We start from the raw sequence: 115,343 nt of genomic DNA on the forward strand, positions 1-115,343 counted from the left end.
ACGCGGCAACGAGAAAACGAAGAAGGAAATCATCCGATGCCTCAAACGCTACGTCGCCCGCGAACTCTACAAAGCCTTCACCACCGACCTCGGAGCGCTTGACAATCTATAGGACCATCTCGTCGCTATCGCTCCTCGCACCTCAGGGAGCAGGTGGGTCATCACTATCGCTCCTCCTCTGCTCCCTGAGGTGCGAGCGAAGCAACGCCCCTCTGCTCCCTGAGGTGCGAGCGAAGCAACGCCCCTCTGATCCCTGAGGTGCGAGCGAAGCAACGCCCCTCTGATCCCTGAGGTGCGAGCGAAGCAACGCCCCTCTGATCCCTGAGGTGCGAGCGAAGCGAGCCACGAAGGGCACACGCGCACAACAGATTCACCGCAGTACACAGCCGAGAACACCGAACGAAAGGCAGGACGACCATGGCCAAGGAGTTGCGCTACAACGCCGAAGCGCGGCTGCGGCTCGAGCGAGGGGTCAATGCACTCGCCGACGCGGTCAAGGTGACGCTGGGACCGAAGGGACGCAACGCCGTCCTGGAGAAGCTCACCGGCCCTCCCACCATCACCAACGACGGGGTGACCATCGCCCGCGAGATCCAGTTGCGCGACCCGTTCGCCAACATGGGCGCCCAGTTGGTCAAGGAAGTGGCGATGAAGACCAACGGGGTGGTCGGTGACGGCACCACCACCGCAACCGTGCTGGCGCAGGCGATGGTTCGCGAAGGTCTGCGTGCGGTCGAGCAGGGCGCCAACCCGATGCGGGTGCGGCGCGGCATCGAACGTGCCATCGCCACCGTGATCGAGTCGCTGTCGGAGCAATCCGTCGCGCTCGGCGGTCGCAGCGACCTCGAGCGCATCGCCACCCTGGCCGCCAGCGACGACGAGGTGATCGGGTCCGCGATCGCGGCGGCCGTGGAATACGTCGGGCGCAACGGCGTCATCACGACCGAGGAGAGCGACACGCTCGGGCTCGGAGTCGACGTCGTCGACGGCATCGAGTTCGACCACGGGTACATCTCGGGTTACATGGTCACCAATCACGAACGCATGGAAGCGGTTCTCGAGAACCCGGTGGTCCTGCTCACGAACAAGAAGATCACCACGGTCCAGGAGATCATGCCGAGCATCGAGGCGGCCAAACGCGCCGACCGACCGCTGCTGGTCCTCGCCGAGGACGTCGACGGCCCGGCACTGCAACTCCTCGTCGGCGGCAACATGCACAAGACGATGCAGTCGGTGGTGGTCCGTGCCCCGGGCTTCGGGCATCGGCGTGTCGCCGAACTCGAGGACCTCGCCGTCGCCCTGGGCGGTCAGGTGATCGCCAAGGACACCGGTCTGGAGCTGTCGGAGGTGTCCGTCGAGCAGCTCGGCACGTGCGACCGGGTGACCATCACCGAGGACGCGACGACGATCGTCGGCGCGCGTGGCGACCAGGGTCTCGTCGACGCGCGCGTGGCCCAGCTCGAGGCACAGCACGGCCGTGCCCGCATCGACGCCGACCGCGACAGCCTGGAACTCCGGATCGCGCGGCTGACCGGCCGGGTGGCGGTGATCCGGGTCGGCGGGGTCACCAGTGTCGAACTCAAGGAACGCATGCTTCGCGTGGAGGACGCGCTCGCCGCCACGCGTGCAGCGGTCGAGGACGGCATCGTCTCCGGCGGCGGGACGGCCCTGGCCCAGGCGCACCGGGCCCTCGAGTCGCTCGCCGACGTTTCGGGCGACGAGGGCGTCGGCGTCGACGTGGTCCGCCGCTCCATGGCCGAACCGCTCTTCTGGATCGCGACCAACGCCGGGTTCGACGGCGACGAGGTGGTCCGGGTGGTGAGCGGACTGCCGACGGGACACGGCTTCAACGCGATGAGCGGCGGCTACGGCGACATGTTCGACGAGGGAGTCATCGACCCGGCGAAGGTCACCAAGGCGGCGCTGGAGAGCGCGGCGTCCATCGCGGCCCTGCTCATCACCACCGAGACGGCCGTCGTCGAGGAGGTCCTGACCCACCCCGGCGCCATCGAGGCACCCGGTTTCGGCGACCTCGCCGAGGGGATGGTCCGGCCCTCCAACATCTACTAGCGCCGACATCCACTGGCGCGGACACCCGAACCGCCGCCGGCCGGTCCACCCCGGCCGGCGGCCACCGACCCCGGCGGGGACGTCACCGCACAACGGTGACGGGGGCCGGTCGCGATCGGAATTCGTTCTCGGCGTCGATCGCGGCCGGCCCACTGCCGGGCCGTCGGCGGGACCGTGCAACCCAGGGGCGTCCGGACCCACCGGCTCGCCGGACTCGTACCCGGTTCGACGCCCGTCACCAGCACTTATTCTGTACACTGCTGTTGATGTGAGACGTACATCACAGTAGGGAGTTGTCTACCGCGGTGAAGCACCAGCCCACAGCCCAGGCCCGCAGATCGACCACCTTCGTCGCACGTGCGCGCGAGCGTTTCCTCAGCGACGACGAAGTCCCCGACGACCGCATCGACGGCACCGTCCGCGATGCCATCTCCACCTCATGGCGGCGCTCGCGCTCCTTCAAGGTGCAGGCAGACCGCCTCGAGTTGCCGTTCGTCCGGGAACCGAACACCGACAGCCCACTCATGAGCGCCGCCCGCCCGGTGCTCGATCAGCTGGCCGTCGACCTGTCGGACGAACCGGTGAGCATCATCCTCACCTCGCCGGACGGTGTCGTGCTGTCGCGCGCGGCCGGCAGCGGTGAACTCCTCACCCAACTCGACGCCGTATCCCTCGCGCCCGGTTACAGCTACAGCGAAGAACACGCCGGTACCAACGGAATCGGCACCGCACTGGAGTCGAGGCAGGCAACCCTCGTCACCGGACCCGAGCACTACGCGGGCGCTCTCGCCCAGTTGAGCTGTGCCGGCGTCCCGATCCGGAATCCGTTCTCCGGCGGCATCGTCGGCGCGCTCGACCTCACCGGCTGGGTCGAGGAGGGCGGTTCGCTGCTGCTGTCGCTGGCCAAGTCGGCCACCGTCCAAATCGAACAACAGATGCTGGCGAACGCCAGTGAGCGCGAATCACGCCTTCTCGCAGCCTATCTCGCCACCTGTCGACGAGCGCCCCAGATGATGGTCCTCGCGCTCGCCGCCGACGTCGTGCTGATGAACCGCCGGCTCCGCCAGAGCATCGACCCGCAGGACCAGGTGTCGATGCTCGAGCACGCGGTGGACCAGGCCCTCGACGCCGGTGCCGTCCGGCGCGTCAACACGCTGCCCAGCGGCCGCACGGTCCGGCTGGCGCCGGTCGCCGAATTCTCCGACACCGATGCCGGCATCGCGGTCTTCCACGTGCATTTGATGGACCCCGGGTCGTTCTCTGAACCACGCCGTCGACCGGCCGCGACCGCAACGCTGCCGGGGATCGTCGGCCGCAGTTCGTCGTGGCGGGAATGCTGCGACCGAATCGCGCAGCACGTCGGGGCGGGGCGCTGGATCGCGGTGTCGGGCGAGCGCGGAAGCGGCCGGGCCGCGGTGCTGCGCGCAGCCGCGGGCCAGTACCGCCGCGGCACCATCCGGGTCTTCTCCGCCGAGGATTTCTCCGACGCCGACACCCTCGACAGTTTCAGCGCCGAGATCGAGCGCGACGACTTCGCCATCATCCTGCGGGACATCGACGAGTTCGACGACGACATGCTCTTCGACGTCGCCGACGTGCTGCAGGGGCGCGAACACGCGGGATGGCTGGGCATCACGCTCAGTACCGTCGACACGCTGCCCGCCCTCGGCGCGACGCTGCTGCCGTTCTTCTCCCACACCGTGGAGGTCCCGCCACTCCGGCATCGCATCGAGGATCTGCAGGTCCTGGTGCCCGCCATCCTGCGGCAACTCACCCGGGGGAAGGAACTCCCGGTCGCGCCGGACGCGATGCGCCAACTCAGCAAGTACACCTGGCCCGGCAACGTCGCCGAACTGCGACAGGCACTGCGCGACGTGGTCACCCATCACCGGTCCGGGACGATCACCGTCAAGCAGCTCCCCCCGACCTATCGGGCACAGAGCCGGCACACCCTCACCCGCATCGAAGCGCTCGAACGCGACGCCATCGTGCGCAGCCTGGAGGAGAACGGCCACAACAAACTGGCCGCCGCCCACGCGCTGGGCATCTCCCGCGCGACGATCTACCGCAAGATCAAGGAGTTCGGCATCGACGTCTGACGGCGGATGCCGCACGCACCGGGGTCTCGCGAGCGGCCGTGTCCGGCCGGGGCATGATGGACGGGCGACGGACATCCGAACCAGCGTCCGACCGCCCGATCCACGAGGAAGTGCGATGACCACACCCATGTCCCGGCAGGACCTCGAGTTCCTGCTGTATGAATGGCTCGACGTCGAGACCCTGACCTCCCGAGACCGTTTCGCCGCGCACTCACGCGAGACCTTCGACGCGGTCCTCGAACTCAGCGCCGACATCGCGATGAAGTGCTTCGCGCCCGCCAACAAGATCGGCGACGCCCACGAGCCCTACATCGGGGACGACGGCAAGGTCGTGCTGCCCGACGAGGTCGTCGCCGGCCTCGCCGAGTACCGCAAGGCAGGTCTGATCTCTGCCTCCTTCGACGACGAACTCGGCGGCATGCAGTTGCCGACCGTCATCCGCCAGGCCTCGGCCGTGTGGTTCCAGGCCGCGAACGCCGCCATGTCGTCGTACAACTTCCTCACCGTCGGCAATGCCAACCTGCTCGCCGAGTACGCCACCGACGAGCAGCGCGAGACCTGGGTCCGCCCCCTCGTCGAGGGCCGCTTCTCCGGCACGATGTGCCTGTCCGAACCACAGGCCGGGTCGTCGCTCGCCGACATCACCACCAAGGCCGAACCCGTCGGCGACGGCACCTACCGGATCACCGGCACCAAGATGTGGATCTCGGCCGGCGACCACGAGCTGACCGAGAACATCGTCCACCTCGTGCTGGCGAAGATCCCCGGCGGCGGCCCCGGCGTCAAGGGCATCTCCCTGTTCATCGTGCCCAAGTACCTCGCCGACGGAACCCGCAACGACGTCGCACTCGTCGGCCTCAACCACAAGATGGGCAACCGCGCCACCACCAACACCCTGCTCAACTTCGGCGACGGCACCTTCGGAGCCGACTCCGCTCCCGGTGCTGTTGGTTTTCTCGTCGGCGACGAGCACCGCGGCCTCTCCTACATGTTCCACATGATGAACGAGGCGCGCATCGGCGTCGGATTCCTCGCCACCGCACTGGGTTACGCCGGATACCGGGCCTCGCTCGACTACGCGAAGGTGCGCACCCAGGGCCGGCCCGTCGACCAGAAGGACCCGTCGACCAAGCCGGTGCCGATCATCGAACACGCCGACGTCCGGCGCATGCTGTTGGCGCAGAAGTCCTATGTGGAGGGCGCACTCGCCTTCGGGCTGTACTGCAGCGTCCTCGTCGACCAGGCTGCGACCGCCGCCGACGCCGCCGAACGAGCGCGGATCGAGTTGCTTCTCGAGGTGCTGACCCCGATCGCGAAGAGTTGGCCGTCGCAGTGGTGCCTCGAGGCCAACAGCCTCGCGATCCAGGTACACGGCGGCTACGGTTACACCCGCGAGTTCGATGTCGAACAGTACTACCGGGACAACCGTCTGAACCCCATCCACGAAGGCGCACACGGCATCCACGGGATCGACCTGCTCGGCCGCAAGGTGATCATGCAGGGCGGCGCCGGCCTCACGGCCCTGGCCGAGACCATCGAGGCCACCGTCGAGCGTGCGCGCGGCGCAGACGGGCTGGCCGGTTACGCCGACGAGCTGCACTCCGTCGTGGACCGCCTGGTGAAGGTGACCGCGCACATCTGGTCGGCGGGCGACCCCAAGCTGTCGCTGGCCAACGCGACCGTCTACCTGGAGACCGCCGGGCACATCGTGATCGCCTGGATCTGGCTCGAACAGCTCCTCGCGGCCGGCAACCGGTCCGGCGACTTCTACGACGGAAAACGCGCTGCGGCACAGTACTTCTTCCGCTACGAGCTACCCAAGACCGGGCCGCAGCTCGACCTGCTGACCGCCCTCGACCGCACCACCCTCGACGTCGAGCCGTCCTGGTTCTGACGCGTTCCCGCGCCGCCGACGCGCCGCGTCGGAAGAGTTGCCGACTATCTAAGGGAGACAACGATGTCCGTGATGGATCTGTTCGACACCGCCGGCAAGGTGGTCATCGTGACCGGCGCCTCGTCCGGGCTGGGGGTCTCGTTCGCGCGTGGCTTCGCCGAGGCCGGTGCCGACGTGGTCCTCGCCGCACGGCGGGCGGAGAAGCTCGCAGACACCGCCGCGGCCGTCGAGGCGCTGGGCCGAAAGGCGTTGGTGGTACCCGCCGATGTCGCCGACCCCGAGCAGTGTCAGCGCGTCGTCGACGCCGCGATGGAGACCTTCGGCAAGGTCGATGTACTCATCAACAACGCAGGCATCGGAACCGCGTACCCGGCGACCCGCGAGACACCCGAACAGTTCCGCGGGGTCATCGAGGTCAACCTGAACGGCTCCTACTGGATGGCCCAGGCCTGCGGTCGGGTCATGCAGCCGGGCAGCGCGATCATCAACATCTCGTCGATCCTCGGCATCACCACCGCCGGCCTGCCGCAGGCGGCGTACGCGGCGAGCAAGGCCGGCGTCATCGGACTCACCCGCGATCTCGCCCAGCAGTGGGGCGCGCGCAAGGGCATTCGGGTCAACGCCATCGCCCCCGGGTTCTTCGAGAGCGAGATGACCGACACCTACCAGCCCGGTTACCTCGACTCGCAGATGCCGCGGGTCCTGCTCGGCCGGACCGGACACGGCGAGGAACTCGCGGCCACCGCGATCTGGCTGTCGTCGGCGGCTGCCGGATACGTCACCGGTCAGACGCTCCCCGTCGACGGCGGCATCACGGTCACCTAGCGCCGGGGGGACCACCCCTAGACTGACGGCAATGGACCCTTCACCTGATCCGCAACTGCCGGCGCACGCCGAGGTGCATCCGACCCTGCGCGAACCGGCCAATCGGGTCGATCCGCGCGCGAAGACCCTGTGGCGCATCGGCCCGCTCGTCTTCGGCGTACTCGGCGTTGCCGCCGCCGTCGTCGTGGCCGTCGTGGTCGGCGAGGCTCGATGGATCGCGGCGCTCGCGGCCGTCGTCATCGCCGTCCTGGCTGCTGTCTACGCCGCGGCCGTCCCGCAGTGGCGCTACCGATTCCACCGGTGGGAGGTCAGCGACGACGCGGTGTACTCGCAGTCGGGATGGTTCGTCCGGCACCGCGTGATCATCCCCATCGCCCGGATCCAGGTGGTCGACACCGAGGCCGGCCCGATCGAGCAGTTCCTCGGCCTGGCGACGCTCACCGTGACCACGGCCTCGTCGGCCGGGACCATCCACATCGCCGGCCTCGACGCCGAGGTCGCGCGGGCGACCGCCGCCGACCTGACCATCCGCACCCAGGCGTTCACCGATGACGCGACCTGACCGGTTCGTCGTCGACGGGCCCGACGACTGGCACCGGCTGTCGCCCTGGATGATGGCGGTCAAACCCGTCGAGTTGTTGCCCTCGCTGGTGCCGGTGGTGATCGCGCTGGTCTTCGCCGGTTCGGGCGCACCGCTGTTCACGCTGATCGCCACCGCGGTGATCGTGCCGTTCGTGACGGTCGTGCCGTGGCTGACCACGCGTTATCAGGTCACCGACGAACACGTCCGGGTGCGCAGCGGACTGATCACCCGCAAGGTCGCGACCGCGCGCCGGGACCGGATCCGCAGCGTCGACCTCACCGCCTCCCCCGTGCACCGCGTGCTGAAACTGCAGAAGGTCAAGATCGGTACCGGCGGCGACGACGAATCGTCGGCGGTCGTCCTGACGGCACTCACCGCCGACGAGGCGCGGGCACTGCACGACAACCTGATGGCGACCCGCGCCCATCGGGGGCCGTCGTCGCCGGCCGTCGGAGCCGCCCCCGCCGATCCGACCGCCCCGGAGCCCGACGCCGAGATCCTGGCCCGGTTCCAGTCGTCCTGGTTGCGCTACTCTCCCTTCTCCGTCGCCGGCCTCGCGCTGGCCGCCGGTGCGGCCGGTCTCGCTGCCCAGATCGCCAACGACGCCGGCGTCTTCACCGAGGGGATCGGCATTGCACGCGACGCCGTCGACGCGGTACGCGAGACCGCGATCGGCCTGGTCATCCTGGGGGTGTGCCTTGTGGTCGTCGTCGGCGGCGGGGTGCTCTCGGTCCTGGGTTATGTCCTGAACTACTGGAACTTCCGGCTCCTCCGCCACCCGGACGGGACGCTGCGCACCGAGCGCGGCCTGCTGACGACCAACGCGATCAGCTTCGACGAGCGGCGCATCCGGGGCAGTCACCTCACCGAGCCGGTCCTCATGCGACCGCTGAAAGGCGCTCGGCTCCAGGCGATCGCGACCGGCAGCACCAAACACCCGCTGCTGCTCCCGCCGGCGCCGATCGACGAGGCCATGCGCGTCGCCGGTCTCGTCACCCACGAACGAACCGAGCTGACCACCCCGCTCGTCGGACACGGGACCACCGCCCGACTGCGTCGCCTCAACCGCGGATTCCTCAGCGGGGCAGCCGCACTCGCCGTCATCGGCGTCGCCGTGGTCACCCACGCCATCCCGGCCCCCTGGCTCGCGGTGGGTGTCGTCGCGGTCCTCGGCTCGACCGCACTCGGCATGGTCCGCGCCCGCCATCTCGGACACCGGTTGACGGCTCGTTCGGTGGTCATCGCCCCGCCGAGCGTCGCCCGGCAGCGCGTCGTCGTCGACCGGGACGGCGTGATCGGCTGGGCGAGCCGCACCTCACTGTTCCAGCGTCGGGCCGGCGTGACGACGCTGATCCTCGCCACCGCCGCGGGCGCCGAACACTACGCACTCGTCGACGTCGACGAGGAGACCGCGGCGGGCGTCACCCACGAGGTGTCGCCCGACTGGATCCGACCGTTCCTGACGTCGTGACCGAGCCGGACAGCAGGTCGGGCTCGGTCAGGTCAGCGGCAGACCGACTGCCGCGGCGAGCAATCCGAGCACCGCGCAGACGGCCAGGGTGCGGAGCACGGACTGCTTGAGCGGGTAGATCAGGACGAAGGCGATCACGGTGATCACCACCGCGAGCGGCCGCAGGGTGTCGAGGTGTGGGACCGCGAGGTGCAACGGTCCGGCGGTGACGACCGTGGTGTCGCGGAAGAGCGTGTGCAGGGCGAAGTAGAGCGCGAGATTCGCGATCACACCGACCACCGCCGCGGTGACACCGTTCAGGGCGGACGTCAGATGCCGGTTGTTGCGCAGCTTCTCGATGAACGGCGCCCCGAGAAAGATGAACACGAAACTCGGCACGAAGGTGACCCAGGTGGTCAACAGCGCGCCGATCGTCGCCGCGACCCAGGGATCGAGCCCCCCGGGATCGCGGTAGGCGCCGAGGAACGCGACGAACTGGACGACCATGATGAGCGGGCCGGGCGTCGTCTCGGCGAGTCCCAGCCCGCGCACCATCTCGCCGGGGCTCACCCAGCCGTAGACGTCGACCGCCTGCTGGGCGATGTAGGCCAGGACGGCATAGGCACCGCCGAAGGTGATCAGCGCGGTCCAGGTGAAGAACGTGCCCTGCTGGCTGAACACACTGCCCGTCCCGGTGGTCGCCACGACGATGCCCATCGGGACGACCCAGGCCAGGACACCGACCCCGAGCACGATCCCGGCGCGCCGCCACGACGGGGAGGCCGTGTGGATCGCGTCGTCGGCGATGACCGGCGCAGGGCCCTCGTCGGACGGTTCTGAGTCGGCCACTTCTCCGCCGGTGCCGACCCGATGGCGCCCGGTCAGCCAGCCGATGACACCGGCCACGACGATGACGATCGGAAAGGGCACGGCGAACACCGCGAGCGCGATGAAGGCGGCCACCGCGATCCCGATGTGCAACGGGCCGTGCAGCGCCCGCTTGCTGACCCGGGTGACCGCCTGGGCCACGATGGCCAGCACCGCCGGTCCGATTCCGGCGAACAACCCGGCCACGATGGTGGTCGCCCCGAAGGCGACGTAGATCGCCGACAGTCCCAGGATCGCGATCGCGCCCGGGAGGACGAAGAGGATGCCGGCGATCAGCCCCCCGGCGGTGCCGTTGAGCAGCCAGCCGACGTAGATGGCGAGCTGCTGCGCCTCCGGGCCGGGCAGCAGCATGCAGTAGTTCAATGCGTGCAGGAATCGACGCTGACCGATCCAGCGTCGATCGTCGACCAGCGCCCGCTGCATCACCGCGATCTGTCCCGCGGGACCCCCGAAGGTCTGTAGGGAGATCAGGAACCACGCCCGCGTCGCGGCTCGGAGCGACACTCCTGCCGACGGGTCGACCTGAGGGCCCGCTTCCGGTGGCGCCTCCGGACGCCTCGAGGCGTCAGACCCTCCGGACACACCGGATCTCTCCGACATCGCCCACCCAACCCTTCTCACCTACCGCGTGCCTTCGGCGCCGCGTGTGTGCGCCAACCCAGCAGATGCAACCACGGTTACAATCATGTTGTCCAGGGTTGAACGCATGGTGATCGACGGGTCACGACATCGATGGCAGGCGCATGATCTGATGGCATGGCGAGGGGGTGCTCGATGGCCGAAGACTGGGTGATGCTCGTGTACCGGGTGCCACGAGAACCGTCGACCCCGCGGATTGCCATCTGGCGCAAGCTCCGCAAGTACGGCGCGTACCAACTGACCGACGGGGTGGTGCTGCTGCCCGCGAGCCCCCGAACGCGCGAGCAGCTCGAATGGGTGGCCGAGGACGCGGTCAGCGCCGGGGGTTCGGGCGAGGTCTGGGAGGCCGCGCCCACCAATCCGTCCGAGTGCGAGCGAATTCGGACCGAACTCGAACTCGCGCGCGGCGCCGAATATGCCGACATCGTGGCCGAGGCACAATACGCGCTGGAGCACGCCGATCCCGCCAAACAGCTCGGCGCGCTGCGTCGCCGGCTCCGCGAGATCACCCGTCGGGACCACTTCCCGACCGAGTCCCGGGAGACGGCCCGGCAAGCGCTCCGCACACTGGCCGACCAGATCGCCGACACCGAACCCGCGCGGCCGTCATGAGGTGGGCGACGCGCGTCGGCGTACACATCGACCGGGCCGCCTGCGCATGGCTCATCCGCCGCTACATCGACCCCGCGGCAGAGTTCGTGTTCGTCACGAGTGCCTCCGAAATCCCCTCGGATGCCACACCTTTCGACATGCGCGGGGTCGAGCTGGGCCATCACGACGGCGACTGCACGTTCGAGACCATCCTCCGCATACACGATCTGGGCGACCCCGTTCTGTGGGCGATCGCCGAGATCGTTCACGAGGCCGACATCGAGGACGGTCGATACGACGCCCCGGAGGCGCCGGGACTCGACGTCGTCCTGCGCGGGTTGTCACTCTCCGGCGACGACGCCCGGACGCTTCAGGTCGCGGATGCCGTCTTCGACGGCCTGTACGAGTATTTCCGGCAGCGCACCCTCACCGGCCGCGAGCCGTCGTAGGCCCACGCCCCACGAGCCGCGCACCGACCCTGAGACGATTTTCCAAAACCGTCCGACCTCGCTTCGTGCTGTGGTAGACATCACACCAGATGAGTCAATGCTGACTGTTCTCGGTCGGCGGCGATCGTATCGACGAAGGGGTCGTGGGGATGTCGGACACCAAAACCAACTCGAAAGTGAACTCGCCGAATGGTTTTCCACGCCGATCCGTGCTGCGCGGCTCGGCTGCCGCTGCCGTGCTCGCCGGGACCGCGGTGGCGTTGCCGGGGATCGCCGTTCCCTCCGCACGGGCGGTGCCCCGCCACGGCGCCGGCCGCGGACGCGACGTGGCGATCTTCGGCGGCGGGATGGCCGGCCTGTCCGCGGCGCATGAACTCGTCGAGCGCGGTTTCACCGTCACCGTCTACGAGCCGTCGCGACTCGGCGGCAAAGCCTACAGCCACGACGTCCCGGGCACCGCGCAGGGCGGCCGCCTCGCGCTCCCCGGCGAACACGGCTTCCGCTTCTTCCCCGGCTGCTATCAGCACGTGCCCGACACCATGGAACGAATTCCCGTCGGTGGCAGCAATGTTCGTGACCGGCATCTCATCAACGTCGAGTCCGCGGTCATCGCCTTCGACGACGCCGGGTACGCCCCGACCACGGCCCCGGCATCGATCATGGGCTTTGTCCAGCATGCGAACGAGATCGTGACGCTCGACAATCTGCGCAACGCGTTCATGACCGGACTCAAGTTCGTCGTCGACGTCCCACCGCCCGAGCTGGCGTTCTTCGTCACCCGCGAACTGATCATCGCGACGAGTTGCACCGAGCGTCGGATCGGGCAGTGGGAGAACCAGTCTTGGATGCAGTTCGTGAAATCCAAGGGCAAGTCCCGCGCCTATCAGCGATACCTCGTGGGCGCGCTCACGCGGGCGCTCGTCGCGGCCAAACCCGACACCGCGTCGGCACGCACCATCGGTCAGATCGGCTTGGCACTGGCCACCTCGGCGACCGGACTCATCAGCGGCTACGAAGCCGGGCTCGTGCACGGCGGTGTCGACCGAATCCTCAACCGTCCCACCAACCATGCATGGATCGACCCCTGGGTCGCCCACCTCCGCGGCCGCGGGGTGCGCTTCGAGATGGGGACCGGCCTCACGCGATTGAACCTCGCCGGCGGCCGCATCACCGGGGCGCAAGTGAGCTCGGGTGCGTCGGTGGGTGCCGACTGGTACGTCGCCGCGATGCCGATCGACCGGCTCCGTCCGCTGCTGTCGCCCGAACTGGTCGACGCCGATCCGTCGCTGGCCGGTATCCATGCGCTCAAGGACGACTGGATGGTCGGCATCCAGTACTTCCTCTCCCGCCGCGCCGACATGCCGCCGAGTCACATCGCCGCGCTGGGAACCCCGTGGGCGCTGACCGGCCTGTTCCAGGCGCGGCCGTGGAACGTCGACTTCGGGCCTACCTACGGGGACGGACGCGTGAAAGACTGTCTGTCCATCGACATCTCGGAATGGGAGAAGCCGGGCATCCTCTATGGCAAGCCCGCCAAACAGTGCACCCGGCAGGAGATCGCACGCGAGGTGTGGGCGCAGATGAGCCGCGCGATGAACTCCGGGGCTCGCAAACTCCTGCGCTCGGAGGAGATCGTCACCTGGTCCCTCGACCCCGGGATCTCCTGGTCGCCGTCCATCGCCAACGCCACCCCGCTCATGGTCAACACGGCCGGCTCGTACAAGAACCGGCCGCACGCCCACACGTCCATTCCGAATCTGTTCATCGGTGGCGACCACGTCCGGAGCAACATCGACCTCGCCACGATGGAGGGCGCCAACGAATCCGGGCGCCGGGTGACCAACGCGATCATCGCGGCCGCCGACAGTCCCGCCCGCGCGGCGACCGTGTTCCCGCTCTGGGAACTGCCGATGCTCGAACCGCTGAAGCAGATCGACCGCGACCGCTACCGGGCGGGACTCCCCCACATCCTCGACGTGTGACGCGTCGATGATCCGCGCCGCGCCGAACTACGATGCCTCCGTGACCACCTCTCCCGGCGCCGCCCGGCGGGCGCGGCAGCAACGCAGCGGGGTCACCCAGACCCGCATCCTCGACGCCGCGATCCGCGTCCTCGTCGACCGCGGATACGCCGCGGCGAGCACGGTGGCGATCCAGAACGAGGCGGGCGTCAGCCGCGGCCGGTTGTTGCACCACTACCCCTCGCGCGACGTGCTGCTGATGGCGGCGGTCGGACACCTCGCCCGGACCCGCATCGCCGAACTGCCCAGCCGCGTGGACTGGCCTGCCGACCCGATCCAGCGCATCGCGCTCGCGACCGATGTCGGGTGGTCGACGTTCCACCAGCCGTACTTCGTGGCGTCGATGGAGCTGTGGGTCGCGGCGCGGACGAACACCAACCTGCGGACGGCCCTCCTGCCGACCGAGCGGGAGATCGGACAGACCGTGCGCCGCGCAGTGGCCGGTTTCCTCGGTCCCGAGCTGACCGCGTCGCCACGCTACGCCGACCTCTATCCGCTGCTCCTGACCAGCATGCGCGGCGCGGCGACCACCTACCTCATCGACCGTCGCGACCCGCTGACCGATCCACACCTCCCGCTGTGGCGCGACCTCACCCGCGTCTACCTGCTCGGCGACAGCGCCTCGAGGAGCCGGTCGACGAACGGCGCCTGAGCGGGGTTCAGCCTGGTCCGCGCGGCATCGGTCGAGCACCATTCGGCGCGATCGATCTCGGGGAAGGCCTGCATCCGGCCGGAGCGCGGCGGCCACATCAGATCGAAGGTGTTGCTGACGACCGTCGCCACGTCGAGGTCGCCTTCCACGGCGAAGCCGGTCACGCGCTTGCCGCTCTTCAGGGTGACCTCGCCGAGTTCGATCGGCGGGCCGTCGGGTACCGGGCTGCCGATCTCCTCGGCGTATTCACGCCGGGCGGCGGACCACTCGTCCTCTCCCGGTTCGACGAGGCCCTTGGGCAGCGACCACGACCCGGCGTCGGGCTTGCGCGCCCAGATCGGACCACCGGGGAACACGAGCAGGACCTCGACACCGGTGTCGGCGCCGTCCGCCGACGTTCGGCGATAGAGCAGGATTCCCGCGCTGCGGCGGGACGAGGTGGAGGTCACGGATACATCTTGGCGGAAACCTCGCGGACATACGTCTGCACGGTCGCCGAAACGTGGGAACCGTAGAACTCTGACCATGTCGATTCTCGATGTCGTCCGGAACGGGAGGGCCGCCGCACACCCGGTGGACGAGATCCCGCCGTTCGTCCGCCTCTTCCCACTCGGCCTGCAGCACGTCCTGGCCATGTACGCCGGAGCCGTCGCGGTACCTCTCATCGTCGGCGGCGCGATGGTGGGTGCCGGACAGCTCGAGCAGGGCGACATCGTGCACCTGATCATGGCCGACCTGTTCGTCGCCGGGATCGCGACGATCCTGCAGGCCGTGGGCTTCTGGCGGTTCGGCGTCCGCCTCCCGCTCATGCAGGGCGTCACCTTCGCCGCCGTCGGACCGATGATCACGATCGGGACGTCGTATGGGATCACCGCCATCTACGGTTCGGTGATCGCCTGCGGTGTGTTCATGATCGCGGTCGCGCCGATCGTCGGGAAACTGATCCGGTTCTTCCCACCACTGGTCACCGGGACGATCATCCTCATCATCGGCGTGTCTCTGATGCGGGTGGCGGCAGGCTGGTTCGGTGGCGGCACCGCCGCGGGTCCCGACTTCGGCGACCCGAAGAACATCGCCTTCGGATTCCTGACGCTCGCCGTCATCGTCGGCATCGAACGCTTCGCCCCCGCCGCGATCCGCCGGGTGTCGATCCTGCTCGGTCTCGCGATCGGCACGGTCATCTCGATCCCGTTCGGGATGACGCACTGGGATCAGGTCGGCGAGTATCCGTGGGTCGGCATCCCCCAGCCGTTTCAGTTCGGCGCGCCCACCTTCGAGGTCAGCGCGATCATCTCGATGATCATCGTCGGGGTCGTGATCATGACCGAGACCACCGGTGACATCGTCGCCGTCGGCGAGATCGTGGACAAGAAGATCACCCCGCGCAAGCTGGCCGACGGCATGCGCGCCGACGGTCTGGGCACCGCGCTCGGCGGCGTGTTCAACACCTTCCCGTACACGGCGTTCGCGCAGAACGTCGGCCTGGTCGCGATCACCGGCGTCAAGACCCGGCACGTCGCGACGTGCGCGGGCGTCATCCTGGTCGTCCTGGGCCTCCTGCCCAAGATGGCGGCCGTCATCGAGGGCATCCCGCTGCCCGTCCTGGGTGGGGCCGGCGTCGCCCTGTTCGGCATGGTCGCGGCCAGCGGCATCCGGACGCTCGCCAAGGCGAAGCTGAACAACACCAACATCCTGGTCGTCGCGATCTCGGTCGGTGTGGCGATGCTGACCGAGGCGAAGATCTACTACACCGATCGCGAACTCGGTGAGGCGCCGGTCGACGTGGTCCTGGATCTCTACTCACAGTTCCCCGACTGGTTCCAGACCATCTTCCACTCGGGGATCTCGGCCGGCGCCCTCACCGCGATCGTGCTGAACCTCCTGTTGAACACCCGGAGCGTCTCCGCCGACCCGGTCGACTACCACAACACCGGGGACATCGCGGTGGTCGGCGCCCCGGGCGGATCGACCGATCTCTCCGGCGCGGACGGTGTGCGCGCCGCCGCCTTCGACCCGCGCGACGCACTGGCGGCCGCCGACCCCGACACCCCGGCCGACACCCTCCGTTATCTGGCCGAGCACGACGCGTCGCTGCACCCGTTCATCGTCACCAACCCGGCGACGCCCAAAGACCTGGCCGATCACATCAAGGGCCTCGGCGACCCGAAGGTGTTGCGACTCTTCGACACCTGGGACGGTTACACCTCGGGTGGATTCTCTCGTCGCGGGTCCTGACCGGATGGACTCACCCGGTCGCGGACCTCACCCGTGCTGTTTCGCGTAGTTGCTGGCGCCGTAGAAGTCCACGAGGACCACGGGGTCGTCGCCGACCACCCAGGCGTCGTGGCCGGAGGGCAGCGAGGTGATCTCGCCGGGTCCCGCGTCGAACTCGGTTCCGTCCGCCATCACGACGTGTAGGACACCGGCGGCGTGGTACTGGAAGTGCGGCGCCTCGCAGAGTTCGGTGCCGGCCATCGGTTTGACGTCGACCGACCATCGCCAGCCGGGCTGCAGGGTCATCCGGCCGATGTCCGAGTGCCCCACGTTGAGTACTTCGATCTGGCCGTGTCCGAAGGTGCGGACCTCGTCGGGTTCGGCGAAGGCGCGGTGTTCGGTCCGGTGCTCGGTGCTGGTCATGGTCCCTCCCGGTGATCGCATGCGAATCCCCCGGCCCAGGACAACGCTAGGCCCGCGACCTTGCGGTTGTACTGCGACGACCGCACGATCGCGCAACGGTGTCCGTCCCTCGAGTCCCGGCGCGCTGGCACCGGTTCGGCCTATCGTGGAGCCCATGTCCCCCAGACACGACCCCGAGCCGGCAGACGACGACGGGCGCATCATCGACCCCGACGTCCCGCACGAATGGCCACATGACTCCGCGTTCGCCTTCGGCGATTCGGCGCCGATCGGTGAGACCGACCGCCTGGCCCGCGAACGCGCGGCCTACGACGCGGCCAGCCACGGGAGCGATGTCAACCGCGGTCACGCGCTCGGCGGTTCCGCCGGAACGACCGAGGGGCAGTAGATGGAGGTGCTGTCCAGCCGGGTGCTCCTGCTCTCGGCCGATCCCGAACGCCTGCAGTCGTTCTACCGCGACCGGCTCGGGCTGCCGATCCATCGCGAGTATCCGGGCGGCGTGGTGTTCTTCGCCGGCAACGGGCTCATCGAGATCTCGTCGCACATGAAGACCGACGCGCCCGCCCCGGCGAGCGATTCGGTTCTCTGGCTGCAGGTCCGGGACGCCGAGGCGATCGCCATCGAGTTCCGCGAGAGCGGGGTTCCCGTGACCCGCGAGCCGCGTACCGAGCCCTGGGGTCTGATCGAGATGCACGCGACCGACCCGGACGGCCGCACCCTCATCGTCGTCCAGATCCCCGCCGATCATCCGTTGCGCAAGGACACCCGGTAGACACGGACCCGGTCCGATCGGTGGCCGAGGACGTGGACGCGCCATGACAGACTGGACGCCATGAGTTCCTGGAACGCGCCGACCGTCACCGGTGGACACGATGCGCCCAGCGAAGGCGGCCTCGATGCCCCCGCCGAAGGCGGCCTCGATGCGACCGTGGAGTTGCCGGGTTCCAAGTCGATCACCAACCGCGCACTCGTCCTCGCCGCCCTCGCCGACGGACCGTCGACCGTCCGCGGAACCCTTCGGAGTCGCGACACCAACCTGATGCTCGCCGCGCTCGAGGCACTCGGCACCGAGATCCGGATCGACCCCGCGAGCGAGACCACGGTGTCCGTCCTGCCCGGACCACTCCACGGCGCCGCGGTGGATTGCGGCCTCGCCGGGACCGTGATGCGTTTCCTGCCCCCGGCCGCCGCCCTGGCCACCGGTCGCGTGCTCTTCGACGGCGATCCCCATGCGCGCGAACGGCCGCAGACCACCATCCTCGACGCCCTGCGCGGGCTCGGTGTCGCCGTCGACGGCGATCGGCTGCCCTTCACCATCGACGGCAAAGGTTCCGTCCCGGGCGGCGAGGTCACCATCGATGCGTCCGGATCCTCGCAGTTCGTGTCCGGACTCCTGTTGTCGGCGGCGCGATTCGACGCCGGCGTCGTGATCCGGCATGACGGACCACCCGTCCCGTCGACCCCGCACATCGACATGACGGTGGAGATGCTGGCGACGGCCGGCGTCGTCGTCGACACCTCTGTCCCGAACGTCTGGAGTGTCGCGCCCGGACCCATCGCGGCCGTCGACTGGACCGTCGAACCCGATCTGTCGAATGCGGCCGCATTCCTCGCCGCGGCGGCCGTCACCGGCGGCACCGTTCGGGTGCCGTACTGGCCGGCGGTGACCACCCAGCCGGGCGCGCGCATCGCGGACGTCCTGGCCGGGATGGGTTGTGCCGTCGAACATCTCGACGGAACGCTGTCGGTCAACGGACCCGAGGTGCTCAAGGCGGTCGACCTCGACCTCCGGGACATCGGCGAACTCACCCCCACGATCGCCGCACTGTGCGCACTGGCCGACGGGGAGTCGGTGCTGTCGGGGATCGCGCATCTCCGCGGGCACGAGACCGATCGGCTCGCCGCACTCACCACCGAGATCACCCGCCTGGGCGGGACGTGCGCCGAGACCGACGACGGCCTCCGCATCATCGGCACCGCGGGCGCACCGTTGCACGGGGGCACGTGGGAGTCCTATGCCGACCATCGGATGGCCACCGCGGGCGCGATCATCGGCCTCGTCACACCCGGCGTGACAGTCGCCGACATCGAGACGACGAGCAAGACGCTGCCCGATTTCCCGGGTATGTGGCAGCGGATGCTGGGGCGCGCATGAGTTGTCGAGGACGGGCGCGCCGTTGAGTCGCCGCGCGGCGAGCTACGACGAATCCGACGTTCGGGTTCGTCCCGGAAAGGGCACCCGACCGCGCACCAAGACGCGACCGTCGCATGACGACGCCGAGCAGGCCATGGTGGTGTCGGTGGACCGGGGCCGCTGGGGCGTGGTGCTCGACGGCGACCCGGCCCGGCGGGTGGTCGCGATGCGCGCCCGGGAGCTGGGACGCACTCCGATCGTCGTGGGCGACGACGTCTCCGTCGTGGGTGACCTGTCCGGACGGCCGGACACGCTGTCGCGCATCGTGCGCGTCGCCGAGCGACGAACCGTGTTGCGACGCACCGCAGATGACTCCGATCCGTATGAACGGATCGTGGTGGCCAACGCCGACCAGCTCCTCATCGTGACCGCCATGGCGGACCCGCCGCCGCGCACCGGCTTCGTCGAACGCGCGCTGGCCGCGGCGTATGTGGGCGGACTGTCCCCTGTCCTGTGTCTGACCAAGTCGGACCTCGCCGATCCGGCCGAGTTCACCGCCGCATTCGCCGATCTCGACCTGCCGGTGGTGTGCGCGGGGCGTGATGACCCCCTCGACGAGATCCTGGCGACGCTACGGGGCCGGATCACCGCGTTCATCGGCCACTCCGGGGTGGGCAAGTCCACCCTGGTCAATCGCCTTGTGCCGGACGCGTATCGGGCGACCGGCGTGGTGTCGGGCGTCGGCAAGGGCCGGCACACCTCCACCCAGTCGGTGGCCCTGGCACTGCCCGACGACGCGGGCCCGCGCGGCTGGGTCATCGACACACCCGGCATCCGGTCCTTCGGACTCGCACACGTCGGACCCGACGACATCGTCGCCGCCTTCGACGACCTGCATGCCGCGATCGAGGAATGTCCGCGCGGCTGTACCCATCTGGGCCCACCGGCGGATCCCGAGTGCAGGCTGGACGAACTGACCGGTCACTCGTACCGCCGCGCCATGGCGGTGCGCCACCTCCTGGTGGCGGTCAGCGGCGGCGACGGCGATGTGGCCGAGGAGCCGCGGACGCCGGAGGGGTGACCGGACTGATCGTCACCGCCGACGACGACGGGCGCGCAGCTCGCGGATGGCGGTCTTGAGGCCGGTCGCGCGGGGAGCCATCCCGGCAAAGCGCTTCTCCGACGCGGTTTCCGGGGCGTCGTCGGCGGTGTCGCGCAGGAACGAGTCGGGCAGCGCCAGCTTGTTGATGGTGCGCAGAGTCTGAAGATACTGCACCACAATCGATCCCGTGGTGTACGGCAGGTCGTACTTGTCGCACAGTGCCCGCACGCGCACCGCGATCTCGGCGTACCGATTGCTCGGCAGGTCCGGATACAGGTGGTGCTCGATCTGGTAGCAGAGGTTGCCGCTGAAGAACGCCATCGCCGGGCCGGCGTCGAAGTTCGCCGTACCGAGCATCTGCCGCAGGTACCACTGGCCCTGTGTCTCGTTCTCGAGCGTGTCCGCGGTGAACTTCTCCGCGCCGTCCGGGAAGTGGCCGCAGAAGATCACCACGTAGGCCCACACGTTGCGGATGAGGTTCGCGGTGAGGTTGGCCGTGAGCGTGTGCGTGAAGTTCGGTCCCGACAGCGCCGGGAACAGAACATAGTCCTTGGCGAGCTGCTTGCCGACCTTGCGCGCGAAGACCTTCAACTGCGGGACGGCGACCTCTTTGGGCTTCTTGCCCGAGATGGCGTCCTTGATGTCGAGGTCGTGCAGGCCGATGCCCCACTCGAACAGTGCGGCGAGCAGGATGTTGGTGACCGGCTGGAGAAGCTGCTTGGGCTTCCACGGTTCGTCGCGCGTGACGCGCAGCGTCTTGTAACCGACGTCGTGGTCCATGTCCAGGACGTTGGTGTACTTGTGATGGATGTAGTTGTGGGAGTGCTTCCAGTGCGGGGACGCGCACACCATGTCCCATTCCCAGGTGGTCGAGTGGACCTCCGGGTCGTTCATCCAATCCCACTGCCCGTGCATCACGTTGTGCCCGAGCTCCATGTTCTCGATGATCTTCGAGAGTGCGAGCGCCCCGGTGCCCAGCAGCCACAGGGGCCGTGAGCGGCTGCCGAGCAGCGCGACGCGGCCCGCGACCTCCAGGGCGCGATGCGCGAAGATGGTGCGCCGAAGATATCGGACGTCACGCATGCCGCGGTCCGCCTCGATCTCGCGGCGGAGCGCGTCGAGCTCGGCGCCGAGTGCTTCCACGTCGGCGTCGGTCAGATGCGCGTACTCGTTGATATCAGTGATTGCCATTGCGCCTCATTATGCCCCTGCCGGGGCCACTGCCTCGTTCACGCTGACTGTCGGTCGCCTGACCTGCGCGGATCAAGCGGCCCGCTCGTCGGAACGGACGTCCGACGCGTCGATGTCGTTCCGGGTCCGACGGGACCGGAGCGCACGCGGCACGGTCCGACCCCTCCGCCGGGATCGAAGCGACGCGATGGCCGAACGCAGTCCCCGGCGCGCACCGGTCGCCTCGTCGATCGTCGCCTGCAGTCGCGCACCTTCGGGCAGCCCCTGCTTGAAGCGACGTTCCGAGGCGGTCTCGGGAGCATCGTCCGCGGTCGCCGACAGGTACTTGTCCGGCAGCGAGAGCTTGGCGATCGTCCGCCACGCCTTCGCATACTGCACCGGGAAGGGCCCCGAGGTGTAGGGCAGGTCGTACTTGTCGCACAGGGCTCGCACGCGCACCGCGATCTCGGCGTACCGGTTGCTCGGCAGGTCCGGGAAGATGTGGTGCTCGATCTGGTACGACAGGTTGCCGCTCATGAAGGCGAGCGGGAACCCCGCGTCGAAGTTGGCGCTGCCGAGCATCTGCCGCAGGTACCACTCCGCCTGCGTCTCGTTGTCGATGTCCTGCTTGGTGAACTTCTCCGCACCGTCCGGGAAGTGCCCGCAGAAGATGACGGCGTTGCTCCACACGTTGCGGATGACGTTGCCGAGCGCGGTCGCGGTCGCCGCCTTGGCGTAGGCGCGGCCGTACCCGACCTTGTGTCCGGTCGCGGCGCTGACCAGCGCCGGGTATGCGAGATAGTCCTTGGCGACCTGCTTGCCGATTTTCGACAGCACGTCGTTGCGGTTGCGCCGGAACTCTTCTTGCGCCTCGGGGGTCTTGCGCTTCTTGCCGAGTTCGAGGTGCTGCACCGCGACCCCGTACTGGAACGCCAGCGCGAGAATGGTGTTGTAGACGAGGTTTCCGTAGTTGAACGGACGCCACCGCTGATCGCGGGTGACGCGCAGGAGACCGTAACCCACGTCGTCGTCCATGCCGAGCACGTTCGTGTACTTGTGATGGATGTAGTTGTGGGTGTGCTTCCAGTGCGCCGACGGGTCGGTGTTGTCCCACTCCCACGTGGTGCTGTGCACCTCCGGATCGTTCATCCAGTCCCACTGCCCGTGCATCACGTTGTGCCCGAGCTCCATGTTCTCGACGATCTTCGCGACGCCGAGCGTGCAGGCACCCGCCCACCAGGCCGACTTGCGGGTCGACCCGAACAGCAGCACGCGACCGGTCATCTCCAGGCCACGCTGGAATCGGATCGTGTTCCGCAGGTAGCGCGCGTCGCGCTCGCCGCGATCGGCTTCGATGTCGGCGCGGATCGCGTCGAGCTCGGCGCCCAGGGCAGCGACGTCGGATTCGGTCAGATGTGCGTATTCGGGGATGTCGGAGATCGCCATGTGTGTGGTTCCCTTCGCCGGTGGTCGGTCGGTCGCGCGCGTGCTGAGGTGCGCCTGTCGACCGCTGCCTACGCCTACGTTTCCGTAACTTACGCAAGCGTAGGTTGGCGGCGGCGTCGTGTCCAGTGAGTGTGACGAACCTGGGCTCGGACAGTGGAGAACGAGCTCGGGCGATCGCGAACGAGCTCCGTCGTGGGACCGCCCGGGCGCACAGTCGACGGAAATCAGCGCACAGTCGACGAAAGCCGCGGTCCGGTCAGTTGTTGCGGTGGGCCTCGTAGTCGTCGCAGAACAACTCGAAGCCGACGAGATCCTCGAAAACGCCGTCGGATCGGGCGGCGAGCTTCTGGGTGCCGAATTCGCGGAAGCCGGCGTTGCGGGCGAGCTTCTTGCTGCCCTCGTTGCTGTCGGCGGCGAAGAGGGTCAGGCGACGGAATCCCAGCTTGTCGAAGGCGTATCGAACCGCAGCCGGGAACGCTTCGGCGAGAACACCTTTCCCGCGCGCCTCCGGGTGCGTGTAGAAACCCGCCTCGGCTCCGGTGACCTCGTCGATGTGCAGGAGGGTGATGTCGCCCAGATAGTCGTCGGTCTCGCGATCGGCCACGGCCCACGTGCACGTCGTGCCCTGCGCTGCGGTCCACCATTTGCGGAGACGCTCGGCGGCGGCATGTTCGAGCTCCAGCGGGTCGGGCCGCGCGAAGAGGTACTTGCGCGACGCCGGGTCGTCGAGCGTCTCCCGGATCCGGGGGTCGTCGGACTCCGCGAGCGGCCGGAGACGGAATCGCTCCGTCTCGAAAACGTCTGTCCGCCAGTCGGTTTTCGGGTGTTGCGGATCGTCCGCGTGCAGCGATCCCACCCAGGCGTCGCGAATGTGACCGCGGACCTCGACGCCGTTCTGCACCGCGGCGTCGAGACGGAAGCCGCACGAGTGGGCCACCCGCAGCGCGTCGATGTTGCCGGCCACGGTCGTCCAGCGGACGACTTCCTTGCCTGCCTCGCCGAACGCATAGTTGACGGCGAGCAGGACGGCGCGCTTCATCACGCCCCACCCGCGGGCGTCGGGATGCAGGTCGTAGCTGAGCCGCGTCAGCGGGCCCTCACCCTCGATGTCGACGGTGCCGACGAATCGCCCGTCGAATTCGACAGCCCACAGCATCCGGGTGCCGTTCGCCCAGCTCCGCGGCGCATAGTCGAGCGCGAAGCGCTCGGCTGCCGCACGGCTGTACGGAGCAGGGATCGGGGTCCACCGCATCATGGCCGGATCCGCCGCGAGTTCGACCATCCGATCGAGATCGTGGGGCTCGTGCGGCCGCAACGTGACCCCTCCGTCACTCAGGGCGGGGATCGGGTTGGGGACCGGGGCCTCAGCTCTCACTGGTGCCTTCGCCGGCGTTTCCACGGGCCGGTTTCCTCTCACCACGCACGTCGTTCACCCTACCGGGTCACTGGTCGGCACGAGCGGCACGCGGCGAACTGACTGGTCAGACGTCGAGTGTGCAATCCCCCGCCGCGGCGCTGACACAAGTCTGGATTCGTTCGCCCTCGACATGTTCGACTCCCGAACGCAGATCGCGTACACATCCTTTGTCGAGCATGACCACACAGCTCTGACAGATACCCATCCGACATCCGAAGGGCATCATCGCGCCCGCCGACTCCCCCGCCTCGAGCAACGTGGTCGCGCCGTCGACGGCCGCCGACTTCCCGGACCGCGAGAACGTGACGGTGCCGCCCTGGGCCCCGACGACGCCGCGCTCGAGGGCGAACCGCTCGATGTGCAACCGGTCGGCGAGATGCGCATCCGTGTACAGACGCTGCAGGCCGTCGAGGAAACCGGCGGGGCCGCAGGCCCAGGTCTGACGATCGCGCCAGTCGGCGCACAGGGACGGCAACACCTCCGGGGTGATCTGCCCGTCCGATCGCGTGTACTGCACGTGCAGATCGACGATGCCGTCGGCCGCCAGGCTCTCGAGCTCGTCGGCGAACAACAGGTCGGCCGGGGTCGGTGTCGAGTGGACGAGCCGGATGTCGGAGCGCTGGTCGCGGTGCCGGACGGTGCGCAGCATCGAGATGATGGGCGTGAGACCGCTTCCCGCGGTCACGAACAGCACCTTCTCCGGCAGCGGGTCGGGCAGGACGAATTCGCCGCGCGGCGCCGCGAGACGAACGACGGTCCCCGGCTGCAGACCGTTGACCAGGTGGCTCGACAGGAATCCCTCGGGCATCGCCTTGACCGTGATCGAGATCGTCTTGTCGTCCGCGGAGGAGTCGGGGGTCGAGGTGAGCGAATAGGAGCGCCACGCCCAGCGCCCCTCCATCAGGACGCCGATGCCGACGTACTGGCCCGGGGCGTAATCGAAGGAGAAGCCCCACCCCGGCCGGATTCGGATCGTCGCGGTGTCCTCGGTCTCCCGGGTCACGGAGACGACCTTGCCGCGCAACTCTCGCGCCGACCACAGCGGATTCGCCAGGTGGAGATAGTCGTCGGGGAGAAGCGGGGTCGTGATCCGGGTGAGCGCGGCCCGAACCCATTGCGAGCCGCGGCTGCGCGCCGCGACCCCCGAAACCGGTTCCTCGAATCGTTCGAGCAAGCCCATCTCACAAACCGCCTTCGACGTGGGAGCGTGTCGGGGACACAGTAACCTACGGAACCGTAGGTTGGCCTGCCGGCTCAGAGAAGTTCGAGGAGGAACGGCAGCTCCTGGGTTGCGTACCACGCGAGATCGAAGTCCTCGACATCGCCGACGGCGAGTTCGGCGTCGAGGTCACCCATGTCGGCGGCGTCGATGACGACCACGGCCGCCCGGACCTTCGGCTCCGCCTCCTCGACGTCGACGTGAACCGATGCGATCGCCGACAGCGGGATCGGTCCGGAGACCTTGACCACCGCGTCGTCCAGGTCGGGGCGGGGCGTCACGTTCTCCACGTCGGCCGCGATCACCACCCGCCGAGGCGGCAGACGCGGGGTGTCCGCCGACTCGGTGACCGACTCGTCGGCGGCGAGTTCGGCCTCGGCATCGGTGTCACCGTCCTCCGGGGCCTCCCCGGCGAGCAGGCGGAGCGACGCGCGCGCCGCCTCGCGCAAGGCGACCTCGGACAGTTCTTCGTCGTCGCCGGAGACGAAGGCCTCGCGCAGCGCGGGCGTCAGCGCGAAGCCCGTGCCACCGAGCGGATGGAACTCGCCGTCGGCGTTGAGCCGCATCAGCATCGCCAACGTCGCCGGCAGGTACACCCTCATTCGTCAATTGCTCCCGTCGGCTCGCGGTAGGGCTGGCTCAGCTCTTCGAAGGACTCGGACACGTAGTCGGCCATCGCCGGTAGATCGGCGATGACCCCGCGGTCGGCGACGAAGGCGAAGTGCAGATCGTCACGGTACTCGACGATGCTGATCGCCAGCGCACGCTGCGACACGAGAGTGGGAATCGAGAACGCCTGACACACCGGCGCGCCGAGCACGAACCGGTCCGGGACGGGGGCGGTACCCATCGCCACCGGCACGTTGTAGGCACGGCTGTTCAGTGACCGGAATGCGCGCGAACTGAACTCCGGGAACGGCACCACACCCAACTCGGGGAACAGCGGGCTCGGGCCGAGATTCATTCGACGGGAGGACTGCGCGTACCGGTCGGCGAGCCCGGCCACCTGGGCCAGTCGAACAGCCGGATTACTCTCTCCCACCGGAAGATCGGTGACGAAGCTGGGCCTGCCCACCCCGATCCAGCCGGGTTCGGACTCTGCCGAGTGTTCGACCCCCGGGTCGCGCGCGGACAGCGGGACGACGACGCGCACGGTGTCGGCGGGGACCTCGGCCGGGTCGAACGAGAGCATCCACCTGCGCATGACGCCGGAGATGATCGCGAGTTCGACGTCGTTGATGGTGCAGCCATGACGTTCGGCTACCTTCGCGCACCCGCGCCGCGGCAGCGTGACGGTGGTGAACGACCGGGTCGTCGTGCCCGCGTTGTTGAGTGGACTGCGCGGCGCGGAGTCGGACAGCTGCGACACCACATCCCCGACGCGTCGCACGGTGGTGCCGACGGCGGACCGCATCTCGGAGACGATCCCGTTGCCGTGCAGCACTGTGTGGACGAGATCTCCCGGACGCGCGAACGCCTCGGCGAGAGCACCGACCACGAGGTGGGTGCCACCCGGCGGCGAGCCCGGCATCCACAACTCCTCCGGCAGCGTGTCGGTCTGCTCGCCGCCGTCGCAGATGATCTCGCTGATCTCCCGGCTGCCCGCCTCGTCGATGAGGCACCGGTGCGACTTCGTGAGGATCGCGAGCCGGCCGTCGGCGAGGCCCTCGATGAGGTACATCTCCCACAGCGGCCGGGTGCGGTCGAGCGGCCGCGACATCACGCGCGCGACGAGGTCGTCGAGGTCGACGGTGCCGCCCGGTCGCGGCAGGCCGGCACGACGGATGTGGAAATTGATGTCGAAGTCGGGGTCGTCGACCCACACCGGGCGCGCCAGCCCGAGGGTCACCTCACGGACGACCTGCCGATACCGCGGGACGAGTTGCAGACGGTTCTCGACCAGAGACACCAGGCCCGCGTAGTCGAGGGTCGACTCGCGGGGCGTCTCACCGGCCGGGGCGTCGGAGTCGGTGACGGGAGACTCGCCCGAGGTGTTGTGTGCCGCCGTGGGATCGACGATCAGCAGAGCCCCGAGGTGGGTCGTCGACCGCGAATCGTCGAGGAAGTAGTACATCGCGTCGCGGGGCGACAGACGGGTGACCACCTCGCCGATCCTAGTCGGCGACGCTGATTCTCGTGGCCTGCGCAGTCCGATGGCCCCGCGATGGCCTCCCGTCGACGAGCGTGTCGTCAGTTGAATTCCAGCGCGATCAGCTGCCAACGGTACTCGACACGGCGCAGTGAGCCACGGCCGGCGGGTCCGGCGCCTCGGACCCGGATCGGCTTGCGCTCGATGCGCCCGGCGAACGCCCTGGTCCGTCCCCCGCCCTCATACGATCCGAACACCTCCGCGGCGCTGGGATCGCACAACTGGACGTGCACCCGCCGCAGCACGTTCCCGGTCGGAACCTGCGTCGCCGCGGGCGTCGACACCGCTCCCGACGCCGCGGCGGCGTGTGCCTCGGGAACCCGGAAGGCGTCGTGCCGCACAAGCGCCGCGACCTGGTCGGCGACGGCCGGCGATACGACATCACCGAGATGTGTGACCGAGCGGCGACGGTCCACCACCTCGAACAACAGGCGGGACACCGCCACGGTGAAGCGGCGGGCCTCGGCGGCGGCCGACGCGGTCTTACGGGCCGAACCCGTGCCGGGTGTGGACGCCGGGAACGGACGGACGGTCGACGAGGGCGCGACGCCGGGCATGGCGGCCACCACCGGGCCGGCCGGCTCGTACGGCGGGGCGGGACGAACCCGCACCCGTGGTGTCTGCATCGGCCCGGACACGTGCGGCCAGGACGTGCCGGCCGGGGCGGGTTCAGGACCCGTGAGGAGTGGGTGCATGGGACTTGGACGCACCAGGTGGCGTCCCGGTTCCCTATGGTCCGAAAAAAAACCGCCGGCGGCCGGCCCCGGAGAACCAGGGCCGACCGCCGGCGGTCAGAACACGTGTCAGCGGCGCTGCTTCTTGGACTTCGGGGGCTTGGGCCGGGCCCCCTTGGTGGTCGCACGGGCCGCTGCGCGGCGCTCACGTCGGCTGGCGGATTCCGCCGCGCCCGAGAGCTCCTCCTCCTCGGAGTGCACGACCGTTCCGCCGCCCTCGCCCGGACCGGAGTACGTGACGGCCGGGTCACCCGACTGCGCCGGTGCCCGCAGGGCGGCCGGGGCCTGTGCACCGGACTCGGCCACCGGGGCCGCCGGCACGGGGGCCGGGGCGCCCGCGCCCACCGCCGCGCGCAGGTCGGCCGCGCTCGGGAGCGGCTGCTGCTGGGCCGGCTGCTCGGTCTGGACCTGGGCGTTGAACAGGATGGTCAGCGCCTCTTCCTTGAGGCCCTCGAGCATTCCGTGGAACATGTCGAAGCCCTCGCGCTGGTACTCGACGACCGGGTCACGCTGCGCCATCGAACGCAGGTGGATGCCCTCGCGCAGGTAATCCATCTCGTACAGGTGGTCGCGCCACTTGCGGTCGAGCACGCTCAGCAACACACTGCGCTCGAGCTGGCGCATCGCGCCCTCGCCGGCGATCGAATCGATCTGCTTCTCGCGGGCGTCGTATGCGGCTCGAGCGTCGTCGACGAGCTTCTCGCGCAACTCCTCGGCCGAGATGTCATCGCGCTCACCGTATTCGGACTCGCCGACGACATCTTTCGGATCGAGTTCGATCGGATACAGCGCGCGCAGGGCCGACCACAGCTCGTCGAGATCCCAGTCCTCGGCATATCCCTCGGCCGTCGCGCCCTCGACATAGGCCCCGACGACATCGGAGACCATCTGCTTGACCTGCTCGTGGTGATCCTCGCCCTCGAGGATCGTGCGGCGCTCGGCGTAGATGACCTTGCGCTGCTCGTTCATCACCTCGTCGTACTTGAGGACGTTCTTGCGCATCTCGAAGTTCTGCTGCTCGACCTGCGTCTGAGCGCTACGGATGGCCTTGGTGACCATCTTGGCCTCAATCGGCACGTCGTCGGGCAGGCGGTTCATGATCGCCTCGAGCGCACCGCCGTTGAATCGGCGCATCAGTTCGTCGGCGACCGACAGGTAGAACCGCGACTCGCCCGGGTCGCCCTGGCGGCCCGAACGACCGCGCAGCTGGTTGTCGATACGACGCGACTCATGTCGCTCGGTACCGAGCACGTACAACCCGCCCGCCGCGCGGACCTCCTCGGCCTCCTTGGCCGCGCCGGTGCGCGCGACCTCGATGGCCTCGTCCCACGCGGCCTCGTACTCGTCGGGCGTCTGCACCGGGTCGAGTCCGGCCTTGCGCAGCCGGGTGTCGGCGATGATGTCGGGATTGCCGCCGAGCACCACGTCGGTACCACGACCGGCCATGTTGGTCGCGACGGTCACCGCACCGAGCCGGCCCGCCTCGGCGATGATCTGCGCCTCCTGCTCGTGGAACTTCGCGTTCAGGACGCTGTGCGGCACCTCGCGCTTCTTGAGCTGGCGCGACAGGTACTCCGAACGTTCGACGCTGGTCGTACCGATCAGGACCGGCTGGCCGGTCTCGTGGCGCTCGGTGACATCGTCGACCACGGCGGCGAACTTCGCCTCTTCGGTCTTGTAGATGAGGTCGCCCTGGTCCTTGCGGATCATCGGCTTGTTCGTCGGGATCGGCAGCACCCCGAGCTTGTAGATCTGGTCGAACTCGGCGGCCTCGGTCTCGGCGGTACCGGTCATACCGGACAGCTTCTCGTAGAGACGGAAGTAGTTCTGCAGCGTGATCGTGGCCAGCGTCTGGTTCTCGGCCTTGATCTCGACGCCCTCTTTCGCCTCGATGGCCTGGTGCAGACCCTCGTTGAAGCGACGACCGTCGAGCACACGCCCGGTGAACTCGTCGACGATCATGACGTTGCCGTTGCGGACGATGTAGTCCTTGTCCCGCTGGAACAGCTCCTTGACCTTGATCGCGTTGTTCAGGTAGCTGACCAGGGGCGAGTTGGCGGCCTCGTACAGATTGTCGATGCCGAGGCGATCCTCGACGAACTCGACGCCGGCCTCGTGGACGCCGACCGTCTTCTTCTTGATGTCCACCTCGTAGTGCACGTCGCGCTCGAGGAGCGGGGCGATCCGCGCGAACTCGGTGTACCACTTGCTCGACCCCTCGGCGGGACCGGAGATGATCAGCGGCGTACGGGCCTCGTCGACCAGGATCGAGTCGACCTCGTCGACGATGGCGAACGCGTGACCGCGCTGGACGAGATCCTCGAGGGAATGCGCCATGTTGTCGCGCAGGTAGTCGAAGCCGAACTCGTTGTTGGTGCCGTAGGTGATGTCGGCGGCATAGGCCTCCCGACGCGCGGCCGAGCTCATCCCGGTCAGGATCACCGCGGTGTCCATACCCAGGAACCGGTGCACGCGACCCATCCACTCGGAGTCGCGTTTGGCCAGGTAGTCGTTGACGGTGACGACGTGGACGCCGTCACCGGAGAGTGCGTTCAGGTACGCCGGGAGCACACAGGTGAGCGTCTTGCCCTCACCGGTCTTCATCTCGGCGATGTTCCCGTAGTGCAGCGCCGCGCCGCCCATGATCTGGACGTGGAAGTGCTTCTGGTCGAGGACGCGCCACGCGGCCTCACGGGCCACCGCGAACGCCTCGGGCAGCAGCTCGTCGAGCGACGCCCCGTCGGCGATCCGCTCCTTGAACTCGTCTGTCTTGGCGCGCAACTCGGCGTCGGTCAACGCCTCGACATCATCGGACAGCGCCTCGACGTGCGATGCGATCGCATCGAGTCGCTTGACCATGCGGCCTTCGCCGACACGCAACAGCTTGTTCAGCACCGTGGATCGAGTCCCTCACCTGTAGAAAACACACGGAATCCGGCCCGCGCGAACGCACAGACCGGATCCCATGGTAGCGAGGTGAGCTGAGCAGACCCTGATCGGACCGTCAGGTGGTCCCGAGTTCCTCGCTCGGGACCGAACCGGTGACCGCCGATCAGGGCCGCTCGGGGGTCACGTCAATCTGATGAGGCCGTAGTCGAAGGCATGCCTGCGGTAGACCACGGACGCCTTGTCGGTCTCCTTGTCGTGGAACAGGAAGAAGTCGTGGCCGACCAGTTCCATCTCGTAGAGCGCGTCGTCGACGGTCATCGGTACCGCGGTGTGCTCCTTGACGCGCACGATCTGGCCCGGCGTGTACTCCTCCACACCGTCGTCCCACCGTTCGGCCGTGTCGACGGAGTCCGTCCCGGGATCACCGACGAGGCCGTCGACCGACAACTGGTTGTCGCGCAGGGGTGGCGCACCGATCTCGGTGGCCTCGGCGACCGAGAGCGGCCGACGGTTGCCGTGGTGGACACGCCTGCGGTCCTTGACGCGACGGAGTCGGGACTCGACCTTGTCCAGCGCGTGTTCGAGCGCGGCGTAGAAGTTCTCGCCACAGGCCTGCGCCCGTACGATCGGCCCCTTGCCCGTCGCGGTGATCTCCACCTGCTGACAGGACTTGGACTGTCTCCGGTTGCGTTCGTGGTTCAGCTCGACGTCGAATCGGTAGATGGTCGGATCGAAACGCTCGAGGCGAGCGAGTTTGTCGCCGACGTAGATGCGGTAGTGGTCGGGGATCTCGACGTTGCGGCCGCTGAACACGACCTTGGCTGTGGGTTCGGCGGGATCGTCGGATTCCACCGTTCCCGGTGGGCGGACGAAGGCGAACTCTGGATCGTAGGAATCGTTCTCGGCTGGCTGGCGGTCGGGCGCGAGGCCCTCCTCCACGGTCGGCCGTGGGTCGGCGGTCTTCGGTTCGCGCTGGCCTTTGCGGTGGATGACTGTGGACATTCAACTACCTCCTGAATTGTCCCGAAGCCGGTTGAGTCATCGTGATCTGTTGTCGCACTGATGATTCGAACGGCACCGAGGATGTGTCCATGTCAGCTGACAGCTGACACTCTGGCTACAGGGGCATCACCTCCCGGCAAAAGCGGTCGTGGCCGGCGCCGGCCTCGAGGGCCGCCGGCAACCTGCTGTACCCCCGACCGTAGCCGCAAGTTCCGGTATCGGCCACGTTTTGCGGCGCCGCGTCGGCATGTCGAGACGATCGGGGTAGAAGGTCCCGGCCGAGCCCCCCGCGCCGGTTGTCCACAGCCTCGGCCGGGACCCGCCGCACCGGATCGGGTTGGTCTACCGTCGGCGGGTGACACGGCAGTGGGGGATCTTCCGTGCCGGGGCCGATCTCGTGCTCCCGGTGCTGTGCGGTGGGTGCCGGCGCCCGGGGACCCGATGGTGCCCGCGGTGCGAACACGCCCTGTCCGACGTTCCGATCGCCGCCCGTCCACGGGTCGAACCGGGCGTCGCCGTGTGGGCGCTCGGCCGTTATCGGGGTCCGCACCGGCAGGCGATCATCGAGATCAAGGAACACGACCGCCGAGACCTCGCGCGCCCGCTCGGCACCGCACTCGCCCGCGGCATCCGCGTGCTCGCCGGCTGGGGCGAGCTCCCCGACGCCGACCGGATGCTGTTGATCCCGGCCCCCACACGCCGGATGACCGCGCGCCGGCGGGGTGGCGACCCGGTCACCGCGGTGGCGTCGTATGCGGCGCCGGTCCTGGGCCGACGCGTACGCGTGGCACCGCTTCTGAGGACGGCGGCGACCGCACGGGATTCCGCCGGACTCGATGCCCGGGCCCGTGCCCAGAACCTTCGAGGTGCGGTGCGACTCCGAGCCGGCGGCCCGTCGACCCGAGGGACGACCGCCATCCTGGTCGACGACGTACTGACCACCGGCGCGACCGCGGCCGAGTCGGTACGCGTGCTGTCCGAGAACGGAATCGACGTCGTCGCGGTCGTGGTGCTGGCCGCTGCCTGAGGACCGTTCTCGACCCGGATCTCGCCGCGTCGAGCGCACCGGCCGAGGTCGCATGCGTTCTCGATCCGACCGGCGGCCGCAGAGACCGTCTGCCGATCAGGGCAGGACGGGGATCGCGCCGCCGATCATCGCCGGCTCGACCTCGGTCCAGTACTGGTCGGGCTGTCCGTTGCTGCTGCCCAGACGGAGGACCCCGCGCTGATCACCGACGTAGATCGTGGACGTGTTGGCGACCACTGCCCGCACCGGCGGTGACACGTTGCCGCTCAGCAGGCCCACTGCCGGGGTGCCGTCGATCGACAGCTGCACGACCGGCGACTCCGGCGCCTCGCGCGCGATCATCAAGGTCGTCGGCGACGCCCAGTCCACCGAGACCGCACGGTTGCCGATGTTGTACGCGGCTATCCGTGGGCTCGTCAGCGACACCCCGCCCTCGGCATTGGTCGACAGGACGGCGAAGACGATCTGTCCCCCGACCACGAGGGCGGCGCGCACCCCGTCCGGCGCCACCTGCATCTCGGTGATCGCACCGCGGGCCACCGTCGGGATCGACGACGCCTCGACGGGCACCGTCTGGGTACCGTCGTCGTCGCGTTGCCATTGGATCGGCTTGCCGTCGACCACGACCCAGACCGTGTTCTCGTCGGCGCCGAAGGACGGACGGGTGATCGAGGAGCCGCCGACGATCGGACCGATGTCGCCGCCGTAGTCGCCGATCACCAACTCGAGCCTGCGATCGGGCCCGGACAGGCCGCGGACCGCCGCGACCCGCGCCCCGTTGTCGGAGATGGTCGCCGAACGCAGGTCGCGAGCGGTACCCAACGGCCCCTGAACGGGCACCGTCGCGGTGTCGGTCACCGCGCGCAGGGCTCCGCCGGTGATGATGTTCAGCCCGACATCGGTGGTGGGCACGGAGTTGGGGTCGAAGGCCCGGACGTCGGCGGTCTGCCATCCGGAGGCGCGCTCGGCGGCCAGCGGGGCGCCGTCGGCGTCGATGACATAGGGGCCGGAGATGTCGGCGCCGTCGAGAGTCCAGATGATCTGGGCGGCCAGCACGGCGCGATCACGGGCCGGCGCGCTCCCGATGCCGTCGAGGTCCACCCGCACCCCGCCGCCGGCGAGACCCACGACCGGGCCCCGCAGCGCGGCGTCGTTGGGGAAGCCGCTGTCCACGGCCGCCGCCAGATCCGAGGCGGGGCCGGCGATCAGACGGTTGACCAGGACGGTGGGGTCGGTGGCCTGGCCGGCATAGAGCCAGCGCGGGTCGGGCACCAGTCGGCGCCCGGTTCGGTCGCTGAAGTACAGCGAGACCGGGCGGTAGGTGTTGTCGAACTGGTCGCGGTCGATCATCGTTCCGCTCGGCAACGGACCATCGATCCGCCACTGATCACCGGATCGCGTGAGGCTGATGCTCGTCTCCACCCGCCCCGACGCCGGGAGCAGCTGACCGTCGGACTTGAGGGTCCCGACGTTGTCGCCGATCAGCCGCATCCGCACCGAGTCCTCGTTGCGCTGGTCGACGAAGGTGTTGATCTCGTCGACGATGAGCGCGTCGCCGCGATCGTCCCATTGCTGGGAGGCGACCGGGGTCAGGAATGCCCGGGCTGCACGATGAGCCGAGTCGGGGTCGACCGTCGACTTGAGGAAGGCCCGCACCAGCGCCTCGGGGTCCATGTCGGCCTGCGGCACCGGGACCGCGTTGGTGGCGCCCTCCCGCTCGAACGACTTGATGGGTTGCGGCGAGGAGTCGTTGGGGATCGCGCCGCACGCGGAGACCACGAGGAGCGCCGCGACGGCCAACGCCAGCGCGAGAACACCGCGGGCCGACCGGGATGATCGGCTCATTCCGCACCCACCCCCGGGCTGCCCGGAGCTCGGCCGGACGTCTTGGGCACGGACGTGCGCTGCAGGGTGCCGACCGACTTCAGCGGCAGCGGGGAGCCCAGGACCTTGTGACCGCGCACGAGCGGCAGGGTCAGCCGGAAGCACGCACCCTTGCCCGGCTCGCCCCAGGCCTCGAGCCTCCCCTGGTGCAGGCGCGCGTCCTCGATGCTGATCGCCAACCCGAGACCGGTGCCGCCCGAGCGCCGGAACCGCGACGGGTCGGAACGCCAGAATCGGTTGAACACCAGCTTCTCCTCCCCCGGACGCAGTCCGATGCCCTGATCGCGCACGGTGATCGCCACCGCGTCACCATCCGAACGCATGGTCAGCGTCACCGGTTTCCGTTCACCGTGGTCGATGGCATTGGCGAGCAGGTTCCGCAGGATGCGCTCGACGCGACGCGGGTCGATCTCGGCGAGGACCGGTTCGGCAGGCAGGTCGAGGACGAGCTCGGTGCCGGTCTCCTCGGCCAGATGACCGACCGTGGCGAGGGCGCCGTCGATCGGGATCGCCATGTCCATGCGTTCGGCGGCGAGTTCGGCCATGCCTGCGTCGTGGCGCGAGATCTCCAGCAGTTCGTTGAGCAGCGTCTCGAAACGGTCGAGCTCCTTGTCGAGCAACTCCACCGACCGCTTGCGGACGGGGTCCAGATCCTCGCGGCCCTCGTAGAGCACGTCCGAGGCCATCCGCACCGTGGTGAGCGGGGTGCGCAGCTCGTGACTGACGTCGGAGGTGAACTGGCGCTGCAGCCCGCCGAACTCCTCGAGGTGGGTGATCTGTTTGGACAGACTCTCGGCCATGTCGTTGAACGACATCGCGAGCCGGGCCATGTCGTCCTCACCGCGGACCGGCATCCGCTCCTTGAGTCGGCCATCGGCGAACCGCACCGCGATCCGCGACGCCGACCGCACCGGGATGACGACCTGCCGCGAGACGAGCCAGGCGATCGCGGCCAGCAGACCGAGCAGCACGATGCTGCCGGTCAGCAGGGTGCCGCGGACCAGATCGAGCGTGTTCTGTTCGGCGGTCAGCGGGAAGACGAGGTACAGCTCGAGGCCGGGCACCGAGGCGTTCGTGGGACTGCCCACGATCAACGCGGGCGCCCGCCCGCCCGTCCCATCGGGGACCTGGGTGTACTGGTAGGCCACCTGCCCGCCGCGCACCATGTCACGCAGGTTCGACGGCACCTCGGCGGTAGGTCCGACACCGCTCGCGACCCCGTTGTCGGAGCCTCCCGGCACCAGCAGCACGGTGTCGAAGGCACCGACCGCGCCCGACGCCTGGCCGGTGTCGGCATCGCGGTCGGTGAGCAGCGATCGCGTCTGGCGCAGTCGGTTCTGCACCGACATGTTGCCCGCACCGCTCGAGAGGTCACGTTCCACGGAGATGCGGGCCCGGTCGATCTCCTCGGTCGCCGCGGCCAGCTTGACGTCGAGCAGCCGGTCGGTGATCTGGGTGACCAGAACGAAGCCGAGGATGAGGAGCACGACGACCGACAGCACCAACGTGGACACGACGACCCGCAACTGCAGCGAGCGCCGCCAGATGTGCCCGAAGGCACGTCCGACAGCGCCGGCGGTGCGGGTGAAGCGTCCGAGAGTGCTGTTGACCCGTCGTCGAGATCGACCGATCACGGCGGGCCGGCCTTGTAGCCGACCCCCCTCACCGTCAGGACGACCTCGGGATTCTCCGGGTCGGTTTCGACCTTGGCGCGTAACCGCTGGACATGCACGTTGACGAGTCTAGTGTCCGCCGGATGCCGGTATCCCCACACCTGTTCCAGGAGGACATCGCGGGTGAAGACCTGACGGGGCTTGCGCGCCAGTGCCACCAGCAGGTCGAACTCGAGCGGGGTCAGCGAGATCGGCACGCCGTCGCGCGTGACCTTGTGCGCCGGGACGTCGATCTCCACCGGCCCGATCGACAACAGCTCGGCGGGTTCCTCGTCGGTCCGGCGCAGTCGCGCGCGCACTCGGGCGACGAGTTCCTTGGGCTTGAAGGGCTTGACCATGTAGTCGTCGGCGCCGGACTCGAGTCCCAGCACCACGTCGACGGTGTCGGACTTCGCGGTCAGCATCACGATGGGCACACCGGAGTCGGCGCGGAGCACCCGGCACACATCGATGCCGTTCATGCCGGGCAGCATGAGGTCGAGGAGTACGAGATCGGGTCGGATCTCCCGGACGGCGGTCAGAGCCTGTGTGCCGTCACCCACCACGAAGGGCTCGAAACCCTCGCCGCGCAGCACGATCGTCAGCATCTCGGCGAGCGCGGCGTCGTCGTCCACGACAAGGATGCGGGGCTTCATGATGTCAATGGTGACATCACCGTGATGAAACCGTGGTGATCGACGCGCCGGGACGGACGTTCTGACCCGATCGGTCCCACCCCCTAGACTCCCCCGCGTGGGTCAATTGATAGCCGTCGAAGGACTCGACGGCGCCGGGAAGAACACGTTGGTCACCGGTTTGATCGATCGGTGGTCGGCGGCCGGACTGCGGGTCGCGACCTTCACGTTCCCGCGCTACGGCCGGTCGGCAACCGCCGACATCGCCGCCGAGGCCCTGCACGGTTCGCACGGTGATCTCAGCGACAGCGTGTACGCCATGGCCTTGCTCTTCGCGCTCGACCGAGCCGGCGCGGTCGATGACATCCAGGCCGCGACCGACGCCCACGACATCGTGATCCTCGACCGCTATGTCGCGTCCAACGCCGCATACAACGCGGCGCGGCTCGACCAGGACGCCGCCGGTGAGGTCGTGCGCTGGGTCGTCGACCTGGAATTCGGACGGTTCGGCATGCCCGTCCCCGACCGCCACGTACTGCTCGGGGTCTCCCCCGAGGTCGCGATGCAGCGCGCCGCGGCGCGGGCCGAGCGGGATGCGACACGGGCCCGGGACGCCTACGAGCGGGACGAAGCGCTTCAGCGTCGCGTCGATGCCGTGTATCGCGACCTCGCCGACGCCGCGTGGATGTCACCCTGGTACCGCTGCGACGGCGAGAACATCCAGGACCTGGCCCATCATCTGAGCGCAGGCCGGACGGAACCGACCGAATGACTCGATCGATGCTCCCGTCGCGCGGTTTCGATAGCCTTGGACCAACGATTTCGGAAGGCGTTCCATGACCTATCAGCCACCTCCACCTGGTGGCGGGCCGTCGCCCTACGGCCCACCCGGCCCCGGTCAGCAGGGTCCCGGTCAGCAGGGTCCCGGTCAGCAGGGTCCCGGTCAGCAGGGTCCGGGACGTCCGTATCCCGGTCCGCCCGGGCCCCACGGGTACGGCCCCCCGCCCGGCCGCGGTCCGATGCCGCCACCCGGCACTCCATATGGCCGTCCACCGTTCGCTCCCGGACAATACGGGCCGCCCGCGCTCGGAACCCCGGGCTTCGGCGGTCCGCCCGGGCCACCACCGCCGCCCCGCCGCAACACCGGGGTGATCGTCGCGTGGGTGCTCGGCGGCGTCGCGGTGATCGCGATGATCGCGCTGGTACTGACCGTCGTCGTGACCAGATCGTCGTCGGACGACTCCGCGGTTGCCGGCACGTCGAGCCCCTCATCCGCCCCGACCTCGACCACGAGCGACCCCTCGCCGAGCGGGACCGGATCGGAGCCGGGGTCGACCGACTACACGGCGCTGGCCGAGATCCGCTCCGCGTTGCTCGCCTACATCACGGCACACAACGCGCGCGACGTCGGCCGGATGCGCGCCGCGGTGTGCACCCAATCCCGCGATCGGGTCACCGAGGCACCACCCGCCGACGGCGGCGACATCGTCCTCGACGGTTTCCTCGACACGGCCTTCGACGGCAACGTCGCCCAGTCCGAGGTCGTGTCTCACCTCGAGAAGGGCACGGAGAGAACGGCTTCGGAGAAGTCGAGGGAACGGTTCCTCAAGGAGCAGGGTTCGTGGATCTACTGCCCCGACGCCGAACCCGACATCGGCACCTGACCACATCCGTACCTGACCGCACCCGCACCATACGACACCGGCACCATACGACAAGGGGCGTCCCACCTCGGTGGGACGCCCCTTGTGTCGTTGACGATCAGTAGCGGTAATGCTCGGGCTTGTAGGGGCCCTCGACGTCGACGTTGATGTACTCGGCCTGCTCCTTGGTGAGCTTGGTGAGCGTGCCGCCGAGTGCCTCGACGTGGATGCGCGCGACCTTCTCGTCGAGGTGCTTGGGCAGACGGTAGACCTCGTTGTCGTACTCGTCGTTCTTCGTCCACAGCTCGATCTGCGCGATCACCTGGTTCGAGAAGCTGTTGCTCATCACGAACGACGGGTGGCCGGTCGCATTGCCGAGGTTGAGCAGGCGTCCCTCGGACAGCACGATGATCGACTTGCCGTTCTCGAAGATCCACTGGTCGACCTGCGGCTTGACGGTGATGCGCTTGGCACCCGACCGCTCGAGCCCGGCCATGTCGATCTCGTTGTCGAAGTGACCGATGTTGCCGAGGATCGCCTGGTGCTTCATCGCCCGCATGTGCTCGAGGGTGATGATGCCGAGGTTTCCGGTCGAGGTGATGACGATGTCGGCGTTGCCGATCGCGTCCTCGACGGTGACGACGTCGAAGCCGTCCATGAGCGCCTGCAGTGCGTTGATCGGGTCGATCTCGGTGACCTGGACACGGGCGCCCTGGCCGGCGAGCGACTCCGCGCATCCCTTGCCCACGTCGCCGTAACCGCAGATCAGCACCTTCTTGCCGCCGATGAGGACGTCGGTGCCGCGGTTGATGCCGTCGATCAGCGAGTGCCGGGTCCCGTACTTGTTGTCGAACTTCGACTTGGTGACGGAGTCGTTGACGTTGATCGCCGGGAAGGCGAGATCGCCGGCGGCGGCGAACTGGTACAGGCGCAGAACGCCGGTGGTGGTCTCCTCGGTGACGCCCTGGACCGATTCGGCGATCGCGGTCCACTTGCCCTTGTCGGTCTCGAAGCGCTTGCGCAACAGTTCGAGGAACACCTTGTACTCGGCCGGATGATCGTCCTCGGCGGGCGGGACCACGCCGGCCTTCTCGAATTCGGCGCCGCGCAGCACGAGCATCGTCGCGTCACCGCCGTCGTCGAGGATCATGTTCGCCGGTTCACCCGGCCAGGTCAGCATCTCCTCGGCCGCCCACCAGTACTCCTCCAGGGTCTCGCCCTTCCAGGCGAAGACCGGCACACCCTTCGGCTCTTCCGGGGTGCCGTTCGGGCCCACCACGATCGCCGCGGCGGCGTGGTCCTGGGTGGAGAAGATGTTGCACGACGCCCAGCGGACCTCCGCGCCGAGCGCGGTCAGGGTCTCGATGAGAACGGCGGTCTGCACGGTCATGTGCAGCGAGCCGGAGATCCGAGCCCCCTTGAGCGGCAACACGTCTGCATACTCGCGTCGCAGTTCCATGAGTCCGGGCATCTCGTGCTCGGCGAGCTCGATCTCCTTGCGGCCGAAGTCCGCGAGGGACAGGTCGGCAACCTTGTAGTCGATTCCGTTGCGGCTGTCGGCCTTCAGCTCGTCCTGAGCAGTCGTCATCTGATCCCCTTGTCGTTCGCGTCGGGCGCCTGATGATGCAGGCGCGAATGCGTTCGATCCAGGCTATCGGAACGACCGGCCGGTTCCGAGGGGCAGGGGCGTCGGATCAGGTGTCGCGGGTGGGGTGGGGGCGCGCGGCGCGGTCGGTGTCCTCCCGGACCATGTCCGGGTCCTCCGCCAATCCCTCGACCTCGGGCCGGCGCCTCAAGAACACGATGCTCGCCACGAGACCACCCCAGACGATGGTGATCGACACGATGAGCATGACAATGGCGATACCACTCATCGGACGGACTCCTTTGTGGTGGAGCCGCCGGGGCGGCCCGCATCGGACAACGGTGGCCAGGGCAGGAAATCCGGTTGATCACGTCCCTTCCACGACGGCAGGGTCAGCACCACCGCCGCGATGACCACCAGCGCGATCGTCCCCCAGCCGAAGACACCGAGGTACCACGTCGGGTATCCCTCGTACCCCTCGTCGATGACCGACCAGACCTTCTGCACCAGCATGATCGTGAGGAAGACAGGGGCGACGATTCCGACGAGCGCGAGCCAGACCTTGCCGACCTTGAACGTCGACACCGCATTCAGGTGTTGGCGCAACATGTCACCTTGGCGCAGCACCCAGACGAGGATGACCGTCATCATGATCGCTGAGGAGACCACACCGACGTTGTTGGCGAACATGTCGACGGTGTCGAGGGCAATGAGTCCCGAGGTGGTCGAGAACAGCGCGATGGAGATCAGGCCGCAGACGCCCGACACCCCGACCGCCGCCTTGGTTCGACTGATCCCCCACTTGTCCTGGAGAGCTCCGGACACGCCGATCATGAGGGAGATGAGGGATGTGAAGCCAGCCACGACAAGGGACCCGAAGAACAGCGCGCCGAAGAACGCCGCACCGGGCATCTCGGAGATGACTGCAGGGAATGTGACGAACGACAGGATCGGACCCGTCAGACCCTCAAGGTCCGACACCGCCACCTGCTGCTGATAAGCGAGGAACCCCAACGCGGAGAACACACCGATACCGGCGAGTATCTCAAACGACGAGTTGGCGAATGCGACAACCAGACCCGAGCTGGTCATGTTGGCGCGTCGACGCTGGAACGAGGCGTAGGCGATCATGATGCCGAATGCGATGGACAACGAGAAGAAGATCTGGCTATAAGCCGCGATCCAGACGTCCAGGTCTTTCAGGGCTGCCCACTGAGGGGTGAAGAGCGCGTTGAGCCCGTCGGCCGCACCGGGCAGAGTGACCGCACGGATGACAAGGCCCGCGAACCCCACGAAGAGCAGCGGGATGAAGACGATGTTCACCTTCTCGATACCGTTCGCGACGCCGAGGAGCAGGACGGCGAGCACCGCAAGCCACACGAGGACGAGGGGCAGAGCAACGCCCCCGACAACGGTCGTCGAAATTCCCGGGTCCCCGACCTGGAGATAGTCCTGGGTGAAGAAGGTCGCCGGATCGTCGCCCCAGCTCTGGTTGAACGAGAAGACGAAGTAGCTCGCGGCCCACGCGATGACCGCCGCGTAGTAGACACCGATGACGAACAACAGACCGGTCTGGAACCACCCGAGCGTCTCGACCGGCTTCTTGATACGCCGGAACGACAGCGGTGCGGTACCCCGGAACCGGTGTCCGACCGCGTAGTCCAGGAACAGCACGGGAATGCCTGCGGTGAGCAGCGCAACGAGGTAAGGGATGAGGAACGCGCCGCCGCCGCTCTCATACGCGACGCCGGGGAATCGCCAGATGTTGCCGAGTCCCACCGCGGAACCGATTGCGGCGAAGATGAAGCCGGAGTTCCGGGTGAACTGCTCCCGACCACCTCCGACGGTGTTGGCAGATGCCACCGCTACCTCCTCGTCGAGATCTGCGTACCCGGGACACATGTGCCCGAGGCCTGTAGATCCCGACGCTATCGCACGATCCGCGACTTCCGTGGGCGTTGTCGGTCGACGCGCCCGAACGCCAACGGGGACCTCACCGAGTCCTGCCCGGTGGGGTCCCCGTCTGGCGTCTGGACAGTGCGAGGGTTCGGCGGTCAGACGAGACCGCGGAAACCCGTTCCGATCGCTGCGTCGGTGTCCTGCATGACGCGACTGGCGTTGCTCACTCCCTGCTCGAGCGAGGTCAGCGAATCACGAGACTGGGTGAAGATTCGATCGAACGCGCCCTGCGCGTCGACGTAGGCAGCCTTGGCCTGCTGCGAGTTCCAGTTCCCGTCGAGCGCGGCGACCTGCGCCTTGAGCTGAGAGTTGAGGTCCTCGAGCTGGGTGAAGGCAGCCCGGAGGCCGCCGCTGAGATCGCCGAGAGCGGCGAAGTCGTAGTTGATCGAGCCGTTCATGGATGTTCCTTTCGCAGAACGTGGAGTTGAGAAGGCAGGCCGTGGTCAGACGCCGGTGTCAGACGCTGGTGTTCAATCCGCGCGCCGCAGCCGCGTCCTGGTCCTCGTAGCCGGCGAAGCCGTTGGTGAGCTGGGTCTTGATCTGCTCCAGCAGCTGGTTCATCGTCAGCGCGGCCTTGTTCCAGTCGGTGTGCGTTCCGTCGAAGGCGACGCCGGCCGAGCCCTGCCATGTCGGCGTCGCATTGCCGGCGTGCTGCGCGATCTGGTTGATGACAGCCTTCATGTCCTCGACGAGACTGCCGACCTTGGCTGCGGTGGCCTGTCCGTCCGCGACGTTCACGGTGACGCCGGCGCCGCCGCCTGCTCCGGGCAAGTTCAGCATGAGTGCTCCTCCTGTGTAACGGCACCGTTTGGCGATGCCCCCGTTGGTATCCGTGACACAGATACCCCTGACAGTTGATTCCCGCGGCGGTCTGTTCCGCGGAATCCCCCGATGCGGATCATGGCATCCATTTCCCGTCGGGCAGGGTCTCTATCAACAGGCTGACCGCCTGTGCGATTCGATGACCCGTTCCCGGCGAGAAGGTGGTCCACACCCGACCGTCCGGGGACTTGCTGGGACTGGACACGATTCGACCCCGCTCGGTGTCGAAAACCGCCACAGCTCCAGAAGATTGAGCGAATCGTCCGTCCTCGTTCATCGAGGCGACGATCTCGGTGCGCGTCCGGCACGACGCGAAGGCAGCCGACACGACGGCTGCATCCACCGGCGTCGCTCCCAGCGCGTGCAGGGCGTCGGTCGTCTCGATTCCCGTCCGACAGCGGCCGAGCCGATCGACCACCTCGTCGGACGGAGCCGCGAAGGCCGTGAAGTCAGCCGGTGTCGACGTATCGGCTCCGGGTGCGTCGAACTGTGCCCGCACGATGCCGGCGAGTTCCGTCACATCGCCGACGTCGACAACCGTGATGTCGAGCCCCGGCCCGGTTCGCTTCGCGAGTACGTGCTGGTGACCGTTGCGCGCCAGGCATATTCGGCGAACGGCACCGTCGGAGAACGATCGGATCTCGATCTCGCGCCATGGTTGCGCCAGCACCCTCAGCACCGTCGCGGCCCACGCCGACGGCTCGCCGTGCTCGACGAGTCCGAGTGCTTCGATCGTCGCGTCGGCTTCGGAGTCCGAGTCGGAGTCGGCGGTCGTAACGGATTCCGTGTCGGCGCCGTCATTCTCGGCGACGTCGCCCAGATCGAGAACGACCGGCCAGGTCTGGACCCCGAAGCGTTCGCCCAGTCTGCGCAGGACCGCGGCGTCGACGAGCAGCCCGGCGTCGTTCGTGATCGGCATCATCGGCGCTCACCCGGGTTGCCGAGCATGAGCGTCTCCGACAGGTATCGGGGATCGACATCCGGACGGAGGTGGGTGTCCGCTTCCGAGACATAATGTGCGGCAGGGCGATCCGACGTGGCCAGATCGGCCCACGTGGCCGTCTGCTCCGTCGTTTCGCTCGCCGAGGACGTCGGTGCGTCCGGCGAGTCGAGATCGGCGGCGACCGTGCGGACGACTGCACCGCGGTCTGCCGCGGCGACGCCGGGGGGCACCGGAGGTGGAACGCCGGGACCCGGACCGGAAGCCGACGTGGCCGGCGCCCCGCCGGGCGTCGTGGTGGTGACCTGCGGTGAGCTGCTCGCCACGATGGTCGGTGCGTACTTGAGCTTCTCGGGCGGCGGTACGAACACTCCCCCGAAGCCCACGGGCGTCACCGCACCGGGAGGCGCCGCGGACACCGGAGTCGGCAGCGGTGGTACCGATGCACGCGCTGCGGCCGCCTGCTCGGCAGCGAGCGGGTCACCGGACACCAGCACCGGCGCCGGCCGTGCCGATTCCCATGGGGCGGCAACCGATTCGGTGGCGTTTTCATACGTCTGCATCACCCGCGCGGCGCGCATGCGCTGGTGCGCGACCGCGCGCTCGGCCTGGGCGGCGGCGCCGGCGATGATCGGGGCGACCGCCGTGGCCGTGGTGGCGATCTCATGCAACTTCTCGACGACGTCGACCTCCGCGAGGTCGGGCATGTTGAGCCGCGCGACGGTGATGGCTGCGGCCTGCGATTCGGCGCGCGCCGCATTCTCGACGGCCTCGGCCGCGACATCGGCGAACCATGGTGCCAACCGCGTCAGTTTCTCGAGAGCCGCACTTGTGTGGGCTGACTGCCAGTGTGCGCCCAGCCGTGCCAGCACGGCCGCGTACTCGACGCCCGCTTCCCTGACCTCGGCGGCGAGGGCGGCCCAGGCCAGCCCGGCTTCCGCCAGCGGCGCGGGGCCGGGCCCCGCGCCGAGGTCGGCGGCGAGTTGTTCGGTCGGACGGGTGTCCCAGTTGACTCCGGTGAAGCCGATCACGAGCGCCTCCCTTCGATGCCGGCGGTTGGTGGGTGTGTGAGCTGAGTGACGCTGCTGCGCAGAATGTTTCGGGCGCTATTAGAGCGTCACCCGGAAGGCGTCCGACGCGGCGGCATCGCCCTCGATGAAGCCGGCGGCCTGCGCTCGGAGGACGGCGGCGATCTTCCGCATCTCCGTGACTCCCGTCGCCGTGTCCGTCTCGAACTTCTCGGCGACCGCGGTGAAACTCGCGGCGGCCGCGGTCGACACCTCGTCTCGGCCCTGGGCCGCGACCGGGAGTGCGCGGCCCGCGCCGGTGAGCGCCAGTTCGAGGCGATCGGCGATCCGGTCGAGGTCGCTTGCCGCCGAGATCAGTTCGGCGGGTTCGACGCGGAGTCGGGAGTTGCTCATACTTCCTCGTTTCGTTTCGGACCGGGCATGCCCAGTCGGAGTTCGATGTCCGGACTCGGATCGCTGTCGGCGGCTTCGTCGAAGCCGATGACAGCCGGCGCGACCTCGGGTGACTCACCGACCACGCGACGACCGTTGTCCTCGGTGACCAGATAGTCGGGGACCGCGTGCTGGTCCTCTGCGGCGCCCGCGCCCCGCGCACCGGCGGCACCCATCGGGGCACCGGCCATCGGTGCGCCGCCCATCGGCATCGCCGCGGGTCCGGTCACGGGTCTGGCCGTCGTCGATCCCCCGAGGGCGGGTTCGCCGAGGGAGAAGTTCGTCGGGACGGTCGGCCGAGAAGCACCGAGCGGCGTCATGACTCCACCCACGCCGCCGATGCCGCCGCCACCACCACCGCCGCCTCCCCCACCGCCGCCACCGCCGCCCCTGGACTTCGGTGACAGCGCGGCCGGGACCACGGCCGGCGATTCGTGATCGACGTTCAGCATCTTGCTGATCGGCTGCATCAGGGAGGTCGGCAACTCGGTGGCTGTGGACATGGCCGGCGACACGACGTCGAGAATCGAACTCGCGAGCGTGAACGGCGATTGTCCGGCGCCGGCCGTGGGTGCGCCGGTGACCGCGACCGGTGCTCCGTTCACCGCCATGGCAGTTGTCGGGCCGAGCAGTTCGGCCCGGGTCACGGCGACCGCGGCGGTCGCCTGCGACAGTCCGATGGAGGCGAACCCGGCCGCAGCCGCGAAGCCCGCGCCGACCGCCGGTGTCATCATCATGGGGACCGCCATGCTGGTGATCTTTGCGACTGTTGCCGCGATGATCCCCTGCACCACCGCCAGCCCCTTCGCGACGATGGCGGCAGCGGTCTTGGTGTCCAGCGAGATCCCGGAGCCCTGCGTCGCGAGTGCCGAGCTGTTGGCACCTGCTTCCGCGGTCTTGGCGCCGGCACTCACCGCACCCTGCCCGGTCCACAACTGGTCGGCGAGCTTGAGTGCGCTCTGCCCCATCGTCATCGACGTCTCGAGCACCTTGGTGAGGCTTTCGAAGATGACCGTCGGGTCGAAGCCGCCGCCGGAGAGGTCACCGGTGCCGAAACCACCCAGCAGATCGGTCATCGGCTTGATGAACATGTCCAGATTCGGCGGCTGCAGCGGAGGCAGTCCCGGCAGCGGCGGCAGCGGCGGCAGAACGGGCAGCGGCGGCAACCCCATCCCGCCGAGCACGTCTGCGACGGTTCGGTCCAGGATCGGCCCGAGCGGTGTCGCCTCGATCATCTGCTGCACCGTCATGTGGTTCAGGGCCGGCACATCGGGGATGCCGGGGGGTGCCGGCATCTGCGGTGGAACCGTCACAGCACCGAGCGGATGGCCGCGGCGCTCGAGGCATCGGTGCCCTCGAATTCGGCGAGACCCGCCGCGGTGGACGCGGCGGTGGCTGCGTGTACGGCCGCCAGCTGGCCCACCGACATGAGATGACTGGCCTGCGCCGCGATGAACGCGGCGAGAAACTCCTGGCCGATCAGCCCGAAGACGGGGACCATCGCTGCCGTGTTGGCCGCGGCGTCGATGGAACCCGCGGTCCCGACCGCGGTCGCCATCGCAGCGTTCGTTGCGGCGAAGCCCTCGAGCACCTCCGGCGTCACCTTGACGTCCGTCATTCTCGAACCCCCTCGTTCTCGTGAGTCTGATGAAACGATTCCGTGTCGGCCGAACCCGTCATTCGGCCGGACGAGCGGCCAGCATGTCGCCGAACGACTCGTTGAACTCCTCGGTCACCGCGGCGATCCGGGCGTAGACCTTCTGCGCGGCCAGCGCGGCGGTCGTCACGACCTGGTCGGCCAGGCGGCTCGCACCGAGTTCGTTGGCGCCGTAGGCGAATTCGAGGTCGACGAGCGCGCCCTTGCCGTCCACCTCGGCGGTGACCAGCCCGTCGGACGACGTCTCCCGCACCGAGATCCCGCGCAGTTTCTCCTGGAACTCGTGTAGGCCGTCGAGCTGCCGTTGCGCGCGCGCCTCGAGTTCGTCCATTCCCCAGGTCATCGCTGCAACCACGACGCGGGGGCGTCGGCTTCCTCGTCGTCGCGCCATTCGGCTCGCGCGAGATCGTCCGGGCGGGGCAGCTGCATCTCCTGCACGAGGTCACGGTCGATGCCGGCGGCAAGGAGGTTCTCGCGGAGCCGGATTCCCGCGGACATCGCCGCCTGCTGACAGAGTCGGAGGATGTCACCGGCGAGCAGAGCCGGGTCCTTGGCGAGCTCAGACGGTTCGATACGGACCGATACGGGTAGGCCCTGGGCGGTGGTTCGGACGCCGAGTCCGCCGGATCGGGATCGAGCGGTCGTGTACTCGTGCATCACCGCCCACGGGTCGTCGGCGTCACCGTCGACGGGATCCCGAGGATCGTCGGAGTAGGTCATGGAAAGCTGCACCCCCTTCACGCCGAATATGACGCAGCCGGGGTCCCTTTCGGTTCCATCGAATTCTCGTTCGACGGAAGCAGACCTCCCACATGCGGATCCGTGACGATCCGCGCACCCCGCTGCGCACATGTGTGAGTGCCTGATACTGCCATACTCCCCTCAACGCCACCACACCAGCGATACGCAATGCCAAACGTATGCCCTGAGACGGTGTGTGGATCTCGTCCGGACCAGGTCGACGGGCTTCGGTAGACTGCCGCAGGACGCAGCCGGGGTTGATCGACAAAACGGGGTGGATTCGCTGCACGCCTCGCCGAACTCGCAGCCTGTCGCGATCGGCGCCCGGCCGCTTGACCAGAGGATTCCCCGATGACGTATGAGAACCCCACGAGGCCCGACGGACCTGGGGCCGACGGCTCGAATGCCGACGCGCCTGCGCCGCCGCCGTGGCTGCAGTTCGCGCCGCCGCCGGCCGATTCCGGGCCGCCACCGCCGACCCGGCCGTCCGCTCATCCGAATGACAGTGGATCACCCGCCGGCGCACCGACTCCCCCGCGACCCGAGGCCGACGCCGGCCGCGTCGCTCCGATGTCCGATCAGCCCGACTCCCCACACCCGCGTGTCCACGAATTCGGCCCGGCGACGGATCCCGGCGCCGCGCCCGCCGATCCCCATCCGGCCGGCGGGGCCCCGTCGCCGCAATTCCGTCCCGAGTTTCCGCCGCCCACGACTCCCACCGGTCCCCCCTGGCCGCCGCACGTTCCGCCCGGCCCCAGATCGGGTCACCTCGGCCCGGATCACTTCGGCCCCGACCAGTTCAGCGGGCCGGCACCGGCGTCCGGAGGGTCGCCGCACCACGTCGACCCGCGCTCGGCTCCTCCGCTGCCCGTCCCGCCCGCGTCGCATCCGGGCGATCCGGGACCTGCTCACCAGTCGATGCCGGTCACCGCTCACCAACCGCCCCCACACCCGGGTCCCGCTCCGGTCGGCCCCGGCCCCGCCCCGAACTTCCCTGGACAGCCCTTCCCCGGACAGCCGATGCAGCACGGATACGGGCCGCCGCCGGGAGGCCCGTCGCTCGACGAGGTCGCGCTGATCCGCAAGGCCCGTCGTGCCCCCAGCCGCGGCTGGCGTCGCGCGGTGCACACGTTGTCGGCCGGTGCGATCAATCCCGGAGAGTCGCAGGGCGACATCGAATACCAGCAGCTGCTCGAACGTGTGAACCGGCCGGTCCGTGGGGACTATCGCATCGCTGTGCTGTCACTCAAAGGCGGCGTCGGCAAGACCACGACCACCGTCGGCCTCGGCTCCACGTTCGCCTCGCTGCGCGGCGACCGCGTCATCGCCGTCGACGCCAATCCCGACCTCGGTACACTCGCACAACGGATTCCGCAACAGACACGGTCGACGGTCCGCGACCTGCTCGCCGACGAGAACGTCTACCGCTACTCCGATGTCCGGGCACACACCTCGCAGGCCCCGAGCCGGCTCGAGGTCCTTGCCTCCGAGCGAGATCCGGCGATGGCCGAGGCGTTCAACGAGGAGGAGTACCGGGGCGTCATCACCGTGCTCCAGCGGTTCTACAACATCATCATCACCGACTGCGGCACCGGCCTGAGCCACTCGGCGATGAACGGCGTCCTCGATCTCGCGAACATGATCATCCTCGTCAGCTCTCCTGCTCTCGACGGTGCTCGCAGCGCCGGGGCCACCCTCGACTGGCTGGAGGCGCACGGGTTCGGACATCTCGTCTCGCGGGCCGTCGTCGTCCTGAGCTCGTCGCGGCCCGGTTCGTCGACCATCGACACCGACCAGCTGGGCCAGCACTTCCTCACGCGATGCCGCGCCGTCCACAAGGTCCCGTTCGACGATCACCTCGCCGAAGGCGCGGATGTGGACCTGGAACTGATGTCGAAGCCGACGAAGCGTTCTTTCGTCGAGCTGGCGGCCACCATCGCCGACGATTTCTCCGGAGGTCCCGCACACCGGGAGGAGCCGTACCTCCGGTGATGTTCCGGATGCCGAGGGCGCCGATGCCTACGCGGCTTCCGAGCGGTCCGCTCGCCGGTCCCGCCGCGCGATCCGCCACCGCCGTGCCAGATGGATGAATGTCGGTATGACGATCGTGCACACCGAGGCGATGATGAAGATCTCGATGTTGTCGCGGATGACCGGGACGTTGCCGAGGAAGTAGCCCAGCAGGATGATCCCGGCCGCCCAGACGAAACTGCCCAGCACGCTGAAGAAGGTGAACGTGCGGTGCGGCATGCCGCTGAACCCGGCGACCAGCGGGGTGAGAGTGCGGACGATCCCGATGAACCTGCCGAAGAACACGGTGAGCGGGCCGAAGCGATCGAAGTAGTGGTTCGTCTTGGCGAGGTACTCGGGTCCGATGGTGCGCATCAGCTTGCCCTCGACGACACCACGACCCACCCGGCGGCCGATGAAGTAGCCGCACTGGTCGCCGATGATCGCTGCCAGCGGCACGGCGAGGCACAGCAGCCACAGCGGTGCGAAGGGGTCGGGTTGCGCCGCGAACACGCCGGCTGTGAAGAGCACCGAGTCACCGGGGAAGATGAAGCCCACCAGGATTCCGGTCTCCACGAAGATCAGCACGCAGAGACCGATGAGGCCACCGGTGGCCACGAAGGACTCGATGTCGAAGGGATTCATCGAATCCCACAGTAGTGGGGCGGAATGCCCAGTGGAGTGCGGTGACCGGCTCCACCTGCTGGGCGTCGGCAATCGTTCAGCCCCCGGTAACCCTGACCACGCCCGGACCCGACGCGCATGGCGGCCGGGGATGCGGTTTACTCGACGTCTGAGGAGTACGACGGCCGTGGCCGTGTACCGGTCCGTCGCCGAGGACGCGACCTGACGCCCGCACGCGCGACACCGAGGGGAGACGCAGTGCCCACCACGCATCGGGATCCGTCCCCGACCGCAAACGGCCCGACGCTGCGAACGGTGTCCCGCACCGACGTCCGCGTCGAGTACCACACCATTCACGGCTACCGCCGCGCCTACCGGATCGCCGGCAGCGGTCCCGCGCTGCTGCTCATCCACGGCATCGGCGACAATTCGTCGACGTGGGACGAGGTCATCCCGATCCTCGCGCAGCACTACACCGTCATCGCGCCCGACCTCCTCGGGCACGGGAACTCCGACAAACCCCGCGCCGACTACTCGGTGCCCGCCTTCGCCAACGGGATGCGCGACCTTCTCGTCGTCCTGGGGATCAGCAAGGTGACGGTGGTGGGCCACTCACTGGGTGGCGGCGTCGCGATGCAGTTCTGCTACCAGTTTCCGCGCTTCGTCGAGCGCCTGGTGCTGGTCGCGGCCGGCGGGGTCACCCGCGACGTCAACCCCGCCCTGCGGCTGTTCTCGCTGCCCGTCGTCCCGCAGGTGCTGTCGGTGCTCCGCGTCCCCGGCGTGGTCCCGGGTCTCACGACACTCGCGAAAGCGGTCGTCGCCGCTCCGGTGCCGCCCCTGTTCCCGTCCTCGGCGACACCCGAACATCTCCTGGCCGACTACGAGGACCTCATGCGGGTCCTCGGCGGGCTCGCCGACCCGACCGCATCGGCAGCCTTCCTCCGCACGTTGCGCGCCGTCGTCGACTGGCGCGGGCAATCCGTCACGATGCTCGACCGCTGCTACCTCACCGAGCGCCTGCCGGTCCTGCTCGTGTGGGGTGACCGGGACATCGTGATCCCGCACCACCACGGTGAACTGGCGCATTCGGCGATCCCCCACTCCGAGTTCGAGACCTTCACCGGGTCAGGCCATTTCCCGTTCCATGACGATCCGGAGCGTTTCTGCCGAGTCGTCATCGATTTCATCTCGCGCCACGCGCCGGTCGAGTTCGACCCCCTCAACTGGCGGCATCTCATGTCCGAGGGCGCCCATCCGGAGCAGTTCGTCGGGGACGACGACACCGTCGACGAGGTGCTCGAGGCCTTCGAAGACGAGCGCAACGCCACCTGACCCGAAACACACACGCGTATGCCACCATTGCTGGATGACCTACCCGGGCAGTGACGATCACGGCACACGTCCGTTGCCACCTCAGCCGAACGCGTACGATTCCAGCCCCGGATTCGTGCCGGCTCCTGCCGACCACTCGCATCCGGCCCAATTCCCGAGCGCCGGTCCGGCTCCCGCGTACGGCGGCCCCTACGTCGACGCGGGTGCCGCAGCGCTGCCCGAACCGCCGCTGGTGGTCATCGGCGACATCACGTGCACGCAGCACTACGTGATCACGCCGTCGGGCACATTCCCACTCGCGGGTTCGCAGTGGGAGGTCACCGACATGTCCGTGTCCTCCGAACAGATGTCGCAGACGGGCCTGGTGCTGGCGCTGGTCGGGTTCTTTCTGGTCTGCTTTCTGAGTCTGCTGTTCTTGCTCATGAAAGAGCGGCGCACGACGGGTTACATCCAGGTGCGGGTCCGGGGCGCCGGCGGCGTCATGCACGTCACCAACATCCCGGCGACGTCACCCTGGGCGATGAGCGACGTGTCCGGTCGCGTGTACTACGCACGACAACTGGCCGCAGCCGTCTGAGTCGCCTGACCCGTGATGCCACGATCCGAGCACGCCGTCCCACCCGAGTCACGAGGAGGATCCACCCGATGACCACACCAGAGAATCCCGGCGACAAGCCCAACGACCCGTTCGTGAAGCAGCCACCGCCTGCCGACCCGGCGCCGTCCCACGGCACCGACTCCACCCAGCAGCCGGCGGGTCCGGATCACGGCGCGGCGACGTCGCAGCCCGGCTTCGAGAATCCCCAGTACGGCGACCAGCAGTATGGAGGACAGCAGTACGGGGACCAGCAGTACGGGGGTCAGCAGTACGGCGCGCCCCAGCAGTACGGGGGTCAGCAGTACGGCGCACCCCAGCAGTACGGGAACCAGCAGTACGGGGGTCAGCAGTACGGGGCACCCCAGCAGTACGGGGCTCCGCAAGGCGGGTATCCGGCGGCACCCGGGTACGGCTACGGCGGCGCACCCGACCCCACCGCGCCGTACGGCCGGGACCCGGCCACCGGTGAACCGCTCTCCGACAAGTCGAAGCTCGTCGCGGGCCTGTTGCAGATCTTCCTCGGCAGCCTGGGCGTCGGCCGCTTCTACATCGGCGACAACACCACCGGCGCCATCCAACTCGGTCTGACCATCATCGGGTACATCACCGCGATCTTCATCGTCGGGATCTTCATCGTCTTCGGTGTCGCCGTGTGGGCACTGATCGACGGCATCATGATGCTGACCGGCAATGTGCGGGACAAGAACGGTCTCAAGCTCGGCAACTAGCCCCCGCCACAGCCAGCACGCCCCGGCTAGCCGCCCGCCGGAGAGCCACGGCCGACCTATCGTCGCCGGTCGTCTCCCGGAGGACCGGTTTCCGGGGCGTCGTGCGTCAACCGCCGCAACAACCGATGGGCCCGCGTACGTCGCGGGTCACGGTGTTGCGGGCGGCGAGTTCGTCGTCGGCGGGATAGTCGACACCGACCAGGCACAGCCCGCGGGCCTCGGCCACGGGCACCTGGCTGCTGCGTTCCCGCTCACCGAGAAGCCCACGGCACCAGGCGATGTCGCGCCTGCCGTCGCCGACACTCGCCACCGCACCGACCAGCGAACGCACCATCGACCAGCAGAATGCATCCGCGCTCACCTCGCCGACCAGGACACCGTCGGAATCCCTGGTCCAGGCGAATCGCTGGAGATCCCGGATGGTCGTCGCACCCTCGCGCCGACGACAGAACGCCGCGAAATCGTTGAGGCCCAGCAACTCCGACGACGCCGCGTTCAGCGCGTCGACGTCGAGAGGTCGACGCCACGTGGCAGTCGTCCGTGCAACCACCGGCTCTGCACCCCACCGGGCATCGGTCAGGCGGTACCGGTAGTGACGGCGTAGGGCCGAGAACCGCGCGTCGAATTCGCCGGGCACCACCCGTGCCGCCGTCACCCGCACGTCGTCGGGACACATCTTCGCGAGACGTCCGACGAGGGTCGACGGATCGCCGCCGATCGATCTGGTCTCCAGCGTCGTCCGCGGGACATCGGCGTGTGCGACCTGCCCCGTCGCATGGACACCGGCATCGGTTCGGCCCGCCACGGTCAGGCGCACCGGCACCCGCAGCACCGTCGACAACCGGGTCTCGAGTTCCTCGCAGACGCTGCGCTGACCGACCTGCCGTGCCCATCCGGCGAAGTCGGTTCCGTCGTAGGAGATGTCGAAGCGGAGACGACAGAACCCGCCGGCACCGGGATCCGGGCCGACGGGTTCGGTCTGCGATTCTCGACTCAGTCGACTACTTCTTGTCGCCGTCGACGTCTGCTCCGGCTGCCTCGGCATCGGGAGCGGTCGCCGCGGTGGACTCGTCGTCGACCGCCTCGGCCACGGCCTCGGCGTTGGCGACCTCGGCATCGGTGGCGTCGGCCTCGACGGCCTCCACCACGTTGTCCGCGCCATCAGCCGAATCGGTATCGGCGACAACCTCTTCGGTGGCGTCGAGCTTGTCCTCGGCGGCCTTCTTGGAGGCGGCGACGCGGGTCGCGCGGCTGGCCTCGCTCGACGCGGTGGTCTCGCGCACCAGCTCGATCACGGCCATGGGGGCGTTGTCACCCTTGCGCGGCAGCGTCTTGATGATGCGGGTGTAGCCACCCGGACGATCGGCGAAGAACGGGCCGATCTCGTCGAACAGTGTGTGCACGACGTCCTTGTCACGGATGTCCTTCAGCACCTCACGACGGTTGGCCAGCTTGCCGGCCTTGGCGTGGGTGATGATCTTCTCCGCGTACGGACGCAGGCGCTTGGCCTTGGCTTCCGTGGTGGTGATGCGGCCGTGCTCGAAGAGCGAGGTGGCGAGATTCGCCAGCATCGCCTTCTGGTGGCTGGCCGACCCGCCGAGGCGGGCACCCTTGGTGGGCTTGGGCATTGTCTTCTCCTAGGAGGACCCCGCATCACTCGATGCGGAAGTCAGGGTTGGGCAGTGACAGCTACCGCCGCGTCGAAGCGACTACAGCTGCTCGGTCTCCGCGAAATCCTCACCGGAATCGGCGTCGAAGGACGCGTCTTCCGACCACGTGCCGGTGGCCGGGTCATAACCTGCGACCTGCGACGGATCGAAGCTCGCCGGGCTGTCCTTGAGCGACAGACCGAGCGCGTGCAGCTTGACCTTGACCTCGTCGATCGACTTCTGACCGAAGTTGCGGATGTCGAGCAGATCCGACTCGGTCCGGGCAACCAGCTCGCCGACGGTGTGCACACCCTCGCGCTTGAGGCAGTTGTAGGACCGGACGGTCAGCTCGAGATCCTCGATCGGCAGGCTGAACGACGCGATGTGGTCGGCCTCGGCCGGCGACGGCCCGATCTCGATGCCCTCGGCCTCGACGTTGAGTTCCCGGGCGAGCCCGAACAGCTCCACCAGGGTCTTGCCCGCCGATGCCAGCGCGTCACGCGCACTGATCGAGTTCTTGGTCTCCACATCGAGCACCAGGCGATCGAAGTCGGTGCGCTGCTCGACACGGGTTGCCTCGACCTTGTAGGTCACCTTGAGCACCGGCGAGTAGATCGAGTCGACCGGGATACGGCCGATCTCGGCACCCGACGCCTTGTTCTGCACGGCCGGAACATAGCCGCGGCCCCGCTCGACGACGAGCTCGATCTCGAGCTTGCCCTTGTCGTTCAGGGTGGCGATGTGCAGATCGGGGTTGTGCACGGTGACACCGGCCGGGGGCACGATGTCGGCGCCGGTGACGGTGCCCGGACCCTGCTTGCGCACGTACATGGTGACCGGCTCGTCCTCGTCGGAGCTGACCACGAGGCCCTTGAGGTTCAGGATGATGTCGGTGACGTCTTCCTTGACCCCGGCCACGGTGGTGAACTCGTGGAGCACGCCGTCGATACGAATGCTGGTGATGGCAGCACCCGGGATCGAGCTGAGCAGGGTACGACGCAGCGAGTTGCCGAGGGTGTAACCGAAGCCCGGCTCGAGCGGCTCGATGACGAACTTCGAACGGTCCTCGGCGAGGACTTCCTCGGTGAGGGTGGGTCGCTGTGAGATGAGCATTTCTTGGATATCTCCTTTGGCCGACCGCTATATGACGGCCTCGAGGGTGAACCGAACAGCTGCTGCTGTCGGGCGGTGTGTCCTACTTCGAGTAGAACTCGACGATGAGCTGCTCGGTGAGCGGGACGTCGATCTGAGCACGCTCGGGCACGCTGTGCACGAGGATGCGCAGGGTCGACGGCACGACCTGGAGCCAACCCGGGACCGGACGATCGCCGACGAGCTCCTTGGCGATCTGGAACGGGACGGTCTGCAGCGACTTCGGGCGGACGTCGATGATGTCGTACTGGCTGACGCGGTAGCTGGGCACGTCGACCTTCACACCGTTGACGGTGAAGTGGCCGTGGCTGACCAGCTGGCGGGCCTGGCGACGGGTCCGGGCGATGCCCGAGCGGTACACGACGTTGTCGAGACGGGTCTCGAGCAGCTTCAGCAGTTCGTCACCGGTCTTGCCGGTGCGACGGTTCGCCTCTTCGAAGTAGCGGCGGAACTGCTTCTCCATGACGCCGTAGGTGAAGCGCGCCTTCTGCTTCTCCTGCAGCTGGAGCAGGTACTCGCTCTCCTTGATCCGCGAACGGCCGTGCTGGCCGGGCGGGTAGGGGCGACGCTCGAACGCTGCGTCTCCACCGATGAGGTCGACGCGGAGACGACGGGACTTCTTTGTTGCGGGGCCGGTATAACGAGCCATGTCTTATCTCTTCCTTTCCCGCTAGACCCGGCGCCGCTTGGGCGGACGGCAACCGTTGTGCGGCTGCGGGGTCACATCGGAGATGGTGCCGACCTCGAGGCCGGCTGCCTGCAGGGAGCGGATGGCGGTCTCGCGACCCGAGCCCGGTCCCTTGACGAAGACGTCGACCTTCTTGACGCCGTGTTCCTGGGCCTTGCGCGCAGCATTCTCGGCCGCGAGCTGAGCCGCGAACGGGGTGCTCTTGCGCGAACCCTTGAAACCGACGTGGCCCGACGATGCCCAGCTGATGATGTTGCCGCTGGGGTCGCTGATCGACACGATGGTGTTGTTGAACGTCGACTTGATGTGCGCGTGGCCGTGCGGGACGTTCTTCTTATCGCGACGGCGGGTGCCCTTCTTGGGGCCTGCGCTACGTGACTTCGGAGGCATTACTTCTTCTTCCCGGCGATGGTCTTCTTCGGGCCCTTGCGAGTGCGGGCATTGGTCTTGGTGCGCTGTCCGCGCACAGGCAGGCCACGACGGTGGCGCAGACCCTGGTAGCAGCCGATCTCGATCTTGCGACGGATGTCGGCCTGCACCTCGCGACGCAGGTCACCCTCGACCTTCACCGAGGCTTCGATGTACTCACGCAGCTTCGAGACGTCTGCGTCGGTGAGATCCTTGGCTCGCAGGTCGGGGCTCAGGCCCGTTCCCTCGAGGATCTCCTTGGAGGTGGTACGCCCAACTCCATAGATGTAGGTCAGTGCGATCTCCAGCCGCTTCTCGCGGGGGAGATCCACACCAGCAACACGTGCCATGTGGCGGATTTCCTTTTCGATTCTCAGAGGTCTGCTCCCAGTCCGTCCCGCGAGCTGGTGCCGAACCGTGTGTCCGGCCTCGTGGGCTCCGGCCTCTGATCCGGAGGTAGGCGGTGACGCGTCTGTCGCCGCTGGTGTTGGGAGGTCCTTGTGTGTTCAGTTGTCGGTCTTCAGTTGTTCTGACTCAAGCGACCCGGAGGGTGCGCGTGATCAGCCCTGACGCTGCTTGTGACGCAGGTTCTCGCAGATCACCATGACCCGACCGTTGCGGCGGATCACCTTGCACTTCTCGCAGATCGGCTTGACGCTCGGCTGAACCTTCACGTCAATCTCTCCTGCTCGGCTCGCCCGCGCGCACGCCGAAAGCGGCCGTGCACGTGGGTGTCGGTCTCCTCCCGAACGGATGTCCGGGAAGTCTGTCCCCGGCATCGCCGGGAAAGTCTCACTTGTAGCGGTACACGATTCGCCCACGAGCCAGGTCGTAGGGCGAGAGTTCCACGACGACCCGATCCTCGGGCAGGATGCGGATGTAGTGCTGCCGCATCTTGCCGCTGATGTGGGCGAGAACCTTGTGTCCGTTCTCCAGCTCAATACGAAACATCGCATTGGGCAGGGGTTCGATCACTCGACCCTCGACCTCGATGGCCCCGTCTTTCTTCGCCATGTCCTCCGCGATCCTGGCCGTGACCACGACATCCGGGTGATGCCGCGGCGCATCGGCCGGGTTGAATCAGTGTTTGTCCGTTAGGGTGTGGGCACCGGTCCGCGAGGACCTGCACCCGGTGTGCGCCGACCGGGCCCACGTGCTGACACGCTGATGCCCGGCACGCGATGCGCACCGACGATCAATGTTACGCGAACGAGCAGGCCAGGCCAAATGCGTGCTCAGCGCCACGGAGAGAGGCCGCACCGGATGGGCACTGTCGACGACTATCTCGACGGACTCGACCCCGCCGACCGCGAGGTGGTCGGACGCATCTATGACGTCGCCCGCACCGCGGTCCCCGACACCGCTCAAGGCAAGGGCTACGGCATGCCGGCCCTGACATATCGCGGGAGCCCGCTCCTCTCGGTGATGCGGACCAAGAAGCACATCGGTCTGTACCCGTTCAGCCCGGAGGCGGTCGACGCCGGGCGGCCGTTCCTCGACGGTTTCGACGTGGAGAAGGGCACCGTTCGGTTCCAGCCGGGGACTCCTCCTTCCGACGATGCGATCCGCGCGATGATGTCGTTTCGGCGCGATCAGATCGACGGCTGACCGCCCGACGTCGAACTACCAGTGTTCAGCGGGTCGACTTTGCTGGGCTAGGGTCGATGACGCATGTGGTTCGCCGCGTCGGAGGTCGTGTCAGCTCTCCGTCCGCGGCGTCGAGTCGCCGGCATCCCGCCGGCGGACGAGAGGGAATCCGGTTCGAATCCGGAGCTGTCCCCGCAGCGGTATGCCGTAACGACCACCGTCATCAGCACTGAGCTCCGGCTTGGGAAGCGACGGTCAGTAGGAACTTCGATCAGAGGGATCTCGATCGAGAGCGACGGTGAGCCCGAAGACCTGCCAGGTGTACCGGACGCGCCGCGTCCGGTGGCTCGCCGCCTCGAGGATTGGGCGCAGGTCGAACCGGCGATCGTCGCGCGCCCTCTGCCGGGCGTGACGTGGGTCCGATCGATCTCCCCTGCTGGGCGGTGAACCATCCACCGTCAGTAGGAGAAGTCGACGTCCATGTCCGACACCGTCCGCCGCAGCTCCGCGGCACCGTTCACCACCACCGTCCTCGGCACCGCACGCATCGGCCCCCGGCGCGAACTGAAGAGGGCCGTCGAAAGCTATTGGTCCGGCCGCATCGACCGGACCGAGCTCGCCACCGTCGCGCAGCGCCTACGCAGCGAGCAGTGGGCCGAGCTCACCGAGGCCGGCCACGACTCCGTCCCGGTCAACACGTTCTCGTACTACGACCAGGTGCTCGACACCACGGTCCTCGTCGACGCACTGCCGCCGAGGTTCGCCGAGATCGACGATCCGCTCGATCGCTACTTCGCGGCGGCCCGCGGAACCGCCGAGGTGACCCCACTCGAGATGACCAAATGGTTCGACACCAATTACCACTACCTGGTCCCCGAGATCGGGCCGAGCACCACGTTCGCGCTCAAGCCCGAGAAGGTCCTGGCCGAGGTCACCGAGGCCAGGGAACTCGGGATACCGGCCCGTCCGGTCGTCGTCGGGCCGGTCACCTTCCTGGCCCTGTCCAAGGCGATCGACGGAGCGGGTGCGCCACTCGATCGCCTGGGTGAGCTGGTCCCGCTGTACCGCGATCTGCTGACGCAACTGGCCGAGGCCGGCGTCGAGTGGGTTCAGTTCGACGAGCCCGTCCTGGTCACCGATGCAGACACCGACCTGGGTCCCCGCGCCGAAGCCGTGTACAACGCCCTGGGTTCGGTCGAGCAGCGTCCCGCCATCGCGGTGGCAACCTACTTCGGCGATGCCGGCGACCGCCTGGCGTATCTGGCCCGGACCCCGATCGAGGCCATCGCCGTCGACCTCGTCGAGGGCTCGGTGGAGACCGTGGCCGGCACCCCGGGCATGGCGGACAAGCTGCTGATCGCCGGCGTCGTGGACGGTCGCAACGTGTGGCGCACCGACCTGGACCAGGCCGCGGCGACTCTGGCCACCGTGCTCGGGTCCGCCCGCTCGGTCGCCGTGTCGACGTCGTGCTCCACGCTGCACGTGCCCTACACAGTGGAGGCGGAGGACGAACTCGACACCAACCTTCGGGGTTGGCTCGCGTTCGCCGCCGAAAAGTTCCGCGAGGTCGCGGTGCTGTCATCGGCGTTGCGTGAGGGACGCGCCGCCCAGGCCGCTGCGTTCTCGGAGAGCACGATGGCGTTGGCCACCCGGGCCACCGATCCCCGCCTGCACAACGCCGAGGTCCGTGCACGACTGGATGCGATCACCGATGCCGATGCCCAGCGGGGCCCCGCCGAGCAACGACTCACCGCTCAACTGAATCGCTTGGGGTTGCCTCCGTTGCCGACCACCACGATCGGCTCCTACCCGCAGACCTCCGCCATCCGCCTGGCGCGGGCCGCGCTCCGGTCGGGGGAGATCGATCGCGCCGAGTACGAGAACCGGATGAAGGCGGAGATCGCCGACGTCGTCGCGTTGCAGGAATCCATCGGCCTCGACGTCCTCGTGCACGGGGAACCCGAGCGCAACGACATGGTGCAGTATTTCGCCGAGCAGTTCGAGGGATACTTCGCCACGGCCAACGGCTGGGTGCAGTCCTACGGTTCGCGTTGCGTGCGTCCGCCGATCCTGTACGGCGATGTCTCTCGTACCGGGCCGATGACCGTCGACTGGATCACATACGCCCAGACGCTGACCAGCAAGCCCGTCAAAGGCATGCTGACCGGTCCGGTCACCATCCTCGCCTGGTCGTTCGTCCGCAACGACCAGCCGCTGTCGACGTCTGCCGATCAGATCGCGCTCGCCATTCGCGACGAGACCGTCGACCTGGAGGAGGCCGGGGTCGGCATCATCCAGGTCGACGAACCCGCTCTGCGCGAGTTGCTGCCGCTGCGCGACGCGGACAAGCCCGCGTACCTGGAGTGGGCCGTTCGGGCGTTCCGCATCGCGACCTCCGGGGTCCGCGACGATACGCAGATCCACACGCACCTCTGCTATTCGGAATTCGGCGAGGTCATCGGAGCGATCGCCGACCTCGACGCCGACGTCACCTCGATCGAGGCGGCGCGGTCGCACATGGAGGTGCTCGACGACCTCGACGAGGCCGGCTTCCGCAACGCGGTCGGCCCGGGTGTCTACGACATCCACTCACCGCGTGTGCCGGAGCAGGACGAGATCTTCACTGCCCTGTCCTCGGCATTGTCGAGCGTCGGCGCCAGGCGCCTGTGGGTCAACCCGGACTGCGGTCTGAAGACCCGCGCCACCCCTGAGGTCGTCGATTCGCTCACCAACATGGTGGCCGCGGCCACGCGTCTCCGCGAAACGCTTGTCTGAGGCATCCAATACGACACCCGATACGACAACGGCCGTCGCACTCGCCCATGAGTGCGACGGCCGTTGTCGTGGTAGGAGCGTTGCGTGATGAACACCCAGCCCAGGTCCGTTGTGCGTCAACCAATTTCGAGGAGCAGGTCGCCGGGGGCGACCTGAGTGACCGAGTCGATCGCCAGCCGAGTGACCTTTCCGCCGACCGGCGCGGTGATGGTCGCCTCCATCTTCATCGCCTCGATGGTGCCGATCGCAGCTCCGGCTGCGACCTCGTCGCCGACACCGACACTCAGCGACACCACACCGGCGAAGGGCGCTCCGACGTGGCGGGGGTTGGACCGATCGGCCTTCTCCGCGGCGGCGACTTCGGCGTCGACCGATCGGTCACGCACCTGCACCGGCCGCAGCTGCCCGTTGAGGATGCACATGACGGTGCGCATACCCTTCTCGTCGGGTTCGCTGATCGCCTCGAGCCCGATGAGCAGTTCGACGCCTGGTTCGAGTTCGACGCGATGCTCCTCGCCGTAGCGCAGGCCGTAGAAGAACTGGTTGGCCGACAACCGAGAGGTGTCGCCGTAGAGTTCCTGGTGGTCGTCGAACTCCCTGGTGGGGCCGGGGAACAGCAACCGGTTGAGCGTGTGCTGCCGCTTCGGTCCCGGGGTGTCGAGCGCAGTCGAGTCCTCGGCCGAGACCTCCTCAGTCGCCGGCGCATCGGCACGTCCCTCGAGCGCTACTGTGCGCAGCGGCTCCGGCCACCCGCCGGCGGGGTCGCCCAGTTCGCCACGCAGGAAATTGATCACCGAATCCGGGATGTCGTGGGCGCGCGGGTCGGTGGCGAACTCGGCGGCCGTGATCCCGCGCCCCACCAAGGCCAACGCGAGATCGCCGACGACCTTCGACGACGGCGTCACTTTGATGAGCCTGCCCAGCATGCGGTCGGCGTCGGCATAGGCCTTCTCGACAGCCTCGAACCGATTCCCGAGTCCGAGCGCGATGGCCTGCTGCCGCAGATTCGACAGTTGTCCGCCCGGGATCTCATGGGTGTACACACGTCCGGTCGGAGCCGGCAACCCGGATTCGAAGGGCGCGTACACCTTTCGAAGCGCCTCCCAGTACGGTTCGAGATCGCAGACCGCCTGCAGGTCCAGTCCGGTGTCGCGGTCGGAGTGCGCGGCCGCGGCCACGATCGCCGACAACGCCGGCTGGCTGGTGGTGCCGGCCAATGCAGCGCTGGCACCGTCGACCGCCGATGCACCCGCCTGCCAGGCAGCCAGGTAGGTGGCCAGCTGCCCACCGGGGGTGTCGTGGGTGTGCACATGCACCGGTAGATCGAACTCGCGGCGCAACGCCGACACCAGCGTGGTGGCGGCCGGCGCGCGGAGCAGCCCGGCCATGTCCTTGATCGCCAGCACGTGCGCACCAGCATCGACGATCTGCTCGGCGAGCTGCAGATAGTAGTCGAGCGTATAGAGATCCTCGTTCGGGTTCGCCAGATCCCCGGTGTAGGACATCGCGACTTCCGCCACCGCCGTGCCGGTCTCGCGGACCGCGTCGATCGCCGGTCGCATCGCCTCGATGTTGTTGAGCGCGTCGAAGATTCGGAAGATGTCGATACCAGTCGCGGTCGCCTCGGCAACGAACGCGGTGGTCACCTTCGTCGGGTACGGGGTGTAGCCGACGGTGTTCGCGCCACGCAACAGCATCTGCAGGCAGATGTTGGGCACCGCCTCGCGCAGCTGTGCCAGCCGGTCCCACGGGTCTTCCTTGAGGAAGCGCAACGCGACGTCGTAGGTGGCACCACCCCAGCATTCCAGCGACAGCAACTGCGGGGTCATGGCTGCCACGTACGGGGCGACCATCATCAGGCCGTTGGTGCGCACCCGGGTTGCCAGCAGTGACTGATGGGCGTCGCGGAAGGTTGTGTCGGTGACACCCAGTGATTTCGAATCGCGCAGGTCGTCGGCGAAACCCTGTGGTCCCAACGCCAGCAGTCGCTGCCGCGATCCATCCGGCGGCGAGGCCAGCGTCGCCCGATCCAGGGTGGGTAGCTTGTCGCGCGGGTAGACCGTGGTCGGGCGCTCGCCGTGGGGCTTGTTGACGGTGACATCGGCCAGGTACGTCAGGATCTTGGTGCCGCGATCCGCCGACGACCTCGACGTCAGGAGCCAGGGCCTGTCCTCGATGAACGAGGTCGTGACCCGGCCCTCCCGGAAGTCGACATCGTCGAGCACCGCCTGCAGGAACGGGATGTTCGTGGCCACACCACGGATACGGAACTCGGCCACCGCACGTCGGGCCCGCCGCACGGCGGTTGCGAAATCGCCTCCCCGACAGGTCAGTTTGACCAACATCGAGTCAAAATGCCCACTCACCTCGCCGCCGAGAACGGCACCACCGTCCAGCCGCACCCCGGCACCCCCGGGACTGCGGTAGGCGGTGATACGCCCGACAGCGGGCCGGAAGTCATCGGCCGGATCCTCGGTGGTGATGCGGCATTGCATCGCCGCCCCACGGATCTGCAACCGCTCCTGACTCAGACCGAGGTCGTCCAGGGACTCGCCCGAGGCGATCCGCAGTTGCGCGGCCACCAGGTCCACGTCGGTGATCTCCTCGGTCACCGTGTGTTCCACCTGAATACGCGGATTCATCTCAATGAACACGTGCTTGCCCTGTTCATCGAGCAGGAACTCGACGGTCCCGGCGCAGGTGTATCCGATGTGTCGGGCGAAAGCGACTGCATCTGAACAGATCTGCTCACGCAACTCCGGCGAGAGATTCGGGGCCGGCGCGAGTTCGATCACCTTCTGATGGCGCCGCTGCACCGAGCAGTCCCGCTCGAAGAGATGGATGACGTTGCCCTGGGTGTCGGCGAGTATCTGCACCTCGATGTGTCGCGGATTCACGACGGCTTGTTCCAGGAACACCGTCGGATCGCCGAACGCGGCCTCGGCCTCTCGCGAGGCCGCTCGGATCGCCTCGGCCAGATCGGCGATCTCCTCCACCCGACGCATGCCGCGGCCCCCGCCGCCGGCGACAGCCTTGACGAATACCGGGAAGTTCATGTCGCCAGCGGCCCGCACCAACTCGTCCACATCGGCCGACGGCTCCGACGACGCCAGCACCGGCAGTCCGGCCGCCTTGGCCGCGGCTACCGCCGTTGCCTTGTTGCCTGTCAGTTCGAGCACATCCGACGACGGCCCGACGAAGGTGATCCCGGCATCGGCGCACGCCCGGGCCAGGCCCTCGTTCTCCGACAAGAATCCGTATCCGGGGTAGATCGCGTCGGCTCCACAGCGTTCCGCGGCCGCGATCACCTGATCGACGGACAGATACGCGCGGACCGGATGTCCCGGGTTCCCGATCTGGTAGGACTCGTCGGCTTTGGCGCGATGCACGGAGTTCCGGTCTTCATAGGGGAAGACCGCAACTGTGCGGGCGCCGAGCTCGAACGCTGCACGGAATGCGCGCACAGCGATCTCACCACGGTTGGCGACCAGGACTTTGTCGAACACGTGACTCTCTCTCGTCGAACGGGCTGTGTGCCTGCCAGGCTTACGCGGACGTCAGCGAACGCTGCGGCAGACCCGAGTACTGGCTGAGCGGGCGGATCAGGGCGTTGGACTCGACCTGTTCCATGATGTGCGCGGTCCACCCGGTGATCCGACTCATCACGAAAATCGGCGTGAACGAGGCGATGTCGAAGCCCATGAGGTAATAGGCAGGGCCCGTGGGGAAATCGAGGTTGGGTTTGATCCCGGTCCGCGCGTCCATCACGGCTTCGAGTTCGGTGTAGATCTCGCACCATTTGGTCTCGCCGAGATGATCAGCGACGTCGAGGAAGGCCTTCTTCATGGTCGGCACGCGCGAGTCACCGTTCTTGTAGACGCGGTGGCCGAATCCCATGACCTTCTCTCTGGCGTCGAGTTTGGCGGTGAGCCATTGCGCGGCGCGGTCGGGGCGGTCGATGTCGATCATGTCGTACATGACCGCTTCGTTCGCCCCGCCGTGCAGTGACCCCTTCAATGCTCCGATTGCGGCGGTGACCGCGCTGTAGATGTCGGACTGTGTCGAAGTGACCACGCGGGCGGCGAAGGTCGACGCGTTGAAACTGTGCTCGGCGTAAAGCACCATGGACTTCTCGAAAGCCCGGACGATCACGGGATCGGGAACTTCACCGAAGCACATACTCAGAAAGTTCTCGGCGTAGCCCAGTCCGTGGTGCGGGGCGATGGGATCCTGACCGCGCCGGCGGCGCATGTCCGCTGCGACGATGGTCGGCAGGACCGCGAACATCCGTAGCGACTTGTCGTAGTTGGCTTCCGGGGTGCTGAGTTCCTCGTCGGGGTCCTCGGTGCCCAGGAAACTGATAGCCGTCCGCACGACGTCCATCGGATGGCAGTTGTCCGGAATACGCTGCAGGACAGACTGAGTCGTCCGGTCGAGTCGTCGGCTGGCGCGTTCGCGCTGGGTGAAGAGTGCCAGCTGTCCGTCGGTCGGCAGTTCGCCGTGCCAGAGCAGGTAGGCGACCTGCTCGAACGAGCAGTGTTCGGCGAGATCCTGCACCGCGTAACCGCGATAGGTCAGCGAGTTGGTCTCGGGCACGACCTTGGAGATGGCGGTGGTGTCGACGACGACGCCGGCGAGCCCTTTGTAGATGGTGGGGGTCTCGACCGCGTTCGCGGCGCCCGCTTCGGCTGTGGTCATTGCGGTGCTCCCTCGATGGTGAAGTTGAACAGGTCGGAGTCGAAGTCGTTGTAGTCCTCATACCGGAGCAGTTCGTACAGCCTGCTGCGGTGCTGCATCTCGTCGAGCAACCCGGATTGCGTTCCCTGCGTGAGGATGTCACGCAGTCCGCGTTCCACCGCACCCATGGCGATACGCAACGTGGTCACCGGATAGATGACGGCGTTGTAGCCGACACCCGCCAACTGTTCAGCGGTCAGCAGATCGGACTTTCCGAACTCGGTCATGTTGGCCAGCAGCGGCACGTCGACGGCCTTGCGGAACTGCTCGAACTCGCCGAGGTCGCGCAGGGCCTCGGTGAAGATGAGGTTGGCGCCGGCGTCGGCGTAGGCCTTGGCCCGGTCGATGGCGGCGTCGAGCCCTTCGATCGCGCGGGCATCGGTGCGCGCGCAGATGACGAAGTCGCTGTCGCGCCGGGCCGCAACTGCCGCGCCGAGGCGCTTGACCATGTCACCGACGGGTACGACGTCCTTGCCGTCGAGGTGGCCGCAGCGCTTGGGATTCACTTGATCTTCGAGGTGACACCCCGCGAGCCCGGCGTCTTCGAGTGTCGCGACGGTCCGGGCGGCGCTCATCGGTTCACCGAAACCGGTGTCGGCGTCGATAAGGGTGGGTATCTCGGTCGCGCGGGCGATGGATCCGCCCCGGGTGGCGACCTCGGTGAGTGTGGTGAGCCCGATGTCGGGCAATCCCAGGTCGGCCGAGAGCACCGCACCGGACACGTAGACACCCTCGAAACCGACCTCTGCAATCAGTTTCGCCACGAGTGGTGAGAATGCTCCCGGCCAACGCTGGAGGGTCCCGGAACCGAGACCCGCCCGCAGGGCCTGCCGCTTCGCCGATGCGGAGGTGCTCGACGAGAACAGACCCGAGACCGAGGAGGTGGAGGCCGACGAGGTGGACGAGGTGGACGGTGAGGCGGTCGAGGTCATGAGAAGATGCCTTTCCCGGTCTGGGGGGCCTTGTCCAGGATGGCCGGCAGGACAGGCGTGTTCAGCACCGAGAGGCCACCGGCGGCGAGTGTCTCGAGCTTCTCGACGTCGCCGAGGAACCGGTCCTGTTCGGCGATGTCGATGACGCCCTCGGCCATCGAGCGGAACTTGGCAATGTACTGGTCGCGACCGAACGGACGTGCGCCGAGCGGATGCGCGTCGGCGACGGCCAGTTCATCGGTGATGACCTCGCCGTTGCGCAGGGTGATGACCGCCTTCGCGCCGAAGGCCTTCTCGTCTGGGTCGCTCGAGTGGTACCGACGGGTCCATTCGGGGTCCTCGACGGTGGAGATCTTCTTCCACAGCGCGATCGTGTCGGGCCGATTCGCGCGCTCCGGGGCGTAGGACTTCTCGTGATCCCAGGTGCCGTCCTGGAGCGCGACCGCGAAGATGTACATCACCGAGTGGTCGAGAGTCTCGCGGCTCGCGGTCGGATCGAACTTCTGCGGATCACCGGACCCGGTCCCGATCACGACGTGGGTGTGGTGACTGGTGTGCAGCACGATCGACTCGATGTCGTCGAAGTCGGCGATCTTGTCGCGCATACGACGGGCAAGGTCGATCGGGGCCTGGCTCTGGTACTCCGCGGAGTGTTCTTTGGTGTAGGTGTCCAGGATCGCCCTCTTCGGCTCACCCGGCCCCGGCAGCGGGATCATGTACTCGGCCTCGGGACCACTCAGCAGCCAGGCGATGACGCCGTCCTCGCCCTCCCAGATCGGGGCCGGGGCGCCCTCACCGCGCATGGCCCGGTCGACGGCCTCGACGGCGATCTTGCCCGCGTGAGCCGGCGCGAAGGCCTTCCAGCTGGAGATGAGACCCTTGCGCGACTGACGGGTCGCCGTGGTCAGGTGCAGGGCCTGACCGACGGCCTGATAGATGGTCTCGGCGTCGAGGTCCAACATGGTTCCCAGGCCCGCGGCCACCGACGGCCCCAGGTGGGCGACGTGGTCGATCTTGTGCTCGTGCAGACACATTCCGCGGACCAGGTCGACCTGGACCTCATAGGCGGTGGCGAGACCACGGATCAGGTCGTGACCGCTGGCCCCGACATGCTGACCGACCGCGACCAGCGCCGGGATGTTGTCGCCGGGATGGGAATACTCCGCGGCGAGGAAGGTGTCGTGGAAGTCGAGTTCACGCACGGCGACTCCGTTGGCCCACGCGGCCCACTCCGGCGAGAAGCTGCCCTCGATTCCGAACACCGTCGCACCCGGCGCGCAGGGATGAGCCTGTGCCTGCCGACGGGCGGAGGTGACCGGACGACGGATGACCGAGGCGGCGCTCACGGCAGCGTTGTCGATGATGCGGTTGATGATCATCTCGCGGGTGTCAGCGGGCACCTCGACCGGATCGACCGCGATGTCGGCGATCTTCTGAGCAAGGTGCTCAGACTGTGGAAAATCCTCGGAGCTGCGGCGGGTGCGAACGTGGTGAGTGATCATGTTCGCACCGTACGCATCGCCGACCACCCCTGAAAAGACCTGGCAGATGTGTATTTTTGTGGATGAGATAAGTCAAACTTGCGGACGTTGTGGATGCCCCGCCCGCTATGCTGACGTCGTGGTGAGAGCAACGGGCGGAAGCTCCGGTCGACGGACGTTCGTGGGTGCGCGACTTCGTCGGCTACGTGACGAACGAGGGCTGTCGCAGGCGGCGTTGGCCCGGAGGATCGACTTGTCGACGAGCTACGTCAACCAACTCGAGAACGATCAGCGACCACTCACGGTGCCCGTGTTGTTGACGTTGTCGCGCGAATTCGACCTCGACGCCGACTATTTCGCCCCGGACGGGGACGCCCGGCTGGTTGCCGACCTCGCCGATGTCCTGGCCGCCCAGCCCGACGTCCCCGACGTCAGCCGCGCGGAGATCGCCGAACTCGTCGCGCGCATGCCGGCGGTCGGCACGACGCTCGTGAACCTGCATCGCCGCCTGACCGCAGCCGCCGGCGAAGTGGAGAACTACCGGGCGCAGGTGTCCGGCGACGCGGCCCGTCCGGCGTCGACCCCGATGCCCTTCGAGGAGGTCCGCGACTTCTTCTACGACCGACGCAATTACATCGACGTTCTCGACTCGGCCGCCGAACAACTCTTCGCCGACCACGGCTTGACCGTCGGCGGCCTTGACCTCCAGTTGGCGGAGGTGCTCGCAACCGACCACGACGTCCGGGTCGCCATCACCCACGACCCCGATCCGGTCGCCCGGGCACGCACCCCCAAACGACGATTCGACGCGGCCGAGCGGGTGATACACCTCGCCGGACGACTCACCGCGGGACAACGCGCTTTCCAGTTGGCGACCCAGTTGGCCATGCTGACCCAGGCCGAGGCAATTGATGAAATCGTCGCTGGTGCCGATGATCTCAGCGACGAGGCCGTCCCCGTGGCCCGAATCGGGCTGGCCAACTACTTCGCCGGCGCATTACTGCTTCCGTACGAGATCTTTCGGCAGGCCGCCGACGCCGCACACTACGACATCGAGTTGCTCAGCGTCAGCTTCGAAGTCGGTTTCGAGACCATCTGCCATCGCCTGTCGACCCTGCAGCGCCCGGGCAGTCGCGGGATTCCGTTCATCTTCGTGCGCGTCGACCGCGCCGGCAATATCTCGAAACGTCAGTCCGCTACCGCATTCCATTTCTCGCGAGTCGGCGGGAGCTGTCCGTTGTGGGTCGTACACGACGCCTTCGCCACACCGGGACGGGTCGTCACCCAGGTCTCGTCCATGCCCGACGGTCGATCGTACTTCTGGCTCGCTCGCACGACGGCCGAGCCAGGGGGCTACCTCACCCCGCACAAGAGCTTCGCGATCGGACTCGGCTGCGATGTCGCACACGCCGACCGTCTCGTCTACTCCACCGGAGTCGACCTCACCGACCCCCGTACCGTCGTCCCCATCGGGGCAGGGTGCAAGGTGTGCGACCGTCCGGCCTGCCCGCAACGCGCCTTCCCCCAATTGGGACGACCCATCCATATCGACCCGGCGGTGAGCGACTCGGTCCCCTACCGCCCCCAAAGAATGCCCGACCGACCAGATTCGCTGTCAGACCCCTCATCGCCCACGGACCACGCGGCGACACCGAGGCAGCCGCGACCGCCGCGGTGAATTCGGTCAAATGCAACGCGATGTTCACCACGATCACCGATTGCACGAATCACCCTGAGCGTGACGACGGCACGTGCCGTCGACACCGAAAGCGCTCTGGCCGCACCGCCCGGGGGCCAGGGGGCCGGCCACACCGGACAGCATCGGCGCCACGTAAAGTGATCGCGGCCGCTCTGCGGCGCTGAATCGGTCGAGAGAATCCGGTGCAACCCCGGAACTGACGCGCAACGGTGAGCACCCGGCTCGACGAACGGCTGGGTGCGAGTCCGATCGCTCGTCCGATCAGCACAGGTGCATCCGGGCTCCGCGGACGGGCCCATGACCAGAAAGCTCTCGACCCATGCGCTTTTCAGCGACCCGCTTTGCGGTAACAATTGCCGCAGCGACCCTGGTTCTCGCCGGCTGCACGGGCTCCGGCGGCAACACCGACGAAGCAGCCGGCGGTGACCCCATCTCTCTTGAGAACTGCGGCCGCACCGTCAGTGTCGAGTCCACGCCGCAGCGGGTGGTCTCGCTCAACCAGGCCTCCACCGAGATCCTGCTCTCGCTGGGGCTCGGCGACCGGATGGTGGGCACGGCGACGTGGACCGATCCGGTCCGCCAGAACCTCGCCGAGGCCAACAGCTCGATCCCCCGGCTCGCCGACAACAAACCATCGCTGGAGACCGTGCTCGCGGCGAACCCGGATTTCGTGACGGCATCGTTCGGGTCATCCATCGGCGACGGCGGGGCCGAAGGCCGCGACCAGTACGAGAAGCTCGGGGTGCCCACCTACCTCTCGCCCACCGACAACGGCTGCAACGGCGAGGTGTCCTCGGCGTCCAACGCCGACGGCGCCCGCACCACCCCCTACACGATGGACAGCGTCTATCAGGAGATCCGCGAGCTCGCGGCGATCTTCGGCGTCGAGGAACGCGGCGACGAGTTCATCACCGAACTGAAGGACCGCGTGCGGGCGGCCTCGGAATCGGTGAACGCTACCGGGGTGAGCCTGGCGTATTGGTTCGCCGACACCCGTACCCCGTACATGGCCGGCTGCTGCGGCTCCTCGGGAGCCATCACCGCTGCGGTCGGTGCGACCAACGTCTTCGCCGACACCACCGACGAGTGGCCGCAGGTGCCCTGGGAGACAGTCGCCGACCGCAATCCCACCGTGCTGGTCATGGCGGACCTGAGTCGACGAAGCGTCGACGGCGACGCCCTGGACAGCAAGATCGCATTCCTCGAGTCCAACCCGGTCACCGCCCAGATGCAGGCAGTCCGCGACCGCCGTTACATCATCGTCAACGGCGCGGACATGAACCCGACTATCCGCACCGTCGACGGCATCGAGAAAGTCGCGGCTGCGTTGCAGAAGTGGAACCTCGCCACTCCGCAGTCGTGACAACCGACGTGGCCACCGCAGAAGCCAGGCGCGCGGCGCACGCCGACGACACCCCGCCAGCACGGCGGTCCGAGTCGACCGCAGTGTTCCTCGCGGTGCTCGTCGGGGGAATCGCCCTTCTGATCATCTCGATTGCAGTCGCCGTCACCTTCGGCCCGGCGCACCTGTCGGTCCGAGACGTCTATGCCGTCATCGGCGAGCACTGGGGAATCGGCACCTCGGGCCTGACCGCGTTGCAGGATGGCATCGTCTGGGAACTCCGACTCCCCCGCACCTTGCTCGCCGCGGCCTGCGGCGCCGGCCTGGCACTGTGCGGCGCGATCATGCAATCGCTCCTCCGCAACCCGTTGGCCGACCCGTTTGTACTGGGGATCTCCTCCGGAGCCTCCACCGGCGCCGTGCTGGTGGCAATCCTCGGAATCGGAGGTGGGGTCATCTCACTGTCCACCGGCGCATTCGCCGGCGCAATCGTCGCCTTCGCCACCGTCATCGCCCTGGCAGCGGGTGCGGGTGGAGGCACCGCGAAGGTCATCCTCGCCGGAGTCGCAGGCACCCAATTGTTCTCCGCGCTGACCTCGTTCATCGTCATGTCCTCGGCAGACGCCGAACAGACCCGCGGCGTGCTGTTCTGGTTGCTGGGCTCGCTCAGCGGTGCCGACTGGGCCGATGTCGTGGTCTGCGGCGTGACCACCTGCGCCGGAATCGTCGTGTGCCTCATGATGTCCGCATCGCTGGACGCGTTCACCTTCGGCAACTCCGCAGCGGCGGCGCTGGGAGTATCGGTACGCCAGATCCGGATTGTGTTGCTCACCGTAACCGCGCTGATCACCGCGTCCCTGGTCAGCGCGGCCGGCGCGATCGGGTTCGTCGGCCTGGTGCTACCCCATGCGGCCCGATTCCTCGTCGGCCCACGTCACGCACGACTCCTACCCGCCACCGCGGTGACCGGCGCAGTGTTCATGGTGTGGGTCGACGCCGTCGCACGCACCCTCTTCGCCCCCCAGGAGATCCCCGTCGGGGTCGTCACCGCCCTCATCGGCGTACCCGCCTTCGCGATCATCCTGTTCCGGATGCGAGGCAAGGCGTGAATACGCCGAACCACCCGGTGGTGTGCTGATGCCGCTGCAGGGCAACGACATCGGGTGGAGCCGCGGCGGCCATCTGGTCCTCGATGGTGTCACCATCGAACCCACCTCCGGGGAGACCATCGGCCTCCTTGGACCCAACGGCTCCGGAAAGTCGTCCCTGCTCGGAATCCTCGCCGGCATCCACAAACCAGACACCGGCCACGTCCTGTTGAACGGCACCGATATCCGAACCCTTCGTAGGCGTCACATCGCCCGGACAGTCGCCACCGTCGAGCAGCACGCGGACACCGAGATCGACATCACCGTCGGCGAAATCGTCCGGCTCGGCCGCATCCCGCACGGCGGCACCTTCGGAGGCGACCCAACCGCCGATACCGCGGCGATCGACGAGGCGCTCGCGCACACCGGGATGCTCCGACACCGCCACCGCCGATGGCACACGCTGTCCGGCGGCGAACGCCAACGCGTCCAGATCGCACGAGCCCTCGCCCAGCAGCCCGACGAATTGCTCCTCGACGAACCGACGAACCACCTCGACATCTCCCACCAGCTCGACATCCTCGCTCTGGTGTCGAAGCTCCCGGTCACCAGCTACATCGCACTACACGACCTCAACCTCGCAGCAGTGTTCTGCGACCGCGTCGTCGTCCTCGAACACGGCTCCATCGTCGCTACCGGCACCCCGACCGAAGTCATCACCGAACAGCTGGTGGAAAAGGTGTACTCGGTCCGCGCACGCGTCACCATCCAGGACGGCATCCCGCACGTCGACTGGAGCCGACACGTACTAGGCCCCACCGTATGAAGACGGTGTCATCGCCACTCGAATCCCACTCGGCCGCAACCAATTCAAGGTGCCGATTAGATATTGTGTCAAGTGGAGCACTGCAGACCACGTCTGATGCATGACGTGGGTCACGGCCTGTGAGCGCTAAATGCGTTCACGAACGCCGTTGCTTGACGTCTCAACAGCCGCGATGCCGGTGCCTCGAAGTGGCGGCGCGGTCTCTGGCACCGCTTATGGGAATGTGACGGTTCCGGGGAAAGTGGCGCTTCCGGGACCCCGCTTCCTCAAGTGCTGCCAGGGTCGCGGGCGTCGGGCACCCGCTCAACCGGCCTGCTGTGTTCCGCACAGGAATCAGTGGGCGTTGGCAGCGGTGTAACGAGCTGGCGGGAGCGTCGCCGGCGCGATAGCACTGCTGGTGGGCGCGACGTCTCTGGTGCCAGGCGGGCGCGGTGGCCGCACCCCTACCGACCCGAACGTGAAGTCTAGGACAGTTCGCTGCGGAGAAGAGCGGCGCCCTGGGCGAGCGCGACCATCTTCTGCCGTGCGACGCCACGAGAGAGCGGCGCCATGCCGCAGTTCCCGCCGGCCCAGAGTTTGTCCTTGTCGACGAAAGGGAGTGCGCTGCGCAGTGTCTCGGCGACTTCCTCCGGCGTCTCGACGGTGTCGGTGGCCACGTCGATCGCCCCCAGCATGACCGTCTTTCCGCGGAGCAGTTCGATCACTTCGACAGGCACCCGCGAGTTGTGGCTCTCCAGCGACACGATGTCGATCGATGACTGCTGCAGCAGCGGAAATGACTGTTCGTATTGGCGCCATTCGGCCCCCAGCGTCGCCTTCCAGTCGGTGTTGGCCTTGATGCCGTAGCCGTAACAGATGTGAACGGCGGTCGTGCAACTCAACCCTTCGGTCGCACGCTCGAGCGCTGCGAGACCCCAGTCCTTCAATTCATCGAAGAACACGTTGAACGCGGGTTCGTCGATCTGAATGATGTCGACGCCGGCCGCCTGCAAGTCCTTCGCTTCTTGGTTCAGGATGGTCGCGAACTCCCACGCGAGCTGCTCGCGACTCCGGTAGTGGTCGTCGAAGAGGGTGTCGACCATCGTCATCGGACCGGGAAGAGCCCACTTGATCGGCTGATCGGTCTCGGCACGAAGCCGCTTCGCGTCCTCTGCGAAGACCGGCTTCTCGCGAGTCACCGCCCCGACAACCGTCGGGACGCTCGCGTCGTAGCGGTCGCGGATGCGCACGGTTTCGCGACGGTCGAAATCGACGCCGTCGAGGTGCTCGATGAACGTGGTCACGAAGTGCTGACGCGTCTGCTCACCATCGCTGATGATGTCGAGCCCGGCACGACTCTGATCGTGTGCCGCGAGCGTCTGGGCGTCGAGCTTTCCTTGCCGCAGTTCGTCATCGGCCAACTTCCACCGGGACCAGAGCTTCTCCGGCTCGGAAAGCCACGAGGGCTTGGGCAGGCTGCCGACGATCGTGGCAGGCAGGAGTGTGTTCATCTCGGTACCTCGGTTCTCGCGTGATCAGGCCGATTGCTCTGTCGCCCAGCGCTGTAGGACATCGCCATAGGGTTTCATGAGACTCACCTCGGTGAACTTTCCCTGGGTGGTCGCTAGCTGAGTGCGCTCGACACGGTCGTAGGTCACCTGCGGAAGCGAGTAGTTGCCGTAGTCGAGACTCGGCCGGTACACCTGTCCCGCCGCTGTGTTCGCGTTGTAGATCTCGGGACGGTAGATCTTCTGGAACGTCTCCATCGTCGCGACCGTTCCCGCGAGCGCGAGGAACGAATAGTCGTTCAGCAGGTCACCGCGGTGGTAAAAGGCCAGCGGGGCAACCGAACCCGGCGGCATGAAGTAGCGGACCGTGAGCCCCATCTTGCCGAAGTACTCATCGGTGAGCGACAGCGCGTCCGCCACATACTCCACCCCGAGAATCGGGTGGTGGTTGGTGAGCCGGGTGTAGGTTCGCGACGTCGAGACGCTGATGCAGATGACCGGCGACTGGGAGAACCGTTCGCGGTACTCGTCCGATTCGAGGAAACGTTGAAACACCTGCCCGTGCAGATCGCCGAAGTCGCTGGGGACACCTGTCGCCTGATGCCCGGGGAGCCGAACGCTGAAATCGTAGTCGCGAATGTAGGAGGAGAAGTTGTTTCCGACGATGCCCTCGGTGCGAGTGCCCGTGGCGGTATCGACCACGTCCACGTCGAGCACCTCGATCACCGGGAACGCGGCGTCGTCCCCGGCCGATGTGAGATGCAGGTCCACCGAAACGATGTCGAGTTCGAGTTCGTAGCGGTCGCCCCGCGGATTGTCCCAGTGGAGCAGCTCGTTGACCCGGGTGTTCATCATCGTCACCGCGTTGCGCAGGTTCTGCCGGCGGTCGTCGCCGCGTGCGAGATTCGCGAAGTTCGTCGTCCCGCGCGAGTTGCTCGACGGCGTGTAGTCCTCGTCGAAGCGCGTCGTGCCGATGCTGAAGACACATTCGTCCGTCATGGTGATCAGATTCCCCATCCACTATCGCCGCGCTCGCCGACGGGCGCGACGCACGATTCACTGTCCGAGTCTCGCGGCACTTCGATGTCGGTCCCGGCGGTCGAGGGCCAGTCGGCAAGGCCCACAGCCGGAGTCGGTGGACCGAAGCGGCGTTGACAGCAGTCTATGTAGAGGCGTGCCCATAGCCTAATTACGCTTTGCGATAGCTGGAGATAGGAATCAGCTATGTCAACAGATCGACTCCGAAGCTCGAGACCACGTCGCGCATCTCCGCTACGAACCGCTCGGCCTGGGCGGTCAACGAGACCGAGGCATGCCCTATCCAACCGATCTCGATGCGTTCGTCCACGTCGAGTGGCACGGCGACGATCGACGGATCCAGATCGTCGGAGATGATGCCGGTCGAGATGGTGTACCCGCCGAGACCGATCATCAGATTGAAGATGGTTGCTCGGTCGCTCACGCGAATGTCTTGCTTCGATGAACGCGTGGAGAGGATCTCCTCGGCGAGATAGAACGAGTTGTTCACGCCCTGGTCGAACGTGAGCCGCGGCAGGTCTTCGAGATCCTCCAGCGTCACACTCTCTTTCCCGGCAAGGGGGTTCGCGCGGGCGATGAAGATGTGCGGTGTCGTGAAGAACAGCGGCGTAAAGGTCAGCCCCGCTTCGCGGAGCAGCTTGTTGAGCACGTTCGCGTTGAAACCGTTGCGATAGAGCACGCCGACCTCACTCCGCAGCGTGCGAACATCTTCGATGATGTCCCATGTCCGGGTCTCGCGAAGACTGAACGCGTACTCGGCGGCTTCGGAGGCTTTCACCATGCGAGCAAAGGCATCGACGACGAAGGAATAATGCTGAGTGGATACGGCCAGGAGCCGGCGCGAGGGACCGCGCCCGAGGTAGCGCTGCTCCAGCAGTTCCGCTTGCTCGACGACCTGGCGCGCATAACCGAGAAACTCCGCCCCGTCGTCGGTGAGAGTGACCCCCCGGTTCGAACGGACGAACAGTGAACGTCCGAGCCGACTTTCCAGGTCTTTGAGCGCGGCGGACATGGTCGGTTGAGCCACGTAGAGCATGTCCGCCGCGGCACTGATCGATCCCTCCGCTGCCACCTCCACGAAGTAACGCAACTGCTGCAAGGTGATTCCACGCAGCGCGCCCGCAGCCTGCCGTGCCATCCCAGAAGACTAACGGACCACCGACGCCAGCGATCGACGTTCTCGACCTGGCCGCCGAGCGGATCTTCACCGAACACGGCCTCTCGATAGGCGGTCTCGACCTCCAGCTTGCCGAGGTCCTCGCCGCCGACCACGGGATCCGCGTCGCCATCGCCCATGATCCCGATCCGACAGCGCGTGCCCGTACGCCCAAACGACGGTTCGATCCCACCGACCGCACCGTGCACCTCGCGGGGCGACTGACCGCAGGACAACGCGCGTTCCAGTTGGCAATCCAGTTGGCCATGGTCACCCAATCGGAGGTGATCGACGAGATTGTCGCCGACGCGGATGATCTCAGCGACGAAGCCGTCCCGGTTGCCCGTATCGGTCTGGCCAACTAGTTCGCCGGAGCACTGTTACTCCCCTACGAGGTCTTCCGTCGGGCCGCCGCCACCGCTCACTACGACATCGAAGTGCTCAGCCTGGGATTCGAAGTCGGCTTCGAGACCATCTGCCACCGCCTGTCCACGCTCCAGCGCCCGGACAGTCGCGGCATTCCCTTCATCTTCGTCCGGGTCGACCGTGCCGGAAACATCTCGAAACGTCAGTCCGCCACCGCATTCCACTTCTCCAGGGTCGGCGGAAGTTGCCCGCTGTGGGTGGTGCACGACGCCTTCGCCACCCCGGGGAGGGTCGTCACCCAGGTCTCGGCAATGCCCGACGGGCGCTTGTACTTCTGGCTCGCGCGCACCACCGCCGAACCCGGCGGATATCTCACCCCGCACAAGAGTTTCGCGATCGGACTCGGTTGCGACGTCGCGCACGCCGAGCGCCTCATATACTCCACCGGAGTGGGCCTCACCGATTCTCGTACCACCGTACCGATCGGAGCGGGGTGCAAGGTCTGCGACCGTCCGGCGTGTTCCCAGCGCGCCTTCCCCCAACTCGGTCGGCCCATCCATGTCGATCCCGAGGTCAGCGACTCGGTTCCCTACCGTCCCCGCCCGACCCCGGACTAGCACCTTCGCTGCCGGGTCTTCAGTTCCACATCGTGAGTTTGGCGGGGTTCATCATCAGGCGTACCTCGGCGATCGAACTCTCGACGACGCCCAGAGTGGCCACACCGATGATTCGTCCCTCGTCCCAGATCACGAACCCGAGTCCATCGGGGGTTTCCTGGTCCCGGACCACGGTCCGCGGGTGTTTGCGCAGAACGCCGATCAGGAATCGCGCCACCCTGTCGGCACCGACGACCGGGTTGCGCGCTGCGGTGACGACGCCGCCGCCGTCGGAGCGCAGCACGACGTTCGCATCGAGCACGGAAATCAGGCTCGCAAGGTCACCCGATCGCGCAGCAGCCGCGAATGCCCGGACGATCTCGTCGTGTTCGGCGCGCGGGACCTGTCGATGGCGACTCTGCTGAACCCGGCGACGGGCGGAGGTGGCCAGCTGGCGACACGCGGCGGGTGTTCGTCCGGCAATCTCTGCGATCTCGTCGAACGGCATCGCGAACACGTCATGGAGGACGAAGGCAACGCGCTCGGCAGGGGTCATCGATTCGAGCACGACGAGCAGCGCCGTGCTGACCGAGTCGTCCAGCGTGACGCGCTCGAGCGGGTCCCCGGGTCCGGACGAGGACAGCGGAAAGGCGTAGGCGGGCACCGGCTCCGGCAACCAGGGGCCTACGTACCGCTCCCGCCTGCGGCGGGCCGAGTCCAGGACGTTCAGGCAGATGCGGCCGGCCACGCGGGTCAGCCACGCTCGCGGCACCTCGATCGCGTCACGCTCCTCCTGGGTGAGCCGGTACCACCGGATGTAGGTCTCCTGCACCGCATCTTCGGCCTCGGCCACGGTGCCGAGCATCCGAAACGCCAGCGAGATGAGGTGGCGCCTCTCAGCGAACACCTCGTCGTCCGGTCCAGTGCCGTCGTCGGGATTCACGGCATCCTCCTAGGCCGGGACGCGCGTGCTGAACGCGAGTGTTCCGCCGAGTCCGCACAGCGCAATTCCACTGCCGGCGTCCAGGCCGATCCTGACCCGACGCCGAGCCAGGAGATGACGGAAGCGCGCGATGGCGAGAACGAACACCGCGTACCACAACAGTCCGATTCCGACGACGACCAGTCCGAGGACCATGACCTGCGGGGCGATCGTCGTGTCCGGCGTGAGGAACTGCGGCAAGACGGCGACGAAGAACAGGGCGGCTTTGGGGTTGAGTACGTTGGCGCCGAAGCCTTGCGCCCAGAGTCGGGGAAGGTTCGATGGAGTGCTTGGTGGGGCGTCGGTGGGGGCGGGTGCGTCGCTACTGTTTCGCCACCGGCGTCGGGCGTCGCGCAGCGCCTGGAGGCCGAGTACCACCAGGTACACGGCTCCGAGAATCTTGACGACCGCGAACGCGTATGCGCTGGCGACCAGGAGTGCCGAGATGCCGAGGGCGGCGGACCTCATGTGCACCAACAGTCCCGTCAGGCAACCGAGGGCGGCGGCGAGACCGGCATCACGCGAGTTGGCCGCGTGCCTCATCACGATGAACCAATCGGGTCCGGGAATGACGAAGGCGAGAGTGGCGGCGAGCATGAACCCCCACAGCAGATGCGTGTTCACACCGACATCCCCCAATTGTCTTCACCGCCGGCGGTCGGCCGGATCGATCGCCCGGGCCGGCCACCACCGACGAACTTCAGCGACCGGTGACCGATCTGGCGAGGATAGTTCACGAATCCGCCTCTCATTCCGCGAACCGTTCCGGTCTGATGGGAGAACCCTCAGTCGCCCTCTGCCGCGATGCTGGTGCAGGTAGAGCCAGCAGCGCCGAACACAGCAGCACCACAGACAAGGCGACGGTGTTGAGCACCGCATCTCGAGTGCTGTACATGTGCAACATCGTGACGTGGTAGATCAGATGCAGCACGTTGAACACGGAATACGCTGCCGCAGTAACGAGAACAAGCGTCCGGTTTGCCATCCGGAAGACTGCCACAGTACTCAGGGTCGCGAGCGCGAGATACATCGCTCCCACGTCCTTGACGAAGTGTTCGTTGTAGGGACCGAGCGGTGGGAGCCACTGCATCCCGAAGCCCGGGAAGGTGTCGTACCAGTGCAGCGGCGCGAAGTAGGCCCACCCGCCGACGAACAAGCTCGTGGCAGTGAGGACCACCAGGCATCCTCGCTGCACCACGTCGATTCGGACACTCATGCGTAGAATCCTCCTGCGTTCTGTGGTGGCTACGGTGCCACCCGGGTAGTGGCTCGAGATCGCGATCCGATTCCATCCGTTCGCGACGATCGCGAGCCAGGTCACCGCCGCGATCTGCTGATAGTTCAGAGCGGTGGTGGCGTCGATTCGTTTGCCTGTCAGTCGAATTCCAGCTGGGCTTCATATGGCGCCGAGAACTGCTTGGTGATAGTGACGTTCGGGAGCATCATCCTCCTTCGGAGAGCACGGAAGATGGCAGTCGAAACCTGTGGACCGAGTCAGGCGACAGTCGTTTGCTGCGAGACATTCTGTTTCTTCGCTCCCGGCCAGCTATACGATCCCGGTGTGCGGCCTTCCTTGGCAATCTGTTTCACGACCATGCGGCACACCTGCTCCTTGATGACCGCCGCCGCCTTTCCGCCGACGTACATCCCGCGCGGTGTGTCGTCTCTGCGGGATACCTGGATGGTCCCGTGATGGCGTCCGATGCTCATGTTGGTTCCGACAAAGGACTGCGCGACCGGTACGGGCTGCCGTCCGCCGATCAGGTCGAGGATGGAATCCGAAGCTCGTGCGGCGAGGGGCATTGCGGCTTGGCAGCTCATTCGCAACTACTGATTCGATGGCGCGGCAGCATCGCCGGCGGCGAAGATCCGCGAGTCGTCGACGCTCATCAGCGTCTCGTCCGCTCGGCGAGTTCCGCGGCTGCTTCGATTCCGGTCAGCCCTCCACCCACAACGCACAGCGAAGCATCGGGCGGTGTCGTGTCGAGTGTCGTACGCAGCCGTTGAGCCTGCTCGAGCTCGCCTATCGGGTAGGCGAACTCCGTTGCGCCAGGCACCGCGGCGGGGACCGTGCCCGTGCTACCCGTCGCCAGAATCAGATAGTCGTACGGCAGCGAGTCGCCGGTTGCGAGGTAGACACAGCGGTTCGGGACATCGATCCTGTCGGCAGTCCTCACCATCAGGCGGACATTCCCGCCCAAGAGTGCAGCCAGATCGACGGTTGCCGTACCACTACCGGCGACAAGCTCGTGCAATCGAACTCGGTGAACGAACTCGGCGCGCGGGTTGACGACGGTGATGTCGAGATCCGGGTTCTGCTGCAACCGATTGGCCGCGAGCGCTCCGGCGTAGCCACCGCCCACGACAACAACACTGAGGCGGTCTGAGTTGGGTTGAATCTCGCTGTAGGTCATCCGTGACTCCAGACTCTTGTTGGTTGGTACCTGTAAGACCGCGCGCACCTTGTTGCTGTGAGGTCGTCGCATCCGAATGTGCCGTAGCTCACCGAGCACCGGGACGCCGTCGCAACTGCGAGCCGGTCATCGAACCAGTGCCACGGGCTCACCGACGGCGAACTGCGCGCGGTATCCTTCGACCCATGCCAACGGCACCCCTCCTCGCAGCCCGGTTACGGGGTGTGATGGTTGGTGCGGTCTCGGGGGCGGCGGCGTTGCCGGCACACGGGCTCGGCGGCGGCATGCTCCCCTCCTCCAGTGCCATGGTGATGCTCGTCAGCGGATGCATCCTGCTGGGTGTGCTGTGCTCGCACCGCGCCGGCGCCGGGCTCGGCATGCTGATGGGCCAGCTCGCGATCGGGCAGGGCATCGGCCATCTACTGCTGATGGCCGCGACACCCGAGCATCACCACGGCGCCACGCTGTCGGCGTCCATGTTGTCGAGCCACCTCGCTGTCGCGGTGATCGCCGGCCTCGGCCTGTGGATCGCCGAGCACCTGGTGCGCGTCGTGGTCGCCTCGGTGACCCGGTGGCTCGCGGTACTCGTCACACCTGTCCCGCGAGAGCTTTCCCGTCATCAGCCGTGCCGGACGACCCTTCCGATACCGCGACGGCTGTTGCTCAGTTCAGGCGCCGGGACGCGAGGCCCGCCTGCCCTCATGCCGGCTGTCTGACCCAGCCGCCCTGCACATCCCCTGACCACTGCGCGACGGGGACATCATCGACGTCGCACTTCCCGCCCTGTCTCCCGCAGGATACGAGTCGCCGACGCACGCGAACGACCCTCCCTGCAGACTCGCAGACGCCAGGGTCGCCGACCGCCATGACCACCCCAGCCTGATTTCGACCGGTGCGTCACGGGCGGAAACCACGGCGACGCCGCCATTCCGCGTCGCCGCCCGAGGCTGCCGCCTCTCACCGGCTGCGCCATCGAGTACTTCATGCCCGGAAAGGGCGAAAAGCAATGACTACCACCATAGGTGTGGGCGAACCGCCTCAGTCACCCGACAATTCGGACCCGCCGACCCCCGACCAGTCCCCTGACGAACCACCATCGACGCCTAGCCCAGCGACGACCGCGGCGGGTGCGGCAACACATCATCCGCCACGCAGTTGGCGGCCGCTCATCGTTCGGATGCACTTCTACGCCGGCGTGCTGGTAGGACCGTTCATCCTGATCGCCGCACTCACCGGCGCGTTGTATGCGCTGTCGCCGACGATCGAGAAGGTCATCTACTCCGATGTCCTGTCCGTCGAGTCGACCGGCGAAGCCGCGCTTCCTATCAGCCGGCAGGTGGCCGCCGCCCAGGACGCCAACCCCGACCTCGCGGTCGTCTCGGTCCAGCCCGGCGCTTCCGCGACCGCGTCGACGCGTGTCAACTTCCAGGACCCGTCGCTCGGCCTCGAGGAACTGAGGTCGGTGTTCGTCGATCCGTACACCGGGAGCGTCCTGGGTGCTGAGACCACGTGGTGGGGTGCGCTGCCGTTCTCGACCTGGGTCGACATTCTCCACCGCGATCTTCATCTGGGCGCGGTGGGCAATCTCTACAGCGAGGTCGCCGCGTCGTGGTTGTGGGTAGTCGCCCTGGGCGGACTCTTCCTGTGGTGGGCCAAATTCCGCAAGGACCGGGTGCGCGACCACACGGTCCGTGGAAACCCGGCTCGCGACAACAAGTCCCGCACCGACAAAACCCGCGGTCGCCGTGCCCGGTTCTTCACGGTCGACCGGTCCGTCCGCGGGCGCGCACGCACGCTCAATTGGCACGGCGCGGCCGGGTTGTGGATTCTGGTCATGCTGCTGTTCCTGTCGGCGACCGGGATCACGTGGTCTCCCTACGCCGGGGAACACGTCAGCGAACTCCGCGCGGCGATGGCGTGGGAACGGCCCCAGCTCACCACCTCACTGACCGGTGAGGCGCCGGACGGCGGTGAACACAGCGGGCACGGTGGCGACCACTCGGGTGGTGCGGCTCAGACAGACAACGCCGGCCTCGATCTGAACGCGGCGGCGGCCGCCGCCGAGGGGGCCGGAGTCGAAGCGCCGGTGGAGATCTCGCTGCCCAGTGAGCCCGGACAGGCCCTCACCGTCAGCGAGATGGCCGCGCCCTATCGGTTCACCACCGATTCGGCCGCCATCGATCCCGCGACGATGCAGGTGAGCAGCGTCATCGACTACAACGCCGACTACTCCCTCATCGCCAAGTTCGCCGACTGGGGTATCCGAGGACACATGGGAACCCTGTTCGGTTTGCTCAACCAACTGCTCCTACTGGCCGTGGCACTCGTGCTGGTCACGATCATCATCCGTGGGTACCGCATGTGGTGGCAGCGCCGTCCGACCCGCGGGACCACGCGCCGGCCCGTCGGACGACCACCAGTGCGAGGTGGCCTGCGCCGGGCGCCGACTCTCGGTGTCGTCGTACTGGCGATCGTCGCGGTCGCCGTCGGCTGGTTCTTGCCTGTTCTCGGCGTCACCCTGCTCGCCTTCCTTGTTCTCGACGCGATGATCGGGTTCATCGACCGAGCCCGGGCACCAGGCGGTTCCCGGCAACGACCCGTCACCACAGAGCCCATTCCCTCGGCCACGACCCCGGCCGCTGCGACACCGAAGGAAACCCGATGACCACGAACCGGATCCGAACCAGCATCGTCGCCGCCCTCGCAACCGTCCTCGCGCTCAGTGCGCTTGTCGGGTGCAGCAGCGACACCGAGCAACCCGCCACTTCTGCCGACGGTCTGCGCATCACCGAGCAGTGGGTCAAGGCTGCACCATCGGGAATGACCGCGGCCTTCGGCGAACTCACCAATGACACCGGGCAAGAGATCCGGGTGGTGTCGGCCTCGTCGCCGGCCGCCGGCTACATGGAACTCCATGAGGTGGTCCCGTCGGACACCGGGGCGATGACCATGCGGCAGAAGGAAGGTGGACTCGTCGTTCCGGCGAACGGCACACTCACCCTGCAACCGGGCGGCGACCACCTGATGCTGCTCGACCTGCCCGCCGCCATCACCCCGGGTCAGGACGTCACGTTCGAGCTGACCCTGGCCGATGGTTCGACGACGTCCTTCACGGCTCAGGCACGCGACTTTCCCGGCGCCGAGGAGAACTACGTCCCCGGTCACGGTGGTGACGCACCGGCAGCCCCGACCACCCCGCAGTCCGGTGCCTGACCGGCAACCCCCTCGCACCGGCGTGAGCCGGCGGCGCCTCCTCGCCGGAGGCGCCGTCGCGCTCGGCGCCACCGGAGTCGGCGGCGCGGCGCTGACCGCCGCCCAGGCACCCGCCCGCGGCGTCGCCGAATTCGGCAGCGAGACAGTGCCTTTCCACGGACCCAACCAGGCCGGTATAGACACCCCCGCACAAACCCACGCGCTGTTCGTCGGGCTCGACCTACGCCCCGGGGCGACTCGCACCGACGCCGTATCGGTCATGCGGCTGTGGACCGCCGATGCCGCGCGCCTCACCGCTGGCCGGCCGGCGCTCGCCGATACCGAACCCGAACTCGCCACCGCCCCGGCCCGATTGACCGCCACCGTCGGGTTCGGCCCCACCCTGTTCGACCGCCTGGGACTCGCCGATCAGCAGCCCGCCTCCATTCGTCCCCTGCCGCCGTTCGGCATCGACAGGCTCGATCCCCGTTGGGGCGGTACCGATCTCCTGCTCCACCTGGGGTGCGATGATCCGACTACCCTGGCCCACGCCTGTCGCGTGCTTCTCAAGAACGTGCGCTCACTCACCACGATTCGCTGGACTCAGCGCGGGTTCCGCACGGCGCGAGGAGCACACCCGGACGGCCAGACCATGCGCAATCTCATGGGACAGGTCGACGGCACCGTGAACCCCACCCCGGGAACCGATCTCGACACGGTGGTGTGGTCCGACGGGGCCGATCGGCCCTGGTTCGCCGGCGGCACCTCGATGGTCCTGCGTCGCATCCGCATCGAACTCGACACCTGGGACGAACTCGACCCGCACTCGCGAGATCTGTCCCTCGGCCGACGGCAGAGCGACGGGGCGCCATTGACCGGCGACAGCGAGCGTGACGCACCCGATTTCGGCGCCACGAGCGCGGGCATGACCGTCATCCCGGAGAACGCCCACATCGCCCGTGCCCACCCGCGCACGTCGAGCGAGCGATTCCTACGTCGTGCGTACAACTACGACGACCCGCCCCCACCCGGGGAAACCAGCAACGCCGGACTGCTTTTCGTCGCCTACCAGCGCGACATAGACGAGCAGTTTCTCCCGGTTCAGCAGAGACTCGCCGACGCCGACGCACTCAATCAGTGGATCACCCCGATCGGATCCGCGGTGTTCGCGATCCCTCCGGGGGTAGGGGAAGGCGCCTATCTCGGGCACCAGTTGTTGGAACGGGGCTGAGACGCGGCCGTCCCTGTCCCCTACGGCGGACCCGAACTGGCAGACTGTCGCCCATGCTTGCCTTCCTCGTCCGGACCGTGCTCACCGCGGTGGCGCTGTGGGTCGCGACGCTGATCGTTCCCGGCATCGACTTCGTGGGCGGTTCGACGACCGCCGAGAAGATCGGCATCGCGCTGGTCGTCGCCGTGATCTTCGGTGTCCTCAACGCGATCATCAAGCCCATCGTGCAGATCATCGCCATCCCCTTCTACATCCTCACGCTCGGGTTGATCCACATCGTCATCAACGCGGCGATGCTCGAACTCACCGCGTGGATCACGCGCAACACGACGCACTGGGGTCTGGAGGTCGATGACTTCTTCTGGTCGGCGATCTTCGGCGCGATCGTCGTGTCGGTCGTCGGCTGGCTGCTCGCCCTGCTGATGCGCGATCCGGCCGACCGATGAACAGCTCGTCTCGCGTCACGACGCGACGCCCCGCCTTCCGGGCGATCTCGGTACTCGCGGCGCTCGCAACCGTGCTCCTGGTGGTGTCGGGGTGCGGCAGCGACACCGGCGATCAGCCCAGGTCGGTGACCGTGGTCGGGACGGGACAGGTGACCGGTACCCCGGACACCCTGCGCGCCGACATCGGCGTGGAGGCCACCGCTCCCGACGTCACGACCGCGCTCGACGAGACGAGCGCCAAGGTCACCGCCGTCACCGACGCCGTCGTCGCCGCCGGGGTGGAACGCAAGGACGTCGCGACACAGCAGGTGTCGGTGAACCCGCAGTACACCAACCCCTCCCCCGGCACTACGAGCGAGGTCGGGGGCTACCTCGCGACCAACACGATCCGGGTCACCATCCGGGACATCGCGAAGGCCTCCGCGGTCCTGAGCGCGGCCGCCACCGCGGGCGGCGACAACACCCGCATCAGCAACGTCTCCTTCGCCATCGACGACGACTCGGACCTCCTCGACCAGGCCCGCGAGGCGGCGTTCACCGACGCCCGCGGCCGCGCCGAGCAATACGCGAACCTCGCCGGCGACTCCCTCGGCAAGGTCCTGACCATCACCGAGAGCACGAGTGGCCAGGAGAAGTCCGCGGCACCGGGCACCTTCGAACGCGACGTGGCCGCGGCGCCGGTCCCGGTCGAACCCGGGCAGCAGGAACTCACGTTCACCGTGAACGTCACCTTCGCCCTCGACTGAGAGCAGAGACCGACATGCGCGCCGTACTACAACGGGTCAGCAGAGCCAGTGTGAGCGTCGACGGCGAGGTCGTCGGCGCACTCGACATTGCGCCCGGCGCCGCGGGACTCGTCGCACTCGTCGGGGTCACGCACGACGACACCACCGACCACGCCACGAAGCTCGCCGACAAGATCTGGCGGCTGCGGATCTTCGACGTCGGCGACGGTCCCGAACGGGCCGCCGCCGACCTGGACGCCCCGATCCTCGTCATCAGCCAGTTCACGCTCTATGCCAACACGGCCAAGGGCCGGCGCCCGTCGTGGAATGCCGCCGCTCCCGGACCCGTCGCCGAACCGCTGGTCGAGGCGGTCGTCGACGCGCTACGGACTCTCGGTGCCACCGTGGCCACCGGCCGCTTCGGCGCCCACATGGAGGTCGGTCTCGTCAACGACGGACCCGTCACGCTGATCCTCGACGTCTGAGACGACCGGGTCGTGCGGTCTCACGACTATCGTCGGGGTCGTGGGACGAATAACCGCACGCCGCCGCGTCACCCGCATCCGACGGGATGCCGCCCCGACGCAGCGTGCCGACACCCTCGCAGTGGAGGAGCCGCTCGAGATCCGGGTCCGCGGGACGTCCATCTCGGTGACCATGCGTACGCCCGGCAACGACTTCGAACTCGTGGCCGGCTACCTCGTCTCCGAAGGTGTGATCACGACCGGAGCGGACTATTCGACGGCCCGCTACTGCACGGGCACCGACGCCGACGGGATCAACACCTACAACGTCGTCGACGTCTCACTCGCCGCGCACGTTCCCGCGACAGCGCCCGGACTCGCGCGTGCCATCACCACGACGAGCGCCTGTGGCATCTGCGGCAAGGACAGCATCGAGTCCGTGCACACCGCGTCGGTCCGCGACCCCGGCGCCGACCCGATGACGATCGCCGCGAACGCCGTGCTGGATCTGCCCGATCGGTTGCGCGCCGAACAGACCGTCTTCGACAAGACCGGCGGTCTGCACGCCGCAGCATTGTTCGCCGCGGACGGAACATTGCTGACGGTCCGTGAGGACGTCGGCAGGCACAACGCCGTCGACAAGGTCGTCGGGTGGGCTGTACTCGCCGACCGACTGCCGCTCACCGGCACCGTCCTGCAGGTCTCCGGCCGAGCGAGTTTCGAACTCGTCCAGAAGGCCGCGATGGCCGGCATCCCGATGCTCTGTGCGGTGTCGGCACCGTCCTCGCTGGCCGTCGACGCCGCCGACGACCTCGGCATCACGCTCGTCGGATTCTCACGTGGCGAGTCGATGGTGGTCTACACGCGACCCGACCGGATCACGGCCCCAGTCACCGAACACGCCGTCACCGAACACGCGGCGGTCGCCCCGAATTGAGGTCGTGGCGGCTCGGATCGTCGAGCGCGACCCCGCTGACGGGATCGAACCAATAGGTCTCGTCGACCACCGGCGTCAATCCGAGAACGTCGCCGGCCTCGATGGTCCGCCGATGGTCGACGCGTACGACGACCCGGCTGTTCCGCAGCGACAGGTCCGCGCTGCAGTACACGAACTGCTCGGCACCGAGTTCCTCGACGAGGTCCACCGTCGCGGACAGGGTGCCGGACTGGGGAACCGCGGACACCTGCCAGGACTCGGCGCGTAACCCCACGACCACGTCGCGCGAGGCCAGCGACGCCAGCACCGAGCCCGGGACCCGCACGGTCGCATCGCCGAGTCGGACCAACTCGTTCTCGACCCGGGCGTCGATCAGGCACATCTGCGGCGAGCCCATGAAGGACGCCACGAACAGGTTGGCCGGACGGGAGTAGATCTCCCGCGGCGTCCCGACCTGTTGCAGCACACCGTGATCGAGGACCGCCACCCGGTGTCCCATCGTCATCGCCTCGACCTGGTCGTGCGTCACGTACAGGGTCGTGATGCCGAGTTCGCGCTGCATGGACGCGATCTGGGCGCGCGTACTGACCCGCAACTTCGCGTCGAGATTCGACAGCGGCTCGTCCATACAGAACACCTTGGGTCGCCGGACGATCGCCCGTCCCATCGCCACCCGCTGCCGCTGCCCACCCGACAGTTTCGCCGGCTTGCGATCCAGGAGCGCCGTGAGCTCCAGCATCTCGGCCACCTCCGACACACGGCGCGCGGTGTCCTCCTTGCCCATCCCGGCATTACGCAGCGCAAAACCCATGTTCGCGGCCACCGTCATGTTCGGATAGAGCGCGTAGTTCTGGAAGACCATCGCCACGTCGCGAGCCTTCGGGGCCACGCCGACGACGTCGGCTCCATCGATGAGGATCGCTCCGGACTCGACCGGTTCCAGGCCCGCGACCATTCGCAGGCTGGTCGACTTACCGCACCCCGACGGGCCGACCAGCACCATGAACTCACCGTCGGCGACGGCCAGATCCAGCGAGTCCACGGCCGGCTTCTGGCCGTCCGCGAAGCGTCTCGTCGCACCCTCGTAGGTCACCGACGCCACGCGTCATCCCTCCGCTCGTGTTGTGTGTCAATCGAGTCGACGCTGTGGATCATCACGGGAGTTTCGGCTTGATCTGGGTGTTGTAGATCTGGGCGATCTGCCGTTGCGTGTCGGCGAGGGTCGAGGCGACGTCGGCGTTCTGCAGACCGATCCGCTCGTACCCGGTACCGATGATCTTGTCGCCGCCGGGCACGAAGACGCGCGCGTAGTTCTGCGGCTGGGTCCGCGGCAACTGCTCGATGGCGGTGGCGAAGTTCGGGTTCTTCGCCAGGAACGCGACCATCGACGGGTCGTCCTGCGCCGCCTTGCGCACCGGCATGTACCCGACGTTCTGGGAGAAGTACGACGTGTTCTCGGTGTTGGTGATGAACTCGATGAACTTGAGGGCGTTGACCTTCCGGTCGTCGGACAACTTGGCCGGGATGGCCAGTCCGGCGCCGCCCGTCGGGCACCCCGAAACCCCCTGCGGCGCGGGCAGGAACGCCGTGCCGAACTCGAACGTGGCGTTCTCGGTGATCCCCGACAGGTCGCCGGTCGACGCGATCGTCGATGCGATGATGCCCGCACTGAAATCGCCGGCGATGTCGTTGGAGATCTTCGCGTAGCGCTTGGTGTTGATCGAATCGCTCAGGTACTGCGCGGCGGCGACCGTCTTGGGGTCGGTGAACTTCAGTTCCCAGTCGTTGGAGTAGGCACCGCCGAAGGTCCAGGTCGGGCCCTGGAAGGTCCAGCCGAGGTAGTCGACGGCGTTGCCCCACCCATGAGCGCGCTTGTCGCCACCGACCACGGTCTGGATCCGGGGGCCCCAGTCGTCGAACTCATCCCAGGTCTGCGGTCCGCGGTCGGGCAGGCCGGCCCGTCGCCACGCGTCCTTGTTGTAGTAGAACAGCGGCGTCGACCGAGCGTACGGCAGCGCCCATGTCTGGTCGTTCCACTTGTAGTCGCCCACAAGCGAATCGACGTAACCGGCGGTGTCGACACCGGCGCGGCCGAAGAGGTCGTCGAGCGGGGCGATCGCACCGATGAGCGCGAAGTTGAACCACCACACGTCGGACAGGATCATGATGTCGGGGACCGCACCGCCCGAGAGGGCCGCGTTGAACTTCTGGGCTGCTTCTTCGTAGTTCTTGCCGGCGTCGACGAGCTGGACGGTGATGCCGGGGTTGGCCGCCTCGAACCGCGAGATCAGTTCGCGTTCCACCTCGACCGACTTGCCCGGGTGGTTCGACCAGAAGGTGAGCTTCGAGGCATCACCCGACGACGAGCCGCCGTCGCCCGAGCCGGCGCAGGCCGTGACCAGGGCTCCGGCCGCCGCGGTCGCCGATGCGGCCAGGAAGCCGCGGCGGGACATGTTGATCATTGTCGTCTCCTGTCAATCATTCTTGTGCGAAGGCGTTCTCGTGCGAAGGCGTCTCGCGCGAAGGCATGGTGCGTGAGGCATCGGCGGGTGCGGGCAGTGCGCGGTCAACCCTTGACCGCCCCGGACGTCAGGCCCTTGATCATGTGTCGCTGCAACGCCAGGAAGATGGCGAGCATGGGCAGCATCGTGAGCACGGTGGCCGCCATGACCGGACCCCAGTTGGTCAGCCCGTCGCTGTTCTGCAGTTGGGTGAGTCCGACGGGCAGGGTGGCGACGGTGTAATCGTCGGCCATGAGGAACGGCCAGAGATACTCGTTCCACTCGTTGACCAGTGTGATCGTCGCGAACGCGACCATCGTCGGGATCGACAGCGGCAGGACGACGCGGGTGAGGAGTCGGAAGTGCCCGGCCCCATCCATCCGTGCGGCCTCGATGATCTCGGGTGGCAGCGAGAGAAAGTGGTTGCGCATCAAAAAGGTTCCGAAGGCGACGCCCGCGAGCGGGAGGATGATGCCGATGAAGGTGTTGCGGAAGCCGAGTTGGGCGACGAGTGCGTAGTTCGTGATGACCGTGATCTGGTTCGGGACCATCAGCGCCGCGATGATGACGACGAACACCACGTTCTTTCCCGGAAACCGCAGGAACACCAGGCCGTAGGCACTGAGCACGCCCAGCACGAACTTCGACGCGCCGAGGATTCCGGTCACGATGACCGAGTTGCGCAGAAAGGTCCAGAAGGGCACCGACGTCGTGGCCTCGGAGTAGTTCTCGGGACGCCACGTCGACGGCCACCAGACGGCCGGCTGCACGTAGATCTCGGAGCGATCTTTCAGCGAGGCCAACAGAATCCAGATCAGGGGCAGGGCGATGATCACCAACACCACCGCCATCGCGGCGTACCCGCACGCGTCGGCGAGCCGTCGACGGGTGGCCGGCGACATCCGCGGGACGTCGGGATGCACCGGCCTCGTGGCCGACGTTGTCGGAGTCGATGGCTTCCCGGTGCGCTTCTGTGCGGCATCGGCTTTCACAACCGAACCGGCGGTGACAGGCCTCATCGGGCATCTCGATCCATCATGCGGACCTGGACGACGGTGATGACCAGGAGGACGACGAACATGACCGTTGCGACCGTGGCGCCGTAACCGGCCCGGAAGTTGACGAAGCTCTCCTCGTACACCTGGTAGACCATCGTCGTGGTGCCGTTGCCCAGCGGCCCGCCGCGGGTCATCACGTTGATGATGTCGAACACCTGTAACGAGTTGAGCAGCACGGTGATCGACAGGAAGAAGGTGGTCGGACGCAACTGCGGGAGCAACACCTTGCGAAAGTACGTCCACCATCCGGCACCGTCGATCGCCGCCGACTCGTCGAGATCGGAACGCTTGCCCTGCAGGGCCGCCAGGTAGATCACGAACGTGTACCCGAGGTTCTTCCAGATGTAGGTCACCGTGATCATGAACAACGCCCAGTGCGGTTGCTGGTAGAAGTCCGGCGCGGTACCGAGTCCCAGACGCCCCATCACGTCGTTGATCAGACCGAAGCTGGGGTCGAAGACGAACTGGAAGGCGATCCCCACGGCCGCGCCGGACAGCACGAACGGCGCGAAGGCCGTCGACCGCACCAGGTTGCGGCCGCGCAACTTACGGTCGAGCAGCAGGGCCAGACCCAACCCCGCGATCATGCTGCCCGCGACGGCGGCCACGGTGAAGATGACCGTGTTCGACACGATCACCCGCGTATCGGCACGGGTGAACCACTCGATGTAGTTGTCCAGGCCGATGAACGTGGCCCCGGACTGGGCGATATTCCAGTCGTAGAACGACATCCGCACGTTCTCGACAAGCGGGCGATACGTGAAGACCGCGAGGAGGATCAGGTTGGGCGCAACGAGCAACAGGAACAACCCGTAGCTCCGCCAGGGGCGTCTGCCGGTGGCGGGCAGGACATGTTCGTCGACCGATGGCACTGGCGAAGTCTCGCCGTAGGAAACGACCGGATGGTGAACTCAGGCAGCGTCTCCGGTGAACGGTGCCTTCACAGCCGCGAACAGCATGTCGGACCGTTCAGCCTTCCCCTCGTGACGCCGCCAGCCGGACCAGCTGGCCCGTGGTGGCGTCGGGGAGGTATGCCCTCGACACGGCCACACCGATACGCGGAAGGTCGGATTCGTCCCGGAACGCGAGGTACACCGGCTCGTACCGGGGGTTGAACTTCTTCTTGAACGTGTGCAACGACCGGAATCCGTAATACGGCTCCAGGGCCGCCCCCAAGGTGTCGAGCAGTTTGTCCAGCGGTTCCGCGTCCGACTCGCCCGTGCGTGCCAGCGGCGCTCCCGACAGTGAGATGAACTGCGCTCCCTCGTCTTTGAATGCCACCGCCGACGACGCGATGAGATATTCGACGACCGGCCCGAACCCGTCGGTCCGTCGTCTCATGATGTCGAGCGTCCACCCCGCGACGTCGCCGCCGGGTGCGTATACGGGCAGCCATGACAACACCCCGTGCACATTGCCTGCGGGGTCGACCGCGAGCGCGACCCGCACGGCGGGGTCCATCGCCTCCTCGACACTGCCGAGGGTGAAGCCCATCTCGGGCAACCCCTTGTCCCCCACCCATTCCTCCGAGATAGCCCGCACCTGTGTCCGGACGGCGAACGACTCGTCGGCGAGGGTGACCATCCGCAACAAGATATCCTGTTTCGCCGCCTTGTTCATCGCTGATCGCACGTGCTGCCACGGTTTGCCCTTGAACTCCAGTCCCGGCAGGTCGACGATCGTGTCCTCGGCGATCTGCACACTGAGCCACCCGCGTTCGGTGACGATGTCAGAGGTGGCCGACCCGATCGAGAACCAACACGGCGTGCTACCCGAACTCTCGGCGAGGTCGACGAAGGCCCCGACCGCGTCTCGCAACCGCTCGGGCGCACAGACCGGATCCGCTAGCGCCAGCATCGTTCCGACGTGCTTGCGGTAGGTCACGACGGCCTGACCGCCGAGGTCGCCCTCCGGACCCGTGAACTGATAGCTGTTGCCGGGCCACGTCGTCATCCACGACATCGTGCCGCCGCCGTGGGTGCGCAACAGTTCTCGGACCCGTTCCACCGGGTCGTCGTCGTCCCCGACAGTGCCCACCTGCCGCACCCGCCAGGGCACCGCGAATGCGAACCGCCCTGGGATGAGGATGGCCAGCACGAGCACCCAGAGAAGCGTGGTACCCAGGGTGACGGCACCCTCGGTCGACACGTCGGTGAAGATGACGAGGAACAGCGCAAGAACGGTCACGATGACGTTCAACACGCCGATGACCACGGCGACCCACCATGCCCACCGTTTGCCACGGCGCAGCTGATCGGCGATCAGAACGTTGACGGCCAGGCCGATCAGCATCGTGAACACCGAGTCGTCGCCGGAGTCGGTCGGACCGAGCGGCCCGCTGCCCGGGAACAGGAAGACCAAGAGGTTCGCGCCGGCGATGATCAGGAGCGCGGCGCACCCCAACATCCGGACCTCGCGACGTGTGCGCGGAACCCAGCCGCGCTCGTTGGTGGCGAAGAACTTCTCGCCGACGATCAGCATGATGACCGCCGCGAGGACGTACTGGACCGAGGCCAGGGTTCCCTGGAACAGGAACGCGACCGAGACGATCGCCCCCAGCAGCACGCGGACGCGCAGCCGCCATGGCGAACGGACGGTCGCCGAGGCCACCGCCACCGCCGACACCACCAGCGCTCCGACGCCGGTGGCCCGCGAGTCCGCCAGTTGTTCGGCCCATCGCCACGACGTGACCTCCGACGACAGCAGCCACAGCAGCACGACGGTCAGCAGGCACGAGATCAGGTGACCGCCGACGCCTACCAGAACAGCTCTCACGGTACCCAATTGCCATTCGGACCAGCCCATTCCGACGACAACGGCCACAAGTGCCAGCAGGTAGAGCCAGGGTCCGGGTTCGATGAACGCGGACGTCACCGGCGTCCACCACCGCCCCTCCCGAAGGGCGGGCAACCCGAACGCGACGTCGCGGTACCACGACTTGTCCGAGGCCCGGCCCCACAGCGATCCGGTCGTCGCACCGACGACCAGCAGAGCGACCGCGAGGGCGATGGTGAACGGAAGCCGGCGCACCACGGTGAGCCAGGACACGTCAGAATGCATGGTCAACGGTACGACGACCCGGCCGCGCCCACACGGTCATCGAGACGATCACTCAACCGGCGGGCGACGCAGACCAACGTTCGTCCTCACGGAACCAGAGCACCGGCACGTCGTCGATGCGCATCGCATCAGGGTCGAGCCACCACGTGACGTCCGGACCCCAGCCGGCCAACACCGTCGCGCCGTCCCGCGTCGCGAGTGGAATCTCGATCCCGGCGCTGCTGAGGTAGCCGTTGACGCTCACGTGCACCGCGTCGTGGTCATCCGCGACTGCTTCCCAGTCGGGCATGAACCAGCGCCGGTGCCGGCCAGTGGTGTTGTACCAGTCCCACTTCCTCGAGGCGGTCACCTCCAGCGGGTATCGGTCGACGAGCCGGGCCCAGTCACCGGGCGCTCCGATCTCGTACACGCGCGCGCGTTCGGCGACGGACACCGCCCACACCCGGGCCTCGTCATGTCCTCCTTGTCGGGAGGCTGCCAGTATCGGGCGAAGTCCACCGCGTAGCCGAGTGCGCCCAGGAACTCCGATTCACCCGCCGCAACGAGGCCTTCGATGTCGACGCTCCGAATCGCGGACTGAACTTCGATCAGTGTCCGAGGGCGACGATACTGATCGACTCGGTCGCCGGTGGCGTTGCGGAATGCCAAGTTCGCGCAGAGGAATCGACCGCGCGGCGTAGCCAGGATCCGTTGCGCTCGGGTCATCTCGCCGACGGTATCGGTGACCGAAGCCGAACGCCATGGGATTACTGCTTGCGGCCTACCGATGACCGAGTTGATGCACTCCGCGCCGCGGCGCGAACCGCATACCATCCCCTACCGACAACCGACCATCACCCAGGCGAACACGAAACTCGTTGCACAACACCAGGATAGACGGTACAGTAGAACTCACATTCGACTCACCACGGGGGGTGACGGTCATGTTCGATTCCCAGCAGGTCGTAGACACCGACGAGCGGTCCCCTCGTGCGGTGGAATTGGTGGCCGACCTCCACCACATCCTGGACGAACTGCAGACCGTGGACCTGTCGCCGTGCACCGATACCGAGCTCACCGACGTCGCAGCAGACACCGAACGTGCCATCGCGCGACTGACCGTTGCCGGTGACCGGCAGATCGATCAAGTCGAGGCTCGCGACCTACCCCGCAAGTCCGGCTGCCGAACCCTCATGCAGTTCATGACCCATCGGCTGCGAGTGTCGAACCCGCTTCGTCGCCGTAAGCAGATGGACGCCACCGCCACCCGCACCAGCCTCGGCGGTGAAATCTTGGAGCCCGAACACCCCTGCCTGGCTGAGGCATTCGCGCGAGGCGCCGTCGGCACCGCACACGTCCAATCCGCCCTCGACGTCCTCGACCGCATCCCGAACGCTGTCGACCACGACGTGAAAGTCGCTGCGGAACGGCAGATGGCCGAGATCGCCGAAGCCCACACCCCCGCCGACATCACCCAATTGGGCGCGCGCTTGTTGGCTCATCTCGACCCGGACGGCACCCTGTCCGACGACACCAACCAGAAACGACGCCGCGGCGTGTGGATCGGGCGGCAACGCGCCGACGGCACCGCCACCATCTCCGGCACCCTCAGTCCTGAACTGAATGCCCGACTGACGATGATGTTCGCCGTCTGGGGCAAACCCGGACTCAACAACCCCGACGACCCCGCCTCGCCCAGCGGACCCGCCGGCACCGCCGACCCCGACGCCCTCGCGCTCGCAGCCGATCGTGACGGCCGCACTCTCGCCCAGACGAATCACGATGCCCTCGACGCCGCACTCACCGCTGGCTTTTCAGACGGGATTCTCGGAACGTCGCACCGCGGCCTGCCCGTGCAATTGATCATCAAAGTCGACCTCAATGACCTGATCCGCGAAGCCGGGCTCGCCACCACCGCCACCGGCACCCTGCTCCCGATCCCCGACCTGATCGCGATGGCCGGCGAGGTTCAGCCGTGGTTGGCGATCTTCAAAGACGCCACCGCGGTGCCGCTGTACTTCGGGCGCGGGAAACGTTTGGCAACCCGCGAACAACGCCTAGTGTCCTTCGCTCGCCCCGACGGTGAGGTGTGCTCGGCTCCCGGCTGCGATCAACCCGCCACCCACGTCGACATGCATCACGCCCAGAAAGACTGGGCCAAAGGTGGTCTCACCGACATCGACGACCTCGCACCCGCCTGCCAACGACACAACCGAATGGTCGGCGACCAACCCGGCCAGTACACCACCCACATTGTCCGGTCCGGACCCGACGAAGGCCGCTGCGCCTGGCGACTGAACCCCGAACCCGGCGCACCTCCCAACCCCGAACACATCAACCGCCGACCCGACATACCCCGACGATTCGCACACCACCTGAACACCGTGCGCGAGCAGATCCACGGATCACCAATCAGGTCCGGCGATCAGACGCGCCCACACGGCCACACCAACAACGACGCGCGGCGCTCATGGTCGACGATCAGCCACGTCATCGACGTCCGACCACCCCGACCCAGCCTACGACAGCTTCGCCCCTCCCTCATCGAAGCACACCTCATGGAGCTCCTCGCACGTAACTGACTGCGCTGCAACGCAAGAGGACCCCTTCGAGGCTCGTCGACCTCGACGCGCTCCTTTGTCGCTTGCTCGGCCCGGCGGTTAACACTCTTCGCACCCCAGGGAGCAGGTGGATCCTTGCGGCCACGCAAGGCGCTAGCCGTTAGTCGACGGACTTCACGACTGCGTCGACGGCCAGGTACAGAATGGCGTTCTCCCGCTCGAGGATCGACATGTCTCCGGGCAGCGCCCGTTCGATCGACACCCCGCTGACGACGGCGTTCAGAAAACTCGCCTGTTGGGACACATCACCGTCGACCAGCACCCCCTCTTCGTCCAAGACCGTCAGCCAATGTTCCATCCGGCGCACCCCTTCGGCCGCCATCGCCAGGTACGCCGAACGTGTCTCGTCCGTGGGCTCGGGAACGATGAACGCGTCGAAGACCTTGATCCAGGCTTTCCGCGCCTCATCTCCCGCACTCGGGGCAAGCACCTTCCGCAGACACTGCACCAACCGATCCCGCGCCGGCACCGACCGGTCATGGATCACGTCGTCGTCCGAGGTCGCCACATCGTAGATCGTGCGCAGAACCGCATCACGCAGAGCGCGCTGCGTGGGGAAATGATGCCGCAGCGACCCCATGCTCACCCCCGCACGCGATGCCACCGCCCGCACGCTCAGCGACGACGCCGGATCCTCACCGACCATCTCGCACGCCGCGATCAGCACCTTCGCCCTGGAGTCCAGTTCTGACTTCTGCGCCATCGTCACCCTCTCGCCCGCGGGTTCTCGTGTGACCACGCACCCTCAGTCAACCAGCACACCGTACTAGCACAGTGTGCTAGCGTGTCATCACTGCCCAAATAGTACAGCGTGCTAGTCCGATGAACAGGAGTGATACGCCGTGTTCCACCAGTGGATGCAACAACGCACCGCACAACGGATGACCGTCGGCGACGGCCGACCCCTGCAGCACTACCGCTGGTGGCAGCTACCCGGACGCGCGCTCTTCCACCTTCGGCTCGACACGAACTACGCGGTGGATGTCCGACACTGGCAGAACCAGAGCTCCGGAGACGTCACGGCCGATCTCTATCGCGCCGGTGAGCAGATCGCGGTCTCGACACTGCCGGCTGCGTTCCCGGTCGACGGCGGCACGATTCACGTGGCGATGAGCGGATCCGGCCTCAAGCGATGCCACTACGTCGCCGACGACGGCCGTGAACGGCAACTCAGTCCGGACCCCGCCTCAGCAGAGGGGCGTCGCGCACGACTGGCGCAGAACCACCCACTCTCCAGCCGATTGATCTCGGCATCCTCGGTGATCTTGCTGGCCATCGGGGTCGCACTCCTCATCCTGCAGGTCGCCGAACCGATCTCGCAGATCCCGCCGATCGCGGAGTCCATCGGGACGTTCACATCTCCGGTGCAACTGCCCCTCTGGCTCAACGTGGCGCTGGGCGTCGGTGCGGCGGCCGCCGGGCTGGAGCGCGCGCTCCGACTCCGATACCACTGGCTGCTCGACGCAGCCGGAACCTGACCTCACACGCCGAACGGAATGGAAAACGAACGCAATGAGAACCAGACTCATCTCCTCGATCGCGGTGACCGGTCTTCTTGTCGCCGGTTGCTCGATGACATCCACTCCCGATCCCCCGCTCGATCGCGCGCAACCCGCGAGCCAGACGGAGCTCCGATGGTCGCCCTGCCCCGCCGGCGTCGAGGACCCTGACGCCGGCCCACCGCAATTGCAATGCGCCACAGTCCAGGTGCCGCTGGATTACGACGATCCCGACGGCGAACAGATCGACTTGACCATCTCGCGCCTGCCGGCGAGCAATCCCGACACACGACGCGGCTCGCTCATGCTCAATCCCGGCGGTCCCGGCGGCAGCGGCCTGGATCAGCCGGTCTTCCTGACGCAGCGGGGGACTCCCCGAGAATTTCTCGACACCTATGACCTCATCGGCATCGACACGAGGGGAATCGGCCATTCGTCGCCGATCAGTTGCGGTTTCACTCCCGACATCGAGTACTACGGGGCCGTCCCTCCATACGCGTACGACGACGCGGCATTCGCCGAACAAGCGACAACAGCCGAGGCGGTGGCGAACCGGTGCGCCGCCAACGACGACGGCCGCATGCGACACATGACGACGGCGAACATGGCGCGCGACCTGGACCGGATCCGCGCCGCACTCGGCGAGGAGAAGGGCAACTTCCTCGGATACTCCTACGGCACAGCGCTGGGCGCCGCGTACGCATCGATGTTCCCGACTGCGACCGACCGAATCGTGTTGGACAGCAACATCGGTGACACCCACCTCGACCGGGACGGGATGCGTCGGTACGCACGCGGCATGGAGGACACGTTCCCCGACTTCGCACGGTGGGCAGCGGCGCGGGACGCCCGGTACGGCCTCGGGAACACGCCCGAGGCGGTGCGCGACACGTACTTCGCCATCGCGGACAAACTGGATCGCGCCCCGGTCGACGGGATCGACGGTCGCACGTTCCGGTTGGGCATGTTCGTCGCGCTCTACAACCCGGCGTCGTACGACGCGACAGCACAACAATGGGCCGCCATGCGCGACAGCGCACCCGACGACACTCCGCCGGCCATCCGCGCCGCCGCTGCGGTGTCGGACAACACCTGGTCGGTGTTCCTCGCGGTGACGTGCAACGACGTCGAATGGCCGAGTGACCCCGCGGTCTACGAGCAGGCGGTTGAGGAGGACCGGCAGAAGTATCCGCTGTTCGGCGCTGCGGCAGCCAACATCATGCCGTGCGCCTTCTGGCAGATCGACGGAACCCCGCAACCGGTCGCCGTCGAGGACGAGGGTCCGACCAACGTGCTTGTGGCACAGCATCAGCGCGATCCGGTGACTCCACACGTCAACGGCGAGCGGATCAACGAGAAGTTCGGCGACCGCTCCCTGCTGCTGAGCGTCGACGGCAGCGGGCACGGCGTCTTCGCACTGGGCACGAACGCATGCGCCCAGGACCTCGTCACCGGCTATCTGGTCGATGGCAACATGCCGGAGCAGGACGTGACCTGTCCCGCGTAGGCACGCGCCTGACCGGCCGTCACCCGAGGCGGTAAGCGGTCGGTCAGGCTCCCGCGGGACGAGGGGTGAGGATACGCGGCCCGTCGGCGGTGACCGCCACGGTGTGTTCCCAATGGGCCGAACGTGATCCGTCGTCGGTGACAACGGTCCAATCGTCGTCGAGAACCGAGGTGTCCTCGGTACCGAGCGTCAGCATCGGCTCGATGGCCAGAGTAGAGCCGATCACGAGGGTTGGTCCCTTGCCGGGCTCACCCTCGTTCGCGAGGAACGGCTCCATGTGCATCTCGCGGCCGATCCCGTGCCCACCGTAGCCGTCGACGATGCCGAACGGGCGACCGAACGTCTTCTCCGCGGCGCGGGTGCCGAGTTCGATCGCGTGCGAGATGTCGGTGAGGCGCGCACCGTCGACCATGGCGGCGATCCCCGCCTCCATCGACAACCGCGTCGCCTCGGACAATTCCGCGTCGGCGGTCGACAACTCACCGACCCCGAAGGTCCAGGCCGAGTCGCCGTGCCAACCGTCGAGAATCGCGCCGCAGTCGATGGACACGAGATCGCCCTCGGCGAGCACGACATCGGCCGATGGGATTCCGTGGACCACCACCTCGTTCACCGAGCTGCAGATGGACCCGGGAAAACCGTGGTAGCCCTTGAACGACGGCACCGCCCCGGCGCCACGGATCACGGACTCGGCGACCTCGTCGAGGTCGAGGGTGCTGACGCCCGCTTTCGCTGCCTCTCGCACCGCCACCAGCGCAGACCCGACGATCGCGCCGGCGGCGGCCATGGCGTCGAGCTCGCCCGCGCTGCGGAACGGCACGACGCGCTTGCGCTTACGAAAACCCATGCGTTACAGCGATTCCCCGGTTGTCAGGTTGCGCCGTGTCAGGAGACGCCGGCGCCGAGGGCGCTCAGGACGCGCTGATGAACGCCCTGGATGTCACCGACCGCATCGATGGTCTTGACCTGGTCGCCGTAGTAGGCGAGCAGCGGCGCGGTCTCCCTGGTGTAGACGTCCATCCGGTTGCGGATGACCTCTTCGGTGTCGTCGGCGCGGCCACGAGCCAGCATGCGCTCCACGACCACATCGGTGTCGACGACGAACGAGAGCACCGCATCGAGCGAGGCGTCGAGGTTCGCCAGGATGTCGTTGAGTGCGTCGGCCTGCTCGGTCGAACGCGGGAAGCCGTCGAGGATGAAACCCTTCGACGCGTCCGGCTCACCGACGCGGGCGCGGACCATGTCCACGGTGATCTCGGACGGGACGAGATTGCCGGCGTCGAGGTACTTCTTGGCCTCGACACCCACGGCGGTGCCCTGAGAGATGTTGGCGCGGAAGAGGTCGCCGGTCGAGATGTGGGGGATCCCGAGTGCTTCGCTCAAGAGTTCCGCCTGGGTGCCTTTGCCTGCTCCGGGCGGGCCGAGAATGACAAGTCTCACTTCAGGAATCCTTCGTACTTGCGTTGCATCAACTGACTGTTGATCTGCTTCATCGTGTCCAGACCCACGCCGACCATGATCAGCACGGCCGTACCACCGAACGGCAGGTTCTGGACGTTGCCGCTGTTGCCGATCTCGAGGAACAGATTCGGGAGTACCGCGATGCTACCGAGATAGATCGAGCCGGGCAGAGTGATGCGACTGAGCACATACCCGAGGTACTCGGCGGTCGGCGCGCCCGGACGGATGCCCGGGATGAACCCACCGTACTTCTTCATCTCGTCGGCGCGTTCCTCCGGATTGAACGTCACCGCCACGTAGAAGTACGTGAAGAAGATGATCATCAGGAAGTACACGGCGATGTAGACGCCGTTGCTGGGATCGGTCAGATACCTGGTGACGTACTCCTGCCACGTCGATTGCGTCCCATCGGGATTGCGCGTGAGCTCGACGATCAGCTGCGGCAGATACAACAGCGACGAGGCGAAGATCACCGGGATGACGCCGGCCTGGTTGACCTTCAACGGGAGATAGGTCGACGATCCGCCGTACATCTTCCGGCCGACCATGCGCTTGGCGTACTGGACCGGGATGCGTCGCTGGCCCTGCTCGATGAACACGACGCCGGCGACGATGATCAGTGCGGCGACACACACCAGGGCGAAGACGAGTCCACCGCGGCTGTTCAGGATGGTGCGACCCTCGGCCGGGATGCGGGCGGCGATACCGGCGAAGATGAGCAGCGACATGCCGTTGCCGATGCCGCGTTCGGTGATGAGCTCGCCGAACCACATGACGACACAGGCGCCGGCGGTCATGACGAGCACGATGATCGAGAGACCGAAGATGCTCGAATCGTTGAGGACCTCGCCGCTGGTCGCACAGGACTGCGGGAGGAGCTGGCCGCGATCGGCCAAGGCCACGATGCCGGTCGACTGCAACAGTGCCAGTGCGACAGCCAGATAGCGCGTGTACTGCGTCATCTTGGCCTGCCCGGCCTGACCCTCCTTGCGAAGCTGCTCGAACCGCGGGATGACCACGGTGAGCAGCTGCACGATGATGGCCGCGGTGATGTACGGCATGATGCCGATCGCGAACACCGACAGCTGGAGCAGCGCTCCACCGGAGAACAGGTTGATCAGGGAGTAGACCGAACTCGACTCACCCGACGAGACCTCGTCGAGACACGCCCGCACGGCCTGATAGTCGACGCCCGGCGACGGGACCGTCGCGCCCAGCCGATACAGGATGATGATGCCGAGAACGAAGAGGATCTTCTTCCTCAGGTCCGGCGTCCGAATGGCCGCGAAGAGGGGGGAAAGCACTAACTCCTCCTAGGAACGACCACGCGAGGCGTACGTCCCGGGTCGAGGCGACCCGGTCCCCGTGTGCTCGGCAATCGACGATGATCTTTCGGGATGCGGCGATCTTGGTGTGTCCGGCAGGACAACGTCTGAGACTCTAACAGTCACACCGAAACGCCCCGGTCGGGCGGCAGCGATGCTGCCGCCCGACCGCGGTGTGTGTCCGTCAGAGTTCGGTGACGCTGCCGCCGGCAGCGGCGATCTTTTCCTTGGCGGAAGCGGTGAACTTGTCGGCGGTGATGTCGACCTTGACCGACAGGTCGCCGTCGCCGAGAACCTTCACCAGCTTGTTCTTGCGAACGGCACCGGCCGCGACGAGTTCGTCGACGCCGATGGTGCCACCCTGCGGGAACAGGCGGGCGATGTCGCCGACGTTGACGACCTGGTACTCGATCCGGTTGCGGTTGGTGAAGCCCTTGAGCTTCGGCAGCCGCATGTGGATCGGCATCTGGCCACCCTCGAAGCCTGCGGGCACGTTCTTGCGTGCCTTGGTGCCCTTGGTGCCGCGACCGGCGGTCTTACCCTTGGACCCCTCACCGCGACCCACGCGGGTCTTGTCGGTCTTCGACCCCGGTGCGGGGCGAAGGTGATGGAGTTTGATGGTCATTGCTCTTAAACCTCTTCGACTGTCACGAGGTGACGAACCGCGTTGATGAGGCCGCGGTTGATCGGCGTGTCCTCGCGGGTGACGGTCTGGCGGATGCCCCGGAGTCCGAGGGTCCGCAGGCTGTCACGCTGGTTCTTCTTGGTACCGATGGTGCCCTTGACCTGAGTGATCTTCAGTTCGGCCATGATCAGACCCCCTGTCCTGCACGGGCGCGCAGCATACCGGCCGGAGCGACGTCCTCGATCGGCAGACCACGACGGGCCGCGACCTCTTCGGGGCGCTGCAGCATCTTCAGAGCTGCGACGGTGGCGTGCACCACGTTGATGGCGTTGTCCGAGCCGAGGCTCTTGGCGAGGACGTCGTGGACGCCCGCGCACTCGAGCACGGCACGCACCGCGCCACCGGCGATGACACCGGTACCGGGGCTGGCCGGGCGCAGCATGACGACACCGGCGGCGGCCTCACCCTGAACCGGGTGGGTCACGGTGCCACCGATCAGCGGCACGCGGAAGAAGTTCTTGCGAGCTTCCTCGACGCCCTTCTGGATCGCAGCCGGGACTTCCTTGGCCTTGCCGTAGCCGACGCCGACCATGCCCTGGCCGTCGCCGACGACCACGAGAGCGGTGAACGAGAAACGACGTCCACCCTTGACCACCTTCGAGACGCGGTTGATGGTCACCACGCGCTCGAGCTGGTTGCGGTCCTGGTCGCGGCCGCCACGGTCGCGACGGTCGCCGCGGCCACCGCCGCCGCGACGGTCGTTGCCGCCGCCCTGGTTGTTCTGGTTGTTGTCGTTACCGGCGGGTCCGTTTCCGCCGTCACGCTGACGTCCGGGCATCAGAGGTTCCCTCCGGTCATGTGGGTGTAGCTGGTGAAGATGGTCATCAGAAGCTCAGGCCTCCCTCGCGGGCGGCATCGGCGAGCGCTGCGATCCGGCCGTGGTAGTCCTTGCCACCACGGTCGAACACGACGGCGTCGACGCCGGCGGCCTTGGCGCGGGCGGCGATGAGCTCGCCGACCTTGCGGGCCTGCGCCGACTTGTCGCCGCCGGCCGCGCGCACGTCGGCCTCGATCGACGAGGCCGCGGCCAGCGTCTTGCCGGCCAGGTCGTCGATGAGCTGGACGTGGATGTGGCGCGAGCTGCGCTTGACCGCGAGACGCGGACGAGCCGGGGTTCCGCTGACCTTCTTGCGGAGGCGGAAGTGTCGATTGGTGGTCGCCTTGCGACGACGCGTCGACACGTCCTTGCCGACGGGCTTGCGAACTGTCTTGGTAGCTGTCTCACTCATGGCTTACTTACCCGTCTTTCCGACCTTGCGACGGATCTGCTCACCCTCGTAGCGAATGCCCTTGCCCTTGTAGGGGTCCGGACGACGCAGGCGGCGGATGACCGCCGAGATCTCGCCGACTTGCTGCTTGTCGATACCCGAGACCGAGAACTTCGTCGGGGACTCCACGGCGAACGTGATGCCCGCCGGGGCCTCGATCGGCACGGGATGGCTGTAACCGAGCGCGAACTCGAGGTCGCTGCCCTTGGCCTGCACGCGGTAACCGACACCGAAGATCTCCATCTTCTTGGTGTAGCCCTGCGTGACGCCGACGACGAGGTTGTTCACGAGCGAACGGCTCAGGCCGTGCAGCGCGCGGCTGCGACGCTCGTCGTTGGGGCGGGTCACGACGATGGAGTTGTCCTCCTTGGCGACCGCGATGGGCTCGGAGATGGTGAGCGAGAGCTCACCCTTGGGGCCCTTCACGGTGACGTTCTGGCCGTCGATGGTGACGTCCACGCCCGCGGGGATCTCGATGGGGTTCTTTCCGATACGCGACATTGTTGTTACCTCCCCTACCAGACGTAGGCGAGGACTTCGCCGCCCACGCCCTGGTTGGCTGCCTGGCGATCGGTGAGCAGGCCGGACGACGTGGAGATGATGGCCACGCCGAGGCCGCCCAGAACCTTGGGCAGGTTGGTGGACTTTGCATAAACCCGGAGGCCGGGCTTGGAGACACGGCGCAGTCCGGCGATGGAACGCTCACGACTCGGGCCGTACTTCAGGGAGACGACGAGGTTCTTTCCGACCTCCGCGTCTTCGGTGCGGTAGTCGGTGATGTAGCCCTCGCGCTTGAGGATCTCGGCGATGTTCACCTTGATCTTCGACGAGGGCAGTGTCACCTCGTCGTGGTACGCCGAGTTGGCGTTACGCAGACGCGTCAAGAAGTCTGCGATCGGGTCAGTCATGGTCATGGGTGACCGTCAACCTTTCTCGTAGCGGTTCCCATACAGCGCCGGGCGCGGAGAAATCCCCGTGACCTGCGGTGGGCCTTCCACGAAGTGGATAGTTGTTTCTGAAGGTTCTCGCCGCCGATGCCCTTGGCTTTTCGCCGGCACCGGAGACTATTCAGTTGTGTCCCGGACACCTGAGGTGCACAGGCAACCGGTCTAGTGTAGGGAATCCGCAGCGTAGACCCAAATCGGTGCCGGTCGGCGGTCTCGGACCTCGGGCACCATCGAGGGTATGGACCGCCGTCAGCTTCTCAGATCAGGGCTCCTCGCGACCGGACTCCTCGGGGTCGCGGGCACCACATCACTGGCCGGCTGTTCCGGCGCCGAGGATGCACCCGGCGGATCGGACACATCCGCCCCGACGGGCGCGTCGGCGGACGCCACGACCGTGGAGACCATCGCGTCGGGATTGAACGTGCCGTGGGCGCTGGCCTTCCTGACCGGCGGTGACGCCCTGGTCACCCAGCGCGACGATGCGACCGTCGTGCGGGTGTCCCCCGATGGCGCGGTGCGGACGGTCGGCGAGTTCGGTGACGCCGCCCCGCGCGGTGAGGGCGGGTTGCAGGGCATCGCGATGGCGCCGGGCGATGAGACCACGGTGTTCGTCTACTACACGACCGCGGTCGACAACCGGCTCGTGCGGCTGGACTTCGACGGCAACCGGCTCACCCGTCCGCGCCCGCTGATCACCGGACTCGATGCGGCGTACAACCACCACGGCGGCGCGCTGGCCTTCGGTCCGGACGGCAGTCTGTTCGTTGCGGTCGGCGATGCCGCCGTGCCCGAGGTGGCCCAGGACGTCGACGCGTTGAACGGCAAGATCCTGCGTGTCGATCGGGACGGCCGCCCGTGGCCGGGCAACCCGTTCGGCAACGAGGTCCATTCCTATGGTCACCGCAACGTGGAGGGGCTGGCGTTCGACGGCGCGGGACGGCTGTGGGCGAGCGAGTTCGGACAGAACAGTCGCGACGAACTGAACCTGATCCGCCGTGGCGGCAACCATGGGTGGCCTGAGGTCGAGGGCGAGTCCGACGATCAGCGGTTCGTCGCGCCTGCCGCCACCTGGAGCACGCAGGAGGCGTCCCCGGCCGGGCTCGCCATCGTCGGCAACCGCGCCTACATGGCGGCACTTCGCGGGCGACGGCTGTGGGAGATACCGCTGAGCGGAGCGCCGGAGGACGCCGACGACGACTCGGTCGGCGAACCCGTGGATCGGTTCGTCGATGAATTCGGTCGTCTGCGACTGGTGGCCGCGGCGCCGGACGGCTCCCTGTGGTTCGGCACGAGCAACACCGATGGACGCGGCCGCGCGGGCGACGACGACGATCGCCTGTTCCGCATGCGAATCGGTTGACGCGGCACCGCGACTGTGTGAACAACGGCGAAACGCATTCGAGAGAACGTCTCATTTCGCATTGCGGTGAATTGCTCCGGTGGGAATGTCGGACCATTTCCGCAATGAATGTGTGCGCTATTTAGTATGCGGCGCCCGCCCGGGTGATCGGGCGTGGACAACGAACCGGGCTCGATCCTCCGGAACGCCGTGCCGACGCCACGCAGCGATGCCATTGTGTACACGTGGATTCGACTCATCTGCCCGAACTCGTCGACCAGCTCCTCACCTCCGCACGCGAGGCGTCGAGCCGCCGATCATCTCATACGTTGCACGGCAACTCTTCTCGCCATCTCCGCCAGACCGTCATCGCGCTCGTCGCCGGCGCGGCGCTGTCCGATCACGAGAGTCCCACCGAGGCCACGCTGCAGGTCTTGCGCGGCAGAGTCGTCCTGACCTCGGCGGATGGCGACCCCGACATCCGCTGGGAGGGCGCCGAAGGCGATCTGGTGACGATACCGTCGACACGACATGGCCTGATGGCACAAGAGGACTCGGCAATCCTGCTGACCGTGGCGACCCGCTGATCCACGGCGACCGCAGTCGTGTTCTCCACATGATCGGTGAATGTATTCTGCGGAAACAATCCAGCCGCTTTTGACCGAATCCGCAATTCGCGCGGAAAGATCGACGGACCCTTTGTAGGGTGACGCACATGACCCGGTCAGAAGATGTACAGGGTTCTGCAGCCACCGCACTGTTGGACATCGGCAGATTCTTCACCCGATGGGACGAGACCGACGATCGTCGCGTCGTCTTCCGGGACGGCGGTCGGGCGGGTGACGTCTTCTACCGCGACCGGTGGAGCCACGACAAGATCGTGCGGTCCACGCACGGGGTCAACTGCACCGGTTCCTGCTCGTGGAAGGTCTACGTCAAGGACGGGATCATCACCTGGGAGACCCAGGAGACCGACTACCCGTCGGTCGGCCCGGATCGGCCCGAATACGAACCCCGCGGATGTCCCCGTGGCGCGGCCTTCTCCTGGTACACCTACTCCCCCACCCGGGTACGGCATCCCTATGCGCGCGGGGTGCTGGTCGAGATGTACCGCGAGGCGAAGAAGCGTCTGCACGATCCTGTCCTGGCCTGGGCCGACGTCGTCGGGGATCCAATGCGCCGACGCTCCTACCAGCGGGCCCGAGGCAAGGGTGGGCTCGTCCGCGTCTCCTGGGACGAAGCCATCGAGATGGCCGCGGCCGCGCACGTGCACACGATCAAGACCTACGGCCCCGATCGTTGTGCAGGCTTCTCGCCCATCCCGGCGATGTCGATGGTCAGCCACTGTGTCGGGACCCGGTTCATCCAGCTCATCGGCGGCGTGATGACGTCGTTCTACGACTGGTACGCCGATCTCCCGGTGGCCAGTCCACAGGTCTTCGGCGACCAGACCGACGTCCCCGAGTCCGGGGACTGGTGGGATGCGACCTACCTGATGATGTGGGGTTCCAACGTCCCGGTGACCCGGACCCCGGATGCGCACTGGATGGCCGAGGTGCGCTACCGCGGCACCAAGGTGGTCTCGGTCAGCCCGGACTACGCCGACAACACCAAGTTCGCCGACGAATGGCTACCCGCGCAGGCCGGCACCGACGGGGCTCTCGCGATGGCGATGGGCCACGTCATCCTCACCGAGTTCTTCGTCCAGCGCTCGACCGGGTTCTTCGACGACTACGTGCGCCGGTACACCGACCTCCCGTTCCTCATCCATCTGGAGGAGCAGGGTGACGATCGACCGGGGCAGTTCGTCACAGGCAAGTTCGTCACCGCCGACGAGCTGACCGGCCCGGAACAGGCCGCGTCCGAAGACGTCTGGAAGACGGTGTTCTGGGATGAGGGACGCGACGAGCCGGTGGTGCCGAACGGTTCGATGGGGTTCCGGTATGCCGAGTCCGGCAGGGGTCGGTGGAATCTCGATCTCGACGGCGCGCACCCCGCGCTGACGCTGATGGGCGATGCGGCCGAGTCCGTCGAAGTCGCCTTCCCCGTCTTCGACGCCCCGGACGGCAGCGGTGCGGTGGTCCGGCGAGGTGTGCCCGCGCGGCGTATCGGCGGACGGCTCGTCACGACGGTATTCGACCTCATGCTCGCGCAGTACGGCGTCGCGCGGGACGGGCTACCGGGCGAGTGGCCCACCGGTTACGACGACGTATCGGCGCCGTACACACCGGCCTGGCAGGCCGAGATCACCGGCGTCCCGGCGGCTGCGGCGATCCGGGTCGCGCGGGAGTTCGCCGCGAATGCCGAGGAGTCGCAAGGCCGCTCGATGATCATCATGGGCGCCGGGATCTGCCAGTGGTTCCACGGCGATGCGACCTACCGGGCGATCTTGTCCCTGCTGATCCTCACCGGCTGCATGGGTCGCAACGGCGGCGGCTGGGCGCACTACGTGGGGCAGGAGAAGTGTCGTCCGATCACCGGCTGGATCTCGCTGGCCAACGCCCTCGACTGGACGCGGCCGCCGCGGACCATGACGGGGACGTCGTACTGGTACATGCACACCGGGCAGTGGCGCAACGACGGCTACTCGACGTCGTCACTCGCCTCTCCGCTCTCGCGCGGCACGATGGACCACGAGCACACGGCCGACGCGATCGCCCAATCCGCGCGGCTCGGCTGGATGCCCTTCTATCCCCAGTTCTCGGCCAACCCGCTCGATGTCGCCGACGAGGCAACCGCGGCCGTGGACCGCGGCGAGGCGACCGACGCGGCCGCCTACGTCGCCGAACGGCTGCAGAACGGCGACCTGACACCCGCGATCACCGATGTCGATGCCCCGGAGAACTGGCCGCGCACCCTGGTGCTGTGGCGGTCGAACCTGCTCGGCTCGTCGGCGAAGGGCAACGAGTACTTCCTCCGCACTCTGCTCGGTACCCACCACAACGTGCTGGGCACCGAGAACCCCGACACCCCACGGCCGAACGAGATCCGTTGGCACGATGACATCCCCGAAGGCAAGCTCGACCTGCTGCTGTCCGCGGACTTCCGGATGACGTCGACCACGCTGCTGTCCGACATCGTGCTGCCCGCCGCGACCTGGTACGAGAAGCACGACCTGTCCTCGACGGACATGCATCCGTTCGTCCATGCGTTCACCCCGGCGATCGACCCGCCGTGGGAGGCCAAGTCCGACTTCGACCTGTTCCACCGTCTCGCACGCAAGCTGTCCGACCTGGCCCGGACGCACCTGGGGACACGTCATGACCTCGTGAGCGTGCCGCTGCAGCACGACACCCCCGGCGAGGTGGCGCAACCACACGGCCGGGTTCTGGACTGGCAGCGGGACGGCGTTGCCGGGCAACCAGGCCGGAACATGCCCAACTTCAGTGTCGTGGAACGGGATTACACCGCGATCGCGGACAAGCTGGCGTCCATCGGCCCGCTCGCGGACACGCTCGGCTTCACCGTCAAGAACGTGACCTACCCGCTCGAGGAGCAGACCCGCAAGCTCGCCGAATCCAACGGCGTGATGCTCGGCGGCGCCGGCGACGGACGACCGGCGATCGACACCGACGAGAAACTCGCCGAGGCGATCCTGACGTTGTCGGGGACCACGAACGGTGAACTCGCAGTGGCCGGCTTCGAACAGCTCCAGCAACGCGTCGGGTTCCGCCTCGACGATCTGGCCCGCGGGTCGGAGGAGAAGCGGATCCGCTTCGCCGACACCCAGAAGGCACCCGTGCCGGTCATCACGTCGCCGGAGTGGTCCGGATCGGAGACCGGGGGTCGCCGGTACGCGCCCTTCACCGTGAACATCGAGCGACTCAAGCCGTTTCACACCCTCACCGGGCGGATGCACTTTTACCTCGATCACGACTGGATGATCGACATGGGCGAGTCGTTCCCGATCTACCGTCCGCCACTGGACATGCACCGTCTGTTCGGCGAGCCGAAGCTAGGCGCCGACGGGTCGCGGGAGATCACGGTCCGATACCTGACCCCGCACTCGAAGTGGTCGATCCACTCCGAGTACCAGGACAACCTGTTCATGTTGTCGCTGTCGCGCGGCGGTCCGATCGCCTGGCTGAGCCCCCAGGACGCCGCCTCGATCGACGTCGCCGACAACGACTGGATCGAATGCGTGAACGCCAACGGCGTCTTCGTCTGTCGCGCGATCGTCAGTCACCGCATGCCGGCCGGGGTCTGCTACGTCCACCACGCCCAGGAACGCACGATCGACGTCCCGAAGTCGGAGGCGACGGGTCGCCGTGGCGGCATCCACAACTCGCCGACCCGGCTGCTGGTGAAGCCGACTCATCTGATCGGCGGATATGCCCAGTTGTCCTACGCCTTCAACTATCTCGGACCGACCGGCAACCAACGCGACATGGTGTCGACCATCCGCAAACGCAGCCAGGAGGTGACGTACTGATGCGGGTCATGGCCCAGGTCGGGATGGTGATGAATCTCGACAAGTGCATCGGGTGCCACACCTGCTCGGTGACCTGTAAGCAGGCCTGGACCAACCGGTCCGGCACCGAGTACGTGTGGTTCAACAATGTGGAAACCCGCCCCGGACAGGGATATCCGCGTCGTTACGGCGACCAGGACACCTGGCAGGGCGGATGGGTCCTCAACCGCAACGGCAGGCTGCGGTTGCGTGCAGGCGGCCGGATCCGAAAGCTGTTGACCCTGTTCGCGAGTCCGGTCCAACCGACCATCGAGGACTACTACGAACCCTGGACCTACGACTACCAGACCCTGATCGACGCCCCGCTCGGCGACGACTTCCCCGTCGCCCGTCCGAAATCGCTGCTGACCGGCAAGGACACCAAGGTCACCTGGTCGGCGAACTGGGACGACAATCTCGGCGGCGCACCCGAACTCGCGAAGCGCGATCCCATCGTCGAGAAGCTGCGTCGTGAGTCCGAGGATGCGGTGAAGTTCGGGTTCGAGCAGACGTTCATGTTCTATCTGCCGCGCATCTGCGAACACTGCCTGAACCCGTCCTGCATGGCGTCCTGCCCCTCCGGCGCGATCTACAAGCGCAGCGAGGACGGCATCGTGCTCGTCGACCAGGATCGCTGTCGCGGCTGGCGGCAGTGCATCACGGGCTGTCCGTACAAGAAGATCTACTTCAACCACAAGTCCGGCAAGGCCGAGAAGTGCACGCTCTGCTACCCGCGCATCGAGGTCGGGCAACCCACCGTCTGTTCCGAGACGTGCGTCGGACGACTTCGCTACCTGGGCATCTTCCTCTACGACGCCGATGCCGTGACGGCGGCCGCGTCGACCCCGGACGAACGCGACCTCTACGAGGCCCAGCTCGACCTGATGCTCGACCCCGACGATCCCGACGTGATCGCCGCCGCCCGTAGGGACGGCATCCCGGACGACTGGCTCGAGGCCGCCCGCCGATCCCCGGTGTACGCGCTGGCCAAGAAGTACCGTGTCGCACTCCCCCTGCATCCGGAGTACCGCACCATGCCGATGGTCTGGTACGTCCCGCCGCTGTCGCCGATCGTCGACCTGCTCGCCGAGCAGGGTCACGACGCCGAGGGCGCGGGCACCCTCTTCGGCGCCATCGAGGCACTCCGCATCCCCGTGGAGTACCTGGCCGAATTGTTCACCGCCGGTGACACCGCCGTCGTCGACACGGTGCTGCGCCGCCTGGCCGCCATGCGCTCGTACATGCGCGATGTCACGTTGGGCCGCGAGCCCGACGCCGACATCCCGGCCGCGGTGGGGATGACGGAGGAAGAGATCTACGAGATGTACCGCCTCATGGCCATCGCGAAGTACGACGATCGCTACGTGATCCCGACGGCGCATCTCGAGCAGGCCGAGAAGCTCGACGAGATGGGCTGTTCGCTGGATTACGACGAGGGACCGGGCATGTTCGACTCCTCACCGTTCGGCGAGGCCAGCGGACGCCCGGCGCCGGTGTCGGTGGAGACCTTCCACGCGCTCAAACAGCGGCAGAACACCGACACCGCGGCCGGTGAGCACACGATGGCGGGTCGGACGAACCTGCTCAACTGGGACGGGAACGGAGCCCCGCCCGGCCTTTTCCCCGAACGCATCTCGAGCGCGTCGACGACGCCGGGCGAGGAAACGCGATGAGGGGCCTGCGGGTCTTCGACCGGCGACCGCGGACGAGTGCCGAGCCCAACGTGGTCCGGCTGATCGCGTCGTGGTGCCTCAGCTACCCCGACGACGAGGTGCTCGGCCGCGTCGAACTGATGCGGGCCGCCCTGGACGAGCAGGACGATCCAGACACGGGAGACCTGCTGCGGCACACCATCGATCACCTCGCAGACGGCGATCCGACGACGCTGCGCCGCGACTACATCGAGATCTTCGATCTCTCCAAGCGGCACACGCTCTACCTGTCGTACTGGTCCGACGGCGACACCCGTCGGCGGGGCACCTCGCTGGGCGAGTTCAAGCAGGCCTACCGCGACAGCGGGTTCCTCGTCGACCTGCACGGCGAGCTGCCGGACCATCTGCCCATCGTCCTCGAGTTCAGCGCGCGCGCCGATCCGGTCCGCGGCGTCGAACTACTCGAGAAGCACCGGGCGGCACTGGAGTTGATCCGGTTCGCGCTCCTCGACGCGGAGTCGCCGTACGCCGGCGCGGTGCAGGCCGTCTGTGCGACCCTGCCCACCCCGTCCCCGCCCGACCGCGCCGCGGCGCTGGCCATGTGCGGCCCCGCGCAGACCGAGACAGTGGGCCTGGAACCCTTCGATCCCCGACTGCTGCCGATCAACCCGACCCGAGCGTGAGGCGACGCATGGACATCTTCCTGTGGGGCGTGGTGCCCTACGCGACGCTCGGACTGCTCATCGGTGGAACCATCTGGCGGTATCGCTACGACAAATTCGGGTGGACGACGCGGTCGTCGGAGCTCTACGAGTCGCGACTGCTGCGGATCGCCTCACCCCTGTTCCACTACGGCGTGCTCGTGGTGATCATCGGCCACGCGATCGGACTGTTGATCCCCGAGTCGTGGACCGAGGCCATCGGCGTCTCGGAGACCCTGTATCACTGGGGCGCGGGCGGTTTCGGACTGCTCGCCGCGGTCGCGACGCTCGTCGGGGTCGGCATGCTGGTGTACCGGCGACGCACGGTGGGGCCGGTGTTCATGGCGACCACGCGCAACGACAAGGCGATGTACCTCGTGCTGGTCACCGCGCTGCTGGTCGGCACCTACATCACCCTGATCGGGACCCTCGATCCCCATGCCGAGGGGGTCAACTACCGCGAGACGGTGTCGCCGTGGTTCCGGTCACTGTTCGTCCTGCAGCCCGACGTCGCAGCGATGGCGGAGGCGCCCTT

Annotated in this window: 107 protein-coding genes, 2 pseudogenes and 2 riboswitches (1 of these 111 running past the window's edge); of the genes and pseudogenes, 46 read left to right on the plus strand and 63 right to left on the minus strand. The window is 67.3% G+C overall.

The features are described 5' to 3' along the window. The first annotated feature begins 417 nt into the window (after window positions 1-417). From groL to MHN80_RS02415, 6 genes are all read left to right on the plus strand, one after another. Window positions 418-2,070, plus strand: coding sequence for a chaperonin GroEL (gene groL / locus MHN80_RS02390; protein WP_064570879.1), 1,653 nt, complete (start codon window positions 418-420; stop codon window positions 2,068-2,070). A 305-nt stretch (window positions 2,071-2,375) separates the two neighbouring features. Continuing rightward, window positions 2,376-4,169 carry a sigma-54-dependent Fis family transcriptional regulator gene (locus tag MHN80_RS02395; protein WP_172622066.1) on the plus strand — a complete coding sequence of 598 codons (1,794 nt, stop codon included), beginning with the start codon at window positions 2,376-2,378 and terminating at the stop codon, window positions 4,167-4,169. Between the two features lie 115 nt (window positions 4,170-4,284). Further along, on the plus strand, window positions 4,285-6,063 hold the full coding sequence (locus MHN80_RS02400) for an acyl-CoA dehydrogenase (RefSeq protein WP_239399300.1): 1,779 nt from the start codon (window positions 4,285-4,287) through the stop codon (window positions 6,061-6,063). 63 nt (window positions 6,064-6,126) lie between these two features. Further along, window positions 6,127-6,888, plus strand: coding sequence for an SDR family NAD(P)-dependent oxidoreductase (locus tag MHN80_RS02405; protein WP_239399302.1), 762 nt, complete (start codon window positions 6,127-6,129; stop codon window positions 6,886-6,888). A 31-nt stretch (window positions 6,889-6,919) separates the two neighbouring features. Then, window positions 6,920-7,450, plus strand: coding sequence for a PH domain-containing protein (locus tag MHN80_RS02410; RefSeq protein ID WP_239399304.1), 531 nt, complete (start codon window positions 6,920-6,922; stop codon window positions 7,448-7,450). Beyond that, on the plus strand, window positions 7,437-8,942 hold the full coding sequence (locus tag MHN80_RS02415; protein WP_239399306.1) for a PH domain-containing protein: 1,506 nt from the start codon (window positions 7,437-7,439) through the stop codon (window positions 8,940-8,942). The genes MHN80_RS02410 and MHN80_RS02415 overlap by 14 nt, the downstream gene beginning before the upstream one ends. Before the next feature lie 27 nt (window positions 8,943-8,969). Here MHN80_RS02415 and chrA read toward each other — a convergent pair whose 3' ends face one another. After that, the gene (gene chrA / locus MHN80_RS02420; RefSeq protein ID WP_374206300.1) at window positions 8,970-10,313 is read right to left on the minus strand and encodes a chromate efflux transporter; all 1,344 of its coding nucleotides are present in this window, start codon (window positions 10,311-10,313) and stop codon (window positions 8,970-8,972) included. A 270-nt stretch (window positions 10,314-10,583) separates the two neighbouring features. Between chrA and MHN80_RS02425 the strand changes: the two genes are divergently transcribed. From MHN80_RS02425 to MHN80_RS02440, 4 genes are all read left to right on the plus strand, one after another. After that, on the plus strand, window positions 10,584-11,060 hold the full coding sequence (locus tag MHN80_RS02425) for a Chromate resistance protein ChrB (protein WP_239399310.1): 477 nt from the start codon (window positions 10,584-10,586) through the stop codon (window positions 11,058-11,060). Then, on the plus strand, window positions 11,057-11,488 hold the full coding sequence (locus tag MHN80_RS02430) for a chromate resistance protein ChrB domain-containing protein (protein ID WP_064570885.1): 432 nt from the start codon (window positions 11,057-11,059) through the stop codon (window positions 11,486-11,488). Before MHN80_RS02425 ends, MHN80_RS02430 begins: the two co-directional genes overlap by 4 nt. A 149-nt stretch (window positions 11,489-11,637) precedes the next feature. Beyond that, window positions 11,638-13,470, plus strand: a complete 1,833-nt coding sequence (locus MHN80_RS02435; protein WP_239399312.1) for an FAD-dependent oxidoreductase — start codon at window positions 11,638-11,640, stop codon at window positions 13,468-13,470. Window positions 13,471-13,510: 40 nt separating this feature from the next. Next, on the plus strand, window positions 13,511-14,161 hold the full coding sequence (locus MHN80_RS02440; protein WP_239399314.1) for a TetR/AcrR family transcriptional regulator: 651 nt from the start codon (window positions 13,511-13,513) through the stop codon (window positions 14,159-14,161). On the opposite strand, the gene MHN80_RS02445 is transcribed toward MHN80_RS02440, so the two are convergent. Continuing rightward, window positions 14,110-14,610, minus strand: a complete 501-nt coding sequence (locus tag MHN80_RS02445; RefSeq protein WP_004023494.1) for an NUDIX domain-containing protein — start codon at window positions 14,608-14,610, stop codon at window positions 14,110-14,112. The genes MHN80_RS02440 and MHN80_RS02445 overlap by 52 nt on opposite strands. 76 nt (window positions 14,611-14,686) lie before the next feature. Here MHN80_RS02445 and MHN80_RS02450 point away from each other — a divergent pair, with 76 nt between their 5' ends. After that, entirely contained in the window at window positions 14,687-16,396 is a 1,710-nt protein-coding gene (locus MHN80_RS02450; protein ID WP_239399316.1) for a nucleobase:cation symporter-2 family protein, read from the plus strand. Between the two features lie 27 nt (window positions 16,397-16,423). Here the strand turns inward: MHN80_RS02450 and MHN80_RS02455 are convergent, their stop codons facing one another. After that, window positions 16,424-16,798 (minus strand): cupin domain-containing protein, encoded by a 375-nt coding sequence (locus MHN80_RS02455; protein ID WP_004023496.1) that lies wholly within the window; start codon window positions 16,796-16,798, stop codon window positions 16,424-16,426. Window positions 16,799-16,952: 154 nt separating this feature from the next. Between MHN80_RS02455 and MHN80_RS02460 the strand changes: the two genes are divergently transcribed. Genes MHN80_RS02460 through rsgA form a run of 4 tightly spaced genes read left to right on the plus strand, consistent with a single transcriptional unit; the run spans window position 16,953 to window position 20,013 of the window. After that, the gene (locus MHN80_RS02460; RefSeq protein WP_239399318.1) at window positions 16,953-17,186 is read left to right on the plus strand and encodes a hypothetical protein; all 234 of its coding nucleotides are present in this window, start codon (window positions 16,953-16,955) and stop codon (window positions 17,184-17,186) included. Further along, on the plus strand, window positions 17,187-17,570 hold the full coding sequence (locus MHN80_RS02465) for a VOC family protein (RefSeq protein WP_239399320.1): 384 nt from the start codon (window positions 17,187-17,189) through the stop codon (window positions 17,568-17,570). A gap of 60 nt (window positions 17,571-17,630) precedes the next feature. Further along, a complete protein-coding gene (gene aroA / locus MHN80_RS02470) occupies window positions 17,631-18,953 on the plus strand; it encodes a 3-phosphoshikimate 1-carboxyvinyltransferase (RefSeq protein WP_239399322.1) in 1,323 nt (440 codons plus the stop codon). 22 nt (window positions 18,954-18,975) lie between these two features. Continuing rightward, on the plus strand, window positions 18,976-20,013 hold the full coding sequence (rsgA, locus tag MHN80_RS02475) for a ribosome small subunit-dependent GTPase A (protein ID WP_239399324.1): 1,038 nt from the start codon (window positions 18,976-18,978) through the stop codon (window positions 20,011-20,013). Between the two features lie 12 nt (window positions 20,014-20,025). Here rsgA and MHN80_RS02480 read toward each other — a convergent pair whose 3' ends face one another. From MHN80_RS02480 to hpf, 9 genes are all read right to left on the minus strand, one after another. After that, a complete protein-coding gene (locus tag MHN80_RS02480) occupies window positions 20,026-21,225 on the minus strand; it encodes an acyl-CoA desaturase (RefSeq protein ID WP_239399326.1) in 1,200 nt (399 codons plus the stop codon). A gap of 72 nt (window positions 21,226-21,297) precedes the next feature. Continuing rightward, window positions 21,298-22,650 (minus strand): fatty acid desaturase, encoded by a 1,353-nt coding sequence (locus MHN80_RS02485; RefSeq protein WP_239399328.1) that lies wholly within the window; start codon window positions 22,648-22,650, stop codon window positions 21,298-21,300. Window positions 22,651-22,906: 256 nt separating this feature from the next. Continuing rightward, window positions 22,907-24,049 carry a GNAT family N-acetyltransferase gene (locus MHN80_RS02490; RefSeq protein WP_374206301.1) on the minus strand — a complete coding sequence of 381 codons (1,143 nt, stop codon included), beginning with the start codon at window positions 24,047-24,049 and terminating at the stop codon, window positions 22,907-22,909. A gap of 82 nt (window positions 24,050-24,131) precedes the next feature. Further along, entirely contained in the window at window positions 24,132-25,247 is a 1,116-nt protein-coding gene (locus MHN80_RS02495) for a ferredoxin reductase (protein ID WP_004023504.1), read from the minus strand. A 74-nt stretch (window positions 25,248-25,321) separates the two neighbouring features. After that, window positions 25,322-25,888, minus strand: a complete 567-nt coding sequence (locus tag MHN80_RS02500; protein WP_239399332.1) for a hypothetical protein — start codon at window positions 25,886-25,888, stop codon at window positions 25,322-25,324. Further along, window positions 25,885-27,390 carry a wax ester/triacylglycerol synthase domain-containing protein gene (locus tag MHN80_RS02505; protein WP_239399334.1) on the minus strand — a complete coding sequence of 502 codons (1,506 nt, stop codon included), beginning with the start codon at window positions 27,388-27,390 and terminating at the stop codon, window positions 25,885-25,887. The genes MHN80_RS02500 and MHN80_RS02505 overlap by 4 nt, the downstream gene beginning before the upstream one ends. An 86-nt stretch (window positions 27,391-27,476) precedes the next feature. Further along, window positions 27,477-28,061: an Rv3235 family protein gene (locus MHN80_RS02510; protein ID WP_239399336.1), complete on the minus strand. Its 585-nt coding sequence runs from the start codon at window positions 28,059-28,061 to the stop codon at window positions 27,477-27,479. Window positions 28,062-28,238: 177 nt separating this feature from the next. Further along, the gene (gene secA / locus MHN80_RS02515; RefSeq protein WP_239399338.1) at window positions 28,239-31,064 is read right to left on the minus strand and encodes a preprotein translocase subunit SecA; all 2,826 of its coding nucleotides are present in this window, start codon (window positions 31,062-31,064) and stop codon (window positions 28,239-28,241) included. Between the two features lie 174 nt (window positions 31,065-31,238). Then, window positions 31,239-32,060 carry a ribosome hibernation-promoting factor, HPF/YfiA family gene (gene hpf / locus MHN80_RS02520; RefSeq protein WP_064570067.1) on the minus strand — a complete coding sequence of 274 codons (822 nt, stop codon included), beginning with the start codon at window positions 32,058-32,060 and terminating at the stop codon, window positions 31,239-31,241. Window positions 32,061-32,415: 355 nt separating this feature from the next. On the opposite strand from hpf, the gene MHN80_RS02525 reads away from it, so the two are divergent. Next, window positions 32,416-33,087: a ComF family protein gene (locus MHN80_RS02525; protein WP_239399340.1), complete on the plus strand. Its 672-nt coding sequence runs from the start codon at window positions 32,416-32,418 to the stop codon at window positions 33,085-33,087. 96 nt (window positions 33,088-33,183) lie between these two features. Here MHN80_RS02525 and lpqB read toward each other — a convergent pair whose 3' ends face one another. From lpqB to mtrA, 3 genes are read right to left on the minus strand one after another with little or no spacing between them, the layout of a single operon-like run. Then, window positions 33,184-34,932 (minus strand): MtrAB system accessory lipoprotein LpqB, encoded by a 1,749-nt coding sequence (lpqB, locus tag MHN80_RS02530; protein WP_239399342.1) that lies wholly within the window; start codon window positions 34,930-34,932, stop codon window positions 33,184-33,186. Next, a complete protein-coding gene (mtrB, locus tag MHN80_RS02535; RefSeq protein WP_101820563.1) occupies window positions 34,929-36,605 on the minus strand; it encodes an MtrAB system histidine kinase MtrB in 1,677 nt (558 codons plus the stop codon). The genes lpqB and mtrB overlap by 4 nt, the downstream gene beginning before the upstream one ends. Next, window positions 36,602-37,288 carry an MtrAB system response regulator MtrA gene (gene mtrA, locus MHN80_RS02540; RefSeq protein ID WP_081487056.1) on the minus strand — a complete coding sequence of 229 codons (687 nt, stop codon included), beginning with the start codon at window positions 37,286-37,288 and terminating at the stop codon, window positions 36,602-36,604. The genes mtrB and mtrA overlap by 4 nt, the downstream gene beginning before the upstream one ends. A gap of 88 nt (window positions 37,289-37,376) precedes the next feature. Between mtrA and MHN80_RS02545 the strand changes: the two genes are divergently transcribed. Next, on the plus strand, window positions 37,377-38,030 hold the full coding sequence (locus MHN80_RS02545) for a dTMP kinase (protein WP_239399344.1): 654 nt from the start codon (window positions 37,377-37,379) through the stop codon (window positions 38,028-38,030). Window positions 38,031-38,094: 64 nt separating this feature from the next. Then, window positions 38,095-38,922: a hypothetical protein gene (locus MHN80_RS02550; protein WP_239399786.1), complete on the plus strand. Its 828-nt coding sequence runs from the start codon at window positions 38,095-38,097 to the stop codon at window positions 38,920-38,922. A gap of 97 nt (window positions 38,923-39,019) precedes the next feature. On the opposite strand, the gene ahcY is transcribed toward MHN80_RS02550, so the two are convergent. From ahcY to MHN80_RS02610, 12 genes are all read right to left on the minus strand, one after another. Then, complete coding sequence (ahcY, locus tag MHN80_RS02555; protein WP_101820560.1) at window positions 39,020-40,489, minus strand: adenosylhomocysteinase; 1,470 nt, start codon at window positions 40,487-40,489, stop codon at window positions 39,020-39,022. A gap of 106 nt (window positions 40,490-40,595) precedes the next feature. Then, window positions 40,596-40,775: a methionine/alanine import family NSS transporter small subunit gene (locus tag MHN80_RS02560; RefSeq protein ID WP_101820559.1), complete on the minus strand. Its 180-nt coding sequence runs from the start codon at window positions 40,773-40,775 to the stop codon at window positions 40,596-40,598. Then, window positions 40,772-42,349, minus strand: coding sequence for a sodium-dependent transporter (locus MHN80_RS02565; protein ID WP_239399346.1), 1,578 nt, complete (start codon window positions 42,347-42,349; stop codon window positions 40,772-40,774). Before MHN80_RS02565 ends, MHN80_RS02560 begins: the two co-directional genes overlap by 4 nt. Window positions 42,350-42,540: 191 nt before the next feature. Further along, the gene (locus MHN80_RS02570) at window positions 42,541-42,843 is read right to left on the minus strand and encodes a WXG100 family type VII secretion target (RefSeq protein WP_004023518.1); all 303 of its coding nucleotides are present in this window, start codon (window positions 42,841-42,843) and stop codon (window positions 42,541-42,543) included. 58 nt (window positions 42,844-42,901) lie between these two features. Continuing rightward, the gene (locus MHN80_RS02575; protein WP_014927790.1) at window positions 42,902-43,225 is read right to left on the minus strand and encodes a WXG100 family type VII secretion target; all 324 of its coding nucleotides are present in this window, start codon (window positions 43,223-43,225) and stop codon (window positions 42,902-42,904) included. Window positions 43,226-43,343: 118 nt separating this feature from the next. Next, on the minus strand, window positions 43,344-44,189 hold the full coding sequence (locus MHN80_RS02580) for an ESX secretion-associated protein EspG (protein WP_239399348.1): 846 nt from the start codon (window positions 44,187-44,189) through the stop codon (window positions 43,344-43,346). Beyond that, the gene (locus MHN80_RS02585) at window positions 44,186-45,238 is read right to left on the minus strand and encodes a PPE domain-containing protein (protein WP_239399350.1); all 1,053 of its coding nucleotides are present in this window, start codon (window positions 45,236-45,238) and stop codon (window positions 44,186-44,188) included. The genes MHN80_RS02580 and MHN80_RS02585 overlap by 4 nt, the downstream gene beginning before the upstream one ends. Before the next feature lie 78 nt (window positions 45,239-45,316). Continuing rightward, complete coding sequence (locus MHN80_RS02590; RefSeq protein ID WP_239399352.1) at window positions 45,317-45,628, minus strand: PE family protein; 312 nt, start codon at window positions 45,626-45,628, stop codon at window positions 45,317-45,319. After that, on the minus strand, window positions 45,625-46,962 hold the full coding sequence (locus MHN80_RS02595; protein ID WP_239399354.1) for a hypothetical protein: 1,338 nt from the start codon (window positions 46,960-46,962) through the stop codon (window positions 45,625-45,627). Before MHN80_RS02595 ends, MHN80_RS02590 begins: the two co-directional genes overlap by 4 nt. 14 nt (window positions 46,963-46,976) lie before the next feature. After that, the gene (locus tag MHN80_RS02600; protein WP_004023524.1) at window positions 46,977-47,285 is read right to left on the minus strand and encodes a type VII secretion target; all 309 of its coding nucleotides are present in this window, start codon (window positions 47,283-47,285) and stop codon (window positions 46,977-46,979) included. A gap of 58 nt (window positions 47,286-47,343) precedes the next feature. After that, a complete protein-coding gene (locus MHN80_RS02605; RefSeq protein WP_033205141.1) occupies window positions 47,344-47,655 on the minus strand; it encodes a YbaB/EbfC family nucleoid-associated protein in 312 nt (103 codons plus the stop codon). An 8-nt stretch (window positions 47,656-47,663) separates the two neighbouring features. Continuing rightward, complete coding sequence (locus MHN80_RS02610) at window positions 47,664-48,044, minus strand: hypothetical protein (RefSeq protein WP_004023526.1); 381 nt, start codon at window positions 48,042-48,044, stop codon at window positions 47,664-47,666. 372 nt (window positions 48,045-48,416) lie between these two features. Here MHN80_RS02610 and MHN80_RS02615 point away from each other — a divergent pair, with 372 nt between their 5' ends. Next, window positions 48,417-50,057, plus strand: coding sequence for a MinD/ParA family protein (locus tag MHN80_RS02615; RefSeq protein WP_239399356.1), 1,641 nt, complete (start codon window positions 48,417-48,419; stop codon window positions 50,055-50,057). Window positions 50,058-50,084: 27 nt separating this feature from the next. Here the strand turns inward: MHN80_RS02615 and MHN80_RS02620 are convergent, their stop codons facing one another. Then, entirely contained in the window at window positions 50,085-50,720 is a 636-nt protein-coding gene (locus tag MHN80_RS02620) for a DedA family protein (protein WP_004023528.1), read from the minus strand. A 237-nt stretch (window positions 50,721-50,957) separates the two neighbouring features. Here MHN80_RS02620 and MHN80_RS02625 point away from each other — a divergent pair, with 237 nt between their 5' ends. The 3 genes from MHN80_RS02625 (at window position 50,958) to MHN80_RS02635 (ending at window position 53,357) form a co-directional block, all read left to right on the plus strand. Next, on the plus strand, window positions 50,958-52,031 hold the full coding sequence (locus tag MHN80_RS02625) for an alpha/beta fold hydrolase (protein ID WP_239399358.1): 1,074 nt from the start codon (window positions 50,958-50,960) through the stop codon (window positions 52,029-52,031). A gap of 34 nt (window positions 52,032-52,065) precedes the next feature. Continuing rightward, a complete protein-coding gene (locus MHN80_RS02630; RefSeq protein WP_004023530.1) occupies window positions 52,066-52,608 on the plus strand; it encodes a hypothetical protein in 543 nt (180 codons plus the stop codon). Window positions 52,609-52,676: 68 nt separating this feature from the next. Then, the gene (locus MHN80_RS02635; RefSeq protein ID WP_239399360.1) at window positions 52,677-53,357 is read left to right on the plus strand and encodes a TM2 domain-containing protein; all 681 of its coding nucleotides are present in this window, start codon (window positions 52,677-52,679) and stop codon (window positions 53,355-53,357) included. A gap of 106 nt (window positions 53,358-53,463) precedes the next feature. Here the strand turns inward: MHN80_RS02635 and truA are convergent, their stop codons facing one another. From truA to infA, 8 genes are all read right to left on the minus strand, one after another. Continuing rightward, the gene (truA, locus tag MHN80_RS02640) at window positions 53,464-54,402 is read right to left on the minus strand and encodes a tRNA pseudouridine(38-40) synthase TruA (RefSeq protein ID WP_064570057.1); all 939 of its coding nucleotides are present in this window, start codon (window positions 54,400-54,402) and stop codon (window positions 53,464-53,466) included. Further along, window positions 54,359-54,985 (minus strand): 50S ribosomal protein L17, encoded by a 627-nt coding sequence (gene rplQ, locus MHN80_RS02645; RefSeq protein WP_004023533.1) that lies wholly within the window; start codon window positions 54,983-54,985, stop codon window positions 54,359-54,361. Before rplQ ends, truA begins: the two co-directional genes overlap by 44 nt. Before the next feature lie 81 nt (window positions 54,986-55,066). Continuing rightward, window positions 55,067-56,119, minus strand: a complete 1,053-nt coding sequence (locus MHN80_RS02650) for a DNA-directed RNA polymerase subunit alpha (RefSeq protein ID WP_004023534.1) — start codon at window positions 56,117-56,119, stop codon at window positions 55,067-55,069. Between the two features lie 82 nt (window positions 56,120-56,201). After that, window positions 56,202-56,807, minus strand: a complete 606-nt coding sequence (gene rpsD / locus MHN80_RS02655) for a 30S ribosomal protein S4 (RefSeq protein WP_004023535.1) — start codon at window positions 56,805-56,807, stop codon at window positions 56,202-56,204. A 21-nt stretch (window positions 56,808-56,828) separates the two neighbouring features. Next, entirely contained in the window at window positions 56,829-57,236 is a 408-nt protein-coding gene (gene rpsK / locus MHN80_RS02660) for a 30S ribosomal protein S11 (RefSeq protein ID WP_004023536.1), read from the minus strand. Further along, window positions 57,236-57,604, minus strand: a complete 369-nt coding sequence (gene rpsM, locus MHN80_RS02665; protein ID WP_004023537.1) for a 30S ribosomal protein S13 — start codon at window positions 57,602-57,604, stop codon at window positions 57,236-57,238. The genes rpsK and rpsM overlap by 1 nt, the downstream gene beginning before the upstream one ends. A 210-nt stretch (window positions 57,605-57,814) precedes the next feature. After that, window positions 57,815-57,928 (minus strand): 50S ribosomal protein L36, encoded by a 114-nt coding sequence (rpmJ, locus tag MHN80_RS02670; protein ID WP_005207978.1) that lies wholly within the window; start codon window positions 57,926-57,928, stop codon window positions 57,815-57,817. A 118-nt stretch (window positions 57,929-58,046) separates the two neighbouring features. Next, entirely contained in the window at window positions 58,047-58,268 is a 222-nt protein-coding gene (gene infA / locus MHN80_RS02675; protein WP_004023539.1) for a translation initiation factor IF-1, read from the minus strand. A 249-nt stretch (window positions 58,269-58,517) separates the two neighbouring features. Between infA and MHN80_RS02680 the strand changes: the two genes are divergently transcribed. Next, window positions 58,518-58,862: an iron chaperone gene (locus MHN80_RS02680; protein ID WP_101820549.1), complete on the plus strand. Its 345-nt coding sequence runs from the start codon at window positions 58,518-58,520 to the stop codon at window positions 58,860-58,862. Window positions 58,863-58,950: 88 nt separating this feature from the next. Further along, window positions 58,951-59,176, plus strand: a riboswitch (cobalamin riboswitch). A gap of 145 nt (window positions 59,177-59,321) precedes the next feature. Continuing rightward, a complete protein-coding gene (gene metE, locus MHN80_RS02685) occupies window positions 59,322-61,616 on the plus strand; it encodes a 5-methyltetrahydropteroyltriglutamate--homocysteine S-methyltransferase (protein ID WP_239399362.1) in 2,295 nt (764 codons plus the stop codon). Between the two features lie 116 nt (window positions 61,617-61,732). Here metE and MHN80_RS02690 read toward each other — a convergent pair whose 3' ends face one another. From MHN80_RS02690 to prpD, 4 genes are read right to left on the minus strand one after another with little or no spacing between them, the layout of a single operon-like run. Next, window positions 61,733-65,122 carry a pyruvate carboxylase gene (locus MHN80_RS02690; protein ID WP_239399364.1) on the minus strand — a complete coding sequence of 1,130 codons (3,390 nt, stop codon included), beginning with the start codon at window positions 65,120-65,122 and terminating at the stop codon, window positions 61,733-61,735. Window positions 65,123-65,162: 40 nt separating this feature from the next. Then, on the minus strand, window positions 65,163-66,314 hold the full coding sequence (locus MHN80_RS02695) for a bifunctional 2-methylcitrate synthase/citrate synthase (protein ID WP_239399366.1): 1,152 nt from the start codon (window positions 66,312-66,314) through the stop codon (window positions 65,163-65,165). Next, window positions 66,311-67,285, minus strand: a complete 975-nt coding sequence (gene prpB / locus MHN80_RS02700) for a methylisocitrate lyase (RefSeq protein WP_239399368.1) — start codon at window positions 67,283-67,285, stop codon at window positions 66,311-66,313. The genes MHN80_RS02695 and prpB overlap by 4 nt, the downstream gene beginning before the upstream one ends. Beyond that, window positions 67,282-68,787 carry a 2-methylcitrate dehydratase PrpD gene (gene prpD / locus MHN80_RS02705; RefSeq protein WP_239399370.1) on the minus strand — a complete coding sequence of 502 codons (1,506 nt, stop codon included), beginning with the start codon at window positions 68,785-68,787 and terminating at the stop codon, window positions 67,282-67,284. The genes prpB and prpD overlap by 4 nt, the downstream gene beginning before the upstream one ends. A 118-nt stretch (window positions 68,788-68,905) precedes the next feature. On the opposite strand from prpD, the gene MHN80_RS02710 reads away from it, so the two are divergent. The 4 genes from MHN80_RS02710 (at window position 68,906) to MHN80_RS02725 (ending at window position 73,721) form a co-directional block, all read left to right on the plus strand. Further along, window positions 68,906-70,444: a short-chain fatty acyl-CoA regulator family protein gene (locus MHN80_RS02710; RefSeq protein ID WP_239399372.1), complete on the plus strand. Its 1,539-nt coding sequence runs from the start codon at window positions 68,906-68,908 to the stop codon at window positions 70,442-70,444. A 194-nt stretch (window positions 70,445-70,638) separates the two neighbouring features. Next, a riboswitch (cobalamin riboswitch) is annotated at window positions 70,639-70,716 on the plus strand. 68 nt (window positions 70,717-70,784) lie between these two features. After that, entirely contained in the window at window positions 70,785-71,828 is a 1,044-nt protein-coding gene (locus MHN80_RS02715) for an ABC transporter substrate-binding protein (protein ID WP_239399374.1), read from the plus strand. An 83-nt stretch (window positions 71,829-71,911) separates the two neighbouring features. After that, on the plus strand, window positions 71,912-72,916 hold the full coding sequence (locus tag MHN80_RS02720; RefSeq protein WP_239399766.1) for an iron ABC transporter permease: 1,005 nt from the start codon (window positions 71,912-71,914) through the stop codon (window positions 72,914-72,916). A 28-nt stretch (window positions 72,917-72,944) separates the two neighbouring features. Next, a complete protein-coding gene (locus MHN80_RS02725) occupies window positions 72,945-73,721 on the plus strand; it encodes an ABC transporter ATP-binding protein (protein WP_239399376.1) in 777 nt (258 codons plus the stop codon). 464 nt (window positions 73,722-74,185) lie between these two features. On the opposite strand, the gene MHN80_RS02730 is transcribed toward MHN80_RS02725, so the two are convergent. The 3 genes from MHN80_RS02730 to MHN80_RS02740 form a co-directional block, all read right to left on the minus strand. After that, window positions 74,186-75,211, minus strand: a complete 1,026-nt coding sequence (locus MHN80_RS02730; RefSeq protein ID WP_239399378.1) for a methionine synthase — start codon at window positions 75,209-75,211, stop codon at window positions 74,186-74,188. 24 nt (window positions 75,212-75,235) lie between these two features. Beyond that, window positions 75,236-76,207, minus strand: coding sequence for a putative oxygenase MesX (locus MHN80_RS02735; protein WP_239399380.1), 972 nt, complete (start codon window positions 76,205-76,207; stop codon window positions 75,236-75,238). A gap of 223 nt (window positions 76,208-76,430) precedes the next feature. After that, on the minus strand, window positions 76,431-77,384 hold the full coding sequence (locus MHN80_RS02740) for a LysR family transcriptional regulator (RefSeq protein ID WP_239399382.1): 954 nt from the start codon (window positions 77,382-77,384) through the stop codon (window positions 76,431-76,433). A gap of 32 nt (window positions 77,385-77,416) precedes the next feature. On the opposite strand from MHN80_RS02740, the pseudogene MHN80_RS02745 reads away from it, so the two are divergent. Next, window positions 77,417-78,385: pseudogene (locus MHN80_RS02745) on the plus strand (short-chain fatty acyl-CoA regulator family protein); the annotation flags it as partial. 19 nt (window positions 78,386-78,404) lie between these two features. On the opposite strand, the gene sigJ reads toward MHN80_RS02745, so the two are convergent. The 4 genes and pseudogenes from sigJ to MHN80_RS02765 all read right to left on the minus strand — a co-directional run bounded on the left by sigJ (window position 78,405) and on the right by MHN80_RS02765 (window position 81,760). After that, window positions 78,405-79,307 (minus strand): RNA polymerase sigma factor SigJ, encoded by a 903-nt coding sequence (gene sigJ / locus MHN80_RS02750; RefSeq protein WP_239399384.1) that lies wholly within the window; start codon window positions 79,305-79,307, stop codon window positions 78,405-78,407. Window positions 79,308-79,316: 9 nt separating this feature from the next. Continuing rightward, window positions 79,317-79,970, minus strand: coding sequence for a LysE family translocator (locus MHN80_RS02755; RefSeq protein WP_239399386.1), 654 nt, complete (start codon window positions 79,968-79,970; stop codon window positions 79,317-79,319). Window positions 79,971-80,094: 124 nt separating this feature from the next. Continuing rightward, entirely contained in the window at window positions 80,095-80,523 is a 429-nt protein-coding gene (locus tag MHN80_RS02760; protein ID WP_239399388.1) for a hypothetical protein, read from the minus strand. Between the two features lie 317 nt (window positions 80,524-80,840). After that, window positions 80,841-81,760 (minus strand): annotated as a pseudogene (locus MHN80_RS02765) (FAD-dependent oxidoreductase). Window positions 81,761-81,945: 185 nt separating this feature from the next. Between MHN80_RS02765 and MHN80_RS02770 the strand changes: the two are divergent. The 8 genes from MHN80_RS02770 to fdhD all read left to right on the plus strand — a co-directional run bounded on the left by MHN80_RS02770 (window position 81,946) and on the right by fdhD (window position 88,755). Then, entirely contained in the window at window positions 81,946-82,476 is a 531-nt protein-coding gene (locus MHN80_RS02770; protein WP_239399390.1) for a hypothetical protein, read from the plus strand. Window positions 82,477-82,937: 461 nt separating this feature from the next. Then, the gene (locus tag MHN80_RS02775; RefSeq protein ID WP_239399392.1) at window positions 82,938-84,425 is read left to right on the plus strand and encodes a PepSY domain-containing protein; all 1,488 of its coding nucleotides are present in this window, start codon (window positions 82,938-82,940) and stop codon (window positions 84,423-84,425) included. Continuing rightward, window positions 84,422-84,973: a copper chaperone PCu(A)C gene (locus MHN80_RS02780; RefSeq protein ID WP_239399394.1), complete on the plus strand. Its 552-nt coding sequence runs from the start codon at window positions 84,422-84,424 to the stop codon at window positions 84,971-84,973. The genes MHN80_RS02775 and MHN80_RS02780 overlap by 4 nt, the downstream gene beginning before the upstream one ends. A 22-nt stretch (window positions 84,974-84,995) precedes the next feature. After that, the gene (locus tag MHN80_RS02785) at window positions 84,996-86,183 is read left to right on the plus strand and encodes a Dyp-type peroxidase (RefSeq protein WP_239399396.1); all 1,188 of its coding nucleotides are present in this window, start codon (window positions 84,996-84,998) and stop codon (window positions 86,181-86,183) included. A gap of 53 nt (window positions 86,184-86,236) precedes the next feature. Further along, on the plus strand, window positions 86,237-86,629 hold the full coding sequence (locus tag MHN80_RS02790; protein ID WP_004023548.1) for a phage holin family protein: 393 nt from the start codon (window positions 86,237-86,239) through the stop codon (window positions 86,627-86,629). Continuing rightward, window positions 86,626-87,375 (plus strand): SIMPL domain-containing protein, encoded by a 750-nt coding sequence (locus MHN80_RS02795; protein WP_239399398.1) that lies wholly within the window; start codon window positions 86,626-86,628, stop codon window positions 87,373-87,375. Before MHN80_RS02790 ends, MHN80_RS02795 begins: the two co-directional genes overlap by 4 nt. A 14-nt stretch (window positions 87,376-87,389) precedes the next feature. Further along, window positions 87,390-87,839, plus strand: coding sequence for a D-aminoacyl-tRNA deacylase (dtd, locus tag MHN80_RS02800; protein ID WP_239399399.1), 450 nt, complete (start codon window positions 87,390-87,392; stop codon window positions 87,837-87,839). Between the two features lie 40 nt (window positions 87,840-87,879). Continuing rightward, window positions 87,880-88,755 (plus strand): formate dehydrogenase accessory sulfurtransferase FdhD, encoded by an 876-nt coding sequence (gene fdhD, locus MHN80_RS02805; protein ID WP_239399400.1) that lies wholly within the window; start codon window positions 87,880-87,882, stop codon window positions 88,753-88,755. Here fdhD and MHN80_RS02810 read toward each other — a convergent pair. The 6 genes from MHN80_RS02810 to MHN80_RS02835 all read right to left on the minus strand — a co-directional run bounded on the left by MHN80_RS02810 (window position 88,724) and on the right by MHN80_RS02835 (window position 95,807). Further along, window positions 88,724-89,857 carry an ABC transporter ATP-binding protein gene (locus MHN80_RS02810; protein ID WP_239399401.1) on the minus strand — a complete coding sequence of 378 codons (1,134 nt, stop codon included), beginning with the start codon at window positions 89,855-89,857 and terminating at the stop codon, window positions 88,724-88,726. The two genes, fdhD and MHN80_RS02810, sit on opposite strands and share 32 nt — an antisense overlap. A gap of 52 nt (window positions 89,858-89,909) precedes the next feature. After that, window positions 89,910-91,217, minus strand: a complete 1,308-nt coding sequence (locus MHN80_RS02815) for an ABC transporter substrate-binding protein (protein WP_239399403.1) — start codon at window positions 91,215-91,217, stop codon at window positions 89,910-89,912. Between the two features lie 104 nt (window positions 91,218-91,321). Further along, window positions 91,322-92,158 (minus strand): carbohydrate ABC transporter permease, encoded by an 837-nt coding sequence (locus tag MHN80_RS02820; protein ID WP_239399768.1) that lies wholly within the window; start codon window positions 92,156-92,158, stop codon window positions 91,322-91,324. Between the two features lie 113 nt (window positions 92,159-92,271). After that, window positions 92,272-93,186 carry a carbohydrate ABC transporter permease gene (locus tag MHN80_RS02825; protein ID WP_239399405.1) on the minus strand — a complete coding sequence of 305 codons (915 nt, stop codon included), beginning with the start codon at window positions 93,184-93,186 and terminating at the stop codon, window positions 92,272-92,274. Window positions 93,187-93,283: 97 nt separating this feature from the next. Next, the gene (locus tag MHN80_RS02830; RefSeq protein WP_239399407.1) at window positions 93,284-95,374 is read right to left on the minus strand and encodes a bifunctional lysylphosphatidylglycerol flippase/synthetase MprF; all 2,091 of its coding nucleotides are present in this window, start codon (window positions 95,372-95,374) and stop codon (window positions 93,284-93,286) included. Between the two features lie 52 nt (window positions 95,375-95,426). Beyond that, entirely contained in the window at window positions 95,427-95,807 is a 381-nt protein-coding gene (locus MHN80_RS02835) for a hypothetical protein (protein ID WP_239399409.1), read from the minus strand. Window positions 95,808-96,297: 490 nt separating this feature from the next. Here MHN80_RS02835 and MHN80_RS02840 point away from each other — a divergent pair, with 490 nt between their 5' ends. After that, a complete protein-coding gene (locus tag MHN80_RS02840) occupies window positions 96,298-97,935 on the plus strand; it encodes an HNH endonuclease signature motif containing protein (protein ID WP_239399411.1) in 1,638 nt (545 codons plus the stop codon). A 139-nt stretch (window positions 97,936-98,074) separates the two neighbouring features. Here MHN80_RS02840 and MHN80_RS02845 read toward each other — a convergent pair whose 3' ends face one another. Next, window positions 98,075-98,677, minus strand: a complete 603-nt coding sequence (locus MHN80_RS02845) for a TetR/AcrR family transcriptional regulator (RefSeq protein ID WP_239399413.1) — start codon at window positions 98,675-98,677, stop codon at window positions 98,075-98,077. A gap of 139 nt (window positions 98,678-98,816) precedes the next feature. On the opposite strand from MHN80_RS02845, the gene MHN80_RS02850 reads away from it, so the two are divergent. Both MHN80_RS02850 and MHN80_RS02855 read left to right on the plus strand, forming a co-directional pair. Beyond that, entirely contained in the window at window positions 98,817-99,452 is a 636-nt protein-coding gene (locus MHN80_RS02850) for a hypothetical protein (protein WP_239399415.1), read from the plus strand. A gap of 34 nt (window positions 99,453-99,486) precedes the next feature. Further along, window positions 99,487-100,980, plus strand: coding sequence for an alpha/beta hydrolase (locus MHN80_RS02855; protein WP_239399417.1), 1,494 nt, complete (start codon window positions 99,487-99,489; stop codon window positions 100,978-100,980). Window positions 100,981-101,023: 43 nt separating this feature from the next. Here the strand turns inward: MHN80_RS02855 and map are convergent, their stop codons facing one another. From map to rpsH, 9 genes are all read right to left on the minus strand, one after another. Continuing rightward, on the minus strand, window positions 101,024-101,827 hold the full coding sequence (gene map, locus MHN80_RS02860) for a type I methionyl aminopeptidase (protein ID WP_101822602.1): 804 nt from the start codon (window positions 101,825-101,827) through the stop codon (window positions 101,024-101,026). Between the two features lie 38 nt (window positions 101,828-101,865). After that, window positions 101,866-102,420 carry an adenylate kinase gene (locus MHN80_RS02865; protein WP_004023564.1) on the minus strand — a complete coding sequence of 185 codons (555 nt, stop codon included), beginning with the start codon at window positions 102,418-102,420 and terminating at the stop codon, window positions 101,866-101,868. Beyond that, window positions 102,417-103,745 (minus strand): preprotein translocase subunit SecY, encoded by a 1,329-nt coding sequence (gene secY, locus MHN80_RS02870; RefSeq protein WP_239399419.1) that lies wholly within the window; start codon window positions 103,743-103,745, stop codon window positions 102,417-102,419. The genes MHN80_RS02865 and secY overlap by 4 nt, the downstream gene beginning before the upstream one ends. A 205-nt stretch (window positions 103,746-103,950) precedes the next feature. After that, window positions 103,951-104,391 (minus strand): 50S ribosomal protein L15, encoded by a 441-nt coding sequence (gene rplO / locus MHN80_RS02875; RefSeq protein WP_004023566.1) that lies wholly within the window; start codon window positions 104,389-104,391, stop codon window positions 103,951-103,953. Window positions 104,392-104,396: 5 nt separating this feature from the next. Continuing rightward, on the minus strand, window positions 104,397-104,576 hold the full coding sequence (rpmD, locus tag MHN80_RS02880) for a 50S ribosomal protein L30 (RefSeq protein ID WP_004023567.1): 180 nt from the start codon (window positions 104,574-104,576) through the stop codon (window positions 104,397-104,399). A gap of 2 nt (window positions 104,577-104,578) precedes the next feature. Further along, a complete protein-coding gene (gene rpsE / locus MHN80_RS02885; RefSeq protein ID WP_004023568.1) occupies window positions 104,579-105,229 on the minus strand; it encodes a 30S ribosomal protein S5 in 651 nt (216 codons plus the stop codon). Window positions 105,230-105,275: 46 nt separating this feature from the next. Continuing rightward, window positions 105,276-105,680: a 50S ribosomal protein L18 gene (gene rplR, locus MHN80_RS02890; RefSeq protein ID WP_004023569.1), complete on the minus strand. Its 405-nt coding sequence runs from the start codon at window positions 105,678-105,680 to the stop codon at window positions 105,276-105,278. A 3-nt stretch (window positions 105,681-105,683) separates the two neighbouring features. After that, on the minus strand, window positions 105,684-106,220 hold the full coding sequence (gene rplF, locus MHN80_RS02895) for a 50S ribosomal protein L6 (protein ID WP_004023570.1): 537 nt from the start codon (window positions 106,218-106,220) through the stop codon (window positions 105,684-105,686). Window positions 106,221-106,234: 14 nt separating this feature from the next. Then, a complete protein-coding gene (gene rpsH, locus MHN80_RS02900; protein ID WP_004023571.1) occupies window positions 106,235-106,633 on the minus strand; it encodes a 30S ribosomal protein S8 in 399 nt (132 codons plus the stop codon). Window positions 106,634-106,904: 271 nt separating this feature from the next. Here rpsH and MHN80_RS02905 point away from each other — a divergent pair, with 271 nt between their 5' ends. The 6 genes from MHN80_RS02905 to narI all read left to right on the plus strand — a co-directional run. Further along, the gene (locus tag MHN80_RS02905) at window positions 106,905-108,026 is read left to right on the plus strand and encodes a sorbosone dehydrogenase family protein (RefSeq protein WP_239399421.1); all 1,122 of its coding nucleotides are present in this window, start codon (window positions 106,905-106,907) and stop codon (window positions 108,024-108,026) included. Between the two features lie 224 nt (window positions 108,027-108,250). Beyond that, entirely contained in the window at window positions 108,251-108,592 is a 342-nt protein-coding gene (locus MHN80_RS02910) for a hypothetical protein (RefSeq protein ID WP_004023573.1), read from the plus strand. A gap of 128 nt (window positions 108,593-108,720) precedes the next feature. Further along, window positions 108,721-112,437, plus strand: a complete 3,717-nt coding sequence (locus tag MHN80_RS02915) for a nitrate reductase subunit alpha (protein ID WP_239399423.1) — start codon at window positions 108,721-108,723, stop codon at window positions 112,435-112,437. Beyond that, a complete protein-coding gene (gene narH / locus MHN80_RS02920) occupies window positions 112,437-114,128 on the plus strand; it encodes a nitrate reductase subunit beta (RefSeq protein WP_239399425.1) in 1,692 nt (563 codons plus the stop codon). Before MHN80_RS02915 ends, narH begins: the two co-directional genes overlap by 1 nt. Continuing rightward, entirely contained in the window at window positions 114,125-114,790 is a 666-nt protein-coding gene (narJ, locus tag MHN80_RS02925) for a nitrate reductase molybdenum cofactor assembly chaperone (RefSeq protein WP_064570042.1), read from the plus strand. Before narH ends, narJ begins: the two co-directional genes overlap by 4 nt. Window positions 114,791-114,798: 8 nt before the next feature. Further along, a protein-coding gene (gene narI / locus MHN80_RS02930) for a respiratory nitrate reductase subunit gamma (RefSeq protein WP_239399427.1) crosses the window boundary here: on the plus strand, window positions 114,799-115,343 show its 5' portion. Its footprint extends 205 nt past the window's final position; 545 of the gene's 750 nt are visible here — the first part of the coding sequence; it begins with the start codon at window positions 114,799-114,801; its stop codon lies beyond the right edge, outside the window.

The organism is Gordonia sp. McavH-238-E (assembly GCF_022348225.1).
In the GTDB taxonomy this organism is placed as follows: Bacteria; Actinomycetota; Actinomycetes; order Mycobacteriales; family Mycobacteriaceae; genus Gordonia; species Gordonia terrae.

Excerpts from the sequence above, each read along its gene's own strand:
- groL (WP_064570879.1), top strand. The coding sequence starts at position 418 with ATGGCCAAGGAGTTGCGCTACAACGCCGAAGCGCGGCTGCGGCTCGAG.
- MHN80_RS02400 (WP_239399300.1), top strand. The coding sequence starts at position 4,285 with ATGACCACACCCATGTCCCGGCAGGACCTCGAGTTCCTGCTGTATGAA.
- MHN80_RS02405 (WP_239399302.1), top strand. The coding sequence starts at position 6,127 with ATGTCCGTGATGGATCTGTTCGACACCGCCGGCAAGGTGGTCATCGTG.
- MHN80_RS02410 (WP_239399304.1), top strand. The coding sequence starts at position 6,920 with ATGGACCCTTCACCTGATCCGCAACTGCCGGCGCACGCCGAGGTGCAT.
- MHN80_RS02415 (WP_239399306.1), top strand. The coding sequence starts at position 7,437 with ATGACGCGACCTGACCGGTTCGTCGTCGACGGGCCCGACGACTGGCAC.
- MHN80_RS02425 (WP_239399310.1), top strand. The coding sequence starts at position 10,584 with ATGGCCGAAGACTGGGTGATGCTCGTGTACCGGGTGCCACGAGAACCG.
- MHN80_RS02430 (WP_064570885.1), top strand. The coding sequence starts at position 11,057 with ATGAGGTGGGCGACGCGCGTCGGCGTACACATCGACCGGGCCGCCTGC.
- MHN80_RS02435 (WP_239399312.1), top strand. The coding sequence starts at position 11,638 with ATGTCGGACACCAAAACCAACTCGAAAGTGAACTCGCCGAATGGTTTT.
- MHN80_RS02450 (WP_239399316.1), top strand. The coding sequence starts at position 14,687 with ATGTCGATTCTCGATGTCGTCCGGAACGGGAGGGCCGCCGCACACCCG.
- MHN80_RS02455 (WP_004023496.1), bottom strand. The coding sequence starts at position 16,798 with ATGACCAGCACCGAGCACCGGACCGAACACCGCGCCTTCGCCGAACCC.
- MHN80_RS02460 (WP_239399318.1), top strand. The coding sequence starts at position 16,953 with ATGTCCCCCAGACACGACCCCGAGCCGGCAGACGACGACGGGCGCATC.
- MHN80_RS02465 (WP_239399320.1), top strand. The coding sequence starts at position 17,187 with ATGGAGGTGCTGTCCAGCCGGGTGCTCCTGCTCTCGGCCGATCCCGAA.
- aroA (WP_239399322.1), top strand. The coding sequence starts at position 17,631 with ATGAGTTCCTGGAACGCGCCGACCGTCACCGGTGGACACGATGCGCCC.
- MHN80_RS02480 (WP_239399326.1), bottom strand. The coding sequence starts at position 21,225 with ATGGCAATCACTGATATCAACGAGTACGCGCATCTGACCGACGCCGAC.
- MHN80_RS02485 (WP_239399328.1), bottom strand. The coding sequence starts at position 22,650 with ATGGCGATCTCCGACATCCCCGAATACGCACATCTGACCGAATCCGAC.
- MHN80_RS02495 (WP_004023504.1), bottom strand. The coding sequence starts at position 25,247 with ATGGGCTTGCTCGAACGATTCGAGGAACCGGTTTCGGGGGTCGCGGCG.
- MHN80_RS02500 (WP_239399332.1), bottom strand. The coding sequence starts at position 25,888 with ATGAGGGTGTACCTGCCGGCGACGTTGGCGATGCTGATGCGGCTCAAC.
- MHN80_RS02510 (WP_239399336.1), bottom strand. The coding sequence starts at position 28,061 with ATGCAGACACCACGGGTGCGGGTTCGTCCCGCCCCGCCGTACGAGCCG.
- hpf (WP_064570067.1), bottom strand. The coding sequence starts at position 32,060 with ATGTCCACAGTCATCCACCGCAAAGGCCAGCGCGAACCGAAGACCGCC.
- lpqB (WP_239399342.1), bottom strand. The coding sequence starts at position 34,932 with ATGAGCCGATCATCCCGGTCGGCCCGCGGTGTTCTCGCGCTGGCGTTG.
- MHN80_RS02550 (WP_239399786.1), top strand. The coding sequence starts at position 38,095 with ATGACCTATCAGCCACCTCCACCTGGTGGCGGGCCGTCGCCCTACGGC.
- ahcY (WP_101820560.1), bottom strand. The coding sequence starts at position 40,489 with ATGACGACTGCTCAGGACGAGCTGAAGGCCGACAGCCGCAACGGAATC.
- MHN80_RS02560 (WP_101820559.1), bottom strand. The coding sequence starts at position 40,775 with ATGAGTGGTATCGCCATTGTCATGCTCATCGTGTCGATCACCATCGTC.
- MHN80_RS02570 (WP_004023518.1), bottom strand. The coding sequence starts at position 42,843 with ATGAACGGCTCGATCAACTACGACTTCGCCGCTCTCGGCGATCTCAGC.
- MHN80_RS02575 (WP_014927790.1), bottom strand. The coding sequence starts at position 43,225 with ATGCTGAACTTGCCCGGAGCAGGCGGCGGCGCCGGCGTCACCGTGAAC.
- MHN80_RS02580 (WP_239399348.1), bottom strand. The coding sequence starts at position 44,189 with ATGATGCCGATCACGAACGACGCCGGGCTGCTCGTCGACGCCGCGGTC.
- MHN80_RS02590 (WP_239399352.1), bottom strand. The coding sequence starts at position 45,628 with ATGAGCAACTCCCGACTCCGCGTCGAACCCGCCGAACTGATCTCGGCG.
- MHN80_RS02595 (WP_239399354.1), bottom strand. The coding sequence starts at position 46,962 with ATGCCGGCACCCCCCGGCATCCCCGATGTGCCGGCCCTGAACCACATG.
- MHN80_RS02600 (WP_004023524.1), bottom strand. The coding sequence starts at position 47,285 with ATGACGGACGTCAAGGTGACGCCGGAGGTGCTCGAGGGCTTCGCCGCA.
- MHN80_RS02605 (WP_033205141.1), bottom strand. The coding sequence starts at position 47,655 with ATGGACGAACTCGAGGCGCGCGCGCAACGGCAGCTCGACGGCCTACAC.
- MHN80_RS02610 (WP_004023526.1), bottom strand. The coding sequence starts at position 48,044 with ATGACCTACTCCGACGATCCTCGGGATCCCGTCGACGGTGACGCCGAC.
- MHN80_RS02615 (WP_239399356.1), top strand. The coding sequence starts at position 48,417 with ATGACGTATGAGAACCCCACGAGGCCCGACGGACCTGGGGCCGACGGC.
- MHN80_RS02620 (WP_004023528.1), bottom strand. The coding sequence starts at position 50,720 with ATGAATCCCTTCGACATCGAGTCCTTCGTGGCCACCGGTGGCCTCATC.
- MHN80_RS02630 (WP_004023530.1), top strand. The coding sequence starts at position 52,066 with ATGACCTACCCGGGCAGTGACGATCACGGCACACGTCCGTTGCCACCT.
- MHN80_RS02635 (WP_239399360.1), top strand. The coding sequence starts at position 52,677 with ATGACCACACCAGAGAATCCCGGCGACAAGCCCAACGACCCGTTCGTG.
- truA (WP_064570057.1), bottom strand. The coding sequence starts at position 54,402 with ATGCCGAGGCAGCCGGAGCAGACGTCGACGGCGACAAGAAGTAGTCGA.
- rplQ (WP_004023533.1), bottom strand. The coding sequence starts at position 54,985 with ATGCCCAAGCCCACCAAGGGTGCCCGCCTCGGCGGGTCGGCCAGCCAC.
- MHN80_RS02650 (WP_004023534.1), bottom strand. The coding sequence starts at position 56,119 with ATGCTCATCTCACAGCGACCCACCCTCACCGAGGAAGTCCTCGCCGAG.
- rpsD (WP_004023535.1), bottom strand. The coding sequence starts at position 56,807 with ATGGCTCGTTATACCGGCCCCGCAACAAAGAAGTCCCGTCGTCTCCGC.
- rpsK (WP_004023536.1), bottom strand. The coding sequence starts at position 57,236 with ATGCCTCCGAAGTCACGTAGCGCAGGCCCCAAGAAGGGCACCCGCCGT.
- rpsM (WP_004023537.1), bottom strand. The coding sequence starts at position 57,604 with ATGGCACGTGTTGCTGGTGTGGATCTCCCCCGCGAGAAGCGGCTGGAG.
- infA (WP_004023539.1), bottom strand. The coding sequence starts at position 58,268 with ATGGCGAAGAAAGACGGGGCCATCGAGGTCGAGGGTCGAGTGATCGAA.
- MHN80_RS02680 (WP_101820549.1), top strand. The coding sequence starts at position 58,518 with ATGGGCACTGTCGACGACTATCTCGACGGACTCGACCCCGCCGACCGC.
- metE (WP_239399362.1), top strand. The coding sequence starts at position 59,322 with ATGTCCGACACCGTCCGCCGCAGCTCCGCGGCACCGTTCACCACCACC.
- MHN80_RS02695 (WP_239399366.1), bottom strand. The coding sequence starts at position 66,314 with ATGACCACAGCCGAAGCGGGCGCCGCGAACGCGGTCGAGACCCCCACC.
- prpB (WP_239399368.1), bottom strand. The coding sequence starts at position 67,285 with ATGACCTCGACCGCCTCACCGTCCACCTCGTCCACCTCGTCGGCCTCC.
- prpD (WP_239399370.1), bottom strand. The coding sequence starts at position 68,787 with ATGATCACTCACCACGTTCGCACCCGCCGCAGCTCCGAGGATTTTCCA.
- MHN80_RS02715 (WP_239399374.1), top strand. The coding sequence starts at position 70,785 with ATGCGCTTTTCAGCGACCCGCTTTGCGGTAACAATTGCCGCAGCGACC.
- MHN80_RS02725 (WP_239399376.1), top strand. The coding sequence starts at position 72,945 with ATGCCGCTGCAGGGCAACGACATCGGGTGGAGCCGCGGCGGCCATCTG.
- MHN80_RS02730 (WP_239399378.1), bottom strand. The coding sequence starts at position 75,211 with ATGAACACACTCCTGCCTGCCACGATCGTCGGCAGCCTGCCCAAGCCC.
- MHN80_RS02735 (WP_239399380.1), bottom strand. The coding sequence starts at position 76,207 with ATGACGGACGAATGTGTCTTCAGCATCGGCACGACGCGCTTCGACGAG.
- MHN80_RS02740 (WP_239399382.1), bottom strand. The coding sequence starts at position 77,384 with ATGGCACGGCAGGCTGCGGGCGCGCTGCGTGGAATCACCTTGCAGCAG.
- MHN80_RS02770 (WP_239399390.1), top strand. The coding sequence starts at position 81,946 with ATGCCAACGGCACCCCTCCTCGCAGCCCGGTTACGGGGTGTGATGGTT.
- MHN80_RS02775 (WP_239399392.1), top strand. The coding sequence starts at position 82,938 with ATGCACTTCTACGCCGGCGTGCTGGTAGGACCGTTCATCCTGATCGCC.
- MHN80_RS02780 (WP_239399394.1), top strand. The coding sequence starts at position 84,422 with ATGACCACGAACCGGATCCGAACCAGCATCGTCGCCGCCCTCGCAACC.
- MHN80_RS02790 (WP_004023548.1), top strand. The coding sequence starts at position 86,237 with ATGCTTGCCTTCCTCGTCCGGACCGTGCTCACCGCGGTGGCGCTGTGG.
- MHN80_RS02795 (WP_239399398.1), top strand. The coding sequence starts at position 86,626 with ATGAACAGCTCGTCTCGCGTCACGACGCGACGCCCCGCCTTCCGGGCG.
- dtd (WP_239399399.1), top strand. The coding sequence starts at position 87,390 with ATGCGCGCCGTACTACAACGGGTCAGCAGAGCCAGTGTGAGCGTCGAC.
- MHN80_RS02815 (WP_239399403.1), bottom strand. The coding sequence starts at position 91,217 with ATGATCAACATGTCCCGCCGCGGCTTCCTGGCCGCATCGGCGACCGCG.
- MHN80_RS02820 (WP_239399768.1), bottom strand. The coding sequence starts at position 92,158 with ATGTCGCCGGCCACCCGTCGACGGCTCGCCGACGCGTGCGGGTACGCC.
- MHN80_RS02830 (WP_239399407.1), bottom strand. The coding sequence starts at position 95,374 with ATGCATTCTGACGTGTCCTGGCTCACCGTGGTGCGCCGGCTTCCGTTC.
- MHN80_RS02840 (WP_239399411.1), top strand. The coding sequence starts at position 96,298 with ATGTTCGATTCCCAGCAGGTCGTAGACACCGACGAGCGGTCCCCTCGT.
- MHN80_RS02845 (WP_239399413.1), bottom strand. The coding sequence starts at position 98,677 with ATGGCGCAGAAGTCAGAACTGGACTCCAGGGCGAAGGTGCTGATCGCG.
- MHN80_RS02855 (WP_239399417.1), top strand. The coding sequence starts at position 99,487 with ATGAGAACCAGACTCATCTCCTCGATCGCGGTGACCGGTCTTCTTGTC.
- map (WP_101822602.1), bottom strand. The coding sequence starts at position 101,827 with ATGGGTTTTCGTAAGCGCAAGCGCGTCGTGCCGTTCCGCAGCGCGGGC.
- rplO (WP_004023566.1), bottom strand. The coding sequence starts at position 104,391 with ATGACCATCAAACTCCATCACCTTCGCCCCGCACCGGGGTCGAAGACC.
- rpmD (WP_004023567.1), bottom strand. The coding sequence starts at position 104,576 with ATGGCCGAACTGAAGATCACTCAGGTCAAGGGCACCATCGGTACCAAG.
- rpsE (WP_004023568.1), bottom strand. The coding sequence starts at position 105,229 with ATGCCCGGACGTCAGCGTGACGGCGGAAACGGACCCGCCGGTAACGAC.
- rplR (WP_004023569.1), bottom strand. The coding sequence starts at position 105,680 with ATGAGTGAGACAGCTACCAAGACAGTTCGCAAGCCCGTCGGCAAGGAC.
- rplF (WP_004023570.1), bottom strand. The coding sequence starts at position 106,220 with ATGTCGCGTATCGGAAAGAACCCCATCGAGATCCCCGCGGGCGTGGAC.
- rpsH (WP_004023571.1), bottom strand. The coding sequence starts at position 106,633 with ATGACCATGACTGACCCGATCGCAGACTTCTTGACGCGTCTGCGTAAC.
- MHN80_RS02905 (WP_239399421.1), top strand. The coding sequence starts at position 106,905 with ATGGACCGCCGTCAGCTTCTCAGATCAGGGCTCCTCGCGACCGGACTC.
- MHN80_RS02915 (WP_239399423.1), top strand. The coding sequence starts at position 108,721 with ATGACCCGGTCAGAAGATGTACAGGGTTCTGCAGCCACCGCACTGTTG.
- narH (WP_239399425.1), top strand. The coding sequence starts at position 112,437 with ATGCGGGTCATGGCCCAGGTCGGGATGGTGATGAATCTCGACAAGTGC.
- narJ (WP_064570042.1), top strand. The coding sequence starts at position 114,125 with ATGAGGGGCCTGCGGGTCTTCGACCGGCGACCGCGGACGAGTGCCGAG.